The organism is Pseudomonas sp. UMAB-40, assembly GCF_900095275.1.
Lineage (GTDB): Bacteria > Pseudomonadota > Gammaproteobacteria > Pseudomonadales > Pseudomonadaceae > Aquipseudomonas > Aquipseudomonas mandelii_B.
The window spans coordinates 10,105-122,970 of record NZ_LT607561.1; the positions used below are offsets into that span (position 1 = coordinate 10,105).

Annotated in this window: 107 protein-coding genes and 1 pseudogene (1 of these 108 only partly in view); 60 read left to right on the forward strand and 48 right to left on the reverse strand. The window is 59.6% G+C overall.

Going from position 1 to position 112,866, the window contains the following annotated elements; translation table 11 throughout:
- Positions 1-129 precede the first annotated feature (129 nt).
- The 4 genes from K0F88_RS16265 (at position 130) to K0F88_RS16280 (ending at position 4,682) form a co-directional block, all read left to right on the forward strand.
- Complete coding sequence (locus K0F88_RS16265; protein ID WP_218398670.1) at positions 130-1,392, forward strand: ATP-binding protein; 1,263 nt, start codon at positions 130-132, stop codon at positions 1,390-1,392.
- Positions 1,385-1,945 carry a response regulator transcription factor gene (locus tag K0F88_RS16270; RefSeq protein ID WP_109627955.1) on the forward strand — a complete coding sequence of 187 codons (561 nt, stop codon included), beginning with the start codon at positions 1,385-1,387 and terminating at the stop codon, positions 1,943-1,945. Before K0F88_RS16265 ends, K0F88_RS16270 begins: the two co-directional genes overlap by 8 nt.
- Before the next feature lie 96 nt (positions 1,946-2,041).
- The gene (locus K0F88_RS16275; RefSeq protein ID WP_219095705.1) at positions 2,042-3,769 is read left to right on the forward strand and encodes an ABC transporter ATP-binding protein/permease; all 1,728 of its coding nucleotides are present in this window, start codon (positions 2,042-2,044) and stop codon (positions 3,767-3,769) included.
- Between the two features lie 163 nt (positions 3,770-3,932).
- Positions 3,933-4,682 carry a FadR/GntR family transcriptional regulator gene (locus tag K0F88_RS16280; RefSeq protein ID WP_031318393.1) on the forward strand — a complete coding sequence of 250 codons (750 nt, stop codon included), beginning with the start codon at positions 3,933-3,935 and terminating at the stop codon, positions 4,680-4,682.
- A 67-nt stretch (positions 4,683-4,749) separates the two neighbouring features.
- On the opposite strand, the gene K0F88_RS16285 is transcribed toward K0F88_RS16280, so the two are convergent.
- Positions 4,750-4,941, reverse strand: coding sequence for a hypothetical protein (locus tag K0F88_RS16285; protein ID WP_094469128.1), 192 nt, complete (start codon positions 4,939-4,941; stop codon positions 4,750-4,752).
- A 14-nt stretch (positions 4,942-4,955) separates the two neighbouring features.
- Complete coding sequence (locus K0F88_RS16290; RefSeq protein WP_219095706.1) at positions 4,956-6,245, reverse strand: phospholipase; 1,290 nt, start codon at positions 6,243-6,245, stop codon at positions 4,956-4,958.
- Between the two features lie 235 nt (positions 6,246-6,480).
- Here K0F88_RS16290 and kdgD point away from each other — a divergent pair, with 235 nt between their 5' ends.
- From kdgD to K0F88_RS16315, 5 genes are all read left to right on the forward strand, one after another.
- A complete protein-coding gene (gene kdgD / locus K0F88_RS16295) occupies positions 6,481-7,392 on the forward strand; it encodes a 5-dehydro-4-deoxyglucarate dehydratase (RefSeq protein ID WP_219095707.1) in 912 nt (303 codons plus the stop codon).
- A 58-nt stretch (positions 7,393-7,450) separates the two neighbouring features.
- On the forward strand, positions 7,451-8,896 hold the full coding sequence (locus K0F88_RS16300) for an aldehyde dehydrogenase family protein (protein WP_219095708.1): 1,446 nt from the start codon (positions 7,451-7,453) through the stop codon (positions 8,894-8,896).
- A gap of 72 nt (positions 8,897-8,968) precedes the next feature.
- Positions 8,969-10,414 carry an MFS transporter gene (locus tag K0F88_RS16305; protein ID WP_374039720.1) on the forward strand — a complete coding sequence of 482 codons (1,446 nt, stop codon included), beginning with the start codon at positions 8,969-8,971 and terminating at the stop codon, positions 10,412-10,414.
- Between the two features lie 11 nt (positions 10,415-10,425).
- A complete protein-coding gene (garD, locus tag K0F88_RS16310) occupies positions 10,426-11,979 on the forward strand; it encodes a galactarate dehydratase (RefSeq protein WP_219095710.1) in 1,554 nt (517 codons plus the stop codon).
- 186 nt (positions 11,980-12,165) lie between these two features.
- On the forward strand, positions 12,166-13,107 hold the full coding sequence (locus K0F88_RS16315) for an AEC family transporter (protein WP_219095711.1): 942 nt from the start codon (positions 12,166-12,168) through the stop codon (positions 13,105-13,107).
- A 156-nt stretch (positions 13,108-13,263) separates the two neighbouring features.
- Here K0F88_RS16315 and K0F88_RS16320 read toward each other — a convergent pair whose 3' ends face one another.
- The 6 genes from K0F88_RS16320 to gatC form a co-directional block, all read right to left on the reverse strand.
- Entirely contained in the window at positions 13,264-13,599 is a 336-nt protein-coding gene (locus K0F88_RS16320; RefSeq protein ID WP_374039721.1) for a carboxymuconolactone decarboxylase family protein, read from the reverse strand.
- A gap of 41 nt (positions 13,600-13,640) precedes the next feature.
- A complete protein-coding gene (locus tag K0F88_RS16325) occupies positions 13,641-14,699 on the reverse strand; it encodes a calcium/sodium antiporter (RefSeq protein ID WP_219095712.1) in 1,059 nt (352 codons plus the stop codon).
- A gap of 50 nt (positions 14,700-14,749) precedes the next feature.
- The gene (locus K0F88_RS16330) at positions 14,750-15,124 is read right to left on the reverse strand and encodes a septal ring lytic transglycosylase RlpA family protein (RefSeq protein WP_094469120.1); all 375 of its coding nucleotides are present in this window, start codon (positions 15,122-15,124) and stop codon (positions 14,750-14,752) included.
- A gap of 190 nt (positions 15,125-15,314) precedes the next feature.
- Positions 15,315-16,760, reverse strand: a complete 1,446-nt coding sequence (gene gatB / locus K0F88_RS16335) for an Asp-tRNA(Asn)/Glu-tRNA(Gln) amidotransferase subunit GatB (RefSeq protein ID WP_219095713.1) — start codon at positions 16,758-16,760, stop codon at positions 15,315-15,317.
- A 10-nt stretch (positions 16,761-16,770) separates the two neighbouring features.
- The gene (gene gatA / locus K0F88_RS16340; protein ID WP_219095714.1) at positions 16,771-18,222 is read right to left on the reverse strand and encodes an Asp-tRNA(Asn)/Glu-tRNA(Gln) amidotransferase subunit GatA; all 1,452 of its coding nucleotides are present in this window, start codon (positions 18,220-18,222) and stop codon (positions 16,771-16,773) included.
- Positions 18,223-18,238: 16 nt separating this feature from the next.
- On the reverse strand, positions 18,239-18,526 hold the full coding sequence (gene gatC / locus K0F88_RS16345; RefSeq protein ID WP_007901429.1) for an Asp-tRNA(Asn)/Glu-tRNA(Gln) amidotransferase subunit GatC: 288 nt from the start codon (positions 18,524-18,526) through the stop codon (positions 18,239-18,241).
- Positions 18,527-18,736: 210 nt separating this feature from the next.
- Between gatC and mreB the strand changes: the two genes are divergently transcribed.
- From mreB to tldD, 8 genes are all read left to right on the forward strand, one after another.
- Entirely contained in the window at positions 18,737-19,774 is a 1,038-nt protein-coding gene (gene mreB, locus K0F88_RS16350; protein ID WP_002555108.1) for a rod shape-determining protein MreB, read from the forward strand.
- A 140-nt stretch (positions 19,775-19,914) separates the two neighbouring features.
- On the forward strand, positions 19,915-21,060 hold the full coding sequence (mreC, locus tag K0F88_RS16355) for a rod shape-determining protein MreC (RefSeq protein WP_219095841.1): 1,146 nt from the start codon (positions 19,915-19,917) through the stop codon (positions 21,058-21,060).
- Positions 21,060-21,551: a rod shape-determining protein MreD gene (mreD, locus tag K0F88_RS16360; protein ID WP_219095715.1), complete on the forward strand. Its 492-nt coding sequence runs from the start codon at positions 21,060-21,062 to the stop codon at positions 21,549-21,551. Before mreC ends, mreD begins: the two co-directional genes overlap by 1 nt.
- A 43-nt stretch (positions 21,552-21,594) precedes the next feature.
- Positions 21,595-22,191 carry a nucleoside triphosphate pyrophosphatase gene (locus tag K0F88_RS16365; RefSeq protein ID WP_094469114.1) on the forward strand — a complete coding sequence of 199 codons (597 nt, stop codon included), beginning with the start codon at positions 21,595-21,597 and terminating at the stop codon, positions 22,189-22,191.
- 57 nt (positions 22,192-22,248) lie between these two features.
- Entirely contained in the window at positions 22,249-23,706 is a 1,458-nt protein-coding gene (rng, locus tag K0F88_RS16370) for a ribonuclease G (RefSeq protein ID WP_010463355.1), read from the forward strand.
- 75 nt (positions 23,707-23,781) lie between these two features.
- Positions 23,782-27,585: a YhdP family protein gene (locus tag K0F88_RS16375; RefSeq protein WP_219095716.1), complete on the forward strand. Its 3,804-nt coding sequence runs from the start codon at positions 23,782-23,784 to the stop codon at positions 27,583-27,585.
- Positions 27,586-27,667: 82 nt separating this feature from the next.
- On the forward strand, positions 27,668-28,528 hold the full coding sequence (locus K0F88_RS16380) for a carbon-nitrogen hydrolase family protein (RefSeq protein WP_219095717.1): 861 nt from the start codon (positions 27,668-27,670) through the stop codon (positions 28,526-28,528).
- A 4-nt stretch (positions 28,529-28,532) separates the two neighbouring features.
- Positions 28,533-29,975 (forward strand): metalloprotease TldD, encoded by a 1,443-nt coding sequence (tldD, locus tag K0F88_RS16385; protein ID WP_219095718.1) that lies wholly within the window; start codon positions 28,533-28,535, stop codon positions 29,973-29,975.
- A gap of 49 nt (positions 29,976-30,024) precedes the next feature.
- On the opposite strand, the gene yjgA is transcribed toward tldD, so the two are convergent.
- Entirely contained in the window at positions 30,025-30,549 is a 525-nt protein-coding gene (gene yjgA, locus K0F88_RS16390) for a ribosome biogenesis factor YjgA (protein ID WP_054049927.1), read from the reverse strand.
- Positions 30,550-30,657: 108 nt separating this feature from the next.
- On the opposite strand from yjgA, the gene pmbA reads away from it, so the two are divergent.
- From pmbA to K0F88_RS16420, 6 genes are all read left to right on the forward strand, one after another.
- Positions 30,658-32,004, forward strand: a complete 1,347-nt coding sequence (gene pmbA, locus K0F88_RS16395; protein WP_010463346.1) for a metalloprotease PmbA — start codon at positions 30,658-30,660, stop codon at positions 32,002-32,004.
- 134 nt (positions 32,005-32,138) lie between these two features.
- On the forward strand, positions 32,139-32,546 hold the full coding sequence (locus K0F88_RS16400; protein WP_094469109.1) for a FagA protein: 408 nt from the start codon (positions 32,139-32,141) through the stop codon (positions 32,544-32,546).
- A complete protein-coding gene (locus K0F88_RS16405) occupies positions 32,527-33,903 on the forward strand; it encodes an aspartate ammonia-lyase (RefSeq protein ID WP_219095719.1) in 1,377 nt (458 codons plus the stop codon). Before K0F88_RS16400 ends, K0F88_RS16405 begins: the two co-directional genes overlap by 20 nt.
- A gap of 27 nt (positions 33,904-33,930) precedes the next feature.
- A complete protein-coding gene (locus K0F88_RS16410) occupies positions 33,931-34,359 on the forward strand; it encodes a hypothetical protein (RefSeq protein WP_131061215.1) in 429 nt (142 codons plus the stop codon).
- A 1-nt stretch (position 34,360) separates the two neighbouring features.
- Positions 34,361-34,972 carry a superoxide dismutase gene (locus K0F88_RS16415; protein ID WP_219095720.1) on the forward strand — a complete coding sequence of 204 codons (612 nt, stop codon included), beginning with the start codon at positions 34,361-34,363 and terminating at the stop codon, positions 34,970-34,972.
- 30 nt (positions 34,973-35,002) lie between these two features.
- Positions 35,003-35,896 (forward strand): ZIP family metal transporter, encoded by an 894-nt coding sequence (locus K0F88_RS16420; RefSeq protein WP_219095721.1) that lies wholly within the window; start codon positions 35,003-35,005, stop codon positions 35,894-35,896.
- A gap of 8 nt (positions 35,897-35,904) precedes the next feature.
- Here the strand turns inward: K0F88_RS16420 and K0F88_RS16425 are convergent, their stop codons facing one another.
- From K0F88_RS16425 to K0F88_RS16470, 10 genes are all read right to left on the reverse strand, one after another.
- Positions 35,905-36,180, reverse strand: coding sequence for an HPr family phosphocarrier protein (locus K0F88_RS16425; RefSeq protein ID WP_219095722.1), 276 nt, complete (start codon positions 36,178-36,180; stop codon positions 35,905-35,907).
- Between the two features lie 15 nt (positions 36,181-36,195).
- A complete protein-coding gene (gene rapZ / locus K0F88_RS16430) occupies positions 36,196-37,053 on the reverse strand; it encodes an RNase adapter RapZ (protein WP_219095723.1) in 858 nt (285 codons plus the stop codon).
- A gap of 2 nt (positions 37,054-37,055) precedes the next feature.
- On the reverse strand, positions 37,056-37,520 hold the full coding sequence (ptsN, locus tag K0F88_RS16435) for a PTS IIA-like nitrogen regulatory protein PtsN (protein WP_219095724.1): 465 nt from the start codon (positions 37,518-37,520) through the stop codon (positions 37,056-37,058).
- Between the two features lie 12 nt (positions 37,521-37,532).
- Positions 37,533-37,841, reverse strand: coding sequence for a ribosome hibernation-promoting factor, HPF/YfiA family (gene hpf / locus K0F88_RS16440; RefSeq protein ID WP_007941242.1), 309 nt, complete (start codon positions 37,839-37,841; stop codon positions 37,533-37,535).
- 74 nt (positions 37,842-37,915) lie between these two features.
- Entirely contained in the window at positions 37,916-39,409 is a 1,494-nt protein-coding gene (locus K0F88_RS16445; RefSeq protein ID WP_219095725.1) for an RNA polymerase factor sigma-54, read from the reverse strand.
- Between the two features lie 184 nt (positions 39,410-39,593).
- Complete coding sequence (gene lptB / locus K0F88_RS16450) at positions 39,594-40,319, reverse strand: LPS export ABC transporter ATP-binding protein (RefSeq protein ID WP_010463322.1); 726 nt, start codon at positions 40,317-40,319, stop codon at positions 39,594-39,596.
- Positions 40,319-40,867 (reverse strand): lipopolysaccharide transport periplasmic protein LptA, encoded by a 549-nt coding sequence (gene lptA, locus K0F88_RS16455; protein WP_219095726.1) that lies wholly within the window; start codon positions 40,865-40,867, stop codon positions 40,319-40,321. Before lptA ends, lptB begins: the two co-directional genes overlap by 1 nt.
- Positions 40,854-41,426, reverse strand: coding sequence for an LPS export ABC transporter periplasmic protein LptC (lptC, locus tag K0F88_RS16460; protein ID WP_219095727.1), 573 nt, complete (start codon positions 41,424-41,426; stop codon positions 40,854-40,856). Before lptC ends, lptA begins: the two co-directional genes overlap by 14 nt.
- Positions 41,427-41,433: 7 nt before the next feature.
- Positions 41,434-41,958, reverse strand: coding sequence for an HAD family hydrolase (locus K0F88_RS16465; protein WP_007941249.1), 525 nt, complete (start codon positions 41,956-41,958; stop codon positions 41,434-41,436).
- Entirely contained in the window at positions 41,958-42,932 is a 975-nt protein-coding gene (locus K0F88_RS16470) for a KpsF/GutQ family sugar-phosphate isomerase (RefSeq protein WP_010463314.1), read from the reverse strand. The genes K0F88_RS16465 and K0F88_RS16470 overlap by 1 nt, the downstream gene beginning before the upstream one ends.
- Before the next feature lie 277 nt (positions 42,933-43,209).
- Here K0F88_RS16470 and K0F88_RS16475 point away from each other — a divergent pair, with 277 nt between their 5' ends.
- The 10 genes from K0F88_RS16475 to hisC all read left to right on the forward strand — a co-directional run bounded on the left by K0F88_RS16475 (position 43,210) and on the right by hisC (position 51,163).
- Positions 43,210-44,019 carry an ATP-binding cassette domain-containing protein gene (locus K0F88_RS16475; protein ID WP_131061203.1) on the forward strand — a complete coding sequence of 270 codons (810 nt, stop codon included), beginning with the start codon at positions 43,210-43,212 and terminating at the stop codon, positions 44,017-44,019.
- Positions 44,019-44,816 carry a lipid asymmetry maintenance ABC transporter permease subunit MlaE gene (gene mlaE, locus K0F88_RS16480; RefSeq protein WP_219095728.1) on the forward strand — a complete coding sequence of 266 codons (798 nt, stop codon included), beginning with the start codon at positions 44,019-44,021 and terminating at the stop codon, positions 44,814-44,816. Before K0F88_RS16475 ends, mlaE begins: the two co-directional genes overlap by 1 nt.
- Complete coding sequence (mlaD, locus tag K0F88_RS16485) at positions 44,816-45,283, forward strand: outer membrane lipid asymmetry maintenance protein MlaD (protein WP_010463308.1); 468 nt, start codon at positions 44,816-44,818, stop codon at positions 45,281-45,283. Before mlaE ends, mlaD begins: the two co-directional genes overlap by 1 nt.
- Positions 45,284-45,294: 11 nt before the next feature.
- The gene (locus K0F88_RS16490; RefSeq protein WP_219095729.1) at positions 45,295-45,948 is read left to right on the forward strand and encodes a phospholipid-binding protein MlaC; all 654 of its coding nucleotides are present in this window, start codon (positions 45,295-45,297) and stop codon (positions 45,946-45,948) included.
- The gene (locus K0F88_RS16495) at positions 45,945-46,250 is read left to right on the forward strand and encodes a lipid asymmetry maintenance protein MlaB (protein ID WP_010463303.1); all 306 of its coding nucleotides are present in this window, start codon (positions 45,945-45,947) and stop codon (positions 46,248-46,250) included. Before K0F88_RS16490 ends, K0F88_RS16495 begins: the two co-directional genes overlap by 4 nt.
- A 114-nt stretch (positions 46,251-46,364) precedes the next feature.
- Positions 46,365-46,604, forward strand: a complete 240-nt coding sequence (locus K0F88_RS16500) for a BolA family protein (RefSeq protein WP_007912386.1) — start codon at positions 46,365-46,367, stop codon at positions 46,602-46,604.
- Between the two features lie 22 nt (positions 46,605-46,626).
- Positions 46,627-47,892: a UDP-N-acetylglucosamine 1-carboxyvinyltransferase gene (murA, locus tag K0F88_RS16505; RefSeq protein WP_010463300.1), complete on the forward strand. Its 1,266-nt coding sequence runs from the start codon at positions 46,627-46,629 to the stop codon at positions 47,890-47,892.
- A 128-nt stretch (positions 47,893-48,020) separates the two neighbouring features.
- Positions 48,021-48,656 (forward strand): ATP phosphoribosyltransferase, encoded by a 636-nt coding sequence (gene hisG, locus K0F88_RS16510; RefSeq protein ID WP_007901570.1) that lies wholly within the window; start codon positions 48,021-48,023, stop codon positions 48,654-48,656.
- A gap of 126 nt (positions 48,657-48,782) precedes the next feature.
- Positions 48,783-50,108, forward strand: coding sequence for a histidinol dehydrogenase (hisD, locus tag K0F88_RS16515; protein WP_219095730.1), 1,326 nt, complete (start codon positions 48,783-48,785; stop codon positions 50,106-50,108).
- A gap of 2 nt (positions 50,109-50,110) precedes the next feature.
- Complete coding sequence (gene hisC, locus K0F88_RS16520) at positions 50,111-51,163, forward strand: histidinol-phosphate transaminase (RefSeq protein WP_219095731.1); 1,053 nt, start codon at positions 50,111-50,113, stop codon at positions 51,161-51,163.
- Between the two features lie 131 nt (positions 51,164-51,294).
- On the opposite strand, the gene K0F88_RS16525 is transcribed toward hisC, so the two are convergent.
- From K0F88_RS16525 to algW, 3 genes are all read right to left on the reverse strand, one after another.
- The gene (locus tag K0F88_RS16525; RefSeq protein ID WP_219095732.1) at positions 51,295-52,023 is read right to left on the reverse strand and encodes a DUF4198 domain-containing protein; all 729 of its coding nucleotides are present in this window, start codon (positions 52,021-52,023) and stop codon (positions 51,295-51,297) included.
- A 12-nt stretch (positions 52,024-52,035) separates the two neighbouring features.
- Positions 52,036-54,141: a TonB-dependent siderophore receptor gene (locus tag K0F88_RS16530; RefSeq protein WP_219095733.1), complete on the reverse strand. Its 2,106-nt coding sequence runs from the start codon at positions 54,139-54,141 to the stop codon at positions 52,036-52,038.
- An 86-nt stretch (positions 54,142-54,227) separates the two neighbouring features.
- Positions 54,228-55,388: a Do family serine endopeptidase AlgW gene (algW, locus tag K0F88_RS16535; protein ID WP_219095734.1), complete on the reverse strand. Its 1,161-nt coding sequence runs from the start codon at positions 55,386-55,388 to the stop codon at positions 54,228-54,230.
- A gap of 102 nt (positions 55,389-55,490) precedes the next feature.
- Between algW and K0F88_RS16540 the strand changes: the two genes are divergently transcribed.
- The 3 genes from K0F88_RS16540 (at position 55,491) to cysN (ending at position 59,246) form a co-directional block, all read left to right on the forward strand.
- Positions 55,491-56,249, forward strand: a complete 759-nt coding sequence (locus tag K0F88_RS16540) for a Nif3-like dinuclear metal center hexameric protein (RefSeq protein WP_109628001.1) — start codon at positions 55,491-55,493, stop codon at positions 56,247-56,249.
- A 171-nt stretch (positions 56,250-56,420) separates the two neighbouring features.
- Complete coding sequence (cysD, locus tag K0F88_RS16545; RefSeq protein WP_010463281.1) at positions 56,421-57,338, forward strand: sulfate adenylyltransferase subunit CysD; 918 nt, start codon at positions 56,421-56,423, stop codon at positions 57,336-57,338.
- A 9-nt stretch (positions 57,339-57,347) separates the two neighbouring features.
- Positions 57,348-59,246: a sulfate adenylyltransferase subunit CysN gene (gene cysN, locus K0F88_RS16550; protein WP_219095735.1), complete on the forward strand. Its 1,899-nt coding sequence runs from the start codon at positions 57,348-57,350 to the stop codon at positions 59,244-59,246.
- Between the two features lie 183 nt (positions 59,247-59,429).
- On the opposite strand, the gene K0F88_RS16555 is transcribed toward cysN, so the two are convergent.
- Genes K0F88_RS16555 through K0F88_RS16565 form a run of 3 tightly spaced genes read right to left on the reverse strand, consistent with a single transcriptional unit; the run spans position 59,430 to position 62,831 of the window.
- Entirely contained in the window at positions 59,430-60,332 is a 903-nt protein-coding gene (locus K0F88_RS16555) for an acyltransferase (protein WP_219095736.1), read from the reverse strand.
- On the reverse strand, positions 60,333-62,432 hold the full coding sequence (gene pta / locus K0F88_RS16560; RefSeq protein ID WP_219095737.1) for a phosphate acetyltransferase: 2,100 nt from the start codon (positions 62,430-62,432) through the stop codon (positions 60,333-60,335).
- Positions 62,433-62,492: 60 nt separating this feature from the next.
- Complete coding sequence (locus K0F88_RS16565) at positions 62,493-62,831, reverse strand: DUF3565 domain-containing protein (protein ID WP_094469150.1); 339 nt, start codon at positions 62,829-62,831, stop codon at positions 62,493-62,495.
- Between K0F88_RS16565 and K0F88_RS16570 the strand changes: the two genes are divergently transcribed.
- The 3 genes from K0F88_RS16570 (at position 62,800) to K0F88_RS16580 (ending at position 65,211) form a co-directional block, all read left to right on the forward strand.
- Positions 62,800-63,285, forward strand: coding sequence for a peptidylprolyl isomerase (locus tag K0F88_RS16570; RefSeq protein ID WP_045061434.1), 486 nt, complete (start codon positions 62,800-62,802; stop codon positions 63,283-63,285). The two genes, K0F88_RS16565 and K0F88_RS16570, sit on opposite strands and share 32 nt — an antisense overlap.
- 122 nt (positions 63,286-63,407) lie before the next feature.
- Positions 63,408-63,890: a glutathione peroxidase gene (locus K0F88_RS16575; protein WP_219095738.1), complete on the forward strand. Its 483-nt coding sequence runs from the start codon at positions 63,408-63,410 to the stop codon at positions 63,888-63,890.
- Positions 63,891-64,107: 217 nt separating this feature from the next.
- Positions 64,108-65,211 carry an NADH:flavin oxidoreductase gene (locus K0F88_RS16580; RefSeq protein WP_076028629.1) on the forward strand — a complete coding sequence of 368 codons (1,104 nt, stop codon included), beginning with the start codon at positions 64,108-64,110 and terminating at the stop codon, positions 65,209-65,211.
- Between the two features lie 136 nt (positions 65,212-65,347).
- Here the strand turns inward: K0F88_RS16580 and K0F88_RS16585 are convergent, their stop codons facing one another.
- Both K0F88_RS16585 and cysZ read right to left on the reverse strand, forming a co-directional pair.
- The gene (locus tag K0F88_RS16585; protein WP_219095739.1) at positions 65,348-66,547 is read right to left on the reverse strand and encodes a glycosyltransferase family 1 protein; all 1,200 of its coding nucleotides are present in this window, start codon (positions 66,545-66,547) and stop codon (positions 65,348-65,350) included.
- A gap of 40 nt (positions 66,548-66,587) precedes the next feature.
- Positions 66,588-67,340, reverse strand: a complete 753-nt coding sequence (gene cysZ, locus K0F88_RS16590) for a sulfate transporter CysZ (RefSeq protein WP_219095740.1) — start codon at positions 67,338-67,340, stop codon at positions 66,588-66,590.
- A 316-nt stretch (positions 67,341-67,656) separates the two neighbouring features.
- Here cysZ and trxB point away from each other — a divergent pair, with 316 nt between their 5' ends.
- A complete protein-coding gene (gene trxB, locus K0F88_RS16595) occupies positions 67,657-68,619 on the forward strand; it encodes a thioredoxin-disulfide reductase (RefSeq protein WP_010463259.1) in 963 nt (320 codons plus the stop codon).
- 91 nt (positions 68,620-68,710) lie between these two features.
- Here trxB and K0F88_RS16600 read toward each other — a convergent pair whose 3' ends face one another.
- The 7 genes from K0F88_RS16600 to K0F88_RS16630 all read right to left on the reverse strand — a co-directional run bounded on the left by K0F88_RS16600 (position 68,711) and on the right by K0F88_RS16630 (position 73,222).
- Entirely contained in the window at positions 68,711-69,967 is a 1,257-nt protein-coding gene (locus tag K0F88_RS16600; RefSeq protein ID WP_219095741.1) for an aspartate aminotransferase family protein, read from the reverse strand.
- A 179-nt stretch (positions 69,968-70,146) separates the two neighbouring features.
- Positions 70,147-70,485 (reverse strand): HopJ type III effector protein, encoded by a 339-nt coding sequence (locus K0F88_RS16605; RefSeq protein WP_219095742.1) that lies wholly within the window; start codon positions 70,483-70,485, stop codon positions 70,147-70,149.
- Positions 70,478-70,774: a DUF1244 domain-containing protein gene (locus K0F88_RS16610; protein ID WP_095129425.1), complete on the reverse strand. Its 297-nt coding sequence runs from the start codon at positions 70,772-70,774 to the stop codon at positions 70,478-70,480. The genes K0F88_RS16605 and K0F88_RS16610 overlap by 8 nt, the downstream gene beginning before the upstream one ends.
- Before the next feature lie 68 nt (positions 70,775-70,842).
- On the reverse strand, positions 70,843-71,214 hold the full coding sequence (gene folX, locus K0F88_RS16615) for a dihydroneopterin triphosphate 2'-epimerase (protein ID WP_008000591.1): 372 nt from the start codon (positions 71,212-71,214) through the stop codon (positions 70,843-70,845).
- Between the two features lie 2 nt (positions 71,215-71,216).
- Positions 71,217-71,792: a GTP cyclohydrolase I FolE gene (gene folE / locus K0F88_RS16620; RefSeq protein WP_219095743.1), complete on the reverse strand. Its 576-nt coding sequence runs from the start codon at positions 71,790-71,792 to the stop codon at positions 71,217-71,219.
- 22 nt (positions 71,793-71,814) lie between these two features.
- Positions 71,815-72,525 (reverse strand): dihydromonapterin reductase, encoded by a 711-nt coding sequence (gene folM, locus K0F88_RS16625; RefSeq protein WP_219095744.1) that lies wholly within the window; start codon positions 72,523-72,525, stop codon positions 71,815-71,817.
- 127 nt (positions 72,526-72,652) lie between these two features.
- Complete coding sequence (locus K0F88_RS16630) at positions 72,653-73,222, reverse strand: antibiotic biosynthesis monooxygenase (RefSeq protein WP_219095745.1); 570 nt, start codon at positions 73,220-73,222, stop codon at positions 72,653-72,655.
- A gap of 207 nt (positions 73,223-73,429) precedes the next feature.
- On the opposite strand from K0F88_RS16630, the gene K0F88_RS16635 reads away from it, so the two are divergent.
- Positions 73,430-74,389: a MerR family transcriptional regulator gene (locus K0F88_RS16635; RefSeq protein ID WP_094469064.1), complete on the forward strand. Its 960-nt coding sequence runs from the start codon at positions 73,430-73,432 to the stop codon at positions 74,387-74,389.
- A 2-nt stretch (positions 74,390-74,391) separates the two neighbouring features.
- On the opposite strand, the gene K0F88_RS16640 is transcribed toward K0F88_RS16635, so the two are convergent.
- Both K0F88_RS16640 and K0F88_RS16645 read right to left on the reverse strand, forming a co-directional pair.
- Positions 74,392-74,997, reverse strand: a complete 606-nt coding sequence (locus K0F88_RS16640) for a hypothetical protein (protein WP_010463228.1) — start codon at positions 74,995-74,997, stop codon at positions 74,392-74,394.
- 54 nt (positions 74,998-75,051) lie between these two features.
- On the reverse strand, positions 75,052-75,531 hold the full coding sequence (locus K0F88_RS16645) for a PAS domain-containing protein (RefSeq protein ID WP_094469062.1): 480 nt from the start codon (positions 75,529-75,531) through the stop codon (positions 75,052-75,054).
- A 102-nt stretch (positions 75,532-75,633) separates the two neighbouring features.
- Between K0F88_RS16645 and K0F88_RS16650 the strand changes: the two genes are divergently transcribed.
- Positions 75,634-76,089 (forward strand): flavodoxin, encoded by a 456-nt coding sequence (locus K0F88_RS16650; protein ID WP_219095746.1) that lies wholly within the window; start codon positions 75,634-75,636, stop codon positions 76,087-76,089.
- On the opposite strand, the gene K0F88_RS16655 is transcribed toward K0F88_RS16650, so the two are convergent.
- Positions 76,070-76,966, reverse strand: coding sequence for a LysR family transcriptional regulator (locus K0F88_RS16655; RefSeq protein ID WP_219095747.1), 897 nt, complete (start codon positions 76,964-76,966; stop codon positions 76,070-76,072). The genes K0F88_RS16650 and K0F88_RS16655 overlap by 20 nt on opposite strands.
- 96 nt (positions 76,967-77,062) lie before the next feature.
- Here K0F88_RS16655 and K0F88_RS16660 point away from each other — a divergent pair, with 96 nt between their 5' ends.
- The 5 genes from K0F88_RS16660 (at position 77,063) to K0F88_RS16680 (ending at position 80,964) form a co-directional block, all read left to right on the forward strand.
- Positions 77,063-77,449 (forward strand): CidA/LrgA family protein, encoded by a 387-nt coding sequence (locus K0F88_RS16660; RefSeq protein ID WP_094469059.1) that lies wholly within the window; start codon positions 77,063-77,065, stop codon positions 77,447-77,449.
- The gene (locus K0F88_RS16665) at positions 77,439-78,125 is read left to right on the forward strand and encodes an LrgB family protein (RefSeq protein ID WP_219095748.1); all 687 of its coding nucleotides are present in this window, start codon (positions 77,439-77,441) and stop codon (positions 78,123-78,125) included. The genes K0F88_RS16660 and K0F88_RS16665 overlap by 11 nt, the downstream gene beginning before the upstream one ends.
- Positions 78,126-78,257: 132 nt before the next feature.
- Entirely contained in the window at positions 78,258-79,040 is a 783-nt protein-coding gene (locus K0F88_RS16670; protein WP_219095749.1) for a class II aldolase/adducin family protein, read from the forward strand.
- Complete coding sequence (locus tag K0F88_RS16675; RefSeq protein WP_094469056.1) at positions 79,040-79,942, forward strand: alpha/beta fold hydrolase; 903 nt, start codon at positions 79,040-79,042, stop codon at positions 79,940-79,942. The genes K0F88_RS16670 and K0F88_RS16675 overlap by 1 nt, the downstream gene beginning before the upstream one ends.
- A gap of 110 nt (positions 79,943-80,052) precedes the next feature.
- A complete protein-coding gene (locus tag K0F88_RS16680) occupies positions 80,053-80,964 on the forward strand; it encodes an SDR family oxidoreductase (protein ID WP_219095750.1) in 912 nt (303 codons plus the stop codon).
- A gap of 41 nt (positions 80,965-81,005) precedes the next feature.
- Here K0F88_RS16680 and K0F88_RS16685 read toward each other — a convergent pair whose 3' ends face one another.
- Both K0F88_RS16685 and K0F88_RS16690 read right to left on the reverse strand, forming a co-directional pair.
- Positions 81,006-81,266 carry a bacteriocin immunity protein gene (locus K0F88_RS16685; RefSeq protein ID WP_094469054.1) on the reverse strand — a complete coding sequence of 87 codons (261 nt, stop codon included), beginning with the start codon at positions 81,264-81,266 and terminating at the stop codon, positions 81,006-81,008.
- A gap of 1 nt (position 81,267) precedes the next feature.
- Entirely contained in the window at positions 81,268-83,517 is a 2,250-nt protein-coding gene (locus tag K0F88_RS16690) for an S-type pyocin domain-containing protein (protein WP_257605260.1), read from the reverse strand.
- 882 nt (positions 83,518-84,399) lie between these two features.
- Here K0F88_RS16690 and K0F88_RS16695 point away from each other — a divergent pair.
- The 4 genes from K0F88_RS16695 (at position 84,400) to K0F88_RS16710 (ending at position 94,171) form a co-directional block, all read left to right on the forward strand.
- A complete protein-coding gene (locus tag K0F88_RS16695; protein ID WP_219095751.1) occupies positions 84,400-86,193 on the forward strand; it encodes a DUF1302 domain-containing protein in 1,794 nt (597 codons plus the stop codon).
- Between the two features lie 23 nt (positions 86,194-86,216).
- The gene (locus K0F88_RS16700) at positions 86,217-87,584 is read left to right on the forward strand and encodes a DUF1329 domain-containing protein (RefSeq protein ID WP_219095752.1); all 1,368 of its coding nucleotides are present in this window, start codon (positions 86,217-86,219) and stop codon (positions 87,582-87,584) included.
- A gap of 140 nt (positions 87,585-87,724) precedes the next feature.
- Positions 87,725-90,280 carry a LuxR C-terminal-related transcriptional regulator gene (locus tag K0F88_RS16705; RefSeq protein WP_219095753.1) on the forward strand — a complete coding sequence of 852 codons (2,556 nt, stop codon included), beginning with the start codon at positions 87,725-87,727 and terminating at the stop codon, positions 90,278-90,280.
- A 393-nt stretch (positions 90,281-90,673) separates the two neighbouring features.
- On the forward strand, positions 90,674-94,171 hold the full coding sequence (locus K0F88_RS16710) for a dermonecrotic toxin domain-containing protein (RefSeq protein WP_094469050.1): 3,498 nt from the start codon (positions 90,674-90,676) through the stop codon (positions 94,169-94,171).
- 52 nt (positions 94,172-94,223) lie between these two features.
- Here the strand turns inward: K0F88_RS16710 and K0F88_RS16715 are convergent, their stop codons facing one another.
- Positions 94,224-95,027 (reverse strand): IclR family transcriptional regulator, encoded by an 804-nt coding sequence (locus K0F88_RS16715; RefSeq protein ID WP_219095754.1) that lies wholly within the window; start codon positions 95,025-95,027, stop codon positions 94,224-94,226.
- A gap of 165 nt (positions 95,028-95,192) precedes the next feature.
- Here K0F88_RS16715 and hmgA point away from each other — a divergent pair, with 165 nt between their 5' ends.
- Genes hmgA through maiA form a run of 3 tightly spaced genes read left to right on the forward strand, consistent with a single transcriptional unit; the run spans position 95,193 to position 98,459 of the window.
- Entirely contained in the window at positions 95,193-96,497 is a 1,305-nt protein-coding gene (hmgA, locus tag K0F88_RS16720) for a homogentisate 1,2-dioxygenase (protein ID WP_219095755.1), read from the forward strand.
- Between the two features lie 3 nt (positions 96,498-96,500).
- Positions 96,501-97,805 carry a fumarylacetoacetase gene (gene fahA / locus K0F88_RS16725; protein ID WP_219095756.1) on the forward strand — a complete coding sequence of 435 codons (1,305 nt, stop codon included), beginning with the start codon at positions 96,501-96,503 and terminating at the stop codon, positions 97,803-97,805.
- 12 nt (positions 97,806-97,817) lie between these two features.
- On the forward strand, positions 97,818-98,459 hold the full coding sequence (gene maiA / locus K0F88_RS16730; RefSeq protein ID WP_219095757.1) for a maleylacetoacetate isomerase: 642 nt from the start codon (positions 97,818-97,820) through the stop codon (positions 98,457-98,459).
- 113 nt (positions 98,460-98,572) lie between these two features.
- Here the strand turns inward: maiA and K0F88_RS16735 are convergent, their stop codons facing one another.
- Positions 98,573-99,376: a SirB1 family protein gene (locus K0F88_RS16735; protein WP_219095758.1), complete on the reverse strand. Its 804-nt coding sequence runs from the start codon at positions 99,374-99,376 to the stop codon at positions 98,573-98,575.
- A 183-nt stretch (positions 99,377-99,559) separates the two neighbouring features.
- On the opposite strand from K0F88_RS16735, the gene K0F88_RS16740 reads away from it, so the two are divergent.
- Complete coding sequence (locus K0F88_RS16740) at positions 99,560-100,579, forward strand: Glu/Leu/Phe/Val dehydrogenase dimerization domain-containing protein (protein ID WP_219095759.1); 1,020 nt, start codon at positions 99,560-99,562, stop codon at positions 100,577-100,579.
- A 175-nt stretch (positions 100,580-100,754) separates the two neighbouring features.
- Here the strand turns inward: K0F88_RS16740 and K0F88_RS16745 are convergent.
- Positions 100,755-100,994: pseudogene (locus K0F88_RS16745) on the reverse strand (YebG family protein); the annotation flags it as partial.
- Between the two features lie 314 nt (positions 100,995-101,308).
- On the opposite strand from K0F88_RS16745, the gene K0F88_RS16750 reads away from it, so the two are divergent.
- The gene (locus K0F88_RS16750) at positions 101,309-101,809 is read left to right on the forward strand and encodes a phosphate-starvation-inducible protein PsiE (protein WP_172792284.1); all 501 of its coding nucleotides are present in this window, start codon (positions 101,309-101,311) and stop codon (positions 101,807-101,809) included.
- Here K0F88_RS16750 and K0F88_RS16755 read toward each other — a convergent pair.
- From K0F88_RS16755 to K0F88_RS16765, 3 genes are all read right to left on the reverse strand, one after another.
- Positions 101,806-102,123 carry a DUF3509 domain-containing protein gene (locus K0F88_RS16755; protein WP_094469041.1) on the reverse strand — a complete coding sequence of 106 codons (318 nt, stop codon included), beginning with the start codon at positions 102,121-102,123 and terminating at the stop codon, positions 101,806-101,808. The two genes, K0F88_RS16750 and K0F88_RS16755, sit on opposite strands and share 4 nt — an antisense overlap.
- Positions 102,124-102,339: 216 nt before the next feature.
- A complete protein-coding gene (locus K0F88_RS16760; protein WP_219095761.1) occupies positions 102,340-103,641 on the reverse strand; it encodes an HAAAP family serine/threonine permease in 1,302 nt (433 codons plus the stop codon).
- A gap of 61 nt (positions 103,642-103,702) precedes the next feature.
- On the reverse strand, positions 103,703-105,079 hold the full coding sequence (locus tag K0F88_RS16765; protein WP_219095762.1) for an L-serine ammonia-lyase: 1,377 nt from the start codon (positions 105,077-105,079) through the stop codon (positions 103,703-103,705).
- Between the two features lie 135 nt (positions 105,080-105,214).
- On the opposite strand from K0F88_RS16765, the gene K0F88_RS16770 reads away from it, so the two are divergent.
- Together K0F88_RS16770 and K0F88_RS16775 are read left to right on the forward strand one after the other, a co-directional pair.
- Positions 105,215-106,162 (forward strand): LysR substrate-binding domain-containing protein, encoded by a 948-nt coding sequence (locus tag K0F88_RS16770; protein ID WP_219095763.1) that lies wholly within the window; start codon positions 105,215-105,217, stop codon positions 106,160-106,162.
- A 213-nt stretch (positions 106,163-106,375) separates the two neighbouring features.
- On the forward strand, positions 106,376-106,783 hold the full coding sequence (locus tag K0F88_RS16775) for an HPF/RaiA family ribosome-associated protein (protein WP_219095764.1): 408 nt from the start codon (positions 106,376-106,378) through the stop codon (positions 106,781-106,783).
- A gap of 281 nt (positions 106,784-107,064) precedes the next feature.
- Here K0F88_RS16775 and fecA read toward each other — a convergent pair whose 3' ends face one another.
- From fecA to K0F88_RS16790, 3 genes are all read right to left on the reverse strand, one after another.
- Positions 107,065-109,398 carry a TonB-dependent Fe(3+) dicitrate receptor FecA gene (gene fecA / locus K0F88_RS16780; RefSeq protein WP_219095765.1) on the reverse strand — a complete coding sequence of 778 codons (2,334 nt, stop codon included), beginning with the start codon at positions 109,396-109,398 and terminating at the stop codon, positions 107,065-107,067.
- 167 nt (positions 109,399-109,565) lie between these two features.
- The gene (locus K0F88_RS16785) at positions 109,566-110,504 is read right to left on the reverse strand and encodes a FecR domain-containing protein (RefSeq protein ID WP_219095766.1); all 939 of its coding nucleotides are present in this window, start codon (positions 110,502-110,504) and stop codon (positions 109,566-109,568) included.
- Positions 110,501-110,989, reverse strand: coding sequence for a sigma-70 family RNA polymerase sigma factor (locus K0F88_RS16790; protein ID WP_219095767.1), 489 nt, complete (start codon positions 110,987-110,989; stop codon positions 110,501-110,503). The genes K0F88_RS16785 and K0F88_RS16790 overlap by 4 nt, the downstream gene beginning before the upstream one ends.
- Positions 110,990-111,166: 177 nt before the next feature.
- Between K0F88_RS16790 and K0F88_RS16795 the strand changes: the two genes are divergently transcribed.
- Together K0F88_RS16795 and K0F88_RS16800 are read left to right on the forward strand one after the other, a co-directional pair.
- Positions 111,167-111,472, forward strand: coding sequence for a DUF3649 domain-containing protein (locus tag K0F88_RS16795; RefSeq protein ID WP_094469036.1), 306 nt, complete (start codon positions 111,167-111,169; stop codon positions 111,470-111,472).
- Positions 111,469-112,866, forward strand: the 5' portion of a protein-coding gene (locus K0F88_RS16800) for a PepSY domain-containing protein (protein ID WP_219095768.1). It continues 183 nt past the right edge of the window; only the first 1,398 of its 1,581 coding nucleotides appear in the window; its start codon is at positions 111,469-111,471; its stop codon lies beyond the right edge, outside the window. Before K0F88_RS16795 ends, K0F88_RS16800 begins: the two co-directional genes overlap by 4 nt.

The window sequence follows — 112,866 nt, forward strand, 5'->3', positions numbered from 1 at the left end:
GCAAGCTCCCTCGCCACAGAGGAAATGCCAGATCGATAGACTGTGGCTGTTTGCCGCACTTTTGCCTGCCAGCCCCCGTGCTTGGTTATACTCCGTGCGATCCGCCTGGAGCGCTCATCAGGAGAGCTCATGCTCGCCCCCGTTCAAATCACTTCCGCCACTCGCCAGAACCTCTGGCGGCTGACGTTCATCCGCACTTTAGTACTCGCCGCTCAGGCCGGTTCCGTGGGCCTGGCCTACTGGTTCGATCTGCTGCCGTTGCCGTGGGTGCAACTGGCGATGACCCTCGGCTGTTCGATGCTGTTGTGCGCGTTCACTGCGGTTCGCCTGCGCACCTCGTGGCCGGTCACCGAGCTGGAATATGCCCTGCAATTGGCCTGCGATCTGTTTATCCACAGTGCCCTGCTGTATTTCTCCGGCGGCTCGACCAACCCGTTTGTCTCCTATTACCTGGTGCCGCTGACCATCGCCGCCGTGACGTTGCCGTGGCGATATTCGGTGATTCTGTCCGGGATCGCGCTGGCGCTTTATACGTTGTTGCTGGCGCGGTTCTATCCACTGGAAACTTTCCCCATCGCCCGGGAAAACCTGCAGATCTACGGCATGTGGCTGAGTTTTGCCCTTGCCGCAGCGGTCATCACCTTCTTCGCCGCGCGCATGGCTGAAGAGCTGCGCCGTCAGGAAGAACTGCGCGCCATCCGTCGTGAGGAAGGCCTGCGCGACCAGCAATTGCTGGCCGTCGCGACCCAGGCCGCGGGCGCCGCCCACGAGTTGGGTACGCCGCTGGCGACCATGAGCGTGCTGCTCAAGGAAATGCGCCAGGACCATCCCGACCCGCTGTTGCAGGACGATTTGAGCGTGTTGCAGGATCAGGTCAAACTCTGCAAAGAGACCTTGCAGCAACTGGTGCGCGCCGCCGAGGCCAATCGCCGCTTGGCCGTGGAGATGCAGGACGTCACCGACTGGCTCGACGAAGCGCTGAACCGCTGGCACTTGATGCGCCCGGAAGCCAGTTACCGCTTCCAGCGCCTGGGCCAAGGCACGGTGCCGCGCATGGCGCCGCCGCCAGATTTGACCCAAGCCTTGCTGAATTTGCTGAACAACGCCGCCGATGCGTGCCCCGAAGGGTTGCAGGTGACGCTGGACTGGAATGCCGAAGACCTGACCATCAGCATTCGCGACCACGGCGCCGGTGTGCCGCTGGCCATTGCCGAACAGATCGGCAAGCCGTTTTTTACCACCAAGGGCAAAGGTTTCGGCCTGGGCCTGTTTTTGAGCAAGGCCAGCGTGACACGCGCCGGCGGCTCAGTGAAACTCTACAGTCATGAGGAAGGCGGCACGCTCACCGAGCTGCGCCTGCCCCGTGTCGCCCGAGGAGACGAACATGAGTGACGAGATCCAAGTTGAAGGCGAAGAACTGCCGCATTTGCTGCTGGTAGACGACGATGCCACCTTCACCCGCGTGATGGCCCGCGCCATGGCCCGCCGTGGTTTTCGCGTCAGCACCGCCGGTTCTGCCGAAGAGGGCCTGGTCATCGCCCAGGCCGACATCCCGGATTACGCCGCGCTGGACCTGAAAATGGACGGCGACTCGGGCCTGGTGTTGCTGCCCAAACTGCTCGAGCTCGACCCGGAAATGCGCGTGGTGATCCTCACCGGTTATTCGAGCATCGCCACCGCCGTCGAGGCGATCAAGCGCGGCGCCTGCAACTACCTGTGCAAACCGGCCGACGCCGACGACGTGCTGGCCGCGCTGCTCTCCGAGCACGCCGACCTCGACACCCTGGTGCCGGAAAACCCGATGTCGGTCGACCGCTTGCAGTGGGAACACATCCAGCGCGTACTGACCGAGCACGAAGGCAACATCTCCGCCACTGCCCGCGCCTTGGGCATGCACCGCCGCACGCTGCAGCGCAAACTGCAAAAGCGTCCGGTCCGCCGCTGAACGGTTGCTGAACGATTATCGCCAGCCCTCGCGATTACCCGAACCGATCATCTATGATCGGTTCGTGTGTGTTCTTTTCTTTATCGAGCCTTTTCCATGAATCAGAACGCTGAGTATTCCGCGGTCAACGATGCTGTGCGCGGGCAGTTTTTTCGAAAAGTCTGGGCGATGATTACGCCTTACTGGCGCAGCGAAGAGAAGGTCAAGGCCTGGACGCTGCTGATTGCGGTGATTGTGTTGTCCCTGGTCAGCGTGGGAATCTCGGTATGGTTCAACACCTGGTACAAGGATTTTTACAACGCGCTGCAGCAAAAAGACGAAGCGGCGTTCTGGCGGCTGATTCTGTATTTCTGCGGAATTGCGGCGGTGGCGATTGTCGGTGCCGTGTACCGGCTCTACCTGACCCAGATGCTGACCATTCGCTGGCGTGCCTGGCTCACGGAAAAGCATTTCGCCCGCTGGCTCGGCAACAAGAATTACTACCAGCTGGAGCAGGGCGGTTACACCGATAACCCGGACCAGCGGATTTCCGAAGACCTCAACAATTTCACCTCCAATACCCTGGAGTTGGGCATCGGTTTGCTTCGCAATATTGTCAGCCTGGTGTCGTTCTCGATCATTCTGTGGGGCGTGTCGGGCAGTATCGAAGTGTTTGGTTTTACCATTCCCGGCTACATGTTCTGGTGTGTGCTGGTGTATGCCGTGGTCGGCAGCTGGCTGACCCATTTGATCGGTCGTCGCTTGATCGGCCTCAACAACCAACAACAACGCTTCGAAGCCGACCTGCGTTTTTCCATGGTACGGATTCGCGAAAATGCCGAGAGCATTGCGCTGTACAACGGCGAGCCCAATGAAAACCGTCGCTTGAGCAACCGCTTCGGGATGGTCTGGCACAATTTCTGGGACATCATGAAGGTGTCCAAGCGTCTGACGTTCTTTACTGCAGGTTACCAACAGGCGGCCATCATCTTTCCGTTCATCGTCGCTTCGCCGCGTTACTTGGCCGGCAAGATCGAACTCGGCGAGCTGATGCAAATCAGTTCGGCGTTCGGCAATGTGCAGGAGAGTTTCAGCTGGTTTATCAGCGCGTACCAGAACCTCGCGTCGTGGCGGGCCACTTGCGATCGTCTGCTGAGTTTCCGCCAGGCCATGACCGACAACGAAGAGCGTGCGCCGGCGATCGATGTGCAGAATTCGGGTACGGAATTGAAAGTGCACAACCTGGGCCTCGATCTGGCCGACGGTCGTCATTTGCTGACCAACGCCGACATGACCGTGGAGGAGGGCGAACGCGTCATGCTCAGCGGTCGTTCCGGCAGCGGCAAGTCGACCTTGCTGCGGGCGATGGGGCACTTGTGGCCGGCGGGGCATGGCAGCATTCGTCTGCCAGCGGCGCGTTACCTGTTCCTGCCGCAAAAGCCGTACCTGCCGATTGGCACGTTGCGCGAGGCGCTGAGTTATCCACAGGCCGGCGAGACCTATCCGCACGAACGTTATGTGCATGTGCTGGAGACTTGTCGGTTGCCGCACCTCGTTGCGCGGCTCGACGAAGCCAATCACTGGCAGCGTATGCTGTCGCCGGGTGAGCAGCAACGCCTGGCCTTCGCCCGCGCGCTGCTTTACGCACCGCAGTGGCTTTACATGGACGAAGCGACGTCGGCGATGGACGAAGAGGATGAGGCTTCGCTGTATCAGGCGTTGATCGATGAGATTCCGGGGCTGAGCATTGTCAGCGTCGGGCATCGCAGCAGCCTGAAGCGTTTCCACCCACGGCATGTGCGCATTGAAAATGGTCATCTGGTGGACCAGGCCGTGATCGCATAAACACCACCGCCCCTCCTGTGGGAGGCGAGCCTTTGTGGCGAGGGGGCACGCCCCTCGCTACAAAAGTCCGCTCCCAAAGGGATAGTGTTCGCTGACGGTGATCGTACAACCGCGTTGAGCTATGATGCGGTTTCAGCCGCAATTTTCGAGACAGACGTTTACCATGGAAAACCCGATCGACGCACCACGCCTCCCTCGCAAGCGCCGCAGCCTCGCACAGGAATTGGTGACGGTGCTGTCCGAGCAGATCCGCGACGGTCACCTCAAGCGCGGCGACAAATTGCCCACCGAGTCGGCGATCATGGATGCCCATGGCGTCAGCCGCACCGTGGTGCGCGAGGCGATTTCCCGTTTGCAGGCGGCCGGGCAGGTGGAAACCCGTCACGGCATCGGCACCTTCGTACTCGACACTCCGAGCCCGAGCGGTTTCCGCATCGACCCGGCGACCGTGGTCACCCTGCGTGATGTACTGGCGATCCTGGAGCTGCGTATCAGCCTCGAAGTGGAATCCGCCGGCCTCGCCGCACAACGCCGCAGCCCGGAACAGTTGGCCTTGATGCGCGCCGCGCTGGACGCGTTGAATGAAAGTGCCGCCCACGCCAGTGATGCCGTGGCGTCCGACTTCCAGTTCCACCTGCAAATCGCCCTGTCGACCGGTAACCGCTACTTCACCGACATCATGACCCACCTGGGCACCAGCATCATTCCGCGCACGCGCCTCAACTCCGCGCGTCTCGCCCATGACGACCAGCAGCACTACATGAGTCGTCTGAGCCGCGAACACGAAGAGATTTATGACGCGATTGCGCGCCAGGATTCAGATGCGGCGCGGGCGGCGATGCGGTTGCATTTGACGAACAGTCGAGAGCGGCTGCGCCATGCGCATGAAGAGGCTGAGGCGCAGCGGGGGTAGGTTTCTGGCTGAAGGATTTGTTGTAGATCGTTCCCACGCAGAGCGTGGGAACGATCAGGTGAGTGGCTCAGCCCGTTCTCAGGATCGAACGATCCACCCGCACCGCAAAATCAGTAGCCCCCTGTTTGGCATCGAACGCCACATACCCATGGTCATCCACCACCGCCCAAGCAATCGGCTCGCCTTTGGACAACAACTCCAACGGCGCTCCCTTCAGCGATTGCCCCGAAGCCAATTCCAGTTTCAATTTGATAGTCATCATCGATCTCCTTATCACGCCACGTTGCCAGTGGGTTTGTAGTCCTTGAGCAGCAAGTACGTGCTCCAGCCCCACCAGTCATCGACGGTGGCGGTGTCGTTCAGGTTGTTGACGTCCTTGCGCCGTAGCACTTTGTTGCCTTCAACCCGGAACAGCGGTGAAAAGTTGTTCGCCGGATTCAATACGGCTTGCAGATCCGGGGTCTTTTTCAAGGCGCCAAAGTTGCCGGGAACTGTGGCGGTGCCGCTGAGATACGCCGCAAACACTTCGTCCGCTGACATCTGCACCGCCTGATTCACTTGGACGCGATTGGCGCTGGAGAGGGCGTCGAAGTAGCGTTTGTCGCCGTACCCACGCCAGTGATCGCCGTTGCCGTTGCGCACATTGAGGCCGAACTTGCTGTCTTCGTCGTGCATGAAGCGGGTAATCAGTGAGCCCAGATCGCTGGGGGTGACCACCGCAGCCAACTGCTTACGCGGTACTCGCAAATGGCCGGCAGAAAACAGGTCGGTCAGGTAGTGATCGGCAAACGCGTTCATCGCGTAGGCCAGTTCCAGTTGCTTTTCATCGTTGCTGCTGTGAGCCTTCACCGCTTGTTGCAGGGCTGCCGTGTGCCCGGCGATATAGGCCAGCAGCGCCCATTCGGCGAAGTGGTCAGCATTGTTGGCGGCCAGTTTCAGATAGCGTCCCAAGGGAAAAAGCGCCGAGACGAAACTGCCGCCGCCGGTGATTTTGTTCCACTCTTCGGACAACGTATCTCCGAGGGCGTCATACGCCTCGTGAGGCTGTTTACCGTCCTTGATCGCCTGTTTAACGGCGGCGATTTCCTTCTGCATGACGCCGAGGATCAGCTTGGCTTCGGCATTGGACGCGGGTAGCACCGCCAGCGAATTGAACGCGTTGGTAAAGCGCTGGATGCGATCGGCAGGGGTGGCGCCGTCGCTGACCGGTTGATCGGGAATGCCATAAAAGTCACCGCCCAGGGCGACGACCTGACCGTAAGTTAGCGCCAGTCCGTTTGGCAGATGCAGCGCTACTTGCGAGGCGGGCACAGCGGGCGCGTCCTTGATGAAACGCAGCAGCGTGCCGTCACCGATGGCGGTGTGCTCGCCGCCCTCGAACCTCAATTGCGGCTTGCCTTTCAAGGCTTTTCCGGAGGGTCGAGGAGCGTCGTGGTGTTCAGCAAGATGCAAAACCAGAGAATCGTTGTCGTTGATGGCAATGCCATTTTCGGTAAAAAGCTCATCCAGGTTAGCGATGACCTGCTTGGGTTTTTCCTGCGGTTGAGTCTGTAGACCTGACATTTCTGGCTCCTTGATATGTCGTCGGTATGATTCAAGATAGCTGTATGTATATACAGCCAATCAGAGCTTAGGTGAGAAACTTCCTACGTCAAGAAAATACCTTTCCGACACAAATTCCGGGCACACCGATGAAATGCAGTTGACGGTTATTATTTAAGTTGTACGATGACCTACAACTCGGCCACAGGCTGAACGCTTTTCTCACACAAACGTCGCTACCCAGGGTGTTCGAATAATGAATCCACAAGAACTGAAGTCCATCCTCTCTTCTGGCCTGCTGTCTTTCCCGGTCACCGATTTCAATGCTCAGGGCGATTTCCATCGCGCTGGCTACATCAAGCGTCTCGAATGGCTGGCCCCATACGGCGCCACGGCGTTGTTCGCCGCGGGCGGCACCGGTGAGTTCTTCTCTCTGGCGGCCAGCGAATATTCGGAAATCATCAAGACCGCCGTCGACACCTGCGAAACCAGCGTGCCGATTCTGGCTGGCGTGGGCGGTTCGACTCGCCAAGCCATCGAATACGCACAGGAAGCCGAGCGTCTGGGCGCCAAAGGCCTGTTGCTGCTGCCGCACTATCTGACCGAAGCCAGCCAGGACGGCGTTGCCGCCCACGTTGAAGCCGTGTGCAAATCGGTGAATATCGGCGTGGTGGTGTACAACCGCAACGTCTGCCGCCTGACCGCGCCATTGCTGGAACGCCTGGCCGAGCGCTGCCCGAACCTGATCGGTTACAAGGATGGCCTGGGCGATATCGAGTTGATGGTGTCGATCCGTCGCCGCCTCGGTGATCGCTTCAGCTACCTGGGCGGTTTGCCGACCGCCGAAGTCTATGCCGCTGCTTACAAGGCATTGGGCGTACCGGTCTACTCCTCGGCGGTGTTCAACTTCATCCCGAAAACCGCGATGGATTTCTACCACGCCATTGCCCGCGAAGATCACGCCACCGTCGGGAAGATCATCGACGACTTCTTCCTGCCGTACCTGGACATCCGTAACCGCAAAGCCGGTTACGCGGTGAGCATCGTCAAGGCCGGGGCAAAAATTGCCGGCTATGACGCAGGTCCTGTGCGTGCACCGCTGACCGATCTGCTGCCAGAAGAATACGAAGCTCTGGCCGCGCTGATCGACAAGCAAGGTGCGCAGTAACACACCCGATTAATAAGGCCGCTGAGCAATCAGCGGCCTTTTGCGTGAGGAGATTGTTGTGGCTGATACAAAGCGTTTCGATAACTACATCAACGGTGAATGGGTTGCGGGCAGTGATTACTGCGCCAATATCAACCCGTCCGAACTGACCGACACCATCGGCGACTACGCCAAGGCTGATCTGGCCCAGGTCCACGCTGCCATCGACGCCGCGCGTGCTGCGTTTCCGGCCTGGTCGACTTCGGGCATTCAGACGCGCCACGATTCACTGGATAAAGTCGGTACTGAAATCCTCGCGCGTCGCGAAGAGCTCGGCACCTTGCTGGCTCGCGAAGAGGGCAAGACCCTGCCCGAAGCCATCGGCGAAGTGACCCGCGCCGGTAATATCTTCAAGTTTTTCGCCGGTGAATGCCTGCGTCTGTCCGGCGACTACTTGCCGTCGGTGCGCCCGGGTGTGAACGTCGAAGTCACTCGCGAAGCACTGGGCGTCGTTGGCCTGATCACCCCGTGGAACTTCCCGATCGCGATCCCTTCGTGGAAAATCGCCCCGGCCCTGGCCTACGGTAACTGCGTCGTGCTGAAGCCGGCCGATCTGGTGCCGGGTTGCGCCTGGGCACTGGCGGAAATCATCTCCCGCGCAGGCTTCCCGGCCGGCGTCTTCAACCTGGTGATGGGCAGCGGTCGCGTGGTGGGCGATGCGTTGGTGCAAAGCCCGAAAGTCGACGGCATCAGCTTCACCGGTTCGGTCGGTGTCGGTCGTCAGATCGCGGTCAGCTGCGTCTCGCGTCAGGCCAAGGTTCAGCTGGAAATGGGGGGCAAGAACCCGCAAATCATTCTCGACGATGCCGACCTCAAACAAGCGGTCGAGCTGTCGGTGCAGAGCGCGTTCTACTCCACCGGTCAGCGTTGCACGGCGTCGAGCCGCTTCATCGTCACCGCCGGGATTCATGACAAGTTCGTCGAAGCCATGGCCGAACGCATGAAGTCGATCAAGGTCGGCCACGCGCTTAAAACCGGCACCGACATCGGCCCGGTTGTCTCGCAAGCCCAGCTTGAACAGGACTTGAAGTACATCGACATCGGCCAGTCCGAAGGTGCACGTCTGGTCAGCGGTGGCGGTCTGGTGACCTGTGACACCGAAGGCTACTACCTCGCGCCAACGCTGTTTGCCGACAGCGAAGCCGCAATGCGCATCAGCCGCGAAGAGATTTTCGGCCCGGTCGCCAACATCGTTCGCGTCGCTGATTACGACGCCGCGCTGGCCATGGCCAACGACACCGAGTTCGGTCTGTCGGCGGGCATCGCCACCACGTCGCTGAAGTACGCCAACCACTTCAAGCGCCATTCCCAGGCCGGGATGGTGATGGTCAACCTGCCGACGGCGGGCGTGGATTACCACGTTCCATTCGGCGGGCGTAAAGGTTCATCCTATGGTTCCCGCGAGCAAGGTCGCTACGCGCAAGAGTTCTACACGGTCGTGAAGACCAGCTACATCGGTTCCTGAAACACGCAATACCTGTAGAAGCCGGCTTGCTGGCGATCGCGTCACCGCGGTGTAAATGACACACCGAGGTGCCTGCATCGCCAGCAAGCCGGCTCCTACAAAAAACATCGTTATTACCCGCATAAAAATAATCAGTGGGAGTACATCTACATGCAAGCGACCAAGCCGACTCACGTCCGCTATTTGATTCTGCTCATGCTTTTCCTTGTGACCACGATCAACTACGCCGACCGGGCCACTATCGCCATCGCGGGCTCCAGCCTGCAAAAAGACCTCGGCATCGACGCGGTCACCCTCGGTTACATCTTCTCTGCATTCGGTTGGGCCTACGTGGCCGGGCAAATTCCAGGTGGCTGGCTGCTGGACCGTTTTGGCTCGAAAAAAATCTACGCATTAAGCATCTTCACCTGGTCGCTGTTCACCGTGCTGCAGGGTTATGTCGGTGAGTTCGGCATGTCCACGGCGGTGGTTGCGCTGTTCATGCTGCGCTTTTTGGTGGGCCTGGCCGAAGCTCCATCCTTCCCGGGTAACGCACGCATCGTGGCGGCCTGGTTCCCGACCGCTGAACGCGGCACCGCTTCGGCGATCTTCAACTCGGCGCAATACTTTGCCACCGTGTTGTTCGCACCGCTGATGGGCTGGATCGTCTACAGCTTCGGCTGGCAGCACGTGTTCATCGTCATGGGCGTGATCGGCATTATCTTCTCGGGGATCTGGCTGAAGGTTATCCACAGCCCGCGCCAACACCCGATGATCAACGACGCCGAGTTCAAGCACATCGCCGACAACGGCGGCATGGTCGACATGGACCAGGACAAAGGCAAAGGCAAGAAGGTCGACGGTCCGAAGTGGGACTACATCCGCCAGTTGCTGACCAACCGCATGATGCTCGGCGTGTATCTGGGCCAGTACTGCATCAACGGCATCACCTACTTCTTCCTGACCTGGTTCCCGGTGTACCTGGTGCAGGAACGCGGCATGACCATCCTCAAGGCCGGTTTCATTGCCTCGTTGCCGGCGATCTGCGGGTTTATCGGTGGTGTGCTTGGCGGGGTGATTTCCGATTACCTGCTGCGCAAAGGGCATTCCCTGACCTTCGCCCGCAAGGCGCCGATCATTGCCGGTCTGCTGGTCTCCAGCAGCATCGTGGCGTGCAACTATGTCGATGTTGAATGGATGGTCGTTGGTTTCATGGCGTTGGCGTTCTTCGGCAAAGGCGTGGGTGCGCTGGGTTGGGCGGTGGTGTCCGACACCTCGCCGAAACAGATCGCCGGTCTGAGCGGTGGCTTGTTCAACACCTTCGGCAACATCGCTTCGATCACCACCCCAATCGTCATCGGTTACATCATCAGCTCCACTGGCTCGTTCAAATGGGCGCTGGTGTTTGTCGGTTGCAACGCACTGGTCGCGGTGTTCAGCTACCTGGTGATCGTCGGTCCGATCAAGCGTGTGGTGCTCAAAGAGCCGCCCGTCAGCGGTCCTGAAACTAATAACAAATTGTCTCAAGCGCATTCCTGAGGAGCGGCGTCATGCAGTTGATTGAACATTCCGACTCGCCGCGCTACATCCGCTTGCACGAGCGGGACAACGTCGTGATCGTGGTCAATGACCAAGGCGTACCGGCCGGCACCGAGTTTCCTGATGGTCTGGTGACCGTGGACTTCGTGCCACAGAGCCATAAAGTCACCCTCGAGGACATTCCCGAGGGCGGTCAGGTGATTCGTTACGGCCAGACCATTGGCTACGCGTTGCAGCCGATTCCTCGCGGCAGCTGGGTCAAGGAAGATCAACTGCGCATGCCCACCGCGCCACCGCTGGACAGCCTGCCGCTGTCCACTGAAGTGCCGGCGGCGCAGGCACCGCTGGAAGGCTATACGTTCGAGGGTTATCGCAATGCCGACGGCACCGTCGGCACGCGCAACATTCTGGGGATTACCACGACCGTTCAGTGTGTGACCGGTGTGCTGGACCATGCGGTCAAGCGCATCAAGGACGAGTTGCTGCCGCTTTATCCGAACGTCGATGACGTGGTGGCGCTGACCCACAGCTACGGCTGCGGCGTGGCCATTACGGCCACCGACGCCTACATTCCGATCCGCACCGTGCGCAACCTGGCGCGCAACCCGAACCTGGGGGGCGAAGCCTTGGTCATCAGCCTGGGCTGCGAGAAATTGCAGGCCGGGCAGGTGATGCACGAGAACGACAGTTCGGTGGATTTGAGCGACCCGTGGCTGTACCGCTTGCAGGATTCGAGTCACGGTTTCACCGAGATGATCGAACAGATCATGGCGCTGGCCGAGACCCGTTTGAAGAAGCTCGACCAGCGTCGCCGGGAAACCGTGCCGGCGTCCGAGCTGATTCTGGGCATGCAGTGCGGCGGCAGCGATGCGTTTTCCGGCATCACCGCCAACCCGGCGCTGGGTTATGCCTCGGACCTGTTGCTGCGTGCTGGCGCGACGGTGATGTTTTCCGAAGTCACCGAAGTGCGCGATGCGATTTACCTGCTGACTTCCCGCGCGGAGACTGAGGAGGTTGCTCAGGAACTGGTGCGGGAAATGGACTGGTACGACCGTTACCTGGCCAAGGGTGAAGCGGACCGTAGCGCCAACACCACGCCGGGCAACAAGAAGGGCGGGTTGTCGAACATTGTCGAGAAGTCCCTGGGCTCAATCGTCAAATCCGGCAGCAGCGCGATCAACGGAGTGCTGGGCCCTGGCGAGCGTTTCAAGCGCAAAGGGCTGATCTTCTGCGCGACCCCGGCCAGTGATTTTGTCTGCGGGACGTTGCAGCTGGCGGCGGGGATGAACCTGCACGTGTTCACCACCGGGCGCGGTACGCCGTATGGTTTGGCGATGGCGCCGGTGGTCAAGGTGTCGACCCGGACCGAACTGGCGCAACGCTGGCCGGACCTGATCGACATCGATGCCGGGCGGATTGCGACCGGGCGCGCTTCGATCGAAGACCTCGGCTGGGAGTTGTTCCACTACTACCTGGACGTGGCCAGCGGCAAGAAGCAGACCTGGGCCGAGCAGCACAAACTGCATAACGACATCACCCTGTTTAACCCGGCGCCGATTACCTGAGACCGCGTCGCCTGCATCGCGAGCAAGCTCGCTCCCACAGGGGATCTTCTTTGTTGCACAAATTGTATGAACACTGAAGATCAATGTGGGAGCGAGCTTGCTCGCGATGGCGGTCTACCAGACGGCAGGGGATCCGGTGGCTTATCATTAGCCCCCTAACGACGCTCACCCAAGGTTATCCCCGGCATGCTGGCTATCTTCCTCGAAACCCTGAACATCACCGCGCCGGTGTTTGCCATGCTGTTTCTGGGGGTGTTGCTTAAGCGCATCGAGTGGATCAACGACAACTTCATCCACACCGCGTCGGCCCTGGTGTTCAACGTCACCATGCCGGCGTTGCTGTTTCTGGGCATCCTGCATGCCGACCTGCGCGCTGCACTGCAACCGGCGCTGCTGATCTACTTCTCGCTCGCCACGCTGGCGTGTTTTGCCATCGCCTGGGGCTGGGCGATCTGGAAGTGCCCGCGTGAAGACCGGGGGATTTACACCCAGGGCGCCTTTCGCGGCAACAACGGCGTCATCGGGCTCGCGTTGGCGGCGAGCATGTACGGCGACTACGGGATTTCCCTTGGGGCGATTCTCGCGGCGCTGGTGATCCTGTTTTACAACACGCTCTCGACCATCGTGCTGGCGGTGTACAGCCCGGTGATCAAATCCGATCCGTGGAGCATCTGCAAAAGCGTGATGGTCAACCCGCTGATCATCAGTGTGTTTGCGGCGGCGCCCTTCGCGTATTTCAAGATCGGCTTGCCGGGGTGGCTGGAAACGTCTGGCCAGTACCTGGCGCAAACCACGTTGCCGTTGGCGTTGATCTGTATCGGCGGCACGCTGTCGCTGGCGGCATTGCGCAAAAGCGGCAACATGGCGCTCAGCTCAAGCCTGGTGAAGATGATCGGCCTGCCAGTGCTGGCGACGTTGGGGGCGTGGCTTTGGGGATTTCGCGGGGCGGAGTTGGGGATTCTGTTTCTGTACTTCGGCAGCCCGACCGCCGCGGCCAGTTTTGTCATGGCCCGTCAGGCCGATGGCAATCATGAGCTGGCGGCGGCGATCATTGTGATCACTACCTTGATGGCGGCGGTGACCACCAATATCGGGATCTTTTTGTTGCAGTGGGGTGGGTGGATCTAGTCCAGGGGGTTGCGGCGTTCTCCAGGGCCTCATCGCGAGCAGGCTCGCTCCCACAGGGATCTGCTTTGCTGCACAAATTGCATAAACACTGAAGACCACTGTGGGAGCGAGCTTGCTCGCGATGGCGCCAGTCCTGTCACCACAACCTTTGAAGACTTACTCAGGCTTCTGATAACTGTCGATCACTTCCTGCGCCGCGCGAAACGCATCAATCGCCGCCGGCACACCGGCATACACCGCGCAATGCAGCAGCGCCTCACGAATCTCTTCTACTGTGCAACCGTTGTTCAACGCACCGCGCACGTGCCCTTTCAATTCTTGCGGGCATTTCAACGCCGTCAGGGCGGCGAGGGTGATCAGGCTGCGGGTTTTCAGTGGCAGACCTTCGCGGTTCCACACGGCGCCCCAGGCGTGTTCATTGACGAAGTCCTGCAGCGGCTGGGTGAACTCGGTGGCATTGCCCAATGCGCGGTCGACGAACGCATCGCCCATCACTTGGCGGCGGACTTCAACGCCAGGCTTTTTGTTATCGGTCACGGCATTTCCCTCTTGTGGTGTTGGCGACGCCAGGCGCGCAGCGACGTGAACAGCAGAAACGCCACCAGCGCCGGGAGGACGTAAAACAGCATCAGGTGTTCAAGCTTGCCGGCCAGGGGCATGCCGGTGGTGAACGACACCACGTGCAGACCGTAAGCCAGGTACAAACCCAGGAACAGCAGACCTTCGGCGCGGGTCACCCGGTAACCGGTGTAGAACAGCGGCAGGCACAACACCGCGACACCGAGCATCACCGGCAGGTCGAAATCCAGCGCATTGGGCGAGACTGACAACGGCGAGGGCGCGACGAGCGCGGTCAGGCCGAGCACACCCAGGAGGTTGAACAGGTTGCTGCCGATCACGTTGCCCACGGCAATGTCCCGTTGACCGCGCAACGCAGCGATCAACGAGGTGGCCAGTTCCGGCAGAGAGGTGCTGACGGCGACGATGGTCAGGCCGATGACACGCTCCGACAGCCCCAGATCAGTGGCGACCGCCACGGCGGCCCCCAGCAACAAATGCCCGGCGTAGACCAGCATCGCCAGTCCGGTGACGATCATCAGCACGCTGCTGAACCACGGTGCCCGAAGTGTTCCGTCATGGGAGGGCGGACGGGCCGAGTGCCGCGACTGGCGCAGCAGCAAGCCCAGATACAGCGCCAGGGCGGCCAGCAGAATCATGCCGTCCACACGGTTCAGCTCTTCATTCCACGCCAGTAAAAACACCAGCAGGCTGGCGCCGATCATCAGAGGAATATCCAGGCGCACCAGTTGCCGCGAAACCCGCAGCGGAATGATCAGCGCCGAAAGCCCGAGGGTGACGAGGATGTTGAAGATGCTGCTGCCGATCACGCTGCCGACGGCGATGTCGGCGTTTTGCGCCAGGGTGGCTTGCAGGCTGACGGCCATTTGCGGCGCGCTACTGCCCAGGGCGACGATGGTCAGGCCGATGATCAGTGGCCGCACCTGCAAGCGCGCCGCCAGGCGCACGGCACCACGGACCATCAACTCGGCACCGGCGATCAGCAACAGCAGGCCTCCGAGCAATTCAATCACGCTGATCAGGGGTAAATCGAAAAGTCCGGAAATGGTCGGGGCTCCGTTTGTTAATCGTCTAGGGCTTGCACGCGAACCCGCGCGGTGCCGCTACGGAGCATACCCAGTTGTTCGGCGGCCTCGTGTGAAAGATCAATCAGGCGACCACGGGTGTGCGGCCCGCGGTCGTTGATACGGACCACGCAGGACTTGTCGTTATTCAGATTGGTGACCTTCACCCGCGTGCCGAACGGCAACTGGCGATGGGCGGCGGTCAGGGAATTCTTGTTAAAACGCTCGCCGCTGGCGGTGCGTTTACCTTGATGTTTGGCGCCGTAATACGAAGCCATGCCGGTCTTGTCGTAGCCGTGTGGATCAATGACATCATTGCTGGCGCAACCGGCCAGCAGAGCGAGCAGGGCGCAGGCACCCAGTAGACGCTTCATTTGAAAGCTTCCGAAAATAAATGTGGCGAGGGAGCTTGCTCCCGCTCGGCCGCGAAGCGGTCGCAAATCGTTTGATGCATTCTTACTGAAAGAGTGCGATTGCCGATTTGGGTCTGCTTCGCAGACCAGCGGGAGCAAGCTCCCTCGCCACAGGGAATGGAGCCAGTAATTTGAGCTGGCTCCATTCCGGTCAGCCTTCGAGCTTGCTTTTCAGCAGTTCGTTGACCTGTTGCGGGTTGGCCTTGCCTTTGGAGGCTTTCATGGCCTGACCGACAAAGAAGCCGAACATCTTGCCGCGCTTGGCTTCGTCTGCCGCGCGGTATTGCTCGACCTGCTCGGCGTTGGCCGCGAGCATTTCGTCCAGCACCGCCGAGATCGCGCCGCTGTCGGTCACTTGCTTGAGGCCGCGCTTGTCGATGATCTCGTCCGCGCTGCCTTCGCCGTTGGCCATCGCTTCGAACACGACCTTGGCGATCTTGCCGGAGATGGTGTTGTCCTTGATGCGCAGCAGCATGCCGCCCAGTTGCTCGGCCGAGACCGGCGACTGATCGATTTCCACGCCTTGCTTGTTCAGCAGGCTGCCCAGTTCAACCATCACCCAGTTGGCCGCCAGCTTGGCGTCGCCGCTGATGCTCACGACTTTTTCGAAGTAATCGGCTTGCTCACGGCTGGTGGCGAGGACGCTGGCGTCATACACCGACAGGCCGAACTGCGCCTGGAAGCGCTCGCGTTTCTGCGGTGGCAATTCCGGCAGCGTGGCGCGCACCTCGTCCAGGAACGAGTTCTCGATGACCACCGGCAGCAGGTCCGGATCGGGGAAGTAACGGTAGTCGTTGGCTTCCTCTTTGCTGCGCATCGGACGGGTTTCGTCTTTGTTTGGATCGTACAGGCGGGTCTGCTGGATCACTTTGCCGCCGTCTTCGATCAGCTCGATCTGACGACGCACTTCGCTGTTGATCGCCTTCTCGATGAAGCGGAACGAGTTGACGTTCTTGATCTCGCAGCGGGTGCCGAATTCGACCTGGCCTTTCGGACGGATCGACACGTTACAGTCGCAACGCAGCGAACCTTCGGCCATGTTGCCGTCGCAGATGCCCAGGTAACGCACCAGCGCGTGGATGGTCTTGACGTAGGCCACGGCTTCCTTGGCGCTGCGCATGTCCGGCTCGGAGACGATTTCCAGTAGCGGCGTGCCGGCACGGTTCAGGTCGATGCCGGTGGCGCCGTTGAACTCTTCGTGCAGGCTTTTACCGGCGTCTTCTTCCAGGTGCGCACGGGTGACGCCGACACGTTTGATCGTGCCGTCTTCCATAGCGATGTCCAGGTGGCCCTTGCCTACGATCGGCAGTTCCATCTGGCTGATCTGGTAGCCCTTCGGCAGGTCCGGGTAGAAATAGTTTTTACGGGCGAACACGTTGTGCTGGCCGATCTCGGCATCAATCGCCAGACCGAACATCACTGCCATGCGCACGGCTTCCTGGTTCAGCACCGGCAATACGCCAGGCATACCGAGGTCAACCAGGCTGGCCTGGGTGTTCGGCTCGGAACCGAACGTGGTGGAGCTACCGGAAAAGATTTTCGACCGGGTGGTGAGCTGGGTATGAATCTCCAGCCCGATCACGACTTCCCATTGCATGTGTTTCTCCTCAGAAGCCGGTTGGGGTGCGGGTGTGCCAGTCAGTGTTCAACTGATACTGGTGCGCAACGTTGAGCAAACGGCCTTCCTGGAAATACGGGGCGAGCAATTGCACGCCGACCGGCAGACCATCGACAAAACCGGCTGGCATGGACAAGCCCGGCAGACCGGCGAGGTTGGCGGTGATGGTGTAGACGTCTTCCAGGTACGCAGCCACCGGGTCGCTGTTCTTGGCGCCCAGCTTCCAGGCCGGGTTTGGCGTGGTTGGGCCGAGGATGATGTCGACCTCATTAAAGGCAGCCATGAAGTCGTTCTTCACCAGACGGCGAATCTTCTGCGCCTTCAGGTAGTAGGCGTCGTAGTAACCGGCGGACAACGCGTAGGCGCCGACCATGATCCGGCGCTGCACTTCCGGGCCGAAGCCTTCGCCACGGGAACGCTTGTACAAGTCTTCGAGGTTCTTTGGATCTGCGCAGCGATGGCCGAAGCGCACGCCGTCGAAACGCGACAGGTTGGACGAGGCTTCTGCCGGAGCGATCACGTAGTACGCAGGAATCGCGTGCTGCATGTTCGGCAGGCTGATTTCCTTGATCACGGCACCGAGCTTTTCCAGCTCCTTGATGCTGTTGTGGATCAGCTCGGCAATGCGCGGGTCGAGACCGGCGCTGAAATACTCCTTCGGCACACCGATGCGCAGGCCTTTCAGCGAGTCGTTGAGGCTGGCGCTGTAATCCGGCACGGGCTCGTCGATGCTGGTGGAGTCATTGGTGTCGAAGCCGGCCATACCTTGCAGCAGGATCGCGCAGTCTTCGGCAGTGCGCGCCAATGGGCCGCCCTGATCGAGACTGGAAGCGTAGGCGATCATGCCCCAGCGCGAAACGCGACCGTATGTCGGTTTCAGACCGGTCAGGTTGGTAAACGCAGCTGGCTGGCGGATCGAGCCGCCGGTGTCGGTCGCCGTGGCGGCTGGCAACAGACGAGCGGCAACGGCCGCGGCCGAGCCACCGGACGAACCGCCGGGCACGTGTTCCAGGTTCCACGGGTTTTTCACCGGGCCGTAGTAGCTCGACTCGTTGGCCGAACCCATGGCGAATTCGTCCATGTTGGTCTTGCCCAAGGTCACGGCCCCGGCAGCAGCCAGCTTGGCAACGACGGTGGCGTCGTAAGGTGCTTTAAAGTTGTCGAGCATCTTCGAGCCGCAGCTGGTGCGGATGCCCTGGGTGCAGAACAGGTCTTTGTGGGCGATCGGCGCACCGAGCAGGGCGCCGCTCTCACCATTGGCGCGGCGTGCGTCAGCGGCTTTCGCCTGCTGGAGCGCCAGGTCTTCGGTGAGGCTGATGAAGCTGTTGAGCTGAGGGTCGAGCTGGGCGATACGCGCCAGCAGGGTTTTGGTCAGCTCTTCGGAAGAAAACTTTTTATCGGCGAGACCGCGGGCGATCTCGGCCAGAGTCAATTGATGCATTGCAGGCTCTTTCCCTTTAGTCGATGACTTTCGGAACCAGGTACAGGCCGTTTTCGACCGCTGGTGCGATGGACTGATAGGCCTCGCGATGATTGGTCTCGGTCACGACGTCTGCACGCAGGCGCTGGCTGGCTTCCAGTGGGTGGGCGAGCGGCTCGATACCGTCGGTATTGACCGCCTGCATTTCGTCGACCAGCCCGAGAATGCTGTTCAGGGCTGAAGTAATGTGTGGAAGATCGGCATCATTGAGGCCAAGGCAGGCCAGATGAGCGATTTTTTCCACGTCGGAGCGTTCAAGCGCCATGGGAATCTCCAGTGGAAAACAGAACGGACGGCGTCCGTGTGTTAGATTGTCGGAACACTACCGCATTTCTACGGTCATAAGGCCGCGATTGTGGGGGTTGGTGCACAGAAAAGCGGCCAATTTAACATATTGGCGCCTTGCCCAAAATCCCTGTCGTTGTTAGAGTTTGCCGCACTTTTTTACCCACGCGTTGCCTAGGGTCCCTTTCCCATGTTCAAGAAACTGCGTGGCATGTTTTCCAGCGATCTTTCCATTGACCTGGGCACTGCCAACACCCTTATTTACGTGCGCGAGCGCGGTATCGTCCTGAATGAGCCATCGGTTGTGGCTATTCGGACACACGGTAACCAGAAAAGTGTCGTTGCTGTCGGCACCGAGGCGAAGCGCATGCTCGGCCGAACGCCGGGCAACATTGCTGCCATTCGTCCGATGAAGGACGGCGTCATTGCCGACTTCAGCGTCTGCGAAAAGATGCTGCAATACTTTATCAACAAGGTTCACGAAAACAGCTTCCTGCAGCCAAGTCCTCGGGTGCTGATCTGCGTTCCGTGCAAATCAACCCAGGTTGAGCGTCGTGCCATCCGTGAATCGGCCCTTGGTGCCGGTGCTCGTGAAGTGTTCCTGATCGAAGAGCCAATGGCTGCTGCGATCGGTGCCGGCCTGCCGGTTGAAGAAGCGCGCGGTTCGATGGTGGTCGATATCGGTGGTGGTACCACTGAAATCGCGCTGATCTCCTTGAACGGTGTGGTTTACGCCGAATCCGTTCGGGTTGGCGGCGACCGCTTCGACGAAGCGATCATCACCTACGTGCGTCGCAACTACGGCAGTCTGATCGGCGAATCGACTGCCGAGCGCATCAAGCAGGAAATCGGTACGGCCTACCCGGGCGGCGAAGTGCGCGAAGTCGACGTTCGTGGCCGTAACCTGGCCGAAGGCGTTCCGCGTGCCTTCACCCTGAACTCCAATGAAGTGCTGGAAGCTCTGCAAGAGTCCCTGGCCACCATCGTTCAGGCTGTGAAAAGTGCGCTGGAGCAATCGCCTCCGGAACTGGCTTCCGATATAGCCGAGCGTGGCCTGGTACTGACCGGTGGTGGCGCCTTGCTGCGTGACCTCGACAAGTTGCTGGCCCAGGAAACAGGTCTGCCGGTGATCGTTGCCGAAGACCCGCTGACCTGCGTTGCTCGCGGCGGTGGCCGTGCATTGGAAATGATGGATAAACACACCATGGACCTGCTGTCGAGCGAGTGATCTCGCCCGACGCATCTATGCTGTTGAGCGCGCAGGCGGCACTTTGCAGTGCTGCCTGTTTGCGTTTACCTTCTGTCAGTCTGTATCCAGGCCGGTCTGCCGTATGAATAAACAAAACATTTGCCTGGGAGGAGCGGCTTATTAAACCGCTTTTCACCAAAGGGCCTTCACTGGGCGTGCGCTTGTTGGTGCTGGTCGTGCTATCGGTCGCGCTGATGGTGGTCGATGCCCGCTTCACACTGCTCAAGCCAGTGCGTAGCCAAATGTCGTTGGTACTGATGCAGTCTTACTGGATCACCGACCTGCCGCAGCGGCTATGGCAGGGTGTGGCCAGCCAATTCGGCAGTCGTACCGAGCTCGTCGCCGAAAACGAAAAACTCAAGACCGAAAACCTGCTGTTGCAGGGTCGCATGCAAAAGCTTGCCGCCCTCACCGAGCAGAACGTTCGGCTGCGCGAGTTGCTCAATTCCTCTGCGCTGGTCAACGAAAAGGTCGAAGTGGCCGAGTTGATCGGCATGGACCCCAACCCCTTCACCCATCGCATCATCATCAATAAAGGTGAGCGCGACGGTGTGGTCCTCGGTCAGCCGGTGCTCGATGCCCGCGGCCTGATGGGCCAGGTGGTCGAGTTGATGCCTTACACCTCCCGTGTACTGTTGCTGACCGACACCACCCACAGCATTCCGGTGCAAGTGAACCGCAACGGTCTGCGAGCAATCGCCAGCGGCACCGGTAACCCGGAGCGCCTGGAACTGCGTCACGTCGCGGACACGGCTGATATCAAGGAAGGCGATCTGTTGGTCAGTTCCGGCCTCGGTCAGCGATTCCCGGCCGGTTACCCGGTCGCGACCGTCAAGGAAGTGATCCACGATTCCGGCCAGCCGTTTGCCATCGTGCGTGCCGTGCCAACCGCCGCGTTGAACCGCAGCCGTTACCTGCTGCTGGTGTTCACCGACGGCCGCACCGCCGAAGAGCGCGCCAACGAAGCTGCCCAGGCGCAAGAAGCGCTGGACCAGCACGGTGGTGGGCCGATCATTCCGGCGACCGTGCCTAAACCCGTGCCGGCGACCGTGGTGGTGCCCGCCGCAGCCGCTGCGCCTGCTGCAACGCCTGCCGCAACACCGGCAGTACCAGCACCGGCGTCAACCCCGGCCAAACCTGCGGCCGCCAAGCCCCCCGCAGCGCAACCTGCCGCAACCAAACCGCCGGCCACTCAACCGGCTGCGGTGAAGCCTGCCGCCAAACCGCCTGTCTCCGCGCCGGCTACCACTGGGGGACGAGAATAATGGTCGGTGCTACCGCATCCCGAAATGGCTGGATGATCTGGCTGACGTTTGCCATTGGCATGCTGCTCAGCGTTTCACCGCTGCCGCAATTCATGGAGATCCTCCGTCCGCTCTGGCTGGCCTTGCTGCTGGCTTTCTGGGCGTTGTACTTGCCGCAGAAAGTCGGCATGGTCACCGCGTGGTGCCTGGGCCTGGCGGAAGACGTGCTGTACGGCACGTTGCTGGGCCAGAACGCTTTGATCCTGACCCTGATCACCTTCCTGGTGCTGTCGCTGCAACAGCGCCTGCGCATGTTCCCGATGTGGCAGCAGAGCCTGGTGATCCTGGTGATCTTCGGCCTCGCGCAGCTGGTTCAACTATGGCTGAGCGCCCTGACCGGCAATCGTCAGCCGACGTTGGCGCTGGTACTGCCGGCCTTGGTCAGTGCATTGCTCTGGCCATGGGTCAGCTACGGTTTGCGCGGGTTGCGTCGACGCTACAAAATCAATTAATTCGGTCAGGCATCTGCCAGTACCTCGACAGGGAGATGTCTTGATGAGAAAGCTGTACCTCGCCTCAGGCTCGCCGCGTCGGCGTGAACTGCTCACGCAGATCGGTGTGCCGTACTCCGCCATCAGCGCGGACATCGATGAAACCCCTTTAGCTCAAGAATCCCCGTCGGCCTATGTCGAGCGCCTGGCGCGCGGCAAAGCCGAGGCCGGGCGCGGCGCGGTCGTGTCCGACGCCGATTTTTGCGTGCTGGGTGCCGACACCGCCGTGGTGCTCAACGGGAAAATTCTCGGCAAACCGGTGGACGAAGCCGATGCGTGCGCCATGCTTATGATGTTGGCCGGTCAGGAACACGAAGTCTTGACCGCCATTGCGGTGCTTGACGGTGAGCGTTGTGAGTCCCGGGTAGTGCGCAGTCTGGTGCGCTTTCGCAGCATCGCTCGCGATGAAGCGGCGGCCTACTGGGCCAGTGGCGAACCCCGGGACAAGGCCGGTGGCTATGGCATTCAAGGACTGGGCGCGGTGTTTGTCGCCGGGCTCAATGGCAGTTACTCGGCGGTGGTTGGACTGCCGCTGTGCGAAACCGCTGAGCTGCTCGGCCATTTCGGCATACCCTGTTGGCAAACCCTTAACGCGCGCTAAGCGTCGTACTGACAAGATGCGGCCATTATCGTGAACATGCCTGAACGAGACCCTGCCATGAGTGAAGAGATCCTGATCAACATCACGCCGATGGAATCGCGCGTGGCGGTGGTCGAAAACGGTGTCCTGCAAGAGGTCCACGTCGAGCGCACGCAAAAGCGCGGGATCGTCGGCAACATCTATAAAGGCAAGGTCGTGCGGGTATTGCCGGGCATGCAAGCCGCCTTCGTCGATATCGGCCTGGACCGCGCCGCGTTCATTCACGCCTCGGAAATATCCCTGCGCGAAGGCCCGGCGGTGGAGAGCATCAGCGCGCTGGTTCACGAAGGCCAGAGTCTGGTCGTCCAGGTCACCAAGGACCCGATCGGTTCCAAAGGCGCACGCCTGACCACTCAGCTGTCGATTCCGTCGCGCTATCTGGTGTACATGCCGCGCACGGCCCACGTCGGCATTTCGCTGAAGATCGAAGACGAAGCCGAGCGCGAACGCCTCAAGCAAGTCGTCACCGATTGCGTGGCCAAAGAAGGCATCAAGGAGGCGGGCGGTTTCATCCTGCGTACCGCCGCCGAAGGGGCCGGCGCCGATGAAATCCTCATGGACATCCGCTACCTGCGCCGTCTCTGGGATCAGATCAACGAGCAGATCAAAACCATTGGTGCGCCGAGTGTGATCTACGAAGACCTCGGCCTGGCGTTGCGTACCCTGCGCGACCTGGTCAGCCCGAAGATCGAGAAGATCCGCATCGACTCCCGGGAAACCTTTCAGAAAACCACGCAGTTCGTCGCCGAGCTGATGCCGGAAATCGCCGATCGTCTTGAGCATTATCCGGGCGAGCGGCCGATTTTCGACCTGTACGGCGTCGAAGACGAAATCCAGAAAGCCCTCGAGCGCAAAGTGCCGCTCAAGTCCGGCGGTTATCTGGTGGTTGATCCGGCCGAAGCCATGAGCACCATCGACGTCAATACCGGGGCGTTCGTCGGCCATCGCAACCTTGAAGAGACCATCTTCAAGACCAACCTCGAAGCCGCGACCGCCATCGCCCGCCAGCTGCGTCTGCGCAATCTGGGCGGGATCATCATCATCGACTTCATCGACATGGAAGACGAAGAGCACCAGCGCCAGGTGCTGCGTACCCTCGAGAAGCAGCTGGAACGCGATCACGCCAAGACCAACATCATCGGCATTACCGAGTTGGGTCTGGTGCAGATGACGCGCAAGCGCACCCGCGAAAGCCTTGAGCAAGTGTTGTGCGAACCGTGCAGTAGCTGTCAGGGCCGCGGCAAGTTGAAGACGCCGGAAACGGTCTGCTACGAAATTTTCCGCGAAATCCTCCGCGAGGCGCGTGCCTATCAAGCGGAAGGCTATCGTGTATTGGCGAACCAGAAAGTCGTCGACCGTTTGCTCGACGAGGAGTCGGGTAATGTCGCCGAGCTTGAAGGATTTATCGGACGCACCATTCGGTTCCAGGTGGAAACCATGTATTCCCAGGAACAATACGACGTGGTGCTGCTCTGAATCGCTGTGTTTCACCCTTACTAGAACGGCTGGCCTCAGCTTTTTGCAGTATTTTTGCCATGGGAGCCAACTGACATGGAACGTCTGACACGCATTTTGGCCGCACTGACCCGCTGGGGTCTTGGCCTGTGCGCGTTGGTCCTGGTGTTGATGGCGTTGTACGTCAGCCTCGGCCGGGAGCTGACGCCTCTGGTCGCCGAATACCGTGCCGACGTCGAAACCAAAGCCAGCGCCGCGTTGGGCATGCCGTTGCAGATCGGTAAGCTGGAAGGCAACTGGAGCGGTTTCGCGCCGATTTTGCTGGCGCACGATGTGACGGTCGGCGAGGGTGCCAACGCCCTGCACCTGGATCAGGTGCGAGCGGTGCCGGATCTTTGGGAAAGCCTGCTGGCTCGCGAAGTGCGCATTGCCCACTTGGAACTCAACGGCCTGAAGATCAGCCTCAAGGAAGGCGCGGACGGTCATTGGGCGCTGGAAGGGTTGCCGGTGCAGCAGGACCAGCCGCTTGATCCAGAGCAACTGCTCAACCGCATGCAAATGGTCCAGCAGCTGTCGGTGATCGACAGTCAGGTGACTTTGCAACCGCTAGACCACCCGCCGCTGACCCTGACCTACGTTGGCCTGAACCTGAAAACCGGCGTCTCCCGCCAGCGCCTCGAAGTCCGTCTTAACCTGCCCGACGGCCAACCGGTGGCCATGAGTGTGCACACGCGTATTCGCGCCAGCCAGTGGAAGGACGGCGAGGCTGAGGCCTACCTGAGCCTTCCGCAAAGCGACTGGTCGAAATGGTTGCCCGAACGCCTGACCCGGCAATGGAACTTCTCTGAAATCAAGGCCGGTGGCGAGCTCTGGGTGAACTGGGGCAACGGCGCACTGCAAAGCGGCGCCATTCGCTTGAACGCGCCGCAACTCAAGGGTGCCTACGCCGAACGCAAGCCGATCCAGATCAACAATCTGGCGCTCAACGGTTATTTCCAGCGCAGCACCGAAGGCATGCTGGTGACCCTGGACTCTCTGGCCATGAACTTCGGCGAGACCCGCTGGGAATCGCACCTGCAACTTCGACAGACCGCCGCCACCGACAAGGCTGAAGAGCTTTGGCATCTGCAAGCCGACCGCCTCGACCTCACCCCGCTCACGCCGCTGATTAACGCCTTGGGGCCGCTGCCCGAAGGCGTTGCCACGGCGATCGAACGACTCAAGGTGACCGGCGGGCTGCGTAATGTGCTGATCGATCTGCGCCCCAATGCCACCGATGACAGCAAGTTCAGCTTTGCTGCCAACCTAGATCAGGTCGGCTTCGATGCGTATCACGGCGCTCCTGCAGCGAGAAATGTCAGCGGCAGCATCAGCGGTGACCTCGGTCAGGGCGAACTGCGGATGGACAGCAAGGATTTCGTCTTGCACCTGGACCCGATTTTCGCCAAACCATGGCAATACATCCAGGCCAACGCCCGTCTGGCCTGGAAGCTCGACAAAGAAGGTTTCACCCTGATCGCGCCGTACCTGAAGGTGCTGGGGGAGGAGGGCAAGATTGCCGGTGACTTCCTGATCCGCCTGCATTTCGACCACACCCAGGAAGACTACATGGACCTGCGGGTCGGCCTGGTCGACGGCGACGGTCGCTACACCGCCAAGTACCTGCCGACCATGCTCAGCCCGGCGCTGGACGAATGGCTACGGACGGCGATTCTCAAAGGCGCGGTGGACCAGGGCTTCTTCCAGTATCAGGGCTCGCTGAACCATGGCGCCGCCGAGACGGCGCGCAGCATCAGCCTGTTTTTCAAAGTGCACGATGCCGAACTGGCTTTCCAGCCGGGATGGCCGCATGTCAGCAAGGTTAGCGGGGATGTGTTCGTTGAAGACAGTGGCGTGCGGATTCTGGCCAGCAAGGGTCAGTTGCTCGACACTCAGGTTCGTGACATTTACGTCAATATCCCCCATGTACCGGACGGGCAGAACGTCCACCTGTTCCTCGACGGCGGGTTTTCCGGCGGGTTGGGTGATGGCCTGAAGATTCTCCAGGAAGCGCCAATCGGCACGGCTGAAACCTTTGCCGGATGGGAAGGCGAGGGCGATCTGCAAGGTAAGCTGAAGCTGGATATTCCGCTGGTCAAAGGCGAGCAGCCGAAGATTCTCGTCGACTTCAAGACCGCCAAGGCGCGGTTGAAGCTGGCCGAACCCTCACTGGAGTTGACGCAGCTCAAGGGGGATTTCCGCTTCGACAGTGCCAAGGGCTTGAGCGGACAAAACATCACCGCCCGTGCCTTCGATAAACCGGTCACCGCACAGATTTTTGCCGATGGCAGTGCGGGCAACCTCAAGACCCGCGTCACCGCCTCCGGTCAGGTCGAGGTCAAGAAACTCACCGACTGGTTGAGCGTCACCCAGTCTTTGCCGGTATCCGGCCTGATCCCGTATCAACTGCAACTGAACCTGGATGGCCCTGACAGCCAGCTCTCGGTCAATTCCAGCCTCAAAGGCGTGGCGGTCGATTTGCCGGCGCCGTTCGGCATGACCGCCGATGCTGGCCGCGACACCACGTTCCGCATGACCCTGCAAGGGCCGGAGCGGCGTTACTGGGTCAATTATGGTGAGCTGGCAGACTTCACGTTTGCGGCGCCGCCCGGCAATTTTGCCGACGGTCGTGGCGAGTTGTTCCTGGGCGGCGGCAGTGCCGTGCTGCCCGGCGCAAAAGGACTGCGAGTACGCGGCGTGTTGTCGGAACTGGATGTTGGGCCGTGGAAGGATCTGGCGGACAAGTACGCTGGCCAGGATCCGGGCGGCAGTGCCAAGCAGTTGCTGAGCAGTGCGGACTTCAAGGTTGGCAAGCTCAGTGGTATCGGCACGACGCTAGATCAGGCGTCGGTGCAGTTAAACCGCAAACCGGCCGCGTGGGCTTTGCAACTCGACAGTCAGCAGGTCAAGGGCAGCGCGAACATCCCCGATGCGAAAGGCGCGCCGATTGCGATCAATCTGCAAACCGTGCGGTTGCCGGCACCCGACCCGACGGTCCTCGCCGACGAAAACTCACCGGATCCACTGGCCTCGGTGGACCCGACCAAGATCCCGGCGCTGGACATCACCATCAATCAGCTGTTCCAGGGGCAGGACCTCGTCGGCGCCTGGTATCTGAAAGTCCGTCCGACGGCCAAGGGTATTGCGCTCAATACGCTGGACTTGGGTCTCAAGGGTATTTTGTTGCAGGGCAGTGGCGGCTGGGAGGGCATACCCGGCAGCTCCAGCAGTTGGTACAAAGGGCGGATCAGCGGCAAGAATCTCGCTGACGTGCTGAAAGGCTGGGGCTTTGCGCCGAGCGTCACCAGTGAAGAATTTCACATGGATGTCGACGGTCGCTGGCCCGGTTCACCGGCTTGGCTGGCCACCAAACGCTTCTCCGGCACCCTTGATGCCTCGTTGAATAAAGGCCAGTTCGTCGAGGTCGAAGGCAGCGCCCAGGCCCTGCGTGTGTTCGGCCTGCTCAACTTCAATTCCATCGGTCGTCGTCTGCGCCTGGACTTCTCCGACCTGTTCGGCAAAGGCTTGAGTTATGACCGGGTCAAAGGTCTGTTGGCCGCGACCAACGGGGTTTATGTGACGCAGGAGCCGATCCTGCTGACCGGCCCGTCGAGCAACATCGAACTGAACGGTACCCTGAACCTGGTGGCCGACCAGGTTGACGCGAAACTGCTGGTGACTTTGCCGGTGACCAACAACCTGCCGATTGCCGCATTGATTGTCGGCGCACCGGCCATCGGCGGTGCGCTGTTCCTGATCGACAAGCTGATCGGTGACCGCGTGGCACGTTTCGCCAGCGTCAAATACACCGTCAAAGGCCCATGGAAAGAGCCGAAAATCACCTTCGACAAGCCTTTTTGAGTTCTTTTTTGAAAAGGCACTCCCCAAGCCTATGGAGTAGCATGGCGACCTGTCCTTATAAAAAGCGACCCAGGAGCGCGCCATGTCTTTTGCGGTGATTCAAATGGTCAGCCAGAGCGAGGTGCTGGCCAACCTGGCCCGGGCCCGGCATTTGCTCGAAGAGGCTGCGGCGGGTGGCGCGCAGCTGGCGGTGCTGCCGGAAAACTTCGCCGCCATGGGCCGTCGCGACATTGCCGACATCGGCCGCGCCGAGGCGTTGGGTGAAGGTCCGATCCTGCCGTGGTTGAAACAGACCGCCCGCGACCTCAAGTTATGGATAGTGGCCGGCACGTTGCCGTTGCCGCCAGTGGACCATCCGACGTCCAAAGCCCATGCCTGCTCGTTGCTGGTCAATGATCAGGGCGAAACGGTGGCGCGCTATGACAAGCTGCACCTGTTCGACGTGGACGTGGCGGACAATCGCGGGCGGTATCGCGAATCCGATGACTATGCTTATGGCAGTGGGGTCGTGGTGGCGGACACGCCCGTCGGCCGGGTCGGCCTGACAGTGTGTTACGACCTGCGTTTCCCGGAGTTGTACAGCGAACTGCGCGCTGCGGGCGCGCAATTGATTACCGCGCCGTCGGCATTTACTGCGGTGACCGGCGCGGCGCATTGGGATGTGCTGATTCGCGCACGGGCCATCGAGACTCAATGTTATGTGCTAGCGGCCGCCCAGGGTGGGACGCATCCGGGACCGCGGGAAACCTGGGGTCACGCGGCGATCGTCGACCCTTGGGGACGCGTGCTGGCACAACAGGATCAAGGCGAGGCCGTGCTGCTGGCCGAACGCGATAGCAGCGAACAGGCGTCCATCAGGGCGCGGATGCCGGTGTCCAGTCACCGGCGCTTTTTCTCGCAGGGCGCCCAGCGACCTGCACGGAACGACGAATTTAAGGCGTAAACATATGAGCGAGTTGTTGTCCTCCGTCAGTGAACACCTCCTGGCCCCTGGTGGCGTAACGATTGAGAGCCTGCAAGGTGTGCTCGGCGATCTGGCCGGCCCGGGCATTGATGCCGCGGATCTGTATTTCCAGGGGCAGATTTCCGAGTCCTGGGCGCTGGAAGACGGGATCGTCAAGGAAGGCAGCTTCAACCTCGACCAAGGCGTCGGCGTGCGTGCGCAATCGGGTGAAAAAACCGGTTTCGCCTACAGCAATGCCATCACCCTCGAAGCCCTCGGCGCAGCGGCCCGTGCGGCGCGTTCGATCTCCCGCGCCGGGCAGAACGGCACAGTGCAGGCGTTCACCACGGCGGACGTCGCCCAGTTGTACGGGCCGGACAACCCGCTGGAAGTGATGAGCCGCGCGGAGAAAGTCGAACTGCTCAAGCGCATCGACGTCGCCACTCGCGCCCTCGACCCGCGTATTCAGCAAGTCACCGTGAGCATGGCCGGTGTCTGGGAACGCATTCTTGTCGCTTCGACCGACGGCAGCCTGGCCGCCGATGTGCGGCCGTTGGTGCGCTTCAACGTCAGCGTGATCGTCGAGCAAAACGGTCGCCGCGAGCGCGGTGGTCATGGCGGTGGCGGGCGTACCGATTACCGTTACTTCCTCGCTGAAGACCGCGCCATGAGCTACGCCCGTGAAGCACTGCGTCAGGCGCTGGTGAATCTGGAAGCCATTCCTGCACCGGCCGGTACGTTGCCGGTGGTGTTGGGCTCGGGCTGGTCCGGCGTGCTGTTGCACGAAGCGGTCGGTCATGGTCTGGAAGGTGATTTCAACCGCAAGGGCAGTTCGGCCTACAGCGGGCGCATGGGCGAGATGGTGGCGTCCAAGTTGTGCACCATCGTCGATGACGGCACGCTGGCCGGTCGTCGTGGTTCCCTGAGCGTTGACGATGAAGGCACCCCGACCGAGTGCACCACGCTGATCGAAAACGGCGTGCTCAAGGGTTACATGCAAGACAAGCTCAATGCACGTCTGATGGGCGTGGCCCGTACCGGCAACGGTCGTCGTGAATCCTATGCGCATCTGCCGATGCCACGGATGACCAACACCTACATGCTGGCCGGCGAAAGCGACCCGGAAGAAATCATCAAGTCGGTCAAGCGCGGCATCTATTGCGCCAACCTCGGCGGCGGGCAGGTGGACATTACCAGCGGCAAGTTCGTGTTCTCCACCAGCGAGGCGTACCTGATCGAAGACGGCAAAATCACCGCCCCGGTCAAAGGCGCGACGTTGATCGGCAACGGCCCGGAAGCCATGAGCAAGGTGTCGATGGTCGGTAACGATCTGGCGCTGGACAGTGGCGTGGGGACGTGTGGCAAGGATGGGCAGTCGGTGCCGGTGGGTGTCGGCCAGCCAACGCTGAAAATCGATGCGATCACTGTGGGTGGCACAGGATCGTAAAAGGATGGAGCTTCGGGTGAGCCGCTTGGCGACTCACCCGATTCGAGATTTAACGCAGACCGCGTTGAGTCTCGTCCAGCTCACGGATGTACTTGAAGATTTTACGGCTCGATGCCGGTGGCTTGTTGGTCGCCAGTTCGTGCTGGGCCTGACGGATCAGGGAGCGCAACTGCTGACGATCAGCCTCCGGGTAGTCGAGCACGAACTTCTCCAGGACCGCATCGTCGCCCGCGATCAAGCGATCGCGCCAGCGTTCCAGGCCATGGAAACGTTCGTTGTACTGCCGGGTGGAGGCATCGAGTTGATCGAGCAGCATCAAAATGGCGTCAGTGTCCTGATCGCGCATCAGTTTGCCGATGAACATAAGGTGCCGTTTACGCGCGATATTCGCGGTGTGCTTGGGCGCATCGGCCAGTGCCCGGCGCATAGCGTCGGTCAACGGCAGTTTTGCCAGCAAGTCAGGCTTGAGCGTTGTAAGGCGCTCGCCGAGGTCAACCAGAGCATGGAGCTCGCGTTTAACCTGGGATTTGCTTTTTTCTCCCGTATCGAGGGAGTCGTCGTAAGAATCAACCATGGTGGCCGTCCGCAAAGAAACGCCGCCATGATAACCAGTCGGGGGCCGCTTGTCCGGCCCGGTCGCTCGAAGGCCCCAGCCGAAAGCAGAATTTGAGTGGAGAACAGCATGAGTGCAGTTGAAAGCGTCGGCCCACAAGCGTTGCCGGCACTGCAAGAACAAGTCGAGCAGATCATCGCTGAAGCCAAGCGTCAGGGTGCCAGTGCCTGTGAAGTGGCCGTGTCCCTGGAGCAGGGCCTGTCCACCTCGGTGCGCCAGCGTGAAGTCGAAACCGTCGAATTCAATCGTGACCAAGGCTTTGGCATCACCTTGTATGTCGGTCAGCGCAAAGGCTCGGCCAGCACCTCGGCCAGTGGTCCTGAAGCGATTCGTGAAACCGTCGCGGCGGCGTTGGCCATCGCCAAGCACACTTCCGAAGACGAAGCTTCCGGCCTGGCAGATGCCGCGCTGATGGCCAGGGATCTGCAAGATTTCGACCTGTTCCATGAATGGGACATCACCCCAGAGCAAGCCATCGAGCAGGCGCTGACCTGTGAAGCCGCGGCATTTGCTGCCGACAGCCGGATCAAGAACGCCGACGGCACCACCCTCAGCACTCATCAAGGCTGCCGCGTTTACGGCAACAGTCACGGTTTTATCGGCGGCTATGCGTCGACCCGTCACAGCCTGAGCTGCGTGATGATCGCCGAGGCTGACGGCCAGATGCAGCGCGATTACTGGTACGACGTGAACCGTCAGGGCAACTTGTTGGCCGACCCGGTGAGCATCGGCCAGCGTGCCGCGCAACGGGCCGCGAGCCGGTTGGGCGCCCGTCCGGTGCCGACCTGCGAAGTGCCGGTGCTGTTTTCTGCGGAACTGGCCGGTGGCTTGTTCGGCAGCTTCCTCTCGGCGATTTCCGGCGGCAGCCTCTATCGCAAATCGTCTTTCCTTGAAGGCACGCTGGGTCAGAAACTGTTCCCGGAATGGCTGACCATCGATGAGCGTCCGCACCTGATGCGCGCCATGGGCAGTTCGGCGTTCGACGGTGATGGCTTGGCAACTTACGCCAAACCGTTCGTCGAGAAAGGCGAGTTGGTGTCCTACATCCTTGGCACCTATTCGGGTCGCAAACTCGGCATGCCGAGCACCGCCAACGCCGGTGGCGTGCACAACCTGTTCGTCACCCATGGTGATGAAGATCAGGCTGCCTTGCTGCGGCGCATGGGTCGCGGCTTGCTGGTCACCGAACTGATGGGCCAGGGCCTGAACATGGTCACCGGCGATTATTCCCGGGGCGCGGCGGGTTACTGGGTCGAGAATGGCGAAATCCAGTTCGCGGTCCAGGAAGTGACCATCGCCGGCAACATGCGCGACATGTTCAAGCAGATCGTTGCCGTCGGTAATGACCTGGAATTGCGCAGCAACATTCGCACCGGTTCGGTGTTGATCGAACGGATGACGGTAGCCGGCAGCTAACGCTTAGCCGTTACACAAAAAGGCGCGCCACCCATCGTTGGGTGGCGCGCCTTTTTTTGCGTTGGTTTTCTTGGGGTTGTTTTGGTTCTCATTATCATCTAATAATAAATCTCATTACCGAATGAGCCCGGATCATGAGTTCTGCCTTGCACGAGCAGCCTTACCTCGAAAGCTGGCGCTGGATGAGTCGCCAGATCCGTTGCGCGATGGACCCTGACGAGCCTCGCCTGATCGAACATTACCTGGCTGAAGGCCGGTATCTGGCGTGTTGCACGGCCACTTCTCCCTGGACCATCGCCGAAACCTCTTTCCGTTTGCTGCTCGACACCGCTGCCGATGTCGCGTTGCCCTGGCATTGGCGGACTTACTGCCTGGACCAGGCCTGGCGCCCTTTGCGCGAACTTGAACGCCTCTCTCTGTGCAAATGCCGCCTCAAGCGCTGGCAAAGCTACACCTGGCAACTGGCGATCTGCGAGTTGCAGCCCTCGATTCCTCTCATAGAACTGGTGCAAGGATTTTCTGATGAACAAGACTCGTATTGAGCGCGACAGCATGGGCGAGCTTCAAGTCCCGGTGGATGCGCTCTATGGCGCGCAGACCCAGCGTGCGGTGGATAACTTCCCGATCAGCGGCAAACCGATGCCCGTGCAGTTCATCCGTGCGTTGATCCTCGCCAAGGCCGCCGCCGCCCAGGCCAACGTCGAGCTCAAGCAAATCAGCGAGTCCCAGGGCAAAGCCATCGTCGATGCGGCACTGGGGCTGCTTCAAGGCGACTTCATGCAGCACTTCCCGGTGGACATCTTCCAGACCGGTTCCGGCACCAGTTCCAACATGAATGCCAACGAAGTGATTGCCACCCTGGCCAGCCGCCTGCTCGGCGAGCCGGTGAATCCTAACGACCACGTGAATTGCGGCCAAAGCAGCAACGACATTATCCCGACCACCATCCATGTCAGCGCTGCACTTGCGTTGCATGAGCAACTGCTGCCGGCGCTGGTGCGTCTGGTGCAGGTCATCGAACGCAAGGCTGAAGAGGTTCATCACCACGTCAAAACCGGTCGCACGCACCTGATGGACGCCATGCCGGTGCGCATGAGCCAGGTGCTCAATGGCTGGGCGCAACAGCTCAAGGCCAACATCGGTCATGTGCAGGACCTGCTGCCGAGCCTGCAATCCCTGGCCCAGGGCGGCACGGCGGTCGGCACCGGGGTCAATGCACATCCGCAATTCGCAGCGCGTTTCAGCCAACAGCTGAGCGAGCTGACCCACGTTCAGTTCACGCCGGGCAAGGATCTGTTTGCGCTGATAGGTTCCCAGGACACTGCGGTGGCGGTCTCCGGGCAGCTCAAAGCGACAGCGGTTTCGTTGATGAAAATCGCCAACGACCTGCGCTGGATGAACTCCGGCCCGCTGGCCGGCCTCGGCGAAATCGAGCTCGAAGCCTTGCAACCGGGCTCTTCGATCATGCCAGGTAAGGTCAACCCGGTGATCCCGGAAGCCACCGCCATGGTCGCCGCCCAGGTGATCGGCAATGACACGGTCATCACCATCGCCGGTCAGTCGGGCAATTTCGAGCTGAACGTGATGCTGCCGATCATCGCCCAGAACCTGCTGAGCAGCATCGAATTGCTGGCCAACTCCAGCCATCTGCTGGGTGAGAAGGCCATCGCCAGCTTCAAGGTCAACGAATCGCGTATCAAAGAGGCGCTGTCGCGCAACCCGATTTTGGTGACCGCACTCAACCCGATCATTGGTTACCAAAAAGCTGCTGAAATCGCCAAGAAGGCCTATAAGCAGGGGCGGCCGGTGATCGATGTCGCCCTGGAACACACCGACCTGACGCGCAGCCAACTGGAAGAATTACTCAACCCAGAGAAGCTCACCGCAGGCGGCGTGTAATCACCGCTACCGCTTTGGAGGTTCACCATGGAGCACTGGAAACGCACGATCGAAAGGGCCAATCGCCATTTCATGCTGGGTGAATTGGTCGATGCCCGCGAGGCTTACTTGCAGGCCCTGGCCCTGGCTCAGGTGTTGTTCGAGCGCTGGGCGGATGCCGACGAAGCGGTGGCGGCCTGCGTGATTTCCCACCACAACCTGGCGGACCTGCATTTGCGTCTGAACCAGCCGGAGGAGAGCGCCGAATACTTGTGCGCGATCCATCAGCGGTTGTTGCAAACCATGCAGGACCCGCGCCTGGCCCCAGCACTGCGTGAAGCCGCGCTGCGCCAAAGCAGCAAAACCTATGTCGAGCTGCTGAATTTCATCAGCGAACACGGCGAATATCCGCGCACCCACCGTTTACTGCACACCGATACCGCATCGCCTGCGCCTCTACATCATGGAGTCCATTGAAATGGCTTTTACCTTGCCTGCCCTGCCTTACGCTTACGATGCCCTGGAACCGCATATCGATGCGCAGACCATGGAGATTCACTACACCAAGCATCACCAGACCTACATCAATAACCTCAACGCCGCGGTCGAAGGCACCGAATTTGCCGAATGGTCGGTGGAAAAACTGGTCGCAAGCGTCCAGCAGCTGCCGGAAAAGCTCCGCGCGGCGGTGATCAATCAGGGCGGCGGCCACGCCAACCATTCGTTGTTCTGGGAAGTGATGGCGCCTCACGGTGGCGGCAAACCCGAAGGTGCGCTGGCCAAGGCGATTGATGAGCAACTGGGTGGCCTGGACAGTTTCAAGGAAGCCTTCACCAAGGCCGCGCTGACCCGCTTCGGCAGTGGCTGGGCCTGGCTCAGTGTCACACCGCAAAAGACTCTGATTGTGGAAAGCAGCGGCAACCAGGACAGCCCGTTGATGAACGGCAATTCGCCGATCCTCGGCCTGGATGTCTGGGAGCACGCTTACTACCTGCAATATCAGAACCGTCGTCCGGAATACATCAATGCGTTCTACAACGTGATCAATTGGCCTGAAGTCGCTGCGCGTTATCAGGCTGCGCTGGTTTAAGTCCTCTATAAAAACAATCCAAGGCTGACTATGGGCACTGAAACACTGGCGATTGGCAGCGGACGAATGTTTCGTTACGCGTTGGGATCGCTGTTGCTGCTGGCGGGCATGTCGTTGTTGGTCGCTCATGGACTGGCGTGGCTGGATCTCGAACCCAAACTCCTGCGCGCACTCCAGGGCGGGGCGATTTGTGCCTTGGGCACTGCGTTGGGCGCGGTTCCTGTGCTGGTGATTCGCCGCATGCCGCAGGCGGTCAGCGATACGTTGCTCGGTTTTGGTGCCGGGGTGATGCTCGCGGCGACGGCGTTTTCGCTGATCGTTCCGGGGATTTCCGCTGCTGAAAGCCTGGGGCTGACACCCTGGGCGGCCAGCGGCTTGATCAGCTTCGGCATCATGCTCGGCGCGTTCGGGCTGTTTCTGGTGGACCGTAAGGTGTCGGGCGCCTCGCCGGAAATGCTCGTCGGAACCCTGGAACGGCCGGTCATCCCGCCACGGATCTGGTTGTTTGTGTTTGCCATCATTGCCCACAACATTCCTGAAGGCATGGCGGTCGGTGTTTCGGCCGGTGGTGGAATGCCCGATGCTGACAGCCTGGCCATGGGTATCGCGTTGCAGGATGTGCCGGAAGGGCTAGTGATCGCGCTGGTATTGGCAGGGGCGGGGATGTCGCGGGTCAAGGCATTCCTGATCGGTGCAGCATCAGGTCTTGTGGAGCCGGTCTTCGCGTTGTTGTGCGCGTGGCTGGTGAGCCTGGCCGAATTGCTGTTGCCGTTAGGATTGGCGTTGGCGGCGGGTGCGATGTTGCTGGTGGTCACCCATGAAGTCATCCCCGAGTCGCGACGCAATGGTCACGACAAGCTGGCGAGTCTAGGCTTGTTGATCGGGTTTTGCTTGATGATGGTGATGGATACGGCGCTCGCCTAGGCGAGTGCTTAACCGCCTTCGCCAAAGTAGTCGTTGATCAGATCCACCAACGCCTTCAAGGCTTCGTCAGCCTGTTCACCTTCGGTACTCAGGTGGATTTTTGTTCCCTTACCGGCAGCGAGCATCATCATGGCCATGATGCTTTTGCCGTCTACCATGGACTCGGGAGTACGTCCGACCCGGATCGTGCAATCCTTGAACTCACCGGCAACGCCAACGAATTTTGCCGAAGCGCGGGCATGCAGGCCCAGCTTGTTGATGATTTCGATTTCCAGAGCTGGCATCGCGATGTGAATCCTTTAGCTGAGGTCGCGGTGGCGAACCTGGACGTTCTTCAGGGATTGTTGCAGGACCTGGCCCAGACGTTCGGTCAGGTAGACGGAGCGGTGATGCCCGCCGGTGCAGCCAATGGCGATGGTGACGTAAGCCCGGTTGCTGGCGGCAAAGCGCGGCAACCACTTGAGCAGGTACGTGGAGATGTCCTGGAACATCTCTTCGACGTCCGGTTGTGCCGCCAGGTATTCGGCTACCGGTTGATCAAGACCGGATTGTTCGCGCAATTCCGGCTTCCAGTAAGGGTTGGGCAGGCAGCGCACGTCGAACACTAGGTCCGCATCCACCGGCATGCCCCGCTTGAATCCGAAAGATTCCACCAGGAACGCAGTGCCGGCTTCCGGCTGGTTCAGCAGGCGCAGCTTGATGGTATCGCGCAACTGATAAAGGTTCAGGTTGGTGGTGTTCACCTTGAGGTCTGCCAGATCGGCGATCGGGCCCAGCAGATTACTTTCGTCCTGAATCGCCTCGGCCAGCGAGCGATTGGCGTTGCTCAGTGGGTGGCGGCGGCGGGTTTCCGAAAAGCGTTTGAGCAACGTTTCTTCGTCGGCGTCCAGGTACAGCACGTCACACTTGATATGCCGACTTCGGACTTCTTCGAGCAATTCCGGAAACCGCGACAGGTGACTCGGCAGGTTGCGCGCATCGATGGACACAGCAACCAGCGGTTGTGCGAGCTCGGTATGAATCAGCGCGCGCTCGGCCAGTTCCGGCAGTAATCCGGCCGGCAGGTTATCGATGCAGTAGTAGCCGTTGTCCTCGAGAACATCGAGTGCGGTACTTTTACCTGAGCCGGAACGGCCACTGACGATGATCAGGCGCATGATTAATGACCGTTTTGCTCGTCCAGGACAACCTGATACAAGGCTTCATTGCTCGGGGCGCTGCGCAGTTTTTCGCGGACTTCCTTGCGATCGAGCATGCTGGCGATCTGGCGAAGTAGTTCCAGGTGGGCATCGGTAGCGGCTTCCGGGACCAGCAGAACGAACAGCAGGTCAACCGGGGCGCCGTCGATGGCGTCGAAATCGATAGGGGCGTCGAGGTGCATCAGTGCGCTGACAGGCGACGTACAACCTTTCAGACGGCAGTGGGGAATGGCGATGCCGTTACCAAAACCGGTCGAGCCGAGTTTTTCACGGGCAATCAGAGCCTCGAAGACATCTTGCATCTCCAGATCCGGGACTTCTTTATGGATAAGGTTGGCAATTTGCTCGAGGGCTTTCTTTTTGCTGCCGCCCGGCACGTTCACGAGGGAACGGCCGGGGGTCAGGATACTTTCAAGTCGGATCATGGGTTGGGAGTGTTAACGACCGGTCGCGCCCTGAAGGAGGCTTTGGGTCTTTTCCTTATGCTTTTTGAGTTGTTTATCCAGCTTGTCGGTCAGTGCGTCGATCGCCGCGTACATGTCGGTATGCTCCGCGTTGGCGACCACTTCATTGCCGGGAATATGCAGCGTGGCTTCGATTTTCTGCTTGAGCTTTTCGACCGTCATCGTCACCTGCACGTTGGTGATCTTGTCGAAATGCCTCTCTAATCGTTCGAGTTTTTCGCCGATGTAGGTGCGAAGAGGTTCGGTCACTTCCAGTTGGTGTCCACTGATGTTGACTTGCATACAGCTTCTCCTTCGTTGCCAGTGCATAAAGCGGTAGATCAGATGATCTACCACTGGAACGCTGTGGCGTGGCTCTACATCAACCGCTTGCGTTCGCTCGAAGGCGCGATCCCGAGGGATTCGCGATACTTGGCGACGGTGCGGCGAGCCACCTGAATGCCTTGTGCCTCCAGTAAACCAGCGATCTTGCTGTCACTCAACGGCTTTTTCTGATTTTCCGCGGCAACCAGTTTTTTGATGATCGCGCGGATCGCTGTGGACGAGCATTCGCCGCCTTCGGAGGTGCTGACGTGGCTGGAAAAAAAGTATTTCAGTTCATATATGCCCCGAGGGGTATGCATGAATTTCTGCGTGGTCACCCGTGAAATCGTCGACTCGTGCATCCCCACCGCTTCGGCGATGTCATGCAGTACCAGCGGTTTCATCGCTTCGTCGCCATACTCCAGGAAGCCGCGCTGATGCTCGACGATCTGGGTGGCCACTTTCATCAGGGTTTCGTTGCGGCTTTGCAGGCTCTTGATGAACCAGCGGGCCTCTTGCAACTGATTGCGCATGAAGGTGTTGTCGGCACTGGTGTCGGCGCGGCGCACAAAACCGGCGTATTGGGCGTTGACCCGCAGCCGTGGCACCGATTCCTGGTTCAGCTCGACCAACCAGCGCTCGTTGTCCTTGCGCACGATCACGTCAGGGACAACATACTCGGCTTCACTGGACTCGATTTGCGAGCCCGGGCGCGGGTTGAGGCTCTGCACCAGCTCGATGACCTGGCGCAGTTCATCTTCCTTGAGCTTCATGCGGCGCATGAGCTGGCTGTAATCGCGGCTGCCGAGCAGGTCGATGTAGTCGGTGACCAGGCGTTTCGCTTCGGCCAGCCAAGGCGTCTTGGCTGGCAGTTGGCGCAATTGCAGCAGCAGGCATTCGCCCAGGTTGCGGGCGCCGATGCCAGCCGGTTCGAATTGCTGGATGCGGTGCAGGACGGCTTCGATTTCGTCCAGTTCGATGTCCAGTTCCGGATCGAAGGCCTCGAGAATTTCCTCGAGGGTTTCGTCCAGGTAGCCCTGATTGTTGATGCAGTCGATCAGGGTCACGGCGATCAGGCGATCGGTGTCGGACATCGGCGCAAGGTTCAGTTGCCACAACAAGTGGCTTTGCAGGCTTTCACCGACCGATGTGCGGGTGGTGAAATCCCACTCGTCGTCATCGTTGCTCGGCAGGCTGCTGGCGCTGGTCTGGTAGACGTCTTCCCACGCGGTATCGACAGGCAGCTCGTTGGGAATGCGCTCGTTCCAGTCACCTTCCTCGAGGTTATCCACCGTCGGGGCGGTTTCCTGGTAGGAGGGTTCGGAAATGTCGGCGTTGGGGAGCTGCTCGGCTTTGTCGGCCAAGGGGTCGGCGTTATCGAAGTCGTCGCCTTCTTCCTGGCGTTCGAGCATCGGATTGGACTCCAGGGCCTCCTGGATTTCCTGTTGCAGGTCCAGGGTCGACAATTGGAGCAGGCGGATAGCCTGTTGCAGCTGCGGTGTCATCGTCAGCTGCTGGCCCATTCTCAAGACTAGCGATGGTTTCATGGCAGGGGCTTAACACCTTATTCGCCGGCGCACATGCGCCATCCACTACAGGGCGCCGGAGCGCCAAACATAAGCAAATTATATGCCCGAAACTGCAGCGTTTGCCTAGAGCGCTGTAACAATAAAAAAGTATTGATTTTTTATCGAGGCAAGCGCCCGGACAACCAGCCAGACACCTCAATGCTTACAGGCGGAACTCATGGCCCAGATACACTTCCTTGACCAGTTCGTTGGCCAGGATGGTGGCGGAGTCACCTTCGGCGATCAGTTGGCCATCGTTGACGATGTAGGCGGTTTCGCAGATATCCAGTGTTTCACGGACGTTGTGGTCAGTGATCAGCACGCCAATGCCTTTGGCCTTGAGGTGGTAGATGATCTGTTTGATGTCGCCCACCGAAATCGGGTCCACACCGGCGAATGGTTCGTCGAGGAGGATGAATTTCGGGTTGGTGGCCAGTGCCCGGGCGATTTCCACCCGGCGACGTTCACCGCCGGACAAACTCATGCCGAGGTTGTCGCGGATGTGGCTGATGTGGAATTCCTGCAGCAGGCTTTCCAGCTCCTTGCGACGCTCGGCCTTGTCGAGTTCCTTGCGGGTCTCGAGGATGGCCATGATGTTATCGGCCACCGAGAGTTTGCGGAAGATCGATGCTTCTTGCGGAAGATAGCCGATACCGGCCTTTGCGCGACCGTGCATCGGCTGATGGCTGACGTCCAGATCGTCGATCAGAACGCGGCCCTGATCGGCCTGCACCAAGCCGACGATCATGTAGAAACAGGTGGTCTTGCCGGCGCCGTTAGGACCCAGCAGGCCGACGATTTGACCGCTGTCGATGGACAGGCTGACGTCACGCACGACCTGGCGGCTCTTGTAGCTCTTGGCCAGATGCTGAGCTTTCAGAGTTGCCATTACGGGGCCTTTTTCGCGTCGTTTTTCGGCTTGGGCTGGATCACCATGTCAATGCGCGGACGCGCCTCGGTGACCTTGCTGCCCGTCGCACGCCCGGCGCTCGCAAGTTTCTTGGCCGTGTCGTAGACGATTTTTTCGCCTTGGGTGACGTTGTTGTCCTTGTCGACAACTTTTGCCTTGTCGATCAGCACGACGCGGTTTTGCGAGGCGTGGTACTGAATAGTCACCCCCCAACCCTGAACAGGCTTGGTGTCGCCCGCCGTCTGCATCTGCTCGAAGTAGGCGAGGTTGCCCACCGAGGTCACCACGTCGATGTCGCCAGCCGGGGTACGGGTGATGGTCACTGTATTGCCGGTGACCTTCATCGTGCCCTGAGTAATGATCACGTCACCTTTATAGGTGGCAACGCCATTCTTGTCGTCCAGTTGGGCGTCGTCGGCCTGAATGCGGATAGGCTGCTCTTGATCGTTCGGCAGAGCCCAGGCGCTCACGCTTCCCAGTGCTGCGCCCAGACTGAGCAAAATAGGGAGAGTTTTAACGAGCCTCATACTGTCCTCTTACGTTCGATAGCAGGTGTATCCTGCTTTCTTTCAAATACGCTTTCATTCCGTTGCCTGTCGATACACCGCCAGCGCCGTCGATTCTAACGGGTTGATCGGTCTGCGCATATTGCTGCTGCGGGAACACCGTCATTCGGGTGGTGGTAATCAGGGTTTTGCGGTTTTTCTCGTCGAAACGGGTGATGCGCACCGAGTCGATCAGCTCAACCTGAGTGCCGTCCGGGTTGACTTCGCCGTGCTCACTCTGGACGTGCCACGGGAACTGCGTACCGCGAAACATATTCAGGTCAGGGTTGGTCAGCAACGTCACCTCGCTCGCTTTCAGGTGTTCGACCTTGTCGGACGTCATTTCGTACTGCAATTTGCCGTCCGGCAGGTACTGCACGCTGTGGGCGTTGAGGGCGTAATAGTCGATTGCGCTTTCATCGACCGTGACCACCGGTTTGTCGAGGAAGCGTTCCGGGCTGATGTTCCAGTAGCCGACCGCGGCAAACAGCGCCGCGATGCAGCCGAACACCAGGATGTTACGAATCTTTTTGCTCAGCATAATGGGCTCACAGGTACGCGGCGTTGGCCGCATCGAGGCGGCCCTGGGCGCGCAGGATCAATTCACAGAATTCGCGAGCGGCACCCTCGCCACCACGGGCCAGGGTGATGCCATGAGCGTGTTCACGCACGAAGCTGGCAGCGTTTGCTACGGCCATGCCCAGGCCCACGCGGCGAATCACCGGCAGGTCCGGCAAGTCGTCACCCAGGTAGGCGACCTGTTCATAGCTTAGGTTGAGTTGGGCAAGAAGCTCGTCGAGCACCACCAGTTTGTCTTCACGACCCTGGTAGAGGTGTGGAATGCCGAGGTTCTTCGCCCGCCGTTCGACCACCGGGGTCTTGCGGCCGCTGATGATAGCGGTCTGCACGCCGGCTGCCATCAACATCTTGATGCCTTGGCCGTCGAGGGTGTTGAACGTCTTGAATTCGCTGCCGTCTTCGAGGAAGTACAGGCGCCCGTCGGTCAGTACGCCGTCGACGTCGAACACCGCGAGTTTGATCTGTTTGCCGCGTTGCAGCAGGTCCGTGCTCATTACATAACTCCCGCACGCAGCAAGTCGTGCATGTTCAAGGCGCCGACCGGGCGGTCTTCGCTGTCGACCACGACCAGCGCGTTGATCTTGTGGTCTTCCATGATTTTCAGGGCTTCGGCGGCGAGCATCTCGGCGCGAGCGGTCTTGCCGTGCGCGGTCATGACCTGATCGATGGTGGCGCTGTGGATGTCGATGCTGCGGTCCAGTGTGCGGCGCAAGTCACCGTCGGTGAAGATCCCGGCCAGTTTGCCATCGGCTTCCAGGATCACGGTCATGCCCAGGCCCTTGCGGGTCATTTCCATCAGTGCATCCTTGAGCAGCGTGCCGCGCTGAACCTGCGGCAGCTCCTGGCCGGCGTGCATGACGTTTTCGACTTTCAGCAACAGGCGTCGACCCAGCGCGCCGCCGGGATGGGAAAAGGCGAAGTCTTCAGCGGTAAAGCCCCGGGCTTCCAGCAGCGCAACGGCCAGGGCATCACCCATGACCAGCGCGGCGGTGGTCGACGAGGTCGGTGCCAGGTTCAACGGGCAGGCTTCGTGCTCGACGTGAACGTTGAGGTTGACCTCGGCAGCCTTGGCCAGCGGCGAGTCCGGGTTGCCGGTCACGCTGATCAATTTGATCCCCAGACGCTTGATCAGGGGCAGCAGGGTGACGATTTCATTGGTGGAACCGGAGTTCGACAGGGCCAGGATGATGTCGTCGCGGGTGATCATGCCCATGTCGCCGTGGCTGGCTTCGGCCGGGTGCACGAAAAAGGCCGTGGTGCCGGTGCTGGCCAGGGTGGCGGCGATCTTGTTGCCGATGTGCCCCGATTTGCCCATGCCGACCACGACCACGCGGCCTTTGCTGTCCAGAATCATCTCGCAAGCGCGTACAAAATCTGCGTCGATATGGGGCAGCAAGCCTTGTACGGCTTCCAGTTCGAGGCGGATGGTGCGTTGTGCAGATTGAATCAGGTCGCTGGATTGGCTCATGTCAGAAATCGTATAGCCTGATGAAAAGGCGGCGATTATAGCGGTAATGATCAAAACCCTCACGCAAGTTCGTCACGCTTTGTCATTCCCGGTTACCGAATCCCCTCTGAACAAGGCTTTTTGCCTGTCAAGTTGCTGAACATGGGCCGGCGTGGGCCTTGGGCGCTTGGCCTTTGCAGTGATATAGTTCGCCGCCAGTTCGGCCTGCCCGGGGAGGTATGTGCTTTCGTCAGAGAGCCAGGCGTCCGAGTGTGAGGCTGCATCGCAAGGAGTTTAGATGAGTGCCGATAACGCCTACGCGGTCGAGCTGAAGGGACTGTCCTTCAAGCGCGGTGCGCGCAGCATTTTCAATAACGTCGATATCCGTATCCCGCGCGGCAAGGTCACCGGCATCATGGGGCCTTCCGGGTGTGGCAAGACCACGCTGTTGCGGTTGATGGGCGCACAGTTGCGGCCCACAAAGGGCGAAGTCTGGGTCAATGGCCAGAACCTGCCAAAGCTGTCGCGCAGCGATCTGTTCGATGCGCGCAAGCACATGGGCGTGCTGTTCCAGAGCGGCGCGCTGTTTACCGACCTCGACGTGTTCGAGAACGTCGCCTTCCCGCTGCGCGTTCATACCGAGCTGCCGGAAGAAATGATCCGTGACATCGTCCTGCTCAAATTGCAGGCCGTGGGGTTGCGTGGGGCCATCGACCTGATGCCCGACGAACTGTCCGGCGGCATGAAGCGCCGTGTCGCGCTGGCGCGGGCGATTGCCCTCGATCCGCAGATCCTCATGTATGACGAACCCTTTGTCGGCCAGGACCCTATCGCCATGGGCGTGTTGGTGCGCCTGATCCGCTTGCTCAACGATGCGCTGGGCATCACCAGTATCGTGGTCTCCCACGATCTGGCCGAGACCGCCAGCATCGCCGACTACATTTATGTGGTGGGCGACGGCCAGGTCTTGGGGCAGGGTACTCCCGAGGAGCTGATGAACTCGCAGGAACCGCGTATTCGTCAATTCATGACCGGCGATCCCGACGGTCCGGTCGCCTACCACTTTCCAGCGACGGATTACCGCGCAGATCTTCTGGGGAAGCGTTGATGCGCAAGATTTCACTGTTGGAACGCGTGCGTCGATTCGGCCACGGCGGCATCGATGTGCTGGCGGTGTTCGGTCGTTCGGCGATTTTCCTGTTTCATGCCTTGCTCGGTCGCGGTGGTATCGGCGGCGGCTTTGGCCTGCTGATCAAGCAACTGCATTCGGTGGGCGTCATGTCCCTGGTGATCATTGTGGTCTCCGGGGTATTCATCGGCATGGTGCTGGCGCTGCAAGGCTTCAACATCCTGTCCAGCTACGGTTCGGAGCAGGCGGTCGGGCAGATGGTTGCGCTGACGCTGTTGCGTGAACTTGGCCCCGTGGTCACGGCATTGCTGTTTGCCGGGCGTGCAGGTTCGGCGCTGACCGCCGAGATCGGCAACATGAAGTCCACCGAACAGTTGTCCAGTCTGGAAATGATTGGGGTCGACCCGCTCAAGTACATCATTGCCCCACGCCTGTGGGCCGGCTTCATTTCCCTGCCAGTGCTGGCGATGATTTTCAGCGTGGTGGGTATCTGGGGCGGTTCGTGGGTGGCCGTCGACTGGCTGGGTGTCTATGAAGGTTCTTACTGGTCCAACATGCAGAACAGCGTGACGTTCACCGATGATGTGCTCAACGGCATCATCAAGAGCATCGTCTTCGCCTTTGTCGTGACCTGGATCGCCGTATTCCAAGGCTATGACTGCGAGCCCACTTCCGAGGGGATCAGTCGTGCCACTACCAAGACCGTGGTGTACGCCTCTTTGGCTGTGCTCGGCCTGGACTTTATTTTGACCGCCTTGATGTTTGGAGATTTCTGATGCAAAACCGCACCCTGGAAATCGGTGTCGGCCTATTCTTGCTGGCTGGCATCCTGGCTTTGCTGTTGCTAGCGTTGCGGGTCAGTGGCCTGTCCCCAAGTGCCACCACCGATACTTATAAACTTTATGCATATTTCGACAATATCGCCGGTTTGACGGTCAGAGCTAAAGTGACCATGGCCGGTGTGACCATCGGCAAGGTCACGGCGATCGATCTGGACCGCGACAGTTTCACCGGTCGAGTGACGATGCAGCTGGAAAAGCGTGTAGATAACCTGCCGACTGACTCCACTGCATCTATCCTGACGGCTGGCCTGTTGGGCGAGAAATACATCGGCATCAGCGTGGGCGGCGAAGAAGGCTTGCTCAAGGATGGTGGAACCATTCACGACACCCAGTCGTCGCTGGTGCTCGAGGACCTGATCGGTAAATTCCTGCTCAATACCGTTAGCAAAGACGCCAAATGAGGAGCTTTTGAATGATCTCTACCTTGCGACGTGGCCTGTTGGTATTACTCGCGGCCCTGCCGTTGATGGCTAACGCCGTGGCGGCGCCTTCCGCGCATGATCTTGTACAGGACACCACCACTCGGATGCTGGCCGATCTTTCGGCCAACAAAGAGAAGTACAAGCAGGATCCGCAAGACTTTTACACGGCGCTGAACACCATCGTCGGACCTGTGGTGGATGCCGAAGGCATCTCTAAAAGCATCATGACGGTCAAATACTCGCGCAAAGCCACGCCGGCGCAGATGAAGACTTTTGAAGAAAACTTCAAAAGGGGCCTGTTCCAGTTCTATGGCAACGCGTTGCTGGAGTACAACAATCAGGGCATCACCGTCGATCCAGCCAAGGATGAGTCGGGCGACCGCACCAGCGTTGGCATGACGGTCAAAGGCTCTAACGGTACGATCTATCCCGTGTCGTACACACTTGAGAAGATCAGTGGCGAGTGGAAACTGCGCAACGTGATCATCAACGGCATCAACATCGGCAAGCTGTTCCGCGATCAGTTCGCCGATGCGATGCAGCGCAATGGCAATGACCTGGACAAGACCATCAACGGTTGGGCCGGGGAAGTCGCGAAGGCCAAGGAAAAAACCGCCGACGCCACCGAGAAGTCTGCCCAATGAGTGTGTCGGCCATTCGCATGAGCGAAACCGGCGAGCTGCGACTGAGTGGCATGCTGGATTACCGCACCGGCCCTGGCCTGCGCAAGCAGGGGCAGGCGTTGATCAAATCCAGCAAGGCCGCCGAACTGGTGGTTGATTGTTCGGCAGTGTTGAAGTCCAGCAGCGTAGGCTTGTCCCTGCTGCTGTGCTTCATGCGCGATGCAGAGGCGGCCGGCAAGGCGCTGAGCATCCGCGGGATGCCAGAAGACATGCGTGAAATCGCTCAGGTCAGCGAATTGACCGAGCTGTTGGCGCATCCCTAACCAGCATCTATAAAGAAGCCCCCCGTCAGAGTCCTGCTTCGCGGGGTTCGCAGGCGCGGGGCTTTTTTGTATGATGTCCGACCCGCGCGCACAGGGCGCCGATTGAGGTTGAGCATGCAGGCCGTAGAAGTGAAGAGCTTCCTTGAAGGAAAGCTGCCCGGAACGTTGGTAGAAGTTGAGGGCGAAGGCTGCAATTTCCAGCTGAACGTGATTAGCGATGAACTGGCGGCGTTGAGCCCGGTGAAGCGTCAGCAGCAGATCTATGCCCATTTGAACCCATGGATCACCGATGGCAGCATCCATGCGGTCACTATGAAATTTTTCAGCAGCGCGGCCTGGGCCGAGCGCACCTGAGCCCAAGGGCGTCGAGATTCTTATGGATAAATTGATTATTACTGGCGGCGTTCGTCTTGATGGCGAAATCCGCATCTCCGGGGCGAAGAACTCTGCCCTGCCGATCCTGGCTGCAACCCTGCTGTGCGATGGCCCGGTAACGGTTGCCAACCTGCCGCACCTGCACGACATCACCACCATGATCGAGCTGTTCGGCCGCATGGGCATCGAGCCGGTGATCGACGAGAAGCTCAGCGTCGAAATCGACCCGCGCACCATCAAGACCCTGATCGCACCGTATGAGCTGGTGAAAACCATGCGTGCATCGATCCTGGTGCTGGGCCCGATGGTTGCTCGTTTCGGTGAGGCCGAAGTCGCCCTGCCTGGCGGTTGCGCCATTGGCTCGCGTCCGGTTGACCTGCACATCCGTGGTCTCGAGGCCATGGGCGCGGTCATCGACGTCGAAGGTGGCTACATCAAGGCCAAGGCGCCGGAAGGCGGCTTGCGCGGTGCGCACTTCTTCTTCGACACCGTCAGCGTGACCGGTACTGAAAACATCATGATGGCCGCCGCTCTGGCCAAGGGCCGCAGCGTGTTGCAGAACGCCGCTCGCGAACCTGAAGTCATCGACCTGGCGAACTTCCTGATCGCCATGGGTGCCAAGATCACTGGCGCTGGCACCGACACCATCACCATCGACGGCGTTGAGCGTCTGCACCCGACCACCTACAAAGTGATGCCTGACCGTATCGAAACCGGCACCTACCTGGTGGCGGCAGCCGTGACCGGCGGTCGTGTGAAGGTCAAGGACACTGATCCGACCATCCTCGAAGCCGTTCTTGAGAAACTCAAGGAATCGGGCGCGGAAATCACCTGCGGCGAAGACTGGATCGAGCTGAACATGCACGGCAAGCGGCCAAAAGCCGTCAACGTGCGGACCGCTCCGTACCCGGCGTTCCCGACGGACATGCAGGCGCAGTTCATCTCCCTCAACGCCATTGCCGAAGGCACGGGCGCCGTGATCGAGACGATCTTCGAAAACCGCTTCATGCACGTTTACGAACTGCACCGCATGGGCGCCAAGATCCAGGTCGAAGGCAACACTGCCATCGTTACCGGTACCGAAAAGCTGAAAGGCGCGCCAGTGATGGCCACCGACCTGCGTGCTTCGGCCAGCCTGGTCATCTCGGCGCTGATCGCCGAAGGCGACACCCTGATCGATCGCATCTACCACATCGACCGTGGTTACGAGTGCATCGAAGAGAAACTGCAGATGCTCGGCGCCAAGATTCGCCGCGTACCGGGCTAGTTTCTGCTGCATGGGCGCAGGGACGCGCCCGTTGAATTTGTTTCAAGTCGAGCCAGTTTCTGGCTCGATGTGTGTCCGGCGCCGTTTGCGACCGGGCATCAGTAGCCTGATAAGGACTGACGTTTCCCATGTTGACCATCGCACTGTCCAAGGGCCGCATCCTTGACGACACCCTGCCGCTTCTGGCTGAAGCGGGCATCGTGCCGACCGAGAATCCGGACAAGAGCCGCAAGCTGATCATCCCCACCACTCAGGCCGACGTGCGCCTGCTGATCGTGCGCGCCACCGATGTGCCGACCTACGTCGAGCATGGTGCCGCGGACCTGGGCGTCGCCGGTAAAGATGTGTTGATGGAATACGGTGGCCAAGGTCTGTATGAACCGCTGGACCTGAGAATTGCCCTCTGCAAGCTGATGACCGCCGGCCGTGTCGGCGACGTCGAGCCCAAGGGCCGTCTGCGGGTGGCGACCAAGTTCGTCAACGTTGCCAAGCGTTACTACGCCGAGCAGGGCCGTCAGGTCGACATCATCAAGCTCTACGGCTCGATGGAATTGGCGCCGCTGATCGGTCTGGCGGACAAGATCATCGACGTGGTCGACACCGGTAACACCTTGCGTGCCAATGGCCTGGAACCCCAGGATTTCATTGCCGACATCAGCTCCCGGCTGATCGTCAACAAAGCTTCGATGAAAATGCAGCACGCCCGTATCCAGGCGTTGATCGACACCCTGCGCAAGGCAGTGGAGTCTCGACACCGCGGCTGATTCACCTGCGCGACGTTAAGTCGCGCCCGTCTATCCGCCTCATAGCCAGAATTCTCAGGTGCCCAAGCGGAAACGACTGCTAAGTTAGGGCGCCTGAGTTTTTGCCATTCCTATGAGGCTCTCGCTATGACCGCACCGACTGCAATTCGCCGACTCAACGCTGCTGACCCGGATTTCGCGCATCATCTGGATCATCTGCTGAGCTGGGAAAGTGTGTCTGACGACTCGGTCAATCAGCGAGTGCTGGACATCATCAAAGCCGTACGCGAGCGTGGCGATGCGGCGCTGGTGGACTTCACCCGGCAGTTCGACGGCCTGGACGTTGCGTCCATGGCGGACCTGATCTTGCCGCGTGAACGCCTGGAACTGGCCCTGACCCGGATCACCGTGCCTCAGCGTGAAGCGTTGGAAAAAGCCGCGGCCCGCGTGCGCAGCTACCACGAAAAACAGAAACAGGATTCCTGGAGCTACACCGAAGCCGACGGCACGGTGCTGGGCCAGAAGGTCACGCCGCTGGATCGCGCCGGCCTGTACGTCCCGGGCGGCAAGGCGTCGTATCCATCCTCGGTGTTGATGAACGCGATTCCGGCCAAGGTCGCCGGCGTGACCGAAGTGGTCATGGTGGTGCCGACACCGCGCGGTGAAATCAACGAACTGGTGCTGGCGGCGGCGTGCATTGCCGGTGTTGACCGCGTTTTCACCATTGGCGGCGCGCAAGCGGTTGCCGCATTGGCTTACGGCACCGAGAGCGTGCCGAAGGTCGACAAGGTGGTTGGCCCGGGCAATATCTATGTCGCCACCGCCAAGCGCCACGTGTTCGGCCAGGTCGGCATCGACATGATTGCCGGACCGTCGGAAATCCTCGTGGTGTGCGACGGCCAGACCGATCCGGACTGGATCGCCATGGACCTGTTCTCCCAGGCCGAGCACGACGAAGACGCCCAAGCGATTCTGGTCAGCCCGGACGCCGAGTTCCTCGACAAGGTCGCGGCCAGCATCGCCAAACTGCTGCCAACCATGGAGCGCGCCGAGATCATCGAAACCTCGATCAATGGCCGTGGCGCGTTGATCAAGGTTCGCGACATGGAGCAAGCCATCGAAGTGGCCAACCGCATTGCGCCGGAGCACCTGGAATTGTCGGTCGCCGATCCGCAAGCCTGGCTGCCGCTGATCCGTCACGCCGGCGCGATCTTCATGGGCCGTCACACCTCCGAAGCCTTGGGCGATTACTGCGCAGGTCCCAACCACGTGTTGCCGACGTCCGGCACCGCGCGGTTCTCTTCGCCGTTGGGCGTTTACGACTTCCAGAAACGCTCGTCGATCATCTTCTGCTCCGAGCAGGGTGCGTCCGAACTGGGCAAGACCGCTTCCGTGCTGGCCCGTGGCGAGTCGTTGACTGCCCACGCCCGCAGCGCCGAATACCGCATCGTTGATGAGCAAAAGGGGAACTGAACATGAGTAAATTCTGGAGCCCGTTCGTCAAGGATCTGGTGCCTTACGTGCCGGGCGAGCAGCCGAAACTGGCGAAACTGGTGAAGCTCAACACCAACGAAAATCCTTACGGCCCATCGCCAAAAGCGCTGGCGGCGATGCAGACCGAACTCAACGACAATCTGCGTCTGTACCCGGACCCGAATAGCGATCTGCTGAAAAACGCTGTGGCTACTTATTACGGCGTGCGGGCCAATCAGGTGTTCCTCGGTAACGGCTCGGACGAAGTCCTGGCGCACATCTTCCACGGCTTGCTGCAACACGACAAAGCGGTGCTGTTCCCGGACATCAGCTACAGCTTTTATCCGGTCTACTGCGGATTGTATGGCATCAAGTTCGACGCGGTGCCGCTGGACGAACAGTTCCAGATCAACCCGGCGGACTACGCCAGGCCGAACGGCGGGATCATTTTCCCGAACCCGAACGCGCCAACCGGTTGCCTGCTGGCACTGGACGCGGTGGAGCAAATCCTCAAGGCCAGTCCGGATTCGGTGGTGGTGGTGGATGAGGCTTACATCGACTTTGGCGGCGAGACGGCGATCACTTTGGTGGACCGCTATCCGAACCTGCTGGTGACTCAGACCTTGTCCAAGTCTCGCTCGCTGGCAGGTCTGCGGGTGGGCCTGGCGGTGGGGCACCCGGATTTGATCGAGGCGCTGGAGCGGATCAAGAACAGCTTCAACTCCTATCCGCTGGATCGCCTGGCGAATGTCGGGGCAGCGGCGGCGTTCGAGGATCGCGAGTACTTCGACAAGACCTGCCAGTTGGTCATCGAGCATCGTGAGTGGGTGGTTGCGCAACTCGAAGCGAAGGGCTTTGAGGTGTTGCCATCGGCGGCGAACTTCATTTTTGCGCGTCATCCAAAGCACGACGCGGCCGGGCTGGCAGCGAAGTTGCGCGAGCAAGGCGTGATCGTCCGGCACTTCAAGCAGGAGCGGATTGCGCAGTTCTTGCGGATATCCATCGGCACGCCGGAGCAGAATCAGGCACTGATCGACGGCCTCGGCGAACTCTGATCCAGCGCTGATCCCGTAGGAGCGAGGCTTGCCCGCGAAGAGCGATGACACGGTTTACCTGTTACGCCGAGTTATCGTTCTTCGCGGGCAAGTCGGACCGCCGCACCGCACGTTCCCACAGGGTTTATGGGTTACTCGTGATGCGGTTCACCGAGGAACGTCAGCGAGCTGAACACCCCGCGCGTCGCCACATCCGGATTGTCCTTCAGCACAATCTCCATCTGCGCTGAAATCACATTCAACCCTTCATTGCGCACCACCACCTGCGCGCGTCCATCCTTATCCGTCTCGGTGCTCAACGTATTCGGCGCACTGCGATAGTCACCCGTCAACTTCACCCCCGCCGCCGGTTTCCCATCCAGTAGCACCCGCACTGGCAGCAACTTGCCCGGTCCGACCGTTAGCGGATCAACCTCTGGCAGAATCAGCAGTTTCATCTGATCAAGTTTCGGCAACTTTGCTCCGGGCTGATAAATCGCCAGGCTGTATTTGAAGGTCTGCGTCGACTCGATAGCCCCCGGCACTTTGCTGCGTCCTTCGTTGATCCATTTTTTATCCGCCGTCTGCGACCACATGCCATTGTCCAGCGCCACCGCCATCACGGCGGGCGGCTTCAACGGTTGCAGACGTGCGTGATCGGCCAGGCGCTGTACGGTCACCGGGATCAGTTTGCCGTTGACGTCATAGGCCCAGGCGCCGCTGATTTTTTGTGCCTTGAAGGCGTTGTCTTCGGCGCCGTGGCCGTAAATCACTTCGATGTTGCCGCGACGTTGTTCGGTCCAGAGACCATGGGCCGACACCTGGCCGGTAAACAACAGGCCGAGCAGCAGGCTGAGCAGTGCGGGTTTGAGGTGTTGCATGGGAACTTCCTTTTACAGATTGAGTGTGAGGCTGACGGTGAAATTGCGCGGCTCGCCGGGGTTGACCCAGTAATTGCTGTACGAGCGCTCGTAGTATTTCTCGTCGAAAAGGTTGTTCAGGTTCAGGCCGACAGTGACGTTTTCGCTGGCCTTGTAATGGGCCAGCAGGTCGACGGTGCGGTAAGCCGGCAGCTCGAAATCGCTGCCGGATTCGCCTGAGCGATCGCCGACGTAAGTGAACGCCGCGCCGACGTCGGAACCGCGCAAACGGCCATCCTGAAACTCATAAACGCCCAGCAGACTGCCACTGCGCTTGGCGACGCCGAGGATTCGGCTGCCGGTGGGAATTACCTTGTCGCCCTCGGTGACCTCGGCGTCGATGTAGGCGAAGGCACCGATCACCCGCACGGCGTCGGTCACTTGCCCGGTGACTTGCAGGTCAAATCCCTGGCTGCGGGCCTTGCCCATGGCGCGGCTGGTGTCTGTGCCCGGGTCGAGCGCCAGGACGTTTTCCTTTTCGATATGGAAGGCGGCGAGGGTGGTGCTCAAGCGGTCGTCGAACAGCTCGCTCTTGATCCCGACTTCGTAACCGACGCCTTCTTCCGGGTCGAAGGATTGGCCGCCCGCGTCCAGGCCGTTGTTCGGCTTGAACGAGGTGGAGGCGTTGGCGAACAGCCCGACTTCGGGTGTCAGCTGATAAAGCAGACCGGCCCGTTGGGTCAAGGCGTCGTGACTCTGGCGGCTGGTGGCACCGCGGCTGTGATCGTCGATGCTTTGCTCGAAGTGTTCGAAGCGGGCACCGAGCATGCCGCGCAGTTTGTCGGTGAAGACAATCTGGTCCTGCAGGTTCAGCGCCCGGCTTTCGACGTGTTCAAAAAGGTCGGTGCCGGAGCGCTTGCCGTTGGGTTTCGGCTGACCGTAGACGGGCTGATAAATGTCGATGGCGTAGGGGCCGCCGGCAATGGTCGTGACCCGTTCGTTCTTGCGGAAATTTTCATACTCGCTGCCAATCAGCAGTTCGTGTTGCCAGCTGCCGAGGTCGAACAAACCGCGCAATTCGAGTTGGGTGATGCTGTCGTGCCAGTTGGTATCGCGCTCGCGATAACGTCGATTCACTGTGTGACCGTCGGCATTCAGCGGACGACTTTCGGACGCGAAGCCCCAGAGTTTGCCTTCCTTGTAATGGCTGGCCAGGCGCAGCTTCCAGCTGTCATTGAGATGATGTTCGAGCGAGGCTTGCAGCAGATTGTTGTGGTTGTCGATGTTGCCGTCATTGGGTTCGCCAAGGAACATCGAACGGGAAACGCCACTCCATTTGTTGTTCGGCGTGACAATGCCGCGATCGAACGTGGAGCTGTGACGGACGAATTCGCTTTCCACCAAGAGGCTGGTGTCCGGGTTCAGTTGCCAGCTGAAGGAGGGGGCGACAAATACGCGCTGGCTGTCGACGTGGTCGCGGAAGCTGTGGTTGTCTTCGACGGCCAGGTTGATTCGCGACAGCACGTTGGCGTCGTCATCCAGCGGCGTGTTGACGTCGAGCGCCGTGCGATAGCGATCCCAACTGCCGGCGCTGGTTTGCAGGGTGGTGAACGCTTCGGGCTGGGGTTTCTTGGTGACGATGTTCACCGTGCCGCCCGGATCGCCGCGCCCGTAGAGACTGGCGGCGGGTCCTTTGAGCACTTCGATGCGCTCGATGTTGGCGACGTCCGGGGTGCTCGGGTAACCCCGGTTGGCGCTGAAGCCATCCTTGTAGAACTCCGAGGTGGTAAAGCCGCGCACGCTGTATTCGTAAAGCGTCAGGCCGCCGAAGTTATTCTGCTTCGACACACCGCCGGCAAATTCCAGGGCGCGCTCGACACTGGTGCTGCCCAGGTCATTGAGCACACTGACGGGAATCACGCTGATGGATTGCGGGATGTCGCGGATCGCGGTATCGGTTTTGGTCGCGCTGGAAGACCGCGTGGCGCGGTAGCCCTGGACCGGGCCGGTAGGCGATTCGTAGTCGGAGGTGACGCTGATGGCGTCCAGTTCGAGGGTGCCGGGCTCTTCGGCGAAGACCGGGTCCCCCAGCAGGCCGAGGGCAAGACTTGCCACAGAAGCCATTGTTCGAGACGACATGTTATGTTGTTCCAATTGAGATATTGAAACAATATAACATGCCTAATGAGAATGTCTGCTGTTAGCCCGAGATCCTCGGGCCAGGGTCAGTTTTCTTCTTTCTCTTTAACCGGCGCCGGTGGCGGACGCAGGCCGATCTCAGCCGTTAGCTTCAGCTCTTTGCCGTTGCGCATCACCTGAATGGTGACCTTGTCGGTCGGTTTGATCCGTGCGACCTGGTTCATCGAACGACGACCATCGCCGGCCGGTTCGCCGTCGATGCTGAGGATCACGTCCCCCAGTTGCAGGCCGGCCTTCTGCGCCGGACCGTCACGGAAAATCCCTGCGACCACAATACCCGGGCGCCCCGACAGACCAAACGACTCCGCCAGTTCCTGGGTCAACGGCTGCACTTCAATCCCCAGCCAACCGCGAATCACCTGCCCGTGTTCGATGATCGACTTCATCACTTCCATGGCCAGTTTGACCGGGATCGCAAAACCGATGCCTTGCGAGCCGCCGGACTTGGAAAAGATCGCCGTGTTGATGCCGGTCAGGTTGCCGTTGGCATCCACCAGCGCACCGCCGGAGTTGCCGGGGTTGATCGCGGCGTCGGTCTGGATGAAATCTTCGTAGTTGTTCAGGCCCAACTGGTTACGACCGGTGGCGCTGATGATGCCCATGGTCACGGTCTGGCCGACGCCGAACGGGTTGCCGATGGCCAACGCGACGTCACCGATGCGGATGTTGTCGGAGCGACCGACGGTGATCGATGGCAGGTTTTTCAGGTCGATCTTCAGCACCGCGAGGTCGGTTTCCGGGTCGCTGCCGATGACGCGGGCCAGGGTTTCGCGACCGTCCTTGAGCGCGACCACGATCTGGTCGGCACCGCTGGTGACGTGGTTGTTGGTCAGCAAATAACCTTCCGGGCTCATGATCACGCCCGAGCCCAGGCTCGACTCCATGCGCTTCTGCTTGGGCGAGTTGTCGCCGAAGAAGCGGCGGAACTGCGGGTCTTCGAACAAGGGATGGTTCGGTTTGTTGATGACTTTGGTGGTGTACAGGTTCACCACCGACGGCGCGGCGGTGGTGACCGCGTCGGCATAGGACACCGGACCTTGCTGCATCGTGGTGGTTTGCGGGGCTTGCTGCAGGTTGACGTCGAGGCTCGGAAGCCCGACCCACTGCGGGTAACGCTGGATGATCAACAGAGCGATAAGCACGCCGGCCAACAGCGGCCAGCCGGAAAAACGCAGCGCCTTGAGCATTAAGCACGTCCTGAGAGGTTGCAGGCGGTATGAGACCGCCCATAATGTCGCGCATTATACGAGGCGCAGCTCGCCTCTGAACGGGATATTTAGGAGTCTTTTATGGCCGTCGCCTTGAGCACCCTGGTCGAAGAAGCCGACCGTTATCTGAACAGTGCCAGGATTGCCGATTACTGCCCCAACGGCTTGCAGGTCGAAGGTCGGCCGCAGGTGATGCGCATCGTCAGCGGCGTCACGGCAAGCCAAGCGTTGCTGGACGCCGCGGTCGAAGCCCAGGCTGATCTGGTGCTGGTGCATCACGGCTATTTCTGGAAAGGCGAGAATCCGTGCATCACCGGTATGAAGCAGCGTAGGTTGAAAACCCTGCTCAAGCACGACATCAGCCTGCTGTCCTATCACTTGCCGCTGGATCTGCATCCGGACGTCGGCAACAACGTGCAGCTGGCGCGTCAGCTCGACATCACGGTCGAAGGCCCGCTGGATCCGGACAACCTTAAGGTTGTCGGCCTGGTCGGCTCGTTGAGCGAACCGATGACGCCCCGCGATTTCGCTCGCCGGGTGCAGGAAGTCATGGGCCGCGAGCCGTTGCTGATCGAAGGCAGCGAAATGATCCGCCGCGTTGGCTGGTGCACCGGTGGCGGCCAGGGTTATATCGATCAGGCCGTGTTGGCCGGGGTCGATCTGTACCTCAGCGGCGAGGCCTCCGAGCAGACCTTCCACAGCGCCCGGGAAAACGACATCAGCTTCATCGCCGCCGGCCACCACGCCACCGAGCGCTATGGCGTGCAGGCATTGGGTGATTACCTGGCCCGCCGGTTTGCCCTTGAGCACATCTTTATCGATTGCCCGAATCCGATCTGATCAACACCGCAAACCAACTGTGGGAGCGAGCCTTCAGCGCCCAAACGAGGGGGTATATTCATATGCCCTTTCGATCTAGCTGGCGTCCTGATTAGAAGAGGTTGCTGTGCTAGGATTCCCCGCTCGAACACGGCCCGCTGGCCGTCCATAAGATCGTTTTCGTGAGTAGCCATGGTCGACAAACTGACGCATCTGAAACAGCTGGAGGCCGAAAGCATCCACATCATCCGCGAGGTCGCCGCCGAGTTCGATAACCCGGTGATGCTGTACTCCGTCGGTAAAGACTCCGCCGTGATGCTGCACCTTGCGCGCAAGGCATTCTTCCCGGGCAAACTGCCGTTCCCGGTGATGCACGTCGACACCCGGTGGAAGTTCAAGGAGATGTACGCGTTCCGCGACCGCATGGTCGAAGAACTCGGCCTTGACCTGCTGGTACACGTGAACCCCGATGGCGTCGCGCAGGGCATCAACCCGCTGACCCACGGCAGTGCCAAGCACACCGACATCATGAAAACCGAAGGCTTGAAACAAGCCCTCGACAAGTACGGCTTCGACGCCGCTTTCGGTGGCGCTCGCCGCGACGAAGAGAAGTCCCGCGCCAAAGAGCGCGTGTATTCCTTCCGCGACACCAAGCACCGCTGGGACCCGAAAAACCAGCGCCCGGAACTGTGGAACGTCTACAACGGCAACGTCAACAAGGGCGAATCCATTCGTGTGTTCCCGTTGTCGAACTGGACCGAACTGGACATCTGGCAGTACATCTACCTCGAAGGCATCCCGATCGTGCCGCTGTATTTCGCCGCCGAACGCGACGTCATCGAGATGAATGGCACCTGGATCATGATTGACGACGAACGCCTGCTCAATCACCTGAGCGACGAAGACAAGGCGCGCATCGTCAAGAAGAAAGTCCGTTTCCGCACACTGGGTGACTACCCGCTGACCGGTGCGGTCGAGTCCGAGGCCACCAGCCTGACCGACATCATTCAGGAAATGCTCCTGACGCGAACTTCCGAACGCCAGGGCCGGGTCATCGACCACGATGGCGCAGGCTCGATGGAAGAAAAGAAACGTCAGGGTTATTTCTAAGGGGTTGTCATGTCGCACGCATCTGATTTGATCAGCGAGGACATCCTCGCCTATTTGGGCCAGCACGAACGCAAGGAAATGCTGCGCTTTCTGACCTGTGGCAACGTCGACGACGGCAAGAGCACCCTGATCGGGCGCCTGCTGCACGACTCCAAGATGATCTACGAAGATCACCTGGAAGCCATCACCCGCGACTCGAAAAAAGTCGGCACCACCGGCGACGATATCGACCTGGCATTGCTGGTCGACGGCCTGCAGGCCGAACGGGAGCAGGGCATCACCATTGATGTCGCGTACCGTTATTTCTCCACCGCCAAACGCAAATTCATCATCGCCGACACCCCGGGCCATGAGCAGTACACCCGCAACATGGCCACCGGTGCGTCCACCTGTGACCTGGCGATTATCCTGATCGACGCCCGCTACGGCGTGCAGACCCAGACCCGTCGCCACAGCTTCATTGCCTCGTTGCTGGGCATCAAGCACATCGTGGTGGCCGTCAACAAGATGGACATCAATGGCTTTGACCAAAGCGTGTTCGAGTCGATCAAGGCCGATTACCTGAAGTTCGCCGAAGGCATCGCGTTCAAACCGACCACCATGGCCTTCGTGCCGATGTCGGCCTTGAAAGGCGATAACGTGGTGAACAAGTCCGAGCGCTCGCCGTGGTACACCGGCCAGTCGCTGATGGAGATTCTCGAGACCGTCGAGATCGCCAACGACCGCAACTACACCGACCTGCGTTTCCCGGTGCAGTACGTCAATCGTCCGAACCTGAACTTCCGTGGTTTCGCCGGCACCCTGGCCAGCGGCGTCGTGCACAAGGGCGACGAAGTCGTTGTGCTGCCGTCGGGCAAGAGCAGCCGCGTAAAATCCATCGTCACTTTCGAAGGTGAGCTGGAACACGCAGGTCCAGGTCAAGCGGTCACGCTGACCATGGAAGACGAGATCGACATTTCTCGCGGCGACTTGCTGGTGCACGCCGACAACCTGCCGCAAGTGACCGACGCCTTCGACGCCATGCTGGTGTGGATGGCCGAAGAGCCGATGCTGCCGGGCAAGAAGTACGACATCAAGCGCGCCACGAGTTACGTGCCGGGTTCGATCACCAGCATCGTCAATCGTGTTGACGTGAACACCCTGGAAGAAGGTCCGGCCAGCTCGTTGAACCTGAACGAGATCGGTCGGGTCAAGGTCAGCCTCGACGCCGCGATCGCGCTGGACGGTTACGCCAGTAACCGCACCACCGGTTCGTTCATCGTCATCGATCGGTTGACCAACGGCACCGTTGCCGCCGGCATGATCATTGCTCAGCCGTTGGCGCATGGCAGCAGCACGCACCACGGCAAACTGGCGCACGTGGCCACCGAAGAACGCGCCCAGCGTTTCGGTCAGCAACCGGCCACCGTGTTGTTCAGCGGCCTGTCGGGCGCGGGCAAAAGCACCCTGGCTTACGCGGTTGAACGCAAACTGTTTGACTTGGGTCGTGCGGTGTTTGTCCTCGATGGTCAGAACCTGCGTCACGACCTGAACAAAGGTCTGCCGCAGGATCGCGCCGGGCGTACCGAGAACTGGCGTCGTGCCGCACACGTTGCGCGTCAGTTCAACGAAGCTGGTCTGTTGACCTTGGCAGCGTTTGTTGCGCCAAGTGCTGAAGGTCGTGAGCAGGCGCGGGAACTGATCGGCAAGGAGCGTCTGCTGACGGTCTACGTCCAGGCCTCGCCGACGGTCTGTGCCGAGCGTGATCCGCAAGGCCTTTACGCGGCGGCCGGGGATAATATCCCGGGCGATTCCTTCCCGTATGACGTGCCGCTGGACGCCGACCTGGTGGTCGACACCCAGTCGCTGTCGCTGGAAGAAAGCGTCAAGCAAGTGCTGGATCTGCTGCGCAAGCGCGGCGCGATCTAAGCGCTAGTCGCTCCAATAAAAAACCCGCAGACAAGTGATTGTCTGCGGGTTTTTTGTTGCCTTGAAATCGCCATCGCTGGCAAGCCAGCTCCCACAGGATTCGAGTCGTACGCGGTAGATGTGTCCACCATAAAAACCTGTGGGAGCGGGCTTGCCAGCGATGAGGCCGGTACAGGCGCCTGATTACTTCGCCGGATACTCCCGATGCAATTGCTCCAGCAGTGCATCCTTGTCTAACCAAAGCTGATTGATCCAACCCTGAAACTGCAACCGATACTCCCCGTCCTGGTCGTAGTTCTTGCCAATGAACTGCGGCGGAATCTTCAGCTCCTGAAAATGCACCACTACATCCTTCACATTCCCGCACAGCAGATCCCAGTAACCGGGACGCCCGGCCGGGTAGTGAATGGTCACGTTGACGATCGACTCAAGTTGTTCGCCCATCGCATCCAGCACAAACGCAATGCCGCCGGCCTTGGGCTTGAGCAGATACTTGAACGGTGATTTCTGCTGCGCGTGCTTGCCCTCAGTAAAGCGCGTGCCTTCGACGAAATTGAAAATCCCCACCGGATTATTGCGGAACTTGTCGCAGGTCTTACGGGTGGTTTCCAGGTCTTTGCCTTTCTTCTCCGGGTGCTTTTCCAGGTAGGCCTTGGAATAGCGCTTCATGAACGGAAAACCGAGCGCCCACCAGGCCAGGCCAATCACCGGCACCCAGATCAGTTCCTGTTTGAGGAAGAACTTCAGCGGCTGGATGCGACGGTTGAGCACGTACTGCAACACCATGATGTCCACCCAGCTCTGGTGGTTGCTGGTGATCAGGTACGAGTGCTTATAGTCCAGCCCTTGCAGGCCGCTGAGGTGCCAGCGGGTGCGGCAGACCAGGTTCATCCAGGCCTTGTTGTTGCTGATCCAGGCTTCATGGGTGTGGCTCATCAACCAGAGCGAGAAGCGCTGGGTGAGGGCAAAGGGCAACACCTTGATGATCGCCACGCAGAACAAAAACGAGCAAAGCAGAATGGTATTTAACGCCAGCAACAACGATGCAATCACGCCGCGCACGGCGGCAGGTAGAAAAGCCAGCATTTAAAGATCCATAGGTCGGTTGGCAGCTTGAATCGCGGTCAACGCGATGGTGTACACGATGTCATCGACTTGCGCGCCGCGCGGCAGGTCGTTCACCGGTTTGCGCAGGCCTTGCAGCATCGGCCCGAGGCTGACGCAATCGGCACTGCGCTGCACGGCTTTGTGCGTGGTATTGCCGGTGTTCAGGTCGGGGAACACGAACACCGTGGCGCGCCCGGCGACCTGGCTGTTCGGTGCCAGTTGCTTAGCCACGGTTTCGTTGGCGGCGGCGTCGTATTGCAACGGGCCGTCGATCAGTAGCGAGTTCTGCTGTTCGTGGGCGAGCAGCGTCGCTTCGCGAACCTTTTCGACTTCTTCGCCGCTGGCCGATTCACCGCTGGAGTAGCTGATCATCGCCACACGCGGGGTGATGCCGAATGCGGCTGCCGAGTCGGCGCTTTGCAGAGCGATCTCGGCCAGTTCGCTGGCGCTTGGGTGCGGGTTCATCACGCAGTCGCCGTAGACCAGCACTTCTTCGGGAAACAGCATGAAGAACACCGACGACACCAGCGTGCAGCCCGGTGCCGTTTTGATCAGCTGCAGGGCCGGGCGGATGGTGTTGGCGGTGGAGTGAATGACCCCGGAGACGAGGCCGTCGACTTCATCCAGCGCCAGCATCATGGTGCCGATCACTACGGTGTCTTCCAGTTGTTGCTCGGCCATCGGGGCGTTGAGGCTTTTGCTTTTGCGCAGCGCAACCATCGGCTCGACGTAGCGCTCGCGAATCAGGTCCGGGTCAAGGATCTCCAGCCCCGGCGGCAGCTCGATGCCCTGGGCGCGGGCGACGGCCTCGACGTCTTCCGGTTTCGCCAGCAACACGCAACGGGCGATGCCGCGCGCCTGACAGATCGCCGCCGCTTGTACGGTCAGCGGCTCGCTGCCTTCAGGCAGGACGATGCGCTTGTTGGCGGCCTGGGCGCGCTGGATCAATTGATAGCGGAACACCGCGGGCGACAGGCGCATTTCACGCGGGGTGCCGCAACGCTGGTGCAGCCAGTTGGCATCCAGATGACTGGCAACGAAGTCGGTGATGATCTCCGCACGTTCGCGGTCGTCGATCGGGATTTCCTTGTTCAGACCGTTTAACTGGTTGGCGGTGTCGTAGGAGCCGGTGCTCACCGACAACACCGGCAAGCCTGCCTGCAACGCGCCCCGGCACAGGTCCATGATGCGCGGGTCGGGCAGGGTGTCGCTGGTCAGCAACAGGCCGGCCAGGGGCACGCCGTTCATGGCGGCGAGGCTGACGGCGAGGATGATGTCGTCGCGATCGCCGGGCGTCACCACCAGCACGCCGGGCTTGAGCAGCTCCACGGTGTTGCGCATGGTGCGGGCGCAGATGATGATTTTGGTCATGCGCCGGGTTTCGTAATCGCCGGCATTGAGAATCTGCGCGCCCATCAGATCAGCGACGTCGCGGGTGCGCGGCGCGTTCAATTCCGGCTGGAATGGAATGCAGCCGAGCAAGCGGAAATCACCGCTGCGCAGCAACGGCGAATGCTCCTTCAAGCGCGAAGCGAAGGCCTCCATGCTTTCATCGGTCTTGACCTTATTGAGGATCACGCCGAGGACTTTCGGGTCTTTCGGGCCGCCGAACAATTGCGCCTGCAATTCCACCCGGCCAGACAGTTCGGTCAGCACTTCGTTTTCCGGTGCCGAGACCAGGATCACTTCGGCATCCAGGCTCTTGGCCAAATGCAGATTGACCCGCGCGGCGTAACTGGCGCTGCGGGTCGGGACCATGCCTTCGACGATCAGCACGTCCTTGCCGACGGCCGCTTGCTGATAAAGGGTGATGATTTCTTCGAGCAGCTCATCCAGCTGACCGTCGCCGAGCATGCGCTCGACGTGGGCCAGACCGAGCGGCTGCGGCGGTTTCAAACCGTGAGTGCGGGCCACCAGTTCAGTGGAACGTTCAGGCCCGGTGTCACCCGGGTGCGGCTGGGCAATCGGTTTGAAAAAGCCGACTTTGAGGCCGGCGCGCTCAAGGGTGCGCACCAGCCCGAGGCTGATGGAGGTCAGACCCACACCAAAATCGGTGGGCGCGATAAAAAAAGTTTGCATGCGGATTCTCTAAGGGTGCATGGCAATGGCGATCATCTATATCTGACGATCTACCGAAATTCAGTCGCCAAGGTTATCGCTAACCGAGCCTTGTGCGCACCAACCGCAATCAAAGGGCTGGCCTATTTTTTCAATACGTTGCGCGGGGTCCAGGACCCAGGCGCGCGATTGCCACGGTGGCTGGTGACGCAGGTGCTGGGTGTGGCCGCAGGAAAGCTCGGCCACCCAATGCCCGTCCTCATCCTGATGGAAACCGGTGACCGTCGAGTCTTTCGCCGCGATCCGTCTGTCCGGGTTGTGTTCGCTTTCGGACGATTGCTTCGCTAAACTTGGCCTTTCTTCATTCTTATGCAAAAGGTCTCGCCCCATGCTGATCGCCGCCAATAAGGCTGTCTCCATCGACTATACCCTGACCAACGACGCTGGTGAGGTCATCGACAGCTCCGCCGGCGGCGCGCCGCTGGTCTACCTGCAAGGCGCAGGTAACATCATCCCGGGCCTGGAAAAGGCGCTGGAAGGCAAAGCAGTCGGCGACGAGCTGACCGTAGCCGTTGAACCTGAAGATGCCTACGGCGAATACGCTGCCGAACTGGTCAGCACCCTGAGCCGCAGCATGTTCGAAGGCGTCGACGAACTGGAAGTGGGCATGCAGTTCCACGCTTCCGCGCCGGACGGCCAGATGCAGATCGTCACCATCCGCGATCTGGACGGCGACGACGTGACTGTCGACGGCAACCACCCGTTGGCCGGTCAGCGCCTGAATTTCCAGGTCAAGATCATCGACATCCGTGACGCCAGCCAGGAAGAAGTCGCTCATGGTCACGTCCATGGCGAAGGTGGCCATCACCACTGATTTTCTGCGCTAAGCTCAGAGAACTGGAGAGGCGCCCGAGGGCGCCTTTTTAGTCCGCGGCTGTCCCTGGCGACAACGCCAAGTGGCTGTTTCGAGTAGAACACGGGAATCTGGAGTTCGTCATGAGTGCTTTTCACGACCTTAAATTGACAGCCCTGGATGGACAGGAGCTACCGCTGGCGCCCTTTAAAGGGAACGTCGTGCTGGTGGTCAACGTCGCCTCCAAATGTGGCTTGACCCCACAGTACGCGGCACTGGAAAACCTTTACCAGAAGTACAAAGGCCAGGGTTTCAGTGTGCTGGGCTTGCCGTGCAACCAGTTTGCCGGGCAGGAACCGGGCACCGAGCAAGAGATCCAGGAATTCTGCAGCCTCAACTATGGCGTGACCTTTCCGTTGTCCAGCAAGCTGGAAGTCAACGGTCACGATCGTCATCAGCTGTACCGTCTGTTGGCGGGCGAGGGCGCGGAGTTTCCGGGGGACATCACCTGGAACTTCGAAAAATTCCTGCTGGGCAAGGACGGCCGTGTGTTGGCGCGGTTCTCGCCGCGCACAGCGCCGGATGATCCGACGGTCATCCATGCGATTGAAAAAGCGCTGAGCTGAAATCCCCCGTTCTAGGAGCCGGCTTGCTGGCGATGGTCGTCAACGATAACGCGGAAAGCCTGACCCTCCGCGGTGTTATCGAGTCCATCGCCAGCAAGCCGGCACCTACAGTACGTCTTACCTTTTAGATCTTAATCACTGCAATCAATAGTGCTGTTCAATCCATTCTTCGCTCCATATTATCGCCGTCATAAAGTCTTATCACGTGGAGCGTCCCATGCCAGTCAAAGCCCTGTTCAAACCGTTCCACCTCGGCACCCTCGAACTGCCGACCCGCGTCGTCATGGCGCCGATGACCCGTTCGTTTTCGCCGGGCGGCGTTCCCAATTCGAAAGTGATCGAGTACTACCGTCGTCGCGCCGCTGCCGGCGTCGGCCTGATCATCACCGAAGGCACCACCGTCGGGCACAAGGCCTCCAACGGCTACCCGAACGTGCCGCATTTTTACGGTGAAGCCGCGCTGGCGGGCTGGAAGAAAGTGGTCGACGCGGTCCACGCCGAGGGCGGCAAGATCGTTCCGCAGTTGTGGCATGTGGGCAGCGTGCGCCGCATCGGCACCGAGCCAGATGCCAGCGTGCCGGGCTACGGTCCGTCGGAGAAACTGAAGGACGGTCAGGTCGTGGTTCACGGCATGACTCAACAAGATATCCAGGACGTGATCGCCGCGTTCGCCCAGGCGGCTAAAGACGCCCAAAGCATCGGCATGGACGGTGTGGAAATCCACGGCGCCCACGGCTACCTCGTGGACCAGTTCTTCTGGGAAGGCAGCAACCAGCGCACCGACGAATACGGTGGCAGCCTGGCCAACCGCTCGCGTTTCGCCATCGAATTGATTCAGGCGGTGCGTGCAGCCGTCGGCGAAGGCTTCCCGATCATCTTCCGTTTCTCGCAGTGGAAGCAGCAGGATTACACCGCGCGCCTGGTGCAAACACCGGAGGCGCTGGGGGAGTTTCTCAAGCCGCTGTCCGACGCCGGCGTGGACATTTTCCACTGTTCGACGCGCCGTTTCTGGGAGCCGGAGTTCGACGGTTCCGAGCTGAACCTGGCCGGCTGGACCCGCAAGCTCACAGGCAAGCCGACCATCACCGTGGGCAGCGTTGGCCTGGATGGCGAGTTCCTGCAGTTCATGGTCAACACTGACAAGATCGCGCAGCCGGCCAGCCTGGAAAAACTGCTGGAGCGCTTGAACAACGACGAGTTCGATCTGGTGGCGGTAGGGCGTGCGCTGCTGGTCGACCCGGACTGGGCGCAGAAAGTGCGTGATGGTCGTGAGGAAGACATCCTGCCGTTCAGCCGTGAGGCGTTGATGACGCTGGTTTAAGCGGCGACTGGTCGGGCCTTATCGCGGGCAAGCCCGCTCCCACAGTGTGGCGGGGTGTTCACCAAATTATGTGATCACCACAAAATCCTGTGGGAGCGGGCTTGCCCGCGAAGACTGACTCAATGTCACCAAAGATTCAGGGTAAGGATGCTGCACCAGGAACCCCCTGTTCCCTGACACAAGCCCCTCGCAACTGCCCCTCAAACTGCTCGATAATCGCCGCCCAGCCCTGACGACTAGCATGCTGGCGCGCATTGAGCCGCACGCAACGCAAGGTTTCGCGCTCCTCCAACAACCACGTCGCGGCATCGCAGAACGCCTCTTCGTCCCCCGGCATCGCCAACACGCCGTTGTAGCCGTGGCGAATGTGTTGAGCCGCAGCAGCCTGATCGTAGGCCACCACGCCCAATCCCGAGGCCAGCGCTTCAAGCACTACATTGCCGAAAGTTTCGGTCAAGCTCGGAAACAGAAATACATCCGCTGACGCATAGTGACTGGCCAATGCTTCGCCACGTTGTGAACCGCAGAAAATTGCGTCAGGCAGTTCCTTCTCCAAAAAACCTCGCTGCGGCCCGTCGCCGACCACGATCAACTTCAATTTGCGCTGTGGATAAGTGGCCTCCATCGCGTCAAAACAGCGCTTGAGCAAGCCAAGATTTTTCTCCTGCGCCAGGCGTCCTACGTGGATGACCGCGATGTCCTTCTCGGCGAGCCCCCACTGTTCGCGTAAGGATTGCAGGCGTTTCACCGGATGAAACAATTGGCTGTCGACCCCTCGGGACAACAACGCCAGACGCTCGAAATGACGCCGCTCCAGTTCCATTCGTTGGCTGATGCTCGGCACTAACGTCAGCGTCGAGCGATTGTGAAACCAGCGCAGGTAATGAGTCAGCAAGCGCGACAGCAAGCCGAGCCCGTACTGATTGGAATACTGCTGAAAATTGGTGTGAAAGCCGCTGACCACTGAAATCCCCAAACGCCGCGCCGCCCGCAACGCCGACAATCCCAGCGGCCCTTCCGTGGCGATGTAGAGCACGTCCGGGCGATGGCGTTTCCAGCGCCGCAGCAGCTTGTGCATCGACGACTGACCCCATTGCAAACCCGGATAGCCCGGCAACGGCCAGCCGCGACACAGTAACAATTCATCGCTACTGGCCGCCAGCTGATCGCAGCCCTGACGCGGCCGCACCAGTTCGACCTGATGCCCGCGCGCGCGCAAGCCATCGCACAAGCGGCCGAGGGTATTGGCCACGCCGTTGATTTCCGGTGGGAAGGTTTCGGTGATCAGGGTGATATGCAGAGCTGTCGTCATGACCCCAGTGTCGGCTGGGGGCATGTCGTCATTGTGGCGTTTCGATGATGGATTTGTGACGGTGTCAGCGTTGGGTGACCAGATTCTCTGCGCCGCGCTCACGCACCCAGAACAGGGTCGCACCCGCCACAGCCGCCGGCATCATCAGGATGTTGACCACCGGTATCAGCAGCACCAGATACACGATCCCGCCAAAACTCATGCTCTGCCAACGCTTCTGCCGCAGCCAGGCGAGCATCTCGTTCCAGCCCAGCTTGTGGTTGTCCGCCGGGTAGTCGATGTACTGGATCGCCATCATCCACACCCCGAACAGCAGCCACAGCGGCGCGGCGATGATGTTCACCACGGGAATGAACGAGAGAATGAACAACCCGATTGCCCGCGGCAGGAAGTAGCCAAGTTTGCGCATTTCACGGGACAGGGTGCGCGGGATCATGGCGATCAGTTCGCCCCAACTGAACGCCGGGAAGTCATCGGTGCCCCGCACCACCACTTCGACCTTCTCCGCCAGGAAGCCGTTGAACGGCGCGGCAATGACGTTGGCGAGCATGGTGAAGGTGAAAAACACCATCAGAACCACCAGCACGACAAAAATCGGCCAGAGGACGTAATTGAGAAAACTCAGCCAGTCGGGCAGGGATGGCATCAGCGTATCGACCCACAGGCTGAATTGATGGCTGGCCAGGTAGATCAATCCGACGAACAGCACGAGGTTGATCGCCAGGGGCAACAACACGAACAAACGCAGGCTGGGGCTCAAAACCAGCTTGAGGCCTTCGCGCAGGTATTGCGGGCCGGACAGAACAGGGGCGGGCATAACGTGCTCCGAGCAGAGGGGGAAACGCGCCGACCTTACCGGCTTTGCCTGACAGGCGAAAGCGCGGTCGAAGCATCGACATCAACTGTAACAAAGGCGTCTCTATATTCAGTGTGACGGGATAGAGACCACCTATGAGCTGGATTGTTAAACCGTATTTCCTTAATCTTCGCCCCCTCGATACGCTGCACCCATTCTTTTTACAGGACTGTCGAGTTCAAGCCTTCCCCAAGTGCTTTCAACGGTCCTTTTTTATTCCCGCCGGCAACCCGGCGTTCCGCGCCAGGTGTTCCAGGCCGGTCAACAGGAGCAGGTCATGTCTGAAGTCCGTCATTCGCGAGTGATTATTCTCGGTTCCGGCCCTGCCGGTTACAGCGCCGCGGTCTATGCCGCCCGTGCCAACCTCAAGCCACTGCTGATCACCGGCATGCAGGCCGGCGGTCAACTGACCACTACCACCGAAGTCGACAACTGGCCGGGCGACGTCCACGGCCTGACCGGCCCGGCGTTGATGGACCGCATGAAAGAGCACGCCGAGCGCTTTGAAACCGAGATCGTTTTCGATCACATCAATGCCGTGGACTTCGCTGCCAAGCCGTACACCCTGATCGGCGACAGCGCGACTTACACGTGCGACGCCCTGATCATCGCCACCGGCGCCAGCGCGCGTTACCTCGGTCTGCCATCGGAAGAAGCGTTCATGGGCAAAGGCGTATCGGCCTGCGCAACCTGCGACGGTTTCTTCTACCGCAACAAGCCAGTGGCCGTGGTCGGTGGCGGCAACACCGCTGTCGAAGAAGCGCTGTACCTGGCCAACATCGCCAGCACCGTGACCCTGGTTCACCGTCGCGAAACCTTCCGCGCCGAGAAGATCCTGATCGACAAGCTCAATGCCCGCGTTGCCGAAGGCAAGATCATCCTGAAGCTGAACGCGAACCTGGACGAAGTCCTGGGCGACAACATGGGCGTCACCGGTGCCCGCCTGAAGAACAACGATGGCAGCTTTGACGAGCTGAAAGTCGACGGCGTGTTCATCGCCATTGGCCACACCCCGAACACTTCGCTGTTCGAAGGCCAGCTGACGTTGAAAGACGGCTACATGGTTGTGCAGGGCGGCCGCGACGGCAACGCAACGGCCACCAGCGTCGAAGGCATCTTCGCTGCCGGTGACGTGGCTGACCACGTTTACCGTCAGGCCATCACCTCGGCCGGTGCCGGTTGCATGGCGGCACTGGATGCCGAGCGTTACCTCGACGACCTGCAGAATGCCAAGTTCTGAAATCGTTGAAATGAAAAAACCGGCTTCGGCCGGTTTTTTTGTGCCCACAGAAAGTGCGGTCAACACAAACCCCTGTGGGACTACAGGGACTTTATATTCGGATCAGTTTCTTCAGACACGCCTCAAGAATATCCAGGCCTTCCTCCAGCACTATCGCCTCAGTCGTCAACGGTGCCAGTAGCCGAATAATGTGGCGCGACTTGCCGCTGGGCATCAGCAGCAAACCCGCGTCTCGCGCCAGACTCAGAAGTTGCGTCAACTGCGCGGAGGCCGGGGAGCCGTCGGCATGGGTCAGTTCGATACCGCGCATTGCACCGACGCCGGTCAAACGACCCAGGTACGGTGAAAGCTTGCTTGCGCGCCAGGACTCGTAACGGCTGACAATCGCTTCTTCCTGTTGTGCGCCCCAGGCGTGCAGGTTGGCATCCGTCATTTCATCCAGCGTCGCCAATGCGGCGGCGCAGGCGATGGGGTTTCCAGAATAGGTGCCGCCCAGTCCACCTTTGGGCAAGGTGTCGAGCAGCGACTTGCGCCCGACCACCGCGCCCAGTGGAACACCGCCGGCGATGCTTTTGCCCAGCAGGATCAGGTCCGGCTCGATGCTCAGCCGCGAAAAGGCAAAACGCTCGCCGGTGCGGCCGAAGCCGGACTGGATTTCATCGGCGATCAGCAGAATGTTTTTTTCATCGCAGAACGTGCGCAGTGCTTGGGCGAACGCCACGTCCATCGCCAGGAAGCCCGCTTCGCCCTGTACCGGTTCGACGATGAAACAGGCCACATCTTCAACGTCGATCTCGACACTGAACAGTCGATCCATGGCTTTCAAGGCGTCGGCACAGGTCACGCCGTTGTCCTTGCTCGGGTACGGCAAATGGAACACCGGCCCCGGTAGCACACCGACTTTCTGCTTGTAAGGCGCGACTTTGCCATTGAGGTTGAGTGTGGCCAGGGTACGGCCGTGGAAGGCGCCGTCGAACGCGATGACCGCAGTGCGACCAGTGGCGCCACGCACGATCTTCAGGGCGTTTTCCGCCGCTTCTGCGCCGCTGTTGGTGAGCATGCCGCTGACTGGGTAGTCGACCGGCATGAATGCGGTCAGACGATCCATCAGTTCGATGTAGGGCTCGTGCGGTGCAGCGTTGAACGCGTAGTGAGTCAGCCGGGTGGCTTGTTCGCGAATGGCCTCGACAATGCGCGGATGGCAATGGCCGAGGTTCAGTACGCCGATGCCGCCGACAAAGTCGATGTAGCGTTTGCCATCGGTGTCCCACACCTCGGCATTTTTGCCGTGGCTGAGCGTGACAGGATGAACGACGTTGATCGACTGGCTGATGGTTTCGCTGCTCATGGATGACCGACTCTGAAGAAGGGAGGCTTCTTTTTATCTAAGCCGTGAGCAGTGGTTTGGGGCAAACGAAATAAAGTGGCCGGGTCAATCTTAAAAGTCGGGATGTGTGCGAATAAGAGATGGGCAGGCAAAGCGTAACCTGTGGCGAGGGAGCAAGGTCCCTCGCCACAGGGGTGTTATCAGCGTCGAGTCAGCGGCTGTTGGGTGAATGTGACCCCGGCCAGCCCGTGCGTAATCAACGCGCGAATGTTGCCGTGGTCGTTGCCTTCAGGCGTGGCCACCACCGAGCGGTAATGCTCGCCAAAGGCCAGCAGCGTCTCTTCATCGCTCAGGCCTTCCAGCAGCGCCAGGCCCAGGGTCTTGCACGAACCTTCGTTCTGCCCGGCGGCGTTTTCCACGCCACCGTTGTTGAAAGCCTGAGGCTGGTAGTCGTAACCCGCAGCGATGAACGCCAGGGTGTCGGCGAAAACATGTTCACCGCTCTTGAGGCTGGCGCGCAGGGTATTCAAATCACTCATTGGGTTTTCCTTTGGCGAACGCCGCTTGTTGTTCGGCGTTGGCTTCTTGCTGGTATTGGGCTTTCCACTCGGCGTAAGGCATGCCGTAAACCACTTCGCGGGCGTCATCGAGGCTGACCTCGATCTGGCGTTCATCGGCGGCGGCCTTGTACCACTTGGACAGGCAGTTGCGGCAGAAACCCGAGAGGTTCATCAGGTCGATATTCTGCACGTCCTTGCGGCTGTCCAGGTGGGCGACCAGCCGGCGAAAGGCGGCGGCTTCAAGTTCCAGGCGTTGTTGATCGTTCATGGCGGGCTCTGTGCAATCCAATCGTGGCGCGGATGATAAAAGTCTGACGGACAATGCGCCAGACGTGCTCAGCGGCTCGCTGCAAGCGTAATGGACACCGACTCGGCGAATCGCAGGGCGTGGGGCTTGTCGACTTCAACCTCGGCGTACAGCACCGACGTGTTGGCCATCACCAGATCGAGGATTTCCTGGGTCAGGCGTTCGAGCAGGGCGAAGCGATTGCCTTCCACGTGGGCGATGATCGCCTTGGTGATGGTCCGGTAATTCAGCGCGTGATCGATGTCGTTGTCACGCACCGCTTCCTGAGCGGCATACAGGATGGTCAAGTTGATCAGCACATCCTGCTTGTTGAGGATTTCATCCTCGTTGATCCCGATGAAGGTCCGCAGGCACAGGTCCTTGACCCGGATGCGTGCCATTCCTGGTTGAAGTTGTGGCATTGCTACTTGCTCCGTCCAATCAATTGCAGGAACTCCTGGCGGGTGTTGCTCGACTCGCGGAAGGCGCCGAGCATCACCGAGGTGTTCATGGTCGAATTCTGTTTCTCGACGCCGCGCATCATCATGCACATGTGCTTGGCTTCGATGACCACCGCGACACCGGCCGCGTCGGTCACCTGTTGCACCGCCTCGGCGATCTGCCGGGTGAGGTTTTCCTGTATCTGCAGGCGGCGGGCGAACATGTCCACCAGCCGCGCGATCTTCGACAGGCCCAACACCTTGCCCGTCGGAATATAAGCCACATGGGCCTTGCCGATGAAGGGCAGCAGGTGATGTTCGCACAACGAATACAGTTCGATGTCGGCGACGATGATCATCTCGTCGGTGTCTGACGCAAACAGTGCGCCGTTGACGATCTCTTCGACACTCTGGTCGTAGCCATGGCAGAGGTACTGCATGGCCTTGGCCGCGCGAACCGGGGTGTCTTGCAGTCCTTCGCGGTCGGGGTTTTCACCGAGATTGATGAGAATTTCGCGATAACTCTGGGACAGGGCGTTCTGGTGCAGGGATAACGTCATGGAACATCCTCGCGGGGGCCGCTTATTTGATGTGCCGTCCGCCGTTGACGGTCAGGGTCGTACCGGTGACATAAGGGTTGTCGAGCAAATAACGCAGGCTCTGGTAGATCACTTCGCTGCCGGGTTCGATGCCCAGCGCGGACTTGGCCAGGGCCTTGGCGCGGTACGCAGCGTCGTCGTCGGGATTGAACATTAGCAGGGCTGGCGCGATACCGTTGACCTTGATTGTCGGCGCGTATTTCGCGGCGAAGGACAGGGTGAGGCTGTCGAGCCCGGCTTTGCTGGCGCAGTAGCCAATGTGTTTGCTGCTGCCCTTGTGGGTAACGTCATCGCTGATGTGCACGATGTCGGCGGGGCTTGAGCGTTCGAGCAAGTCGGCACAGTGCAGGTTGATCAGGTAGGGCGCCAGCATGTGCACGCTGAACATGCGGGTGAAGGCCTCGGCGTCCGTGTCCGGGGTTTCGGCCAGCCATTCGGAAGCGTTATGGACAATGGCTCGCAGGTTGTCGGTGTGGGTTTTCAGTTGAGTGATGAACGCGAGGATCCCCGCCTCAGTGGAGAAGTCGGCAAATACCGCAGTGGCGCCCAGGTCGCGCAATGTCTGCACGCCGGGGCGTTCGCTGCGGTAGCTGAAGATCACCGAATGGCCGTCTTCGAGCAAACGCTGCGCACAGTGCAGGCCGACACGCTGGCCGGCACCGGTGATGAGGATCGGAGCTGCGGAAGAGGTCATGAACGGCTCGCGTCGCGGTAAGAGCAAAACTATACCAGCGCGCAGCGACGTACACCTATTGTGGGAGCGAGCCTTTGTGGCGAGAGGATAAATCCCCTCGCCACAAAGGCTCGCTCCCACATTGAGATCAGTGGTTTTGAGGGGTGGGTTCTACGGGCAACGGCCGCGCCGGAGTGCTGTTCAGCCAGCTGGCCAGCACGCGGGTCGACAGCGGAATGAAGAAGTAGACCATCAACGGCGTCAGGCACAGGGTGCTGATGAGCACGCGCGGCAGCAGGCTCATGTCGCCGAGCAACGGCCCCAATACAAAATTGAACAGCAGCGAAACCGGAAAGAATGCCAGCCAGATCGCCACGGCCTGCTTCCAGCGGGGTGGGCGCTGGCCGACCGCACCGAACCAGCCTTCAATGCCACTCACGCGATGTTCCGTCTTATGCGCAAACAGATCGCTGCCGCGCGCCAGCCATGCGGTTCGCGAAGCGGAATGCTCCCAGGCGTGCATGGTTTGCTCGTTGGCAAAGCGGAAAATAATCTGGAATTCGTTATCGCCGGGCGGCGGGGCGAGCACGCCTGAGCCGAGATAACCGGGGAAGTCGGTGGCCAGTTGTTCGCCTTCGCGCAACCAGGCCATCAGGTCCTGATAACGCCCATCGGCGACGCGGCGTGCAACCATCAGCGTGACGGGTGAGGTAGACATGGTGTATCTCCGTATAACAGACGCGTCACTCCGGGTAGGAGTTTCGCCAGGCGCAGCGCCGGGGTGATGGGCTGCGTCTTGAGACAAGCAAGGATTATTCCTGATTCTGACGTATACACCAGCGACATCGTCGTTTTTCAGCCTTGAACAGGCATGGGGTGGAAGAGTTAGAATGGGATCCAACTTTGCGCGGACGTTAATTGCCACATGCCTGTCCTGACTGAAAGTCTCCCAGTTTTGCAGCGAGGAGCTGCACTGGAACAGGAAGAGCTGTTTCCCATCCGTGAAGTGGCGCGCCTGACGGGTATCAACCCCGTTACGTTGCGGGCATGGGAGCGGCGATATGGCCTGATCCAGCCCACACGCACCGAAAGCGGGCATCGGCTGTACTCGATGGCGGATATTGAAAAGGTCCGCAGCATTCTCGGCTGGATCGACCGCGGCGTTGCAGTGAGCAAGGTCGGCAAGATACTGGCCAAGACCGAGCCGCTCAAAGCCCTGGCGAAAATCATTCCCGACGAACTCGTTCAGGCCGACTACGCCCAGTGGCAGCAGGAGGTTCAGGTGGCGGTGACGGCGTTTGACGAGGTTAAGCTGGAGCAAGTGTATGGACAGATTTTTTCCAGTTACCCTCTGACAGTGGTGTTCCAGGACATCCTGATGCCGATCTGGAAGCTGATGCTGCAGCGCCATGACGCGTTCGGTCAGACCAGCGAATGGCTTTTTCTGGATGGTTTCCTGCGTTCCCGCGTGTTGCAGCGCATGTTGCTGGTGCGCGTCATGCAACCGCGACGCGTGATTGTCTGCGCCTTGGCCGATCAGGCTCATGAACTCGAAGTGCTGGTCACGGCGCTGTACCTGAGCAGTGTCGACTCGGCCATTCAATTGCTGGCGATCGGTCAGCCCTTCGACGAGTTGACCCTGGTTTGCGAGCGGATCAAGCCCACGGCACTGGTGCTGGTGTCCAATCACGCGCCGGCCCCCGAGTTGCCTCGACGTCTTAATCGACTGGCCTTGAGCCTGGATTGTCAGTTGCTGCTGGCCGGCGATGCGTCGGACCTGGCACAGGACAGCCTGGCCGGATCGTCGATCGGGTGTCTGGGGAATGAGGGGATGGTGATGCGTCAGCGTCTGAAACAGTTCCTGGCAGGAAACCTGGATACCTGAGATCAGATGTGCAGGGCGGGATGTGTCAGACGATGTTGCTGAAGGATGTACTGACGCAGTCGCTCGGTCTCGTCCTTGTCGCTCTGGCTTAGTTCGTAGGCGTAGAAACCTTGTTCGGTTTCGCGCTCAAAAGTGCCGCGCAATGCAATTCGCTCATAGCCTGACGGGCTGAACCACAACGCGAAGTGTTTGGGCGGTTTGGTCTTGTTGCGAACTTCCAGCAAAACCCCTTTGAACGATATTTCATGCACCCACATTGTGCCGGGTTGGCCTTTGGCATTTTCCAGTGCCACCGGCTCTTCAAGCGTCAGGCGCCATGGTCGTACCATCGGCCCGTCTTCATAAATACTCGGCACACCCAAGCGCAAATGCAGCGCATGAAATTCGTCTTCCACCAGGTGCAGAGGAAAGGTCATTTGCTGGTTTTCGAAGTTGGCCTGGATGGTGACTTGCTCATGGGCCGCCAGGCGCGTGAGCAAATCACGGATTTGCGATCCACCGTTGACGAGCAGACTCGACGTCGCATCCCGCACATTGAGTTGCGGGTTGTGTTGCATGGTCTGGATGAAATCCAGCTCATCCTGTGTCAGGAGTGCGTCGCGTTGCATGGCTAACTCGAAAGAAAAAGTTACAAAGTCATCGGTGATTGTAGTTAATGACAATTAATTCGCCGTTTTGTTTTCGCCGTTCGTCGCTTTCAGTGCGGCAAGCTCGGCTTGCATCTCAGCCAATTGTGCTTCCAGTTGCGCAACCCGCTGCTGTGCCTTGACCTGCACCGTAACGTCTTTCTGCACGCCGACAAAATAAGTTTGCCCATCGCTTGGGTTCTTCACTGTAGAAAGGGACAGTTCATTCCAGAACGGGGTGCCATCCTTGCGGTAGTTTCTCAGGATTTCCCGGCAGGAGCCGCCACGGGTCAACGATTCGCGAATCGCGGTGAGGGCTTCTTTTTGATCCCGGTCGCCGGCCTGCAGGAAACGGCAGTCCTGATAGAGGATTTCTTCGCTGGTGTAACCCGTCAGGCGCTCAAACGCAGGGTTTACGTAAATCAGGATGTTGTCTTGTTCGCCTTCCTTTTCGGCAATCACGATGCCGTCGTTGGAAGCGTTGATTACCATTTGAAGCAATTGAGCGTTGATCATCGGAGAATCCTTTCCGAGTGGGTTGAGGGCAGCATTCTAAAAGATCAAATAAGGCTGTGCTGTTAATATCTGTGTCTTTTACTCAGCTTCAGGATCAGTTTGATGAAAGTTGCCATCATTTCCGGCTCGGTGTACGGCACGGCAGAAGAAGTTGCCCGCCACGCCGCCACTCTTTTAAAAGAAGCGGGTTTCGAAACCTGGCACAACCCGCGGGCAACGCTCGCCGATGTCCAGGCCTTCGGCCCGGAAGCCTTTCTGGCGGTAACGTCGACCACTGGCATGGGTGAGTTGCCGGACAACGTGCAACCGCTGTATTCGATGATCCGTGACCAATTGCCTGCGGCCTGGCGCGGTTTGCCAGGGGCGGTGATCGGCCTGGGCGATGCAAGTTATGGCGATACGTTCTGCGGGGGCGGCGAGCAGATGCGTGAGTTGTTCGGCGAACTGGGCCTGCGTGAAGTGCTGCCGATGCTGCGCCTGGACGCCAGCGAAAGCGTGACCCCGGAAACCGACGCCGAGCCCTGGCTGGCAGAGTTGATCAGCGCGCTGCGGGGCTGACCGGCCGCTCGCGCAGCAGGGCGAGCCAGGCTTGTGCGGCTTTAGACAGGTACGCACCCTGACGCCAGATAAAGGCAATGTCCCAGCGCAAATAACTCGGGGCATTCAAGGTCAGGCGCACCACGCCTGGTCGCACCAGCCCACGCGCCACCACGCTGGGCAACAGCACCACGCCTTGGCCGGCGGCCACCAGTGCCGCAAGAAAATCCGCCTGGCCACTGCGCCCACCTTCCTTGGGTGTGAACCCCAACTGATGACAAGCCTGCAGCAACCGGTCGTTGAGCACGAAGCTGCGCTGATACAGCAGGAACGGCGTATCGGCCAATTCCTCCAATCCGATCACCGACTTCGTCGCCAGGGGATGATCGGCGGGCAGCAGCGCATCCAGCGGCTCGTCACAGAAAGGCTGAAAGGCGAACTGCGGATCCTTCGGCAACAGACTGCCACCGAGTTCAAGCTCACCGCTCAACACCGCCTGTTCGATGTTCAGGCTACCGCCCTCCAGCAACTGAATGCTGATGTTCGGGTAGCGCCGCCGGTACTCGGCAAACAGCCCGGCGAACAGCGCATCACTGCCCAGTAGCGGCAGTCCCAGACGCAATTCCCCTCGAGCCAGTTGGCTCAAATCGTCCAACTCGATGAGCAACTCGTTGCGCAGCCGCAGCATGCCTTCGGCCCGTTGCAGCACCACGCTGCCGGCGGCGGTCAGGCGAAGCTGGGAACCCAGACGTTCGAGCAGCGGTGTGCCCAGGCTCTGTTCCAGCTGGGCGACTTGCTTGCTGACCGCCGATTGGCTGATGTGCAGGGTCTTGGCGGCTTGAGTGAAACCACCTTGGTGCATCACTTCGACGAAGCTGCGTAGTTGCTTGAATTCCATGCGCCTGATTCCAGATTGGAATAGAGCCGAGTCTAACAATTCGTTTCGGGGATAGCAGCCCGCTCCGTAAAATGAGCACCTGTGAGGACTGAAACCATGAATGCATCAACCTTCAAACGCCTGGCTCGATTGACCGCTGAACTGGCCGTGCTGCTCGGCATCTACCTGCTCGGCTGCGAAATTGCCGCAGGGTTTTCCTGGCCGATCCCGGGTGGTGTCATCGGCATGGCGCTGTTGCTGTTGGCCTTCGCGGTTGGCGGGATCAAACCGGCGGCGTTGCAAATGGGAGCCGGCCTGTTGATGGCCGAGATGCTGCTGTTTTTTATTCCTGCACTGATGAGCCTGCTCGATTACGGCGGGTTGATGCGCCAAGACGGTTGGCGGATTCTGCTGGTGATTGGCGTCAGTACGCTGATGGTGATGCTGGTCACCGCGTTTACCGTTGAAGGGGTGGTGCGGTTGAGGAGGTCCCATGAAGCTTGAGCTGATGCCGATGTTCTGGCTGGCCTTCACCCTCTCGGCCTATTTATTCAGTCGCTGGATCTACCGTCGCACTGGGCGTTATCTGCTGTCGCCGCTGATTTTGGTTCCGGCCCTGCTGCTGGCCCTCGCGGTGCCGCTGCACACCGCGTATGCCGAGTATTCAAGCAACACCCATTGGCTGATGCTGGTGCTGGGGCCGGTGACCGTCGCGTTCGCGGTGCCGATCTGGCAACAGCGGCAGATGCTGATGCGGCATTGGTCGGCGTTGTTGCTCGGAATGCTGGCGGGCAGTGCGGCGTCCATCGGCACCTCGTTCGGGCTGGCCAAGGCGCTGGCGCTGGACAGTTCGGTGACGATGTCGCTGGTGCCACGTTCCATCACCACGCCGTTTGCCATGCCGCTGGCTCACGACCTCGGTGGCGTGCCGGAACTGACGGCGGTGTTCGTGATGTTCACTGGGGTGTTCGGGGCGATGCTTGGCGGCATTCTGCTGAAGTGGCTGCCCTTGCGCAGTGCCCTTGCGCGTGGCGCGTTGTTTGGCGTTGGCGCGCACGGAGCCGGCGTCAGTCGAGCCCATGAAGTGGGCGGTGAGGAAGGCTCGGTTGCGGGGCTTGTCATGGTTCTGACAGGGCTTTTGAACCTGTTTGCCGCGCCCTTGTTGGCGGCGGTCCTTTGACATGGATCCAGGCTTTCTTCTGAACTGACTCGTTAGGCCATCAAGCTGGCTGCCAATGCAACTACACGAAATCCGGGGGCTGACTAGACTGCTGTAACGACAGTAAAACAATAAGAACAGGAGGTCCTTGCCGTGAAAGTTGCTCCCGTCCAATCCCCCCAGAGTGTCAAAGACCAGGTCAGTGCCGCCGAGTGGCAGACCCGCGTCGACTTGGCTGCCTGTTATCGTCTGGTTGCCTCGCATGGTTGGGACGATCTGATCTTTACGCACATCTCGGCCAAGGTGCCGGGCACCGAAGATTTCCTGATCAACCCGTTCGGGCTGATGTTTCACGAGATCACCGCGTCGAGCCTGGTCAAGGTTGATCAGGCCGGCAACAAGCTGATGGACAGCCCTTACGAAATCAACCCAGCGGGTTACACCATTCACAGCGCCGTGCATGAAGTGCGTCATGACGTGGTCTGCGTGCTGCACACCCACACTGCTGCGGGTGTCGCGGTGTCGGCGCAAAAACAGGGCATTCTGCCGATCAGTCAGCAGTCATTGTTTGTGCTGTCCAGCCTGGCGTATCACGCCTACGAAGGCGTTGCCTTGAACCATGAAGAGAAGGCGCGCCTGCAAGCCGACCTGGGTGAAAACAATTTCCTGATGCTGCACAACCACGGCCTGCTGACCTGTGGCAGCACCATAGCCGACACATTCCTGATGATGTTCACCTTCCAGCGCGCCTGCGATATCCAGGTGCTGGCGCAGAACGGTGGCGCCGAGCTGATTGCTATCGAGCCGCAGATTCTGGCGGGCGCCAAGGCGATGATCGCCGGCGTGACCAAAAGTGCTCAAGGGATGGGCGGCGCGTTGGCCTGGCCGGCGTTGCTGCGCAAACTCGATCAACAAGACCCGGGTTATAAACTCTAATGGCACTTGCCGAGATCCCCTTGTGTGTCTGGCGCAAACGCGGCCAGACGTTCGTATTCCGTGGCCAGACCATCCGTTACTGGACGGCGGGGCAGGGTGAGCCGCTGCTGCTCATCCACGGTTTCCCGACCGCCAGTTGGGACTGGCATTACTTGTGGCAACCGCTGGCGCAACGCTATCGGGTAATTGCCTGCGACATGCTCGGCTTCGGCGACTCGGCCAAACCGGTCAACCACGAATACAGCCTGTTGGAGCAGGCCGATCTGCAACAGGCGTTGCTCGCGCACCTGAATGTCGAGCAGCCGGTGCATGTGTTGGCCCACGATTACGGCGACAGCGTGGCTCAGGAATTGTTGGCCCGGCATTACGAAACCCGCATCGATATCGCCAGTTGCGTATTCCTCAACGGTGGCCTGTTTCCTGAAACCCATCGCCCGGTGTTGATGCAAAAACTGCTGCTCAGCCCCTTGGGCTGGATGATCGGGCGAGCCTTTAGCCGCGACGGACTGGTGAAAAGTTTCCGGCAGATATTTGGTCCGCAAACCCGGCCCACCGAAAGCGAGATGGATGATTTCTGGGGCCTGATCGGCAGCAATAACGGCCCGCGAATCATGCATAAGCTCATCGCTTATATTCCTGAGCGGCGCGTCCAGCGCGAGCGTTGGGTCAACGCCATGCAGCGTGGTGAAGTCCCGTTGCGGGTCATCGATGGTGAAGTCGATCCAATTTCCGGCGCGCACATGGTCAAGCGTTATCGGGAACTGGTCCCCAACCCGGACACGGTGCTGTTGCCCGATATTGGCCATTACCCACAGACCGAAGCGCCGGCGCAGGTGCTCAAGCATTACCTGGAGTTTCGGGAACGGCTGGTTTCTCCGCCGCGCAGGGCCGCCTGTTCCTGACTATCCCCCAGCCTTATCGGGCACCATTCAGCTCTACCTTTGTTTATTGTGACCAGCAGCCTGGTGCCTGACACTCGGACTTATTGTCCCTGGTCTGCTGGAGTTCCCCCATGAATGAGTCTGTGCGCTTCGAAGATAAAGTTGTGATCGTCACGGGTGCCGGCGGCGGCCTGGGCCGGGCTCACGCGCTGCTGTTCGCCAAACAGGGCGCAAAAGTGCTGGTCAATGATCTCGGCGGCTCGGCTCAAGGGGAAGGCGCTAACGCGTCGGCAGCAGACCGCGTAGTGGCGGAGATCCGTGAGGCGGGCGGCATCGCCGAAGCCAACCACGACTCCGTTACCGATGGCGACAAAATCGTTCAGCATGCTCTCGACGCCTTCGGCCGCATCGATGTCGTGGTCAATAACGCCGGGATCCTGCGCGACAAGACCTTCCACAAAATGGACGACGCCGACTGGGACCTGGTTTATCGCGTCCACGTTGAAGGCGCCTACAAAGTCACCCGCGCCGCCTGGCCGCACATGCGCGAGCAAAACTACGGCCGCGTGATCTTCACCGCATCGACCTCGGGCATCTACGGCAACTTCGGCCAGTCCAACTACGGCATGGCCAAACTCGGCCTCTACGGCCTGACCCGCACACTCGCCATTGAAGGTCGCAAGAACAACATCCTGGTCAACGCCATCGCGCCCACCGGCGGCACTCGCATGACCGAAGGCCTGATTCCGCCGCAAGTGTTCGAGCAACTCAAGCCGGAACTGGTGAGCCCGTTGGTGGTGTACCTGGCCAGCGAGAATTGCCAGGAAACTTCCGGGTTGTTTGAAGTCGGCGGCGGCTGGATGGGCAAGGTGCGCTGGGAACGCAGCCTGGGCGCCGGGTTTGATCCGCGAGTGGGCTTCTCGCCGGAAGACGTGGCGGCGCATTGGCAGCAGATTTGTGATTTCGAAGGGGCGGCGCATCCGAAGGACAATATTGAGGCGCTGAAAGAAATGATGGGGAATTTGCAGAAGTATTCGATTTAAAAGTGTAAGGGGAGCAAGCATGAATGCTTGCTCCCTTATGTTTATTCTTCGGGTTTGAAGCCTGGTTTGCTGTTTATGTTTCGCCAAGCTTTAACTTTCGCAACGATAGCTTCAGGTGTTGAGTCTTCGTCTGAATCTGCGTAGTAAATCAAGTCGGATCCGTCGGGGTGCTCTGTTAGTTCTTCAAACAAAAGTACTGCATCAATCTGTTCCTTCTCTGTCGGGTATTCTGATTGGCAGATTCTGGAAACGAACTCAAGGAAATCTGTTTCGCTGTAGTCGGAGAGGTCAAAGAGGCTCATGTCATTTATCTCCATTGTGTATTTCTGAGTGTCGTTTCGGGGTGACGATTCGGATATTGTCCATGTCATATATCTCGCCATCTTTTGAAATTTGGTTCACATGGTGTAGCTCAAGTTTTACTTGGCCACCTAATCTGTCCGCTTTACGAGAAAAAGGGGCTCGGCCGTTACTCATTTCTTGAACATTGTTGGCATTGAATTGTGTCGCCAGCTCCAAATCGTCTGAAACCGCTCTCCAGAGCGCTTCCCTGAACGCTCTGAAATTCGAAAACTCCCGCCCCCGAAGTTGATCCGCAATCTGCTTGGGAATCGGCGCGCCTCCCGACAGCGATCTCGTCCCCAGCCAGATTCCTGAAACGAACTCTCCATTCCCGCTGGCAATTCCAGGGTCCTGCCGTCGATCCCTGAACAGCGTGAAAATCGGAGGAATGCCGGAGTCGATTGGAAAGACGGTAATAAAACCACCAAACCCGTAGCGATCCAGCTCTGGAAATGGATCGACTCGTCCGGTGTTGGGAGTGACAGTAGCGCCTTCATAAATCGGCAGATCTGTCTCGGTCAGCGGAAAATCAGTCGACGGGTTTATGGGTTCCACCAACGGTGTCCAGGTGATAACTGGACCGTTGGCGACAGTGCTGCCCGATACGTAAACATTCTTGCCAGCATCAAAGTGGGCCAGATTCACCGGCACACTGGCGGGAACTGTCACGCCGTCTGTGGTGACAACGACGATCTCAACCCTATGACCTATTGACTTCGAACCGAGGGTAACCGGCAGGTCGATTGTTCCCCCGGCGACTGCTTGTTCGTACAGATGGGCAGTTGGAACTGGCGAAAGTTCTGACAGCGGAACACTGACAGAAAACAGATCACCGTTACCTAGCCGTGATGGAGCGAAAAGGGCGGCGAATCCTACGAGAACTGGAGCGGCTGCTATCGCAAGAGTTGCGGTGACAGCGGATACGGCTGTGCGAAGCGCGGTCTTTAACGCCAGAGAGGTCGCAGGGCTATTGCCGATGGTCCCGGTCGTGCCGGTAAATGCTGGACCGAATGCTGCGGTCGAACCGACATTGGCAAACGTAGGGCTTTGCCACCTAGCCTCCGTTTCCTCTGACCCCAAGAGGCGGGCTTGCTCAAGTTTTCGTCGAGTCTCATCCTCTGCCGCCAGACGAGCCTGTTGCCGCTCGCGCTCTTGCGCTTGCCTTTCCTTCAATTGCTGAACTATCAGATTCACCCGTTGAACGTGGCGTTGAGCCACGGCAGTAGCTGAATCAATGACTTTGAGGCGAGTCTCCAGACGCTGTCTTTCCGTCTCTAGCTGCCTTTGTATCTGCTCGATTTGCTGTTCCATTTCAGCTTGGAGACGAGCCTGTTCGGCTGCGAAATGCTGAGCAGCTGCTTTCGCATTAGACTCAGCCTCGGCCAGGGCTGTATTCAATGCTGCAATACGTGCCTGTTCTTGAGCCTGAGCTTTCGCTTCAAGACGAGCCTGTTCCGCAGCGACCTGCTGCGCCGCTGCTTGCGCCGCAACCCGAGCTTGCTCAGTAGCCACCCGCCGCGCTTTTTCCAATGTTGCAAGTCGCGCTTGTTCTCGAGCCCGAGCTGCTGCTTCCTCATTTACGCGCACCAACTCTGCAGCAACTCTCTGGGCTTGCTCATTGGCCTGCACAGCACTCAGAAAGTTCTGCACATTGACATTTTGCTGTCTAAGTAACTCAAGGCCTTGAGCCAACAATCTTGCATCGTGAGCTGCCCGAAGGGACTGAAACAGCGCCTGCATGGCAACGCCGTTCGGCACCGGCCTATTTTCTATAGTTGTGGCTTTCTTCATGAACTCGTTGATGTGTCTGTTAAATGGATCTCCTCCATAAAAAGAATGGGCAACAGCTGTTTTGTCGTGGAGCTCAGCAGTTTTCCGAGCGGTGAGTCTGATTCGTGCGTCCAACTCGCGAATTATCGATTGCACAGGCGGAAGCGGATCAGTTGGACCCTCAAGCCGTGTGGCGGCGAGTTCAGTTTCAATACTTTGTGGCAGTTGACTGGACTTGGTTTGATATTCCTGCTCCAGCGCTTGGGAGGTGGCTTTAATGGTATTGAGATTTTGGTAATAAACAGGTATTCCGTGCCCGTGTGGACCCGTTGTGACAATGTTTGATGTTAGAGGCGCGGGTGTCATGTGGTCCGGAGCAACGCCTATCGTATGGATGGGCGTGCGAATATCAAGAGAACCTGGCCTTGGAGGCTTTTGCATATTCATATCCTTTTGAATGTGCATATGGATGACGTGTTGCCAGTCAGCCATTAAAAAATGGTTGTCGGTTATTGCGTCGTGCCATTAAAAGTTACAACAGAAGTAGGAAATCTGGGTCCGAGACTTGCGTCAGACCTTACATATAAAGCAGCGAGAAATTTCGATGAGGCAGGAATAAAGGCAGGATTGTCTTTCGCGTAAAGAGATATTTCTTATGTTGTTATAGGAAATATCTTGTAGGAATGTCGCCCATAAAAAAGGCCGCTGCAAACGCAGCGGCCAAAGTAAGACGTTGGATCAAGGAGCTACAAATCAACGTCAGTGAACACAGGGCGATCAATCGATAAAGCGTCGATTCATCTGGATTCTGTCGCCAATGGCGTGGGCTCATCACACACCATCGTTTCGCGCTTCCTGGCTGTGCACCGTGAAAGCCCGGCAAGAATAAGGTCTTGAGCCCAAAGGAAAAATAGCGATTCGCGACATGCACTGTTGCAGTCTGAGCAATAGTCCGCCGCGCCTCGTCCCTTGTAGCAGCTGCCGAGCAGCGCGAGGCTGCGCAGCAGTCGCAAACCTGCATATACAAATCTCCTGACGCACCGCGTTGGCTGATTCACGACTGCTTCGCAGCCGAACGCAGCCTCGCGCTGCTCGGCAGCTGCTACGGGGGGCGGGGCCAGCCACAGCGCTGCTCGGAGCCATCCTCCCGCCATGCGTTCTGCTGATAGTCCCCCATCCAGCCCATCCATGCCCGGCGCAAACCCTCGTCCCGTCAGGCCATTCATCCTTTAGAGGTACACCACGAATACCTCCTTGGTGCGCTTATCGCTCCCAACGTGCGGCAGTAGGGTGGGGCCTTCTGTCACTCACCGGGGAAGACGCATGACAAAAACAACAATGCGCGCCATCTTCACACCGCAAGCGCTGGCCGCTGCGGTTGCCTTGGGCTGCTGTGCCCAGGCGCAGGCTGTTGCGTTCAACATTGGCGAAATCGAGGGGACGTTCGACTCCTCGCTGTCCGTCGGCGCGAGTTGGGGCATGCGCGATGCCGATAAGTCTTTGGTGGGCACCGTCAACGGCGGGACCGGACAGTCTTCGACTGGTGATGATGGCCGGCAGAACTTCGAGAAGGGCGAAACCTTCTCCAAGATCTTCAAAGGCCTGCACGACCTGGAATTGAAGTACGGCGACACCGGCGTGTTTGTCCGTGGCAAGTACTGGTACGACTTCGAGCTCAAGGACGAAGATCGCCCGTTCAAACCGATCAGTGACAGTGGCCGCAAGGAAGGCGCCAAGTCCTCCGGTGCGCAGATTCTCGATGCCTTCGTGTATCACAACTATTCCATCGCCGATCTGCCGGGCACCGTGCGCGCGGGCAAGCAGGTGGTCAGTTGGGGGGAAAGTACCTTCATCGGCAACTCGATCAACAGCATCAACCCGATCGACGTGTCGGCGTTCCGTCGTCCGGGCGCCGAGATCAAGGAAGGGCTGATCCCGGTGAACATGCTGTTCGCCTCCCAGGGCCTGACCGATCAACTCTCGGTGGAAGGTTTCTATCAACTGGAGTGGGACCAGACCGTCGTCGACAACTGCGGCACCTTCTTCGGCAACGACGTGGTGGCGGATGGTTGCAATAACAATTACACCGTCGGCAGTCCCGCCATTGCTCCGTTGGCGCCACTGGCGGCCGCCTTCGGTCAGCCTATCCAGGTGACCCGCGAAGGCGTGGTCGTTCCCCGTGGTGGCGACCGCGATGCGCGGGATTCCGGGCAGTGGGGCACGGCGTTGCGCTGGCTCGGTGATGACACCGAGTACGGCCTGTATTTCATGAACTACCACAGCCGCACGCCGACTGTTGGCACTACCACCGCCGGCCTGTCGACACTGGCCAGCCTGCCAGGGATGGTGGGTGTGGCCAATCGTCTGGCGCCGGGCAGTGGTGCGGGACTGGCCCAAAGCGTGATGCTCGGGCGCGGTCAGTACTACCTTGAATACCCGGAAGACATTCGCCTCTACGGCGCGAGTTTCTCCACCACCTTGCCGACCGGCACCGCGTGGAGCGGCGAGATCAGCTATCGGCCGAATGCTCCGGTACAGGTCAGCACCAATGACCTGACCCTGGCTTTGCTCAACCCGATTGCCGGTGGCGCCGCATCACCGATCGCCACCACCCCCGGCGCTGACAACAAAGGCTACCGCCGCAAGGAAATCACGCAGATCCAGAGCACCCTCACGCAGTTTTTCGATCAGGTGTGGGGCGCACAACGGTTGACGTTGGTCGGCGAAGCGGCGGTGGTTCACGTCGGTGGCCTGGAGTCGCGCAGCAACTTGCGTTACGGCCGCGACTCGGTCTACGGCCAGTACGGTTTCGGCGGCGATACCGACGGTTTCGTCACCTCGACCTCTTGGGGCTACCGTGCCCGGGCGATCCTCGATTACGCCAACGTGATCGGCGGGATCAACCTCAAACCCAACCTGTCCTGGTCCCATGACGTCGCGGGTTATGGCCCCAACGGGCTGTTCAACGAAGGCGCCAAGGCCGTCAGCGTCGGCGTCGATGCCGACTACCGCAACACCTATACCGCGAGCCTGAGTTACACCGATTTCTTCGGCGGTGACTACAACACCCTGGAAGACCGCGACTTCCTGGCACTGAGCTTCGGCGTGAACTTCTGATCTGGCTGAGAAGGATGAATTTGATGCGCAAGATGATTCTGCAATGCGGCGCCCTGGCCTTGAGCCTGCTGGCGGCCAACGTGATGGCGGCGGTATCGCCGGAAGAAGCGAACAAACTCGGCACCACCCTCACGCCGCTCGGCGCCGAGAAGGCTGGGAACGCGGATGGCTCGATCCCGGCGTGGACCGGTGGCATCCCGAAAAACGCCGGCGCGGTGGACAGCAAAGGCTTCCTGGCTGACCCGTTCGCCAGCGAAAAACCGCTGTTCGTGATCACCCCCGCCAACGTCGACAAATACAAGGACAAACTCTCGGAAGGTCAGGTGGCGATGTTCAAGCGCTACCCGGAAACCTATAAGATCCCGGTCTACCCGACTCACCGCACCGTGGCCGTGCCGCCGGAAATCTACGAGTCGGCCAAGCGCAGCGCGCTGAACGTGAACAGCATCAACGACGGTAACGGCCTCGCCAACTTCACGGGTAACCGCTACTACGCGTTCCCGATTCCGAAGAACGGCGTGGAAGTGTTGTGGAACCACATCACCCGTTACCACGGCGGCAATCTGCGCCGCATCATTACCCAAGTGACGCCGCAGACCAACGGCAGCTACACGCCGATCCGCTTTGAGGAAGAGATCGCCGTTCCGCAATTGATGAAGGACCTGGACCCGGAAAAAGCTGCCAACGTGCTGACCTTTTTCAAGCAGTCGGTCACGGCGCCGGCGCGTCTGGCGGGTAACGTGCTGCTGGTGCACGAAACCCTCGATCAGGTGAAAGAACCGCGCCTGGCATGGATCTACAACGCCGGCCAACGTCGCGTGCGCCGCGCCCCGCAAGTCGCCTACGACGGGCCGGGCACCGCGGCTGACGGCCTGCGCACGTCCGACAACTTCGACATGTTTTCCGGCGCGCCGGATCGCTACGACTGGAAACTGGTCGGCAAGAAGGAAATGTACATCCCCTACAACAGCTACAAACTCGACTCGCCGAGCCTCAAGTACGACGACATCGTCAAGGCTGGCCACATCAACCAGGACCTGACCCGCTATGAACTGCACCGCGTCTGGGAAGTGATCGGCACGGTCAAGCCGAGCGAGCGACACATCTACGCCAAACGCCACATGTACATCGACGAAGACAGCTGGCAGGTGGCGCTGGTGGATCACTACGACGGTCGCGGACAACTGTGGCGAGTGGCCGAGGGGCACGCTCAGTATTACTACGATCACCAGGCCCAGGCTTACACGCTCGAAGCGCTCTACGACATCATTGCCGGTCGATACATTGCGCTGGGGATGAAAAACGAAGAGAAGCACAGCTTTGAATTCGGCTTCGAAGCCAAGGCGGCGGACTACACGCCATCGGCGTTGCGTGCGGAGGGTGTCCGGTAAGGGAGTTGATACATTCGCAGTGCAGAAGGCGACCGGTGGGTCGCCTTTTTTATGGCTGCCAATCAGCGTCCTGAATACTTCTCAACAAGCGGGTTGGAGAGGGCTAGGGTTGCCGGACAATTATAAATAGGCACGCCGCAATGACCGCCATGACCCCGTGTCTTGACCGTTCTGGATTCCTGCCCCGTCTGTCCTCTCATCACCTGTCACGTGATCGATTGACCGGGCCCTTGCTGGCGTCCACCTCCCGGGTGAAATTACTCTGCGCGCCCGCCGGTAGTGGCAAGACCGCGCTGCTTGCCGACTGCCTGTTGCAGGCGCCGCCGTCATGCCGGGTGTGCTGGTTGCCGTTATCTGGCATAGCGATGAGCACGGCGGATTTTCGTCAGCGTGTGGCAGAAGCGCTGGGGCTGGCTTCGTCAGAAGAGCCGGCGATGCTCGGCGCGCTGGCTCGATTGCAGGCGCCGACCTGGCTGTTTCTCGATGACTATTGCCGCGTTCCGAACCCGGAGCTCGATCAACTGCTGGATCGCATGCTGGCCGTCAGCAGCCCGGCGCTGACCTGGTGGCTGGGCGCCCGCCGTCGCCCGCAATGCAACTGGCCGCGGTTGCTGCTCGATGATGAATTGTACGAATGCGAGCGCGGTACGCTGGCCTTCAATCAAACTGAGATTGCCTCGCTGTTGCGCCACCTGAAACCGGCCGATGCCAGCACCGCCGCCAGCAAGATTATCCAGCGCAGTGGCGGCTGGTGCGCCGGTGTACGCATTGCGCTGCTGCAAAAATGCGACTGGTCGCGCAACGACCCGCATCACAGCCGACCTGACACTTTGCTCGATTACCTCGAACACGAACTGTTTACCAGCCTGACCCCGGAGTTGACGGAAGCCTGGCGGGTACTCGCGCATTTGCCACGCTTCAACGCACGGCTGTGCGATCACCTGTTTGGCGCAGGGGAGGGCGCGCAATGCCTGAAGACGTTGCAGGAACTGGGGTGCTTTATCGAGCCCTGGCAGGACTCCGCCGACTGGCTGCAGATCTTCCCTCCACTCACGCAATTGATGCGCGATGAACAATGGCCGGCCGGACGTTCCTGGCATCGCCGCGCCTGTCAGTGGTTCGCCGCCGAGCAGGACTGGAAAGCGGCGTTCGAACAGGCCTTGCTGGCCGAAGAGTTCGAGGTCGCGGTCAGCCTGTTGCAGCATTTCAGTTTCGAGCATTTGTTCGAGGAGCAAACGGTCGTGCTGTTGTTGCGGTTGTACGAGCAACAAGGCGACGCGCTGATGTTCGGTTCGCCGCAACTGGTCGGGTTAATCACGGCGGCGTCGTTGTTTGCCGGGCGGTTTGAGCAAGCCGCCGATTGCATCGAGCAGTTGTCACGATTCACACCTATGCCGTCGGCGCTCCTTCAGCAGCAATTGATTGCGCGCTGGCAGGCCCAGCAAGGGTGGCTCCTGCATTTGCAGGGTCGCATGGAGGGGGCACGCGCGCATTTTCTCGACGCGTTGACGGTGCTCGGTCCTGACCTCTGGCCCGTGCGCTTGATGTGCCTGTCGGGTTTGACGCAACAGGCCTTGCTCAGGAGTGAGCTCGAAGTGGCGCAGGCGATAAACCGCGATGCGTTGTGCCTGGCGCGGGCTCAAGGCTCGCTGGTTTTCGAAGGGCTGCTGGAACTCGATCATGCGCAATTGCTGGAGCAACGTGGGGCTCCTCAACGAGCCGACCATTTGCTCGCCAACGTTGAGGGCATACTCACTCAACAGCAGCGGATCGCCGAGCCTCTGCTTGGGCGGATTGCCTTGCACCGTGGACGCTTGAGTTTGTGCCAGGGCCTGGATACGCAGGCTGCCGAGTATTTCGAAGCGGGGCTGTGTATCTGTTTGCGCAACCACGACAAACGGGCGCTTTACGGTTTGCTCGGTTTGGCGCAGGTGGCGGCCAATCAGCGCGACTATGCCCAAGCTTTTGTCCATCTTCGCGATGCCGAGCGCTTGATGCAGCAACGGCAGATTCCCGACACCGTTTACCGCGGTGTGTTGTTGCAGATCAGCAGTCAATTCTGGCTTCAGCAGGGTCGCCCGGAACTGGCCCATGAGGCGCTCAGTCGCGTACTGCGCCACTATCGTGGCCCGCATGCACGGCAGGCGCCTCCCGCAACCCTGATGTTGATCGCGCGGATCGATTATCTGTTGGTGTTGGCAAAGGTCGATCTGCACCAGGCCCAGGACCCGCTGAGCCATTTCGCCCAGGCACTCGAACAATCGCAGCTCGCGGGCATGCTGGCGCTGGAGGTCGAATTGCTGTTCGCCGCAGCCGAAGTCGCGTGGCAGAACGGTGACATGGCCGGCGCCCGGGGTTGGTTGCGTAAAGGATTGAATCTTTCTGAGCACCATGGGCTTCGCCAGGCGCTCGTTGAGTTGCAATTGCGAAAGCCTGATCTTCTGCCTGTATTGGAGGTGACTTGGGATCGCTCGGAAAAAAATCCATTGGTAAGTGAAATCAATCCACTCAGTCAGCGTGAAGTGGAAGTGCTCAGGCTGATTGCTCTGGGCAATTCGAATCAACAAATAGCCGAGCAGTTGTTTATCTCCTTGCATACGGTAAAAACACATGCGCGGAGAATTCACGGAAAGTTGGGCGTGGAGCGTCGGACTCAGGCGGTTGCGAAAGCCAAGAGTGTCGGTTTATTGGATTGAAGAGTGCAAGACTGTTTGCTAGTGAGTATGAGCGCTCACGGAGCACGAATGGCCGGTTCTGCTTTGAAGTTTCTTCGGATTGGAAAAGTTTTCGGTGGGAGATGTTTCATCTTATATGTAAGAGCGGGTGTTTTAATGATTGATTAAACGTTAGGGGTGGGGCGGTCTTTGCAGTGTCAGGCCCGCAGTGGCTGAGTGCGCGGCTTTGTTGTAGAAGATGTTGGATCATGTATTTCGTTTTTTTCTTTATGTGTTTTTTCTGTGTTTAAGTTGCTTGTACAATTATTGAAAAACGTTTTGAGTTTTTAATAATGGTTCTGTCTGTTTTAGTTTGATCTCAAGTTAGTCGGCAGCAACGTGCCGTTTTTGTGATCAAACTAAATGAGGTTGGAAATGCAAGACGAACAAGCAGCAAATGCAATGCTGGACCAAGTGCGTGAAGCACGTAACAATTTGCTTGAAGCACTCAGAAAAATTCCTTCGTTCAAGACGATTCTTCATGTTGGCCTGGTAGACGAGTTGCAGAAGATAGACTCAGGCGCCTCTATAGCGCGGCGTTTTATTAATCTTCGCTCGGGTGTAAGTCCAATATCTGCAGAACCCACTGGCAATCTGCTAGATGTGTTTTTTGAGTGCTTAAAGCGCGGCAGGCCACCCCAGTACACTGCTGATAAATACGGGATGTATGAGCTGGATAAAGTCGGCACTGAAACCTTCAGGCTGAAATATCTGGATGTGGTAAGCGTCGGAAAAATGATCGCCGAACTGATGCAAAAACTGCCTGAGAAATGCAGTTCTGAATTAGGTAAGTATTGGAGCGTGTCCTATCAGGTTGATAGTAGAAATCGTCCTTTGCCGTCGCCTAAACAGGAGTTTCGCCTGCTTCAGGCGCGACTTTTCTGGCGCGAGCTGGACCTGGCGGGCAGCGAGAACCTGATGTCCAAAGCCGATGTCGCGACCATCAATGGTTTAATCGGTTCGGGACTGCCAAGTTCCTGCTATGCCGTCTCTGTTGAAAAACAAAAGGGAGGTTTTGCGACGCTGGCATCCACCTTTGTTATTTCTCTTTCCGGCGCTGTTGCAAATGAGCTGAATCCAGCAGGCAGTCAAGAGGTTGTTCTTTATTCGCCGTTCGGTGGATTCGAAAAGTTCAGCACCGTGAGTGCACTTCATAAAACGTTGCAACAACGGTTGTCCAATGCGTCGACCCGTGCCGAGCTTTTGCAGGGCCTGTCGGAGGACGAGCGAGCTCTGGTATCGAGTGCTCCAGCGATTCGTTACGCGAGAATCCTTGAAGATCTGTTTGACCATTGCAATAACGGCCTGCTGGCGAGGCAAAGTCGTGATGTCGTCTATCAAGTACGAAAATTAGTGACCGTCGGCGCGCATACCGAGGCGGCGTGGAAACCGCTGGACTCTGTTCTGTCCATGGATGCACTTGTACATTCTGAAAATGCGCGAAATGTGTTCTTGATCAAAGCGATGCTGGCGAATGCCCGGCCCGAGTGGTTTAAAAAAGCCTATGTCACCAATCAGGAGCTTTATGTCGGTCTGGAGAAGAACCTGCTGGCAAGCCAGATTCAGCTTCATGAATTGACCAAAGATGTGGCGACTCTTACAGCTTATGCCCGACAGGCAGTAGAGGCATTCATCTCGCCGGGAACCGACGAACGAATCGATCCTGACACGGTGTTTGTGAATATTCAGCACTCGGTCAGGATGGCGGATGGCAAACGCATAGAACACATTGAGCGGAAAACGCTGACCCAGGCGTTCATGTATGGGGCACATGATCGGGCAGGGCGTTACACGATTACGCTGGAGAAGAACTATGACCTCGCCAGGCTGACGCCTGAAAACATCATGCGCGCCATTGAAACGCTGGACCTGCGTCTGGCGTATGGCCCCGCGCGACAGCGGGTGTATGGCCAGCAGAACGTCAAGGAAGCGATGCGGGAAGTGCTGGGTCGAAAGACGGCTTTGACCCTGTTCGGCGCCATCTTGCAAAAATACATCACCTCGACTGCGCAGGATATTGTTCAGCGCTACAACTTTGGCGATCCCTCTATTGAAGCGTCTGGTATCGCATTAAGAGCTTTCTATAACTTCAAGCCCTTGAAGGATCTCATTGTCTACCGGAGGAAAGGAGGAGACCTGAATCTCAAAGCTTACGTGCTTTATGCACCCGGCTCCCCGACGGATAAAGACTGGTACGAATTCTCCGATCTGGACAGTCTGCAACGGTATATAGGGTTGTGGGCACTTGAAGAAGAGGGACGTACCTACCTTCGAACCCAAGTGCATGAAAGTGATCGACGTAATCTGGAGCATGAAGTCTTCGGCAAGGAATGGCCGCGTGGTGAGCCGAGGGAGAGGATTCAGGGCCGAGCATGGTGGGATCAGGTCAATCTTGTTGCCTGGGTTGAAAGCGATGAGTTAAAGGGCAGTATTCAAAGTGTCCTTGACTGGGAAGACGCCGAAGAAAGGGCTGTCACGCCCCATTGGTACCGAAATGCCTCTCTCTCTGATCGCCAGCTTTTCAATCGTTTGACCACAGACTTCAAGGCCATTTATAACGCGTCAAAAGACAAGTTTCATATTGAGGGCTTTCAAAAGTTTTCTCGTGAATTGGTCATGAGTCGGTTAAATGAACATTTGGGCCGCACGGGCGATCGCCAAATCGATCCTGATCAAGTCATGGTGAAATTCCACAAAGGCGCAATGACGCTGACACAGCTATTTATCAATTGGCATCTGTGGCGCAGCGATACCAATGTGTTCGAGAAAATCGTGCTGCCTGGATCGAGTACGCTCAGAGACAGTATCCGGGTGTCTGAGTTCTGGTGGAAAGACACGGGCAAGCCAATGACTGAGCTGAATTCCAGTACGCTCAACAAGCTTATCGACCTGATGCCCGGCGAGCATTACAGCCATTATTTGAAATCAAACTTTCTGTGGAAGTCGGATATTGATTTGCGGGCAAACCTGTACCGGGAACTCAAGAAAAATGAGATGTCCAGGGCGGCGCTGACGCAAAAGCTCAATGGCACGTTGCCGTCGGGGCATTATGAGTGGCTGATAGCGTCGATCAAGGGGCTGGACCGAGACACAAGGACACCAGATGGTGTTTCTCCTGGCAGTGAGCCTGGCGAAGGGGTTTATGAATTCTGGCTTGAAGGTGCGCGCATCGCGGGGGGATACGTTTTTGGTGAAGGGCATGTGAAGTTTGCCTATATCCCCAATTCGCCCGGCAAGGCGTTTATCTGGGTCGGTGATTTATCCAAGGCTATCGAGAACGATCGTATTTTGGGCGAGCATCTTCGGAGTCTGGCCGGGTTGCGTGGGCGGGACAGGGTCGGCGCTTACATCAGCAAGTCCCGCGACCCACGAGGTTCGTTGCCAGTACCGGGGTTGGGCGGCACCAATCCGGTTTACAACTTCAAGGCCGAATACGAAAACCTGATTAATCGCGCACTTGATGATCTGGATGTCCTGACCACCTCGCCAGTCGAAGCGTTCTGGCAGGAGACAAAGATTCTTCTCGAAGTGGCATTGGATGTGATCTCGATCTTTGTCCCGCCGGTGGGTTTCGCCGTCAGCGTGTTGAAGATCAGTCATTCGATCGTGCAAGGCATCATTGCATCCAGCCATGGCGATTCTGCAGGCGCCAATGCGCATTTTGCTGCCGCATGGCGCGGGGCAATCCTCATGTACCTGGGTAAGGTCGCCTCGGTAGGAACGGCGGCCTCTGCACTTGGCCTGCTATCCACGATCAGGGATCTGACTGACGTGCTCTCGGCCGTCACGGGCGTTCCGGTTGGAATCAGTTATGTCACTGCGGTGGCTGTGCCGCACTGGACCCCCGAGAGTACGACCCGCGTGATCGGTTGACAGTCGGGACGCACATCAAGGTGATAACCAGAGGATGAATGATCGGAGCTGATCAGTTCCGGTCTTCGGACCTCGGCGGTGTCTCATACCCCATCCGCCAACTCACGGCCCGCGTCGCCGCCAGCAATCGCTGCGCTGCCGGGCCGTTTTCGTCAGCTTGAAACAATGAGGTCGGGCCGACAATGGTCAAGACCGCCGCCACATTCCCTACGGCGTTGAATACCGGTGCCGACAAGGCGTCCACTCCCGGCATCAACAACCCATGCACATGATGCAGGCCGCGTTCGCGGATCTGTTCGCACAAGGCCGCATAGGTTTGATCGTCCGCCAGGACGTGGTCCGTGGCCTTGTGCAGTTCCTGATCTCGCAAGTCCACGGTTTCCCGTTTCGGTAGATAAGCGCCAAATACCAGTCCAGTGGACGAACTGAGCAACGGCAGCACCGAACCCAATTGCGTCACCACCGTCACCGCACGCACCGCCGGTTCGATGTGCACTACGGTCGCACCCTGATTGCCCCACACCGCCAAAAAGCAGGTTTCGTTCAGTTCATCGCGCAACTCGGCCAAGGGCAGGGCGGCGACTTTCAACACGTCCATACTGTTGAGGGCGGCGAGGCCGACGCGCAAGGCTTCACGGCCGAGGCCGTAATGGTTGGTCGCTGCGTTTTGCTCGGCAAAACCGCTGGCGATCAACGCCTGCAAATAACGATGAACCTTGCTCGCCGGCATCTGCACGTGTTCGGCCAGGCGCGACAACGAGGTCGAGGGTGACAACTCGGCCAGGGCCTTGAGGATGTCGGTACCGACCTCGGCCGAGCGGACTTTCTGTTTATCGTTGTTGCGCGGCGTTTCCATGGAGGCGATGTGATCCCGGGACGAATGGGCGTCTTTATAGCTTGACGGTCAATACCAATCAAATTACGTTATGCGTAATCGAATTACGATAAAAATAACCCAGGCGTGCCGAGACCTCTGCAGCAGAGCGACAGGCCATTGCCTACTCCCTGTTCAGGAGGCTCCATGAACCTCGATTCAACGGCGCCAGCGCTGGCTTATCAGTCAGGCTTCGGCAACGAATTCAGCAGTGAAGCGTTGCCCGGCGCATTGCCCGTCGGCCAGAACTCCCCGCAAAAAGCCCCTTACGGCCTCTACACCGAACTGTTCTCCGGCACCGCGTTCACCATGGCCCGCAGCGAAGCGCGACGCACCTGGATGTACCGCATTCAGCCGTCGGCCAATCATCCGGCGTTCGTCAAGCTGGAGCGGCAACTGGCCGGTGGTCCGTTGGGTGAAGTGACCCCCAATCGCCTGCGCTGGAACCCGTTGGACATCCCGACCGAGCCGACCGACTTCATCGACGGGCTGGTGAGCATGGCCGCCAACTCGGGCGCGGACAAACCGGCCGGGATCAGCATCTACAGCTACCGCGCCAACCGTTCCATGGAGCGCGTGTTCTTCAATGCCGACGGTGAACTGTTGCTGGTACCCGAGCAGGGTCGCCTGCGCATCGCCACCGAACTGGGCGTGCTGGACCTGGAGCCGCTGGAAATCGCCGTGCTGCCGCGCGGTCTGAAATTCCGCGTCGAACTGCTTGACCCGCACGCTCGCGGCTACATTGCCGAAAACCACGGCGCGCCGCTGCGCCTGCCGGACCTGGGGCCGATCGGCAGCAACGGTCTGGCCAATGCGCGAGACTTCCTGACACCCGTCGCGCATTACGAAAACCTCAAGCAACCGACCACCCTGGTACAGAAATTCCTCGGCCAGTTGTGGGGCTGCGAGCTCGATCATTCGCCGCTGAACGTGGTCGCCTGGCACGGCAATAACGTGCCTTACAAATACGATCTGCGCCGATTCAACACCATCGGCACCGTGAGTTTCGATCACCCGGATCCGTCGATCTTCACCGTCCTGACCTCGCCGACCAGCGTCCACGGCCTGGCCAATCTGGACTTCGTGATCTTCCCGCCACGCTGGATGGTGGCCGAGAAAACCTTCCGTCCACCGTGGTTCCACCGCAACCTGATGAACGAATTCATGGGCCTGATCAAGGGCGAGTACGACGCCAAGGCCGAAGGTTTCGTGCCCGGCGGCGCGTCGTTGCACAGCTGCATGAGCGCTCACGGCCCGGACGGCGAAACCTGCACCAAGGCAATCAACGCCGAACTGGCGCCAGCGAAAATCGACAACACCATGGCGTTCATGTTCGAGACCAGCCAAGTGCTGCGCCCGAGCCGTTTTGCTCTGGATTGCCCGCAACTGCAAACCAACTACGATGCCTGCTGGGCCACGCTGCCCGCCACTTTCGACCCGACCCGGAGATAACCCATGACTCAGACTTCCATCACTCGTAGCTGGGTTTCTTCCGCCAACGGCCACGCCGATTTCCCTCTGCAAAACCTGCCGCTGGGCGTGTTCAGCGTGAAGGGTTCGGCACCGCGCAGCGGTGTGGCCATTGGCGAACACATTTTTGATCTGGAAGCGGCACTGGACGCTGGCCTGTTCGATGGCCTCGCGAAAACCGCCGTGGAAGCCACCCGTGGCGGCCTGCTCAATGCGTTTTTCGAGCTGGGCCGTGAGGCTCGCGTGGCTCTGCGCGAACGACTGCTGGAACTGTTCGCTGAAGGCAGCACCCTGCACGGCAAGATCGAAGCCCAAGGCGCAAAACTGCTGCCTCTGGCGGCGAATTGCGAGATGCACCTGCCGGCGAAAATCAACGATTACACCGACTTCTACGTCGGCATTGAGCACGCACAGAACGTCGGCAAACTGTTCCGCCCGGACAACCCCTTGCTACCGAACTACAAGTACGTACCGATTGGCTACCACGGTCGTGCCTCGACCATTCGCCCGTCCGGCACCGACGTTCGCCGCCCGAAAGGCCAGACCTTGCCGGCCGGTCAGACCGAGCCGACCTTCGGTCCGTGCGCCCGTCTGGATTACGAACTGGAGCTGGGCATCTGGATCGGCCAGGGCAACGAGATGGGCGACTCGATCGCCATTGCTGATGCGGCCGATCACATTGCCGGTTTCTGCCTGCTCAATGACTGGTCGGCACGGGATATCCAGGCCTGGGAATACCAGCCGCTGGGGCCGTTCCTGTCAAAAAGCTTTATCACCAGCGTCTCGCCGTGGGTCGTGACGGCCGAAGCGCTGGAACCGTTCCGCCGTGCTCAACCGGCGCGCCCTGAAGGCGACCCGCAGCCGCTGCCGTATCTGTTCGACACGCGCGATCAAGCCGCAGGCGCTTTCGATATCGAGCTGGAAGTGCTGTTGCTCACCGAAGGTCTGCGCGAGCAACAACTGCCGGCCCATCGCCTGACCCTCAGCAACACCAAACACATGTACTGGACCGTGGCACAAATGGTCGCGCACCACAGCGTCAACGGCTGCCAGTTGCAGGCCGGTGACCTCTTTGGTTCGGGCACGTTGTCGGGGCCGGAAAACGGTCAATTCGGCAGCTTGCTGGAAATCACCGAAGGCGGGAAAAAGCCGATTGAACTGGCGTCGGGTGAGGTGCGTAAATTCCTCGAAGACGGTGACGAGATTATCCTGCGCGCCCGTTGCAGCCGCGACGGTTTTGCCTCCATCGGTTTCGGCGAATGCCGTGGCAAAGTGATCGCTGCGCGCTAAGAGGATCGGGTCATGGAGCTTTATACCTACTACCGTTCGACGTCGTCGTACCGGGTGCGCATCGCGTTGGCGCTGAAGGGCCTGGATTACCAGGCACTGCCGGTCAACCTGATCGCGCCGCCAGGTGGCGAGCATCGGCAAGCGCCGTATCTGGCCATCAACCCACAAGGCCGCGTGCCGGCCTTGCGCACCGATGAAGGTGACCTGCTGATTCAATCGCCGGCCATCATCGAATACCTGGAGGAACGTTATCCACAGGTGCCGCTGCTGTCCAAAGACCTGGTCGCGCGCGCTCATGAGCGTGGCGTTGCGGCGGTGATCGGCTGCGACGTGCATCCGCTGCATAACGTCAGCGTACTCAACAGGTTGCGGCAGTTGGGCCACGATGAACCGCAGGTGGTGGAGTGGATCGGGCACTGGATCAGCCAGGGGCTGGCGACGGTGGAGCAGTTGATCGGGGAGGAGGGTTATTGCTTTGGGCCGGAGCCAGGTCTGGCGGACGTCTATCTGATACCTCAACTGTACGCAGCCGAGCGGTTCAACATCTCACTCGAAGCGTATCCACGGATTCGCCGAGTGGCGACGTTGGCGGCGCAGCATCCCGCGTTCATCAAGGCCCATCCGGCGAACCAGTCAGACACCCCTAAAACCTGACAACTCCACCCCTGTGGGAGCGGGCTTGCCCGCGATGAGGGTGTATCAGTCGACATTCATTTGGCTGATACGCCGCTATCGCGGGCAAGCCCGCTCGCACAGGGGATCTGTGATTAATGGACGATGGAATTGGGCGGGAGGTGGCCCAGGCGTTCAGTCAGGCGAATCCGCTGGATCGGGTCATCACTGAGCAGCAGCGCATGCTCCAGGTCGAAACGCTCGGCGTTCGGGCAGTCCAGCCGTTGATAGAGGCTGGCCCGGGCCAGGTAATCGGCGGCGTTGGCGTTGCCCAGTTCCAGCACGCGTTCAGCGTCGATCAAGGCCCCGATGTAGTCATCGTGGGAAAGGTGCAGCTGGCGCAGGTTGCGCGACAGCCGTTGCAGCATCTGCACCGGGTCGGCGGTCAGCATATGCTCGGCGTTGAGTTGCATGTTCGGGCCGTACTGGCGTTGCAGCAGTTCACGGCAATCGTTGGGGTACAAGCGGCGCCCACCGCAGGGGTCCAGCAGATGGTCGGCACCCGGTACCCGCAGCAGGAAGTGCCCGGGGAAATTGACCCCGACCAAAGGGATCTCCAGGCGTTTGGCCAACTCCAGTGCGATCAGCCCCAGGGACAGTGGCTGGCCGCGCCTGAGTTCCAGCACTTTGTTGAGCAGGGCCACTTGCGGGCGCAGCGGGGTGAAGTCGTCCTGGGCGAATCCCAGGTCATTCATGCGCCGCAACAGCGGCTGGGCCAGTTCGCTCACCGGTAGCATCGGCAAGCCATAGCTCACCCGCTGTTGCAGGTCCTGGAATTCAGCCAGTACTTTTTCGGGATTCACCTCTTTGTCGTGCTCGGCCGCCATCCACAGCGCGGCCTCGATCAGCGCGGGTGGTGATCGTTGCAGGCAATCAAAAAAACGTTGGCGCGGCGTCATCGAAATCTCCGGGCAATGCCTCGTTTTAGCCCGGTCGCCGACATTCGTCCAGTACCGCACACATGCGGTAGCAGGTTATGCCTGAAAGCCTGCAATGCGGCGCCGCTTATTCCGGTGCGCTTCTGCAAATTTTGCGCGCAAGCCTATACTGGCGACTACAAGAAGTGATTCGGGAGCCCTACGATGTTCGCTCTCATGCAAAGCACTCGCCTTGAATCGCTGCACCTGAGCGTCGACCCGGTCACCGGGTTGAAGGCGGTCATTGCCATTCATAACAGCCGTCTGGGGCCCGCCCTGGGGGGATGTCGTTACCTTGCCTATCCCAGCGACGAATCTGCGGTGGAGGATGCCATTCGCCTGGCGCAGGGCATGAGTTACAAAGCGGCGCTGGCCGGCCTGGCCCAGGGCGGCGGGGTGGCGGTGATTGTCCGACCGGTGCATGTGGAGAATCGCGCGGCGTTGTTTGAAGCTTTCGGCCGCTGCATCAATCAGCTCGACGGGCGCTACATTACCGCGATCGACAGCGGCACCTCGGTGGCGGACATGGATTGCATCGCCCAACAGACCCAGCACGTCACCAGCACCACCTCGGCGGGCGACCCCGCGCCGCACGCAGCGATGGGCGTGTTCACTGGCATCCGTGCCACCGCCATGGCCCGTCTGGGCAGCGACAACCTCGAAGGCCTGCGAGTGGCCATTCAAGGTTTGGGCAACGTCGGTTATGCCTTGGCCGAACAGCTGCACGCCGCTGGCGCTGAACTGCTGGTCAGCGACATTGATCACGGCAAGGTGCAATTGGCGATGGAGCAACTGGGTGCTCACCCGATCGCCAATGACGCGTTGCTCAGTACGCCGTGCGACATTCTCGCGCCCTGCGGCCTGGGCGGTGTGCTCAACAGCCACAGCGTGACGCAACTGCGCTGCTCGGCAGTGGCCGGTTCTGCGAACAATCAGCTGACCCATCTGGAAGTCGCCGATCAACTGGAGCGGCGGGGCATTTTGTATGCGCCGGATTACGTGATCAATTCCGGCGGGCTGATCTACGTTTCACTCAAACACCGTGGCGAAGAGCTCACGACCATTACCGCCCACCTGTCGAAAATCGCCTCGCGGCTGACCGAAGTCTTCGCCCATGCCCAAGCGGAAAAACGCTCTCCGGCACGGGTGGCGGACGAGTTGGCGGAAAAAGTACTGTACCGCTGAGCCACTGCTTTACTGCAGACATGAAAAAGGCCCTGAGCCATTCGACTCAGGGCCTATTCAATTCGGGCATTGTTTACTTCGTTGTCTTGGCGGCTTTGGCTGGCTTGGTCGGCGCAGCGGCTTCACCCTCTTCGACCGGTTCAACCTTTTCAACCACTTCAACCGGCGCATTCAGCAGTTCGGACAACGCATCCGGCTGGCTCTTGAATGCCTTGGCGAACACATCGCGATTCTTCGCCATGTAGATCCCGGCTTCTTCCACTTGCTGTTCGGTCAGGGACGGAACGGCTTTCTGCAACACTTCAGCCAGCAATTCAGCCAGTTCGAGCATTTTGTCATGACGGTCAGCTTCGGCTTTATCCATGAACAAGCGCTCCAGATCTCGGCTGCTGCGGTATACCACTTCGACGGCCATTCACCACCTCACATGCCTTCACATTAGTTGTCTGTTTCGACCACTGTATTTATATACAGCGAAAAGGATAAGCGAATCCCTGCGCTTTGGGTAGTGGCTTTTTAATGTAGACCGAAATGAGGGTTTGTCATTTAAACCGTGGCGCGCCCATCGCTAGCAGGCTAGCTCCCACAGGTGCGACCAAACGCCACGGAGCGCGTTTTAGAGCATCTCGCCATCATGTGGCAGGCGCCCCTGGCCTTTTTTCTGCATGCAGAACAACCGTCACGTCAAAACCGCATCATCCGCTCGAACCGAGCTAAGGAAGAATCATCGTGAAAATCAACTGGGCCGAGAATCTGCGGCAGAACGTGCATCAATTGGCCGAGTCCCTGGGCAATCTGTTCGTCGAGACCTTCCATTACCTGGCGCTGTTCGCCATCGGTGCAGTCACCGCGTGGGCGGCGGTGATGGAATTTCTGGGGATGATCGAAGAAGGGCACATCAAGATCGATGACATCTTGCTGCTGTTCATCTACCTGGAACTGGGGGCGATGGTCGGGATTTACTTCAAGACCAACCACATGCCGGTGCGCTTCCTGATCTACGTGGCGATCACGGCGCTGACGCGGCTGCTGATCTCCAACGTCTCGCACCACAATCCGCCGGACCTGGGGATCATCTACCTGTGCGGCGGGATTCTGCTGTTGGCGTTTGCGATCCTGGTGGTGCGTTACGCTTCGTCGCAATTCCCTTCGGTGAAGATCGAACACCCGCAACGCAAGATCGGTACGGGTTCCGGTGAGCATCCCGAAGTCGAGAAGGGCGAGATTTAAAGGCCCATGGTCGGGCGGGGCCGGGTTTTGGCCTGGGGTGGCGGCAGGTTGCGATTGTCGCCATCGGTCATGGCTTCGAGGATGGCCACGGCGCTGTGGCCCTGTTCGATGGCGATGCCGAACTGAATGCTTTGCACCAGGCGCTTGAGGCGCTTGGGGTCATTGCGTTGTTCGGCGCTGATCACCCGCTTGGCAACCACATGGCCGCTGTTGGAGAGGGTCAGCATGATGCTGCCGTCCAGACCCTGAATGCTCAGGTTGATCTGATAATCCGCTGCAAAGGCATCGGTAATGAGCTGAAAAGGGTTGTCCATGATGCGTCACCGCCTGATTGAACGTGCAGTTGTTGACCGGCCATGATCGGGTTGGTTCGCGTTACCGGACCATCGGCAAGCCGCTCGCTGAGGTTTTCAAAAGTCCTTTTGCCTCTCAGGTGATGAAGCAAGGGCCATGCCGGAAAAATTGTCGAACAATGTTCACGGCAAAAAAGAGGCGGGCACCGAGGCCCGCCTTCTTTTTGCCTGCCCGTTTCAGGGCATGAACGAGTAGATGATCGCAGACAGTGCAATCAAACCGATCAACACCACGAACACGTTCGACGCCTGGCCAGAGTACTGGCGCAAGGCCGGCACGCGGCGGATGGCGTACATCGGCATCAGGAACAACAGGCACGCGATGATCGGCCCGCCGAGGGTTTCGATCATGCCGAGGATGCTCGGGTTGAAGGTCGCCACGGCCCAGCAGCTGAGAATCATGAACAGCGCCGTGATGCGGTTCAGCCAGCTCGCCGACATCACGCGACCACGGCCGCGCAGGCTTTTCACGATCAAGCCCTGAAAGCCTTCGCTGGCGCCGATGTAGTGTCCGAGGAAGGATTTGGTGATCGCCACCAGCGCAATCAGCGGCGCGGCATAAGCGATGACCGGGGTCTGGAAGTGGTTGGCCAGGTACGACAGGATCGAGATGTTCTGCGCCTTCGCCGCCGCCAGGTCAGCCGGGGACAGCGCCAGCACGCAGCTGAAGCAGAAGAACATCACCGTCACCACCATCATCGCGTGGGCGATGGCGAGGATGCCGCTGCTCTTGCGCTCGGCCTGTTCGCCGTACCGCTGTTTCTGGTCAACGGCGAACGCGGAAATGATCGGCGAATGGTTGAACGAGAACACCATCACCGGGATCGCCAGCCACAAGGTTTTGAAGAACAGCGGCAGCGGCATGCCTTCGCTGGCGGTGGCGAAGAACGCGCCGTTCCAGTTCGGGATCAGGCTGACGCCGAGCAGCAGCAACGCCGCGACGAACGGGTAAACCAGCACACTCATGCATTTGACGATGACGCCCTGGCCGCAGCGCACGATCGCCATCAGACCGAGAATCAGCACCAGCGACAGAATCGCTCGCGGTGGCGGGGCGATGTGCAATTGATGCTCCATGAAGCTGCTCAAGGTGTTGGTCAGCGCCACGCTGTACACCAGCAGAATCGGGAAAATCGCGAAGAAATACAGCAGCGTGATCAGCTTGCCGGCGCCGATGCCGAAGTGTTCTTCCACGACTTCGGTGATGTCTCCCGAGCGGCCGGACAGCACGAAGCGGGTCAGTCCCCGGTGAGCGAAATAGGTCATGGGGAATGCCAGCACCGCCAGGATCAGCAGCGGCCAGAAACCGCCTACGCCGGCGTTGATTGGCAGGAACAGCGTGCCGGCGCCGATGGCCGTGCCATAGAGGCCGAGCATCCAGGTGGTGTCGTGTTTGCTCCAGCCCTTGTGGGTTATTTCGCTATTGCGTGTCAGGTCTACAGCGGGATTTTCGGCAGCAGGTGTACGTACATCGGTCATCGTTTGGCCTCGTTATTGTTCTTGCTCGGGCTCACGGTTACGGGCGGTCAGGGAGCGCTCCTCAGCACTCCACCCAGCTCACAGCCAGGCCGCCCCGTGAAGTCTCTTTGTATTTGTCGTGCATGTCGGCGCCGGTATCGCGCATGGTGCGGATCACCCGGTCCAGGGAAATGAAGTGTTTGCCGTCGCCGCGCAGGGCCATTTGCGTGGCGTTGATCGCCTTCACCGCCGCGATGGCGTTGCGCTCGATGCACGGCACTTGCACCAGGCCGCCGACCGGGTCGCAGGTCAGGCCGAGGTTGTGTTCCAGGCCGATTTCAGCGGCGTTTTCCAGTTGCTCGGGCGTGGCGCCGAGCACGTCGGCCAGGCCGGCGGCGGCCATGGCGCAGGCGGAGCCGACTTCACCCTGGCAGCCAACTTCGGCGCCGGAGATGGATGCGTTTTTCTTGCAGAGTATTCCTACAGCCGCCGCGCCCAAAAAGAAGGCGACAACGTCATCGTCCGACGCGTCCGGGTTGAATTTCATGTAGTAGTGCAACACCGCCGGAATGATCCCCGCCGCGCCGTTGGTCGGTGCCGTGACCATGCGCCCGCCCGCTGCGTTTTCTTCGTTCACGGCGAGGGCGAAAAGGTTCACCCACTCCATGGCGGACAGCGTCGACGTGATGACATTCGGCTTGCCGATTTCCAGCAGGCTGCGGTGCAATTTTGCCGCGCGGCGCGGAACATTCAGACCGCCGGGCAGGATGCCCTCGTGACGCAGGCCTTGCTCGACGCACTCACGCATCACCGACCAGATGTGCAGCAAGCCCTGGCGGATTTCAGCTTCGCTGCGCCAGGCCAGTTCGTTGGCCATCATCAACTCGGAGACCCGCAGACCGTGCTGGTTGCAGAGTTTGAGCAGTTCAGCGGCGCTGGAAAAATCGTAGGGCAGCACCACGTCGCTGGCCGGCGCGATACCGGACTCGGCTTCCGCCGCTTCGATGATGAAACCGCCGCCGATCGAGTAGTACGTTTGCTCCGACAACTCACCGGTTTCGCCAAAGGCTGTCAGAGACATGGCGTTAGGGTGGTAAGGCAAACTCTCGTCGAGCAGCAGGAGATCGCGTTGCCAGTTGAAGGCGATGGTCTTGTTGCCAGCCAGAGAGAGCTCACCGGATTCGCGCAGGGTCTGGATTCGGCTGTCGACGGTGGTCGGATCGATGCTGTCCGGCCATTCGCCCATCAGGCCCATGACGCAGGCACGGTCGGTCGCGTGGCCGACACCTGTGGCGGAAAGGGAGCCGTAAAGACGGATTTCTACCCGACGGACGGCGTCGAGCAAATTCTGGTCAATCAGTGCCTGGGCGAAGGTTGCGGCGGCGCGCATCGGGCCGACGGTGTGGGAACTGGACGGACCGATGCCGACTTTGAAGAGATCGAAAACACTGATAGCCATGCTAAAGCCTATACAAGCAATGGAAGAGAAATCGCTGCCATTTTTGTAGGACAAGCGCAATGTCGGCGATACTGCCTACCTCGGTCCTACGTGACCAACGAAACTTCCTAAGACAGCCTTTAGCAGGACTAAACAATGAGTCGCCAATTGCACGCCCAGACTTACGTCTGGCTGCACGTGTTTTCCTGTGCCGCGCGGCACTTGTCGTTCACCCGCTGCGCCGAAGAGCTGCACATCACGCCGGGTGCGGTCAGTCAGCAAATCCGCCAGCTGGAGGAGCGGTTAGGCTTTCGCTTGTTTCACCGCCGTGCGCGCGGCGTGGAATTGAGCGCCGAGGGCCAGCGACTGGCCATCACGGTCAATGAGGCTTACGGCAGCATCGATGCGGAATTGCGACGACTGGACGCCGGAATGATCAGCGGAATTCTGCGGGTGCGTTCGATTCCATCGTTCCTGAGCAAGTGGCTGACCCCGCGACTGCCACGCTTGCAGCAGCGCTTTCCAGACATTCAGTTACGCCTGGTGGCCGAGGACAGCAGCGTGCCGTTGCACGAAGGGGACTTCGACCTGGCGATCGACCTGAACGACGGCAGTTATCCCGGGTTGTTATCCACAACCTTGCTCGACGAGCAGATCTTCCCGGTCTGCGCCCCGAGCCTGCTGCGCGGCCGACCACCGCTGCACGGCCCGGCGGGCCTGGTGCACTTTCCGCTGCTGCACGACATCACCGCCTGGCGCGGCAGTTACGAGTACGCGGAATGGGAGTATTACCTCAATGCCATCGGCTTCGAAGGCGCGGACGTGCGGCGCGGGCATACCTTCAATCGCAATCACCTGACCATCGAAGCGGCGATTGCCGGCATGGGCGTGGCGATTGCGCGGCGCACGTTGCTCAATGATGAACTGGAGCGGGGGACATTGATTGTGCCGTTCGGCCTGGCGGTGCCCAATCACAAGCGCTACGTGCTGCTTTATGCGCCTGGCGCGCTGAGCCATCCGGGCGTGCGCGCGGTGCATGACTGGCTGGTAGAAGAGGCGGGGATTTTCCGGAGCCTGCACCCGCTGGCGGAGCGGCAGATGTGAGCAATTGTGACTAAAGAGAGGTGCGACCCAACTCCCGACCTTAACAGCGCTTTTTGCCGTTGTCCGGCTTTTTTTGCGAATCCATATTTATCTTTTTTTAGGGGTTGAAATGTTCTTCGCGCAGACCGATTGTGTAAGTAAGAGGTCACGGTGATGACGCCCAAGGGCCAGCCGAAAGGCCTCTCGCGAGCTAGCTGAAATAAGGGATGAACTATGCAAATCCAAGTCAACAGCGATAACCATATTCAAAGCAGCATCCGACTGGAGGAGTGGGTACGTACTACCATTGAGAGCACGCTCGAACGTTATGAAGAGGACCTGACACGCGTCGAGGTTCATCTGCGGGACGAGAATGGCGACAAGCCAGGTCCCCATGACATGCGTTGCCAACTGGAAGCGCGGCCAAAAGGCCACCAACCGATTTCTGTCACTCATAAAGCCGACACCCTGGAGCAAGCGATCGACGGTGCGGCGGAAAAACTCGAACATGCGCTTGAGCATCTGTTCGGCAAACTGCGGGGCAAACCACGTGCCGCTGTGGTGCCATTCGAACGAACCGCTGCCGATGCGCTGCTCGAAGATGAGTTTTTCGAGAACGAACAGGCTGCACAAAACGGCTGAAGCCTGATTCACTTTTTACCTTCCCACTGAAAACGGGCCTGCTTATGCAGGCCCGTTCTTGTTTGAGGTGTTCACCAAATCCGCTGGTTCCACGATGACCTGTGGCGAAGGGCTTGTCGAATCGCCGCACCGTCCTGCTCGGCTGCGAAGCAGTCGCAGACTGGCTGACACGATTTGCCAGATTGAACCCAGTTGCAGGTTTTGGGACTGCTTCGCAGTCCAGCGGGAGCAAGCTCCCTTGCCACAGGGGCTGCGACAAACTCAAGTGATGTCGACAGTAATCAAAACGCCACGGATGTCTGCACATAAACCGTCCGCGGCTCGCCCACGTACTTGCCCTTGTTGTTGTCATCAAACGACCGGGTGAAGTACTGGTGGTTGAGGATGTTTTTCACCCCCACCGCCACATTTAAATCCGACAATTTCGGCCCGAAGTCATACGCCGCGCGGCTGCTGAACAGCATGTACCCCGGAATCTTGCCGTTGCTGCCATCAGCGCTTTCGGTCGAGGTGTTGGCGTTGTCGGCAAACTGGTCGCTCTGGTAGCTGCTGTCCAGGTTCAGCTTCCAGGCACCTTCGGTGTAACCCACCCCGATGGTTCCTTTGTGTTTCGAGGAGAACGGCACACGATTGCCCTTGTTCGGTCCGTCTTCGCGGATGGTCGCATCCACGTAGGCGTAAGTGGCGTACACATCGAAGCCGGCCAGCGACGGGCTCAAATCATCGAGCGAATAATTGATGCTGCTTTCGATCCCTTGATGACGGGTCTCGCCGCGAGCGATTACCGAGTCATTGGTCTGATTACTTTCGTACTGGTTGTCGAAGTTGATCAGGAACGTGCCAATTTCCGCTCGCAACGCGCCATTGTCGTAACGGGTACCCAACTCCCAGGTCCGCGCCTTCTCGGGTTTGACTTCACCGCTGGTCACCCGATTCGGCATCTGGCTGTATTGCACGCTGCCGAACGAGCCTTCGGTATTGGCGTAGAGATTCCAGGTGTCTGTCACGTGATAGAGCACGTTCAACGCCGGCAGCGCGGTGTTGTAGTCGCCCTTGTACTTCACGTTCGTCAGGTTGTTGGTCTGCTGCGAATCGATCATCTCGTAGCGAATGCCTGGGGTGAGTGTCCACTTGCCGATGTCGATCCGGTCGTCGACAAAGAATGCATTGGCTTCGGTGCCGCCACGGGTGTCGCGGTCATTGCGGCTGTTGGTGGTCGGATAGGTATTGTTGGCGATTGGTTCGCGGTAGCGCAGTTCGTGGCCGGCTTCGTTGATGTAGCGATAGCCGACACCGACTTCATGGCTGGTCGGGCCGAGGTCGAAGCCTTGGGCGAAACGGGTTTCCAGGCCGCGCACCCAATACTCGCGCGGTGACAACGACAGGAACGTACCCTGATCCAGATAACCGCTGCGCAGGGTTTTGGTGAAGAAGGTGTTGGCCGTGAATTCGCGACGGTCTTCCTGATAGCGATAGCCGAAATTGAACAGCGTCCGGCGGCCCCAGAACTGATCTTTCGGGCGGGTCGACTGGTACGGGTCGGCGTCGTAATCGGCGACGTTCAAGCCGCCGGGCATGTCGGCCTTGCCTTCGTAATATTGAGCCATCGCGTTGAAGCTGTTGGCGTCATCGAGCTGGTATTTGCCCTTGAGAATCAGGTCGTCGATCTGGGTGTCGCTGTGTTCACGCCAGTCGCCGCCGCGGGTGCCGGAATACAACAGCGCGCCGCCCAGACCGTTGTCGGCGGTGCCGCCGGCCAGCAAGTTGCCGGTGGTTTTGAAACCGTCGTGGCTGGAAGACGGGCTGGTGTCGGTCTGGAAACCACCTTTCACGGTCGGCTCGTCGGGAATCGCGCGGGTCACGAAGTTGACCACGCCGCCGACATTCTGCGGGCCGTAACGCACCGCGCCGCCGCCGCGCACCACGTCCACCGCGTCCATGTTGCCGAGGCTCACTGGGGCGAATGACAGTTGCGGCTGGCCGTAAGGTGCGAAGGGCACCGGGATACCGTCCATCAATACGGTCGAGCGGGACGCCAGGCGTGGGTTGAGGCCACGAATGCCGAAGTTCAGCGCCATGTCATGGCTGCCGGTGCCGTTGTTGTCCGGCGCGTTCACGCCGGGGATGCGGTTGAGCACGTCCTTGGCCTGGGTCGCGCCCTGGCGCTCGAACTCCTCGCGGCGGATCACATCACGTGCGCCCGGGTGCTCGAAGACGTTGATGGGCGCCGCCTCGCCCAGCCAGTCGCCGACCACTTTCGAGGTGTCCAGCTCCAGCGCGGTGTCGCCCGCCGGTTGCAGGCTGAAGGCATTGTCGCCCTCGGCGCGCGCTTGCAGGCCGGTGCCTTCGAGCAAAGCGTCCAGGCCCTGCGACGGGGTGAAGCTGCCTTCCAGGCCACGACTCTGCACACCGCGAGTGACTTGCGAACCAAAGGTAATCAACACGCCGGCTTCACGACCGAACTGGTTGAGGGCGTTCTCCAGGGACGACGGTGCGATGTGGTACGGCTTGGCGTCGGCGGCGTGTGCGAGCGGCAGCGCGCCGAAGCTCAGGCTGGCGCCCAGCAAGAGTTGGCGCACGGTGCGGGCCAGCGGGGTGAGGCGGGTGGGGTGCATGGAGGACGATCCTGAGAAGGTGGAATCAAGGGGGCTTTCCTTCTCTGTCACGCCAGATCTGAAAAACGGCTCACATTGGATGAATTTATTTGCTGGGCTGACAATGACCGGCTTTTGTGGCGAGGGAACAAGCTCCCTCGCCACAGGTAAGGTGTCTCGCTCCAGAATTACACCTTCGCTTCGACGGTCACCCAATACCGCGTAAAGCGCCTGACCTTCACCGGCAAACTGATTTCCAGCAGATCAAGAATCCGCTCGCTGTCGTCCAGCGGATACGTCCCGGAGATCAACAAATCCGCCACCTTCGCATCGCAATTAAGCTGCCCTCTACGATAACGGCCGAGCTCGTCGAGAAAGTCGCCGAGGCGCATGTGCGCGGCCACCAGCATGCCGTCGGCCCAGGCGCCGCTGTTGGCGTCCAGCGGCATTGGTTTGCCGACACCGCGCGGGCCGAAACCCAGTTGCCGGGCGGCGGGCAATACCAGTGGTGTGCCACCGTCCGGGGTCAACTCGACACTGCCCTCGAACACGGCCACCTGGGTGCGATCAGCAAACTGCCGGACGTTCAATCGCCCACCTTGCGTGGTCAACACACCCTGCGCGGTCTGCACCTGAAACGCCCGGCTGGCGGTCAACAGCAGTTCGCCCTCCAGCAAACGGATCAGCCGTTGCTGACCCTCCACCCGCACATCCGCCGAACTCGCGGTGTTGAGCTGCAACTGATTGCCTGCGCCGAGCGCCACCTTGCGCCGCTGACCGACGGGGCTGCGGTAATCGGCGAGCAACGGCGGCAGCACGTTGTGTTCGCGCATGCCCCAAGTGACTGCAGAACCTGCGCCGAGAATCAGCAGCAGTTTCAGCGCCTGACGTCGGCTGCCGGACTTCGGCGCATTGAGCGTCGCGTGGGCCAGCGGAGAGGACACACCGCGAAGTCGCTGATTGACCCGCTGGATATGCTCCCACGCCCGTTGATGTTCGCTGTGCGCATCGTGCCATTGCTGCCAGGCATGCTGCTGGCGCGGGTTCAGCGGGCCTTGCTGCATTTCCATCAGCCAGTGCACGGCCTGCTCGGCGACCTGGGAGGAGAAATCCGGAGTGCCGTTCATAGTGCGAAATAGCAGCGCATGGCGGCTTTACTCAAATTGCGTTTGACCGTGGCAATGGAAATGCCCAGTTCGGCCGCGATCTGTGGATAAGTCAGGCCATCGACCTGCGCGAGCAAAAAGGCGCGTTTGACCAGCCTTGGTAAACCGTCCAGCAACTGGTCCAGCTCCATCAGGGTTTGCAGGATGATTGCCCGCTCTTCCTCGGACGGCGCGTACACCTCGGGCATTTGCGCCAGTGCTTCGGTGTAGGCGCGTTCCAGATCCTGGCGACGGTAATGGTTGAACAGCACGCGTTTGGCGATCGTCGTGAGGAACGCTCGCGGTTCGATGATTTGCGGCGTTTCCCGGGCCGTGAGCACGCGAATGAACGTGTCCTGGGCCAGGTCGGCCGCGCTGTCCGGGCAGCCAAGCCTGCGCCGCAACCAACCGGTGAGCCATTGGTGGTGGGCGTGATAGAGGATTTCGACGGGATTGGCGGGCTGCAACAGAACCACTCCGACACAAACGGATACGTTAGAGAACAAGAATTGTTCGCATTGTATTGGTGCGCAACAGCCCCCGGCAATCGGATCTGTTTTGCGTATGAGAATATTTATCATTAATATTGCGCGCTTGCTGGCCCGTGATCTTCACGCGGCCTCACCCGGTTTCAAGGTCGAAACATGAAAGGCAAAATCAGCACGCTCCCCGCTTCTTATCGATTGGCCGTCACTTCACGAGTGCTGGCCGCGGTGTTGGGCGGCTACATCGTCGCGGCGCTGGCCAGTATCAGCCTGAGCTCCTGGTTGCCGATGGCCCGGGCCGAAGCCGTGGTGACCGGGATGATGAGCTCGTTTCTGGCCTATCTGATTGCGGTGTTCTGGTGTTTTGCCTGTCGCAGTGCCTGGCGAGCCTGGTTCGGATTGATCGTGGCGAGCCTGGTGCTGGCAGCGGTGTCCGGGTTGGCGTACTGGATGGGCCACGCATGAAAGAGGGATTTCGTCAGGCGATGGCCTGGTTGCACACTTGGGCCGGGTTGACCTTTGGTTGGTTGTTGTTCGCGATTTTCCTGACCGGCACGCTCGCCTATTTCAAGGACGAGATCAGTCACTGGATGCAGCCCGAGATACCGGCGCGTGCGGTGACCTCCGAAGCCAGTCTGACCCTGGCGCAAAACTACCTCCAGCACCACGCAGCCGGTGCCTCGCGCTGGCTGATCGACTTGCCGAGCGCTCGGGAACCGGGCCTGTCGGTGCGTTGGCAGCAGACGCCGGCCAAACCCGGCGAGCGCGGGCAATTCACCGAGAAACTGCTCGACGCGCAAACCGGCAGTGAAGTGCAGGGCCGCGAATCCATGGGCGGCGACTTCTTCTATCGTTTCCACTTCCAGCTGCAAATGCCCTATCCGTGGGGCCGCTGGTTGTCGACCATCGCAGCCATGGTGATGTTCATCGGCCTGATCACCGGGATCATCACCCACAAGAAAATCTTCAAGGACTTCTTCACCTTCCGCCCCCGCAAAGGCCAGCGGTCCTGGCTGGACGGGCACAACGCGGTGGGCGTTCTGGTGTTGCCGTTCCATCTGATGATCACTTACAGCAGCCTGGTGATTTTCATGGCGATGGTGATGCCGGCGAGCATTCTGGCCTCGTACAAAGGCGATCCCCGCGCGTTTTACGCGGAGGTGTTCCCGGCCTCCAGCACGCCCGAGCTTGCCGGCAAACCGGCCGAACTGGCACCGATGGCGCCGCTGCTGGAGCGGGCGCGCGCGCAGTGGTCGGGCGGCCGGGCGGAACGGCTGACGGTGAACAATCCGGGGGATGCGAATGCCTCGATTGTCGTCTCAAGGGATGACGCCGACCGAGTGATTTATGACGCCAGCAGCGCGGTGACCTTCCACGGCGTGACCGGCCAGCAACTCAGCGCCACGCCGCAGCAACCGGTGCCGATGGCCATCGCCGGCAGTTTCTATGGCTTGCACATGGGCCATTTCGCGAGCCCCGTGCTGCGCTGGCTGTACTTCATTTGCGGGTTGGCGAGCACCGCGATGATCGGCACCGGGCTGGTGATCTGGCTCGGCAAGCGCCAGCTCAAACATGCGAAAAGCGGCGTAATGCCCTTCGAGTTGCGGCTCGTCGAAGTGCTGAACATTGCCAGCATGTCCGGGCTGGTGGTCGCGGTGGCGGCGTTCTTCTGGGCCAATCGGTTGCTGCCGGTGGAGATGGCCACAAGGGCGGATTGGGAAGTGAACAGCTTCTTCATCGTCTGGGGCTTGAGCGCGGTTCATGCGGTGATCCGCCGTGGACGCGCGGCATGGGTCGAGCAACTCGCCGTGGCTGCGTTGCTGTTCTGCGGCGTGCCACTGTTGAATGCGCTCACCACG

Coding starts and splice junctions, on each gene's coding strand:
- K0F88_RS16265 (WP_218398670.1), top strand. CDS start 130: ATGCTCGCCCCCGTTCAAATCACTTCCGCCACTCGCCAGAACCTCTGG.
- K0F88_RS16270 (WP_109627955.1), top strand. CDS start 1,385: ATGAGTGACGAGATCCAAGTTGAAGGCGAAGAACTGCCGCATTTGCTG.
- K0F88_RS16275 (WP_219095705.1), top strand. CDS start 2,042: ATGAATCAGAACGCTGAGTATTCCGCGGTCAACGATGCTGTGCGCGGG.
- K0F88_RS16280 (WP_031318393.1), top strand. CDS start 3,933: ATGGAAAACCCGATCGACGCACCACGCCTCCCTCGCAAGCGCCGCAGC.
- K0F88_RS16285 (WP_094469128.1), bottom strand. CDS start 4,941: ATGACTATCAAATTGAAACTGGAATTGGCTTCGGGGCAATCGCTGAAG.
- K0F88_RS16290 (WP_219095706.1), bottom strand. CDS start 6,245: ATGTCAGGTCTACAGACTCAACCGCAGGAAAAACCCAAGCAGGTCATC.
- kdgD (WP_219095707.1), top strand. CDS start 6,481: ATGAATCCACAAGAACTGAAGTCCATCCTCTCTTCTGGCCTGCTGTCT.
- garD (WP_219095710.1), top strand. CDS start 10,426: ATGCAGTTGATTGAACATTCCGACTCGCCGCGCTACATCCGCTTGCAC.
- K0F88_RS16315 (WP_219095711.1), top strand. CDS start 12,166: ATGCTGGCTATCTTCCTCGAAACCCTGAACATCACCGCGCCGGTGTTT.
- K0F88_RS16320 (WP_374039721.1), bottom strand. CDS start 13,599: ATGGGCGATGCGTTCGTCGACCGCGCATTGGGCAATGCCACCGAGTTC.
- K0F88_RS16330 (WP_094469120.1), bottom strand. CDS start 15,124: ATGAAGCGTCTACTGGGTGCCTGCGCCCTGCTCGCTCTGCTGGCCGGT.
- gatB (WP_219095713.1), bottom strand. CDS start 16,760: ATGCAATGGGAAGTCGTGATCGGGCTGGAGATTCATACCCAGCTCACC.
- gatA (WP_219095714.1), bottom strand. CDS start 18,222: ATGCATCAATTGACTCTGGCCGAGATCGCCCGCGGTCTCGCCGATAAA.
- gatC (WP_007901429.1), bottom strand. CDS start 18,526: ATGGCGCTTGAACGCTCCGACGTGGAAAAAATCGCTCATCTGGCCTGC.
- mreB (WP_002555108.1), top strand. CDS start 18,737: ATGTTCAAGAAACTGCGTGGCATGTTTTCCAGCGATCTTTCCATTGAC.
- mreD (WP_219095715.1), top strand. CDS start 21,060: ATGGTCGGTGCTACCGCATCCCGAAATGGCTGGATGATCTGGCTGACG.
- K0F88_RS16365 (WP_094469114.1), top strand. CDS start 21,595: ATGAGAAAGCTGTACCTCGCCTCAGGCTCGCCGCGTCGGCGTGAACTG.
- rng (WP_010463355.1), top strand. CDS start 22,249: ATGAGTGAAGAGATCCTGATCAACATCACGCCGATGGAATCGCGCGTG.
- K0F88_RS16375 (WP_219095716.1), top strand. CDS start 23,782: ATGGAACGTCTGACACGCATTTTGGCCGCACTGACCCGCTGGGGTCTT.
- K0F88_RS16380 (WP_219095717.1), top strand. CDS start 27,668: ATGTCTTTTGCGGTGATTCAAATGGTCAGCCAGAGCGAGGTGCTGGCC.
- tldD (WP_219095718.1), top strand. CDS start 28,533: ATGAGCGAGTTGTTGTCCTCCGTCAGTGAACACCTCCTGGCCCCTGGT.
- yjgA (WP_054049927.1), bottom strand. CDS start 30,549: ATGGTTGATTCTTACGACGACTCCCTCGATACGGGAGAAAAAAGCAAA.
- pmbA (WP_010463346.1), top strand. CDS start 30,658: ATGAGTGCAGTTGAAAGCGTCGGCCCACAAGCGTTGCCGGCACTGCAA.
- K0F88_RS16400 (WP_094469109.1), top strand. CDS start 32,139: ATGAGTTCTGCCTTGCACGAGCAGCCTTACCTCGAAAGCTGGCGCTGG.
- K0F88_RS16405 (WP_219095719.1), top strand. CDS start 32,527: ATGAACAAGACTCGTATTGAGCGCGACAGCATGGGCGAGCTTCAAGTC.
- K0F88_RS16410 (WP_131061215.1), top strand. CDS start 33,931: ATGGAGCACTGGAAACGCACGATCGAAAGGGCCAATCGCCATTTCATG.
- K0F88_RS16415 (WP_219095720.1), top strand. CDS start 34,361: ATGGCTTTTACCTTGCCTGCCCTGCCTTACGCTTACGATGCCCTGGAA.
- K0F88_RS16420 (WP_219095721.1), top strand. CDS start 35,003: ATGGGCACTGAAACACTGGCGATTGGCAGCGGACGAATGTTTCGTTAC.
- K0F88_RS16425 (WP_219095722.1), bottom strand. CDS start 36,180: ATGCCAGCTCTGGAAATCGAAATCATCAACAAGCTGGGCCTGCATGCC.
- rapZ (WP_219095723.1), bottom strand. CDS start 37,053: ATGCGCCTGATCATCGTCAGTGGCCGTTCCGGCTCAGGTAAAAGTACC.
- ptsN (WP_219095724.1), bottom strand. CDS start 37,520: ATGATCCGACTTGAAAGTATCCTGACCCCCGGCCGTTCCCTCGTGAAC.
- hpf (WP_007941242.1), bottom strand. CDS start 37,841: ATGCAAGTCAACATCAGTGGACACCAACTGGAAGTGACCGAACCTCTT.
- K0F88_RS16445 (WP_219095725.1), bottom strand. CDS start 39,409: ATGAAACCATCGCTAGTCTTGAGAATGGGCCAGCAGCTGACGATGACA.
- lptB (WP_010463322.1), bottom strand. CDS start 40,319: ATGGCAACTCTGAAAGCTCAGCATCTGGCCAAGAGCTACAAGAGCCGC.
- lptA (WP_219095726.1), bottom strand. CDS start 40,867: ATGAGGCTCGTTAAAACTCTCCCTATTTTGCTCAGTCTGGGCGCAGCA.
- lptC (WP_219095727.1), bottom strand. CDS start 41,426: ATGCTGAGCAAAAAGATTCGTAACATCCTGGTGTTCGGCTGCATCGCG.
- K0F88_RS16465 (WP_007941249.1), bottom strand. CDS start 41,958: ATGAGCACGGACCTGCTGCAACGCGGCAAACAGATCAAACTCGCGGTG.
- K0F88_RS16470 (WP_010463314.1), bottom strand. CDS start 42,932: ATGAGCCAATCCAGCGACCTGATTCAATCTGCACAACGCACCATCCGC.
- K0F88_RS16475 (WP_131061203.1), top strand. CDS start 43,210: ATGAGTGCCGATAACGCCTACGCGGTCGAGCTGAAGGGACTGTCCTTC.
- mlaE (WP_219095728.1), top strand. CDS start 44,019: ATGCGCAAGATTTCACTGTTGGAACGCGTGCGTCGATTCGGCCACGGC.
- mlaD (WP_010463308.1), top strand. CDS start 44,816: ATGCAAAACCGCACCCTGGAAATCGGTGTCGGCCTATTCTTGCTGGCT.
- K0F88_RS16490 (WP_219095729.1), top strand. CDS start 45,295: ATGATCTCTACCTTGCGACGTGGCCTGTTGGTATTACTCGCGGCCCTG.
- K0F88_RS16495 (WP_010463303.1), top strand. CDS start 45,945: ATGAGTGTGTCGGCCATTCGCATGAGCGAAACCGGCGAGCTGCGACTG.
- K0F88_RS16500 (WP_007912386.1), top strand. CDS start 46,365: ATGCAGGCCGTAGAAGTGAAGAGCTTCCTTGAAGGAAAGCTGCCCGGA.
- murA (WP_010463300.1), top strand. CDS start 46,627: ATGGATAAATTGATTATTACTGGCGGCGTTCGTCTTGATGGCGAAATC.
- hisG (WP_007901570.1), top strand. CDS start 48,021: ATGTTGACCATCGCACTGTCCAAGGGCCGCATCCTTGACGACACCCTG.
- hisD (WP_219095730.1), top strand. CDS start 48,783: ATGACCGCACCGACTGCAATTCGCCGACTCAACGCTGCTGACCCGGAT.
- hisC (WP_219095731.1), top strand. CDS start 50,111: ATGAGTAAATTCTGGAGCCCGTTCGTCAAGGATCTGGTGCCTTACGTG.
- K0F88_RS16525 (WP_219095732.1), bottom strand. CDS start 52,023: ATGCAACACCTCAAACCCGCACTGCTCAGCCTGCTGCTCGGCCTGTTG.
- K0F88_RS16530 (WP_219095733.1), bottom strand. CDS start 54,141: ATGTCGTCTCGAACAATGGCTTCTGTGGCAAGTCTTGCCCTCGGCCTG.
- algW (WP_219095734.1), bottom strand. CDS start 55,388: ATGCTCAAGGCGCTGCGTTTTTCCGGCTGGCCGCTGTTGGCCGGCGTG.
- K0F88_RS16540 (WP_109628001.1), top strand. CDS start 55,491: ATGGCCGTCGCCTTGAGCACCCTGGTCGAAGAAGCCGACCGTTATCTG.
- cysD (WP_010463281.1), top strand. CDS start 56,421: ATGGTCGACAAACTGACGCATCTGAAACAGCTGGAGGCCGAAAGCATC.
- cysN (WP_219095735.1), top strand. CDS start 57,348: ATGTCGCACGCATCTGATTTGATCAGCGAGGACATCCTCGCCTATTTG.
- K0F88_RS16555 (WP_219095736.1), bottom strand. CDS start 60,332: ATGCTGGCTTTTCTACCTGCCGCCGTGCGCGGCGTGATTGCATCGTTG.
- pta (WP_219095737.1), bottom strand. CDS start 62,432: ATGCAAACTTTTTTTATCGCGCCCACCGATTTTGGTGTGGGTCTGACC.
- K0F88_RS16570 (WP_045061434.1), top strand. CDS start 62,800: ATGCTGATCGCCGCCAATAAGGCTGTCTCCATCGACTATACCCTGACC.
- K0F88_RS16565 (WP_094469150.1), bottom strand. CDS start 62,831: ATGGAGACAGCCTTATTGGCGGCGATCAGCATGGGGCGAGACCTTTTG.
- K0F88_RS16575 (WP_219095738.1), top strand. CDS start 63,408: ATGAGTGCTTTTCACGACCTTAAATTGACAGCCCTGGATGGACAGGAG.
- K0F88_RS16580 (WP_076028629.1), top strand. CDS start 64,108: ATGCCAGTCAAAGCCCTGTTCAAACCGTTCCACCTCGGCACCCTCGAA.
- K0F88_RS16585 (WP_219095739.1), bottom strand. CDS start 66,547: ATGCCCCCAGCCGACACTGGGGTCATGACGACAGCTCTGCATATCACC.
- cysZ (WP_219095740.1), bottom strand. CDS start 67,340: ATGCCCGCCCCTGTTCTGTCCGGCCCGCAATACCTGCGCGAAGGCCTC.
- trxB (WP_010463259.1), top strand. CDS start 67,657: ATGTCTGAAGTCCGTCATTCGCGAGTGATTATTCTCGGTTCCGGCCCT.
- K0F88_RS16600 (WP_219095741.1), bottom strand. CDS start 69,967: ATGAGCAGCGAAACCATCAGCCAGTCGATCAACGTCGTTCATCCTGTC.
- K0F88_RS16605 (WP_219095742.1), bottom strand. CDS start 70,485: ATGAGTGATTTGAATACCCTGCGCGCCAGCCTCAAGAGCGGTGAACAT.
- K0F88_RS16610 (WP_095129425.1), bottom strand. CDS start 70,774: ATGAACGATCAACAACGCCTGGAACTTGAAGCCGCCGCCTTTCGCCGG.
- folX (WP_008000591.1), bottom strand. CDS start 71,214: ATGCCACAACTTCAACCAGGAATGGCACGCATCCGGGTCAAGGACCTG.
- folE (WP_219095743.1), bottom strand. CDS start 71,792: ATGACGTTATCCCTGCACCAGAACGCCCTGTCCCAGAGTTATCGCGAA.
- folM (WP_219095744.1), bottom strand. CDS start 72,525: ATGACCTCTTCCGCAGCTCCGATCCTCATCACCGGTGCCGGCCAGCGT.
- K0F88_RS16630 (WP_219095745.1), bottom strand. CDS start 73,222: ATGTCTACCTCACCCGTCACGCTGATGGTTGCACGCCGCGTCGCCGAT.
- K0F88_RS16635 (WP_094469064.1), top strand. CDS start 73,430: ATGCCTGTCCTGACTGAAAGTCTCCCAGTTTTGCAGCGAGGAGCTGCA.
- K0F88_RS16640 (WP_010463228.1), bottom strand. CDS start 74,997: ATGCAACGCGACGCACTCCTGACACAGGATGAGCTGGATTTCATCCAG.
- K0F88_RS16645 (WP_094469062.1), bottom strand. CDS start 75,531: ATGATCAACGCTCAATTGCTTCAAATGGTAATCAACGCTTCCAACGAC.
- K0F88_RS16650 (WP_219095746.1), top strand. CDS start 75,634: ATGAAAGTTGCCATCATTTCCGGCTCGGTGTACGGCACGGCAGAAGAA.
- K0F88_RS16655 (WP_219095747.1), bottom strand. CDS start 76,966: ATGGAATTCAAGCAACTACGCAGCTTCGTCGAAGTGATGCACCAAGGT.
- K0F88_RS16660 (WP_094469059.1), top strand. CDS start 77,063: ATGAATGCATCAACCTTCAAACGCCTGGCTCGATTGACCGCTGAACTG.
- K0F88_RS16665 (WP_219095748.1), top strand. CDS start 77,439: ATGAAGCTTGAGCTGATGCCGATGTTCTGGCTGGCCTTCACCCTCTCG.
- K0F88_RS16675 (WP_094469056.1), top strand. CDS start 79,040: ATGGCACTTGCCGAGATCCCCTTGTGTGTCTGGCGCAAACGCGGCCAG.
- K0F88_RS16680 (WP_219095750.1), top strand. CDS start 80,053: ATGAATGAGTCTGTGCGCTTCGAAGATAAAGTTGTGATCGTCACGGGT.
- K0F88_RS16685 (WP_094469054.1), bottom strand. CDS start 81,266: ATGAGCCTCTTTGACCTCTCCGACTACAGCGAAACAGATTTCCTTGAG.
- K0F88_RS16690 (WP_257605260.1), bottom strand. CDS start 83,517: ATGCAAAAGCCTCCAAGGCCAGGTTCTCTTGATATTCGCACGCCCATC.
- K0F88_RS16695 (WP_219095751.1), top strand. CDS start 84,400: ATGACAAAAACAACAATGCGCGCCATCTTCACACCGCAAGCGCTGGCC.
- K0F88_RS16700 (WP_219095752.1), top strand. CDS start 86,217: ATGCGCAAGATGATTCTGCAATGCGGCGCCCTGGCCTTGAGCCTGCTG.
- K0F88_RS16705 (WP_219095753.1), top strand. CDS start 87,725: ATGACCGCCATGACCCCGTGTCTTGACCGTTCTGGATTCCTGCCCCGT.
- K0F88_RS16710 (WP_094469050.1), top strand. CDS start 90,674: ATGCAAGACGAACAAGCAGCAAATGCAATGCTGGACCAAGTGCGTGAA.
- K0F88_RS16715 (WP_219095754.1), bottom strand. CDS start 95,027: ATGGAAACGCCGCGCAACAACGATAAACAGAAAGTCCGCTCGGCCGAG.
- hmgA (WP_219095755.1), top strand. CDS start 95,193: ATGAACCTCGATTCAACGGCGCCAGCGCTGGCTTATCAGTCAGGCTTC.
- fahA (WP_219095756.1), top strand. CDS start 96,501: ATGACTCAGACTTCCATCACTCGTAGCTGGGTTTCTTCCGCCAACGGC.
- maiA (WP_219095757.1), top strand. CDS start 97,818: ATGGAGCTTTATACCTACTACCGTTCGACGTCGTCGTACCGGGTGCGC.
- K0F88_RS16735 (WP_219095758.1), bottom strand. CDS start 99,376: ATGACGCCGCGCCAACGTTTTTTTGATTGCCTGCAACGATCACCACCC.
- K0F88_RS16740 (WP_219095759.1), top strand. CDS start 99,560: ATGTTCGCTCTCATGCAAAGCACTCGCCTTGAATCGCTGCACCTGAGC.
- K0F88_RS16755 (WP_094469041.1), bottom strand. CDS start 102,123: ATGGACAACCCTTTTCAGCTCATTACCGATGCCTTTGCAGCGGATTAT.
- K0F88_RS16760 (WP_219095761.1), bottom strand. CDS start 103,641: ATGACCGATGTACGTACACCTGCTGCCGAAAATCCCGCTGTAGACCTG.
- K0F88_RS16765 (WP_219095762.1), bottom strand. CDS start 105,079: ATGGCTATCAGTGTTTTCGATCTCTTCAAAGTCGGCATCGGTCCGTCC.
- K0F88_RS16770 (WP_219095763.1), top strand. CDS start 105,215: ATGAGTCGCCAATTGCACGCCCAGACTTACGTCTGGCTGCACGTGTTT.
- K0F88_RS16775 (WP_219095764.1), top strand. CDS start 106,376: ATGCAAATCCAAGTCAACAGCGATAACCATATTCAAAGCAGCATCCGA.
- fecA (WP_219095765.1), bottom strand. CDS start 109,398: ATGCACCCCACCCGCCTCACCCCGCTGGCCCGCACCGTGCGCCAACTC.
- K0F88_RS16785 (WP_219095766.1), bottom strand. CDS start 110,504: ATGAACGGCACTCCGGATTTCTCCTCCCAGGTCGCCGAGCAGGCCGTG.
- K0F88_RS16795 (WP_094469036.1), top strand. CDS start 111,167: ATGAAAGGCAAAATCAGCACGCTCCCCGCTTCTTATCGATTGGCCGTC.